Below are 115,343 nucleotides of genomic sequence, written 5' to 3' on the forward strand. Positions count from 1 at the left end.
AGCAGGCCGGCGGCCAGCAATACCAGTGCGGTCAGCGTGCCGATGATCATGCCCGGACACCTTTCACCGACGTTGTCATGTCAAGCGTCGAGTATGTCTGGACGAGCGACCATCTGCCACCGGTGGGAACGATTATGTACTCCCGGTGAGGGATTCGAGTTCATCGCGCAACTCCGCGACCTCGGCGGCCAGCTCGTCGCGCAGCTGTTCGCGTTCCTGTAGGCCGGCGCGCAGGTTGTCCACGGTGTCGTTCATCGCCGCCAATTTCCGGTCGGCGCCGACCAGCCGCCACTCGACGACCGCGCGGCGGTCGATCTCGGCGCTGGCGTACATCACCCAGCCCACCACGTAATCCTGCCACTCCGGCTGTTTGGGCATGCGCTGGTCCGCATCCCACCCGCGCCGCACCGACGGCTTCGACGACAGCACCCGATCGGCGCTCGGTCCCGTCAGTTGCACGAGCTCGAACTTTCCGGCACTCGTCACCACCGCGGTGAGTCGGAAGCGCCCGGCGAGGTGCATCCGCAACTCCGCAGCACCCCGGCCATCGGTATCCATCGCACCGAGCCACGGCCCCTCCGCCGCATCGATGATCGACCCGAGCACCCCGAGTTGCCCGGCACTTCGACGCCCTCGTGTAACCCGTTCGCGAAGGTCATCGGGCGTTGCGGACATCTGATCCCAGTGCATGGCGCCTCCCTGTCTCGCGTTCTGACCATCGACAGTTTCACCGCTCGGCCGCGGGTGTGAGGGCGCGGCGCGCCAGAGTCAGCCATCGGAGTTGTCCCGCCGCGGATACGTCGTCGCCGGGGGCGGTGGCCAGCAGCAAGATCACATCGTCGACGGTGATATCCGGATACAGCGCACTGTCACGGTGGGCAGCGGCGACGATTTGTTCCAACGCGTCGCGGCCACGCTGCTGGATTTCGTGCAGTGCATCCTCGGCCAGTCCGGTGACGGCGAACCTGAGCAGTCGTTCCTGGCGCATATCGATCACGACGGCCTGCAGCAGCGCGACGAGCTCTTCGATCGCCGAACCGGCGCCGTCGGCGACCCGGGCCAGCGCCGCGTCCAGCGATCGGCCGATCACGGCCGCCAGGTCGGCGACGATGGCGTCGATGAGGTCCTTTTTGGTTGGGAAGTGCCGGTACAGCGTCCCGACCGCGACGCCCGCCGCCGAGGCGATCTCGTCCATGCCGATGCCGGGCCCCCGGTCGATAACGAGGTCGCGGGCCGCCGCGCGAATTGCTTCCCGATTGCGCAGCGCATCGGCGCGCCGGGTGGGACGTTCGGTCATCTCGCTCCTTGCCCAGAACATGAACTACTGGTTCACTTTAATGGTGAACGCATCGTTCATGTTAGAAGGGACGCTGATGAGCAGATGGACCGACACCGAAATTCCCGACCAAAGCGGACGCATCGCCGTGATCACCGGGGCCAATACCGGACTCGGCTACGAGACGGCGCGCGTGCTGGCCGAACACGGCGCCGTCGTCGTGCTGGCCTGCCGCAATTCCGACAAGGCCAATGATGCGGCAGATCAGATCCGCACGTTGGTACCCGACGCCACTATCGACGTCGTCGAACTCGACTTGGGTGCGTTGGAGTCGGTCCGCGACGCGGACACGGTGCTCCGCGATCGCTACGACCGCATCGACCTCTTGATCAATAATGCCGGCGTGACCGGCTTGACCGGCACCACGGCCGATGGCTTCGAAATCCAATGGGGCATAAATCATCTCGGCCACTTCGCGTTGACCGGACTGCTGCTCGACCGGATCGTCGCGGCACCGGCCGGACGTATCGTGACGGTCAGCAGCATCGGCCATCGGTTCGGCCGCATCGACGCCGACGACCCGGCAGCGCCGACCGGAAATGCCTATGCCAAATCGAAGCTCGCCAATCTCCTGTTCACCTATGAACTCGACCGCCGCCTCACCGACACACCGGCCATAGCCGCGGCCGCACATCCCGGTGGCGCGAGTACCGAGATCTTCCGCTACTCCCCCGCGGGCTTCCGATTGCCGAATCTCGCTGTCGCCCGCCTGTTCGGCCGCACACCCGCCATGGGGGCGCTGCCCACCCTCCGCGCCGCCACCGACCCGGACGTCAAGGGTGGCGAATATTACGGCCCCTCAGGACTATTCGAGATTCAGGGCTATCCCGTGCGGGTCGAGTCCAGCGCACGGTCGCGCGATGCCCGACGGCAGCGGCGGCTGTGGGAAGTGTCCGAGGAATTGACCGGTGTCAGCTTCGGATGAGGAAGGGGACCGGGTGCGCGATCCGGTCCCGTCACCACCCGATCAGCCCAGCTGATAGCCTTCCCGCGCGAGCGAGAACCAGTGGCCGGTACGGGTATTCGCGCACTTCATACCGGACGTCTGGCTCTCGCAGAACACTTCGCCGGACCGAAACGACTGACCGTAGTCGAGGATCGGCAGACTGCTGTCCCGGATCGTGTCACCGTGACAGGTGAACCGTGCCGGATCGCCCTGGAACAGCACGATGCGATCGCCGTAAGCCTGATAGCAGTTGCTCGGCTTGGCCGGCGCCGCATACGAATGGTCGCCGATCTCGCAGACCGCACCCTTATCGGCAACCACACAGGTCATATTTCCGGACGGCGACCGAAACCCGTTCGACAGATCCGGCTGCTGCGCCCCCGCCACCCCGAAGGCCAACATCGACCCGGACACCGCCGCCAATGCCGCAATACCTACCCGATTCATCATCCCAACAACCCCCCATTCAGGATCCGATGCGGCAGGCCACGCCCGCCGATCGACACCGGACCACACACAGAAGTTCGCGGATTGATCGAGAACCGTATCGGTGGCGCATGCCACCAGTTCCGATGGCAGCGGACTTGCCGGGGCTCAGCTGGTGCCGGAAACCCCGGCCTGACCGGGGGACGCGCCGGTGCAGGTCAGGATCGTGCGCAAGACCAGCTCGGGGTCGTCGATCATCGGAACGTGCCCGACGCCGGGGAGAACCTCGAACGTGACACCCGGCAGGCGCTGCTGGGCGATCGCGCCATTGACCTCCACCGGAAAGATGCGGTCGGCCTGCGACCAGGCCACCGTGATCGGGCAGGGTAGTCGCTCGAAATCCGCGATCGCATCTCGGGTGTTCAGTAGATCATCGGTGACCGTACAGCCGAGCAGATCGGCGACGATGCCGGCGGCCGCCGATGATTCGAGGCGATCGCCGTGTTCGGCGATGACCCGCAAGGCCAACCGCCGCACCAGCGATGACCGCAGCGTCAGCGGTGCGACCGGCCGGCTCAGGCGCGCGAAGGTGACGTTGCGCGCGATGGTCGCGGAGGAATCGGCATGCCCGGTACCGCCCGCATCCCAGAATCCGGCCGGTGAAAGCGCACAGACCGTGCGTGCACGACCCCGGCGCGCCAACTCGATGGCAGTCCACCCGCCGAGTGAGTTTCCGACCAGATGTGCTGTCGCCCAACCTTTTTCATCGAGCAACTGTTCGACCTCGTCGACAAAGTCGGCAATCCGCGCGGGCCGCCGCGACACCGCCGCCCCACCCCGATGACCCAGTGCGGTCGGCGCGAGCACCTGGTACCGGGCAGCCAGCTGCGGAATCAACGGATCCCACACCCGCGCCGACATCGCCACACCGTGCAAGAGCACAAGCGGCTCACCGCTCATCGGACGCGTCCCGCATTGATGTTCATGGCCCTGTCTCCTCGTCGATGTCGCCTCAATACAGATCTATGTCAACGGGCCTGCGTGCGCCGAACGGTTATCCTGCCACCGCTGCACCGCTGTTTGCACGGCCGCTTCGTCTTCGAGAGCATGGGCTCCGGATGCGCCTGCGGCGCCGAGGATCAGCTCACCGTCGGTGACCAGAACACCGCCTGCCCACGGGACGAAGTCGCCGCCGTAGAGGTGTTGGATGCTGTCGACGATTCCGCCGGGCAGTTCGATCTGGCCGGAGGGGCGCAGTGCAAGCAGCGCGGTGCGCGCCTTGGCCACCGCGATTCGGCTGGTCATGGGCATACCGCCGTCGCCTCGCCGCAGGGCGATCACCTCGCCCGCCAGGTCGACAACTGCCACCGCCAGCGGCGGAAACCCACGCTCCGCGCCGACCGCAAGCGCGGTTTGCACCAACCAATCCGCATCGGCCGACTTCAGCCCAGGAAAGCGCGGAGTACCAGACACGAACACGAAACTAACGCCGATAGCCACGGCCGTCAAAGCAGCTACCCGCCAACCGTCCACGCGATCATCTCGTTCGTCGGGACCCGTTGTTGACAGCAAATGGCCGAGCTGTCAACGTATCGGAGCACATCGGGGTACGTGATTCGGCTTGGTGCTCCGGTGTCGGCGAATCGGAGAGTGCTTGATGGGGTTTCTCGAAGCCGACCTGCCTGTGGTCGATATGGCGGAGTGGAGCAAGGGCACTCGCAGTGAACGAATCCGGCCGATGGCGCGGCATTGGGCCGAGGTGGGATTCGGGACGCCGGTCGCGCTGCATTTATTCTATGTCGGCAAGGTGTGTCTCTATATCCTCGGTGGCTGGCTGATCGCGTTGTCCACCAAGGGGATCGATGGATTCGCGAATGTCGATACGTGGTGGTCCGAGCCGATCGTCTTCGAAAAGGCTGTGCTGTACACGCTGCTGTTCGAGGTGATCGGGCTCGGGTGCGGGTTCGGTCCGTTGAACAATCGGTTCTTTCCGCCGATGGGATCGATTCTGTATTGGTTGCGGCCCAAGACCATTAGGCTGCCGCCATGGCCGGGCGTCGTACCGCTGACCAAGGGGAACAGCCGTTCGCTGGCGGATATCGGGCTGTACGCGGCGCTATTGGTGATGACCGTGGTCGCCCTGCTCTCCGACGGAACCGGAGCGGTGCCAGAGTTGGATACGACGGTCGGACTGCTTCCCGTGTGGCAGATCGCGGTGATCCTGGGTCTGCTTGCGTTGATCGGGTTGCGCGACAAGGTGATATTCCTGGCGGCGCGCGGCGAGGTCTATGCGACGCTCGCCGTCACGTCCCTTTTCACCGCCGATATGATCGTCGCCGCGAAGCTGGTCTTTGTCGTGATCTGGATGGGTGCGGCGACATCGAAGCTGAACAAGCACTTTCCGTTCGTGGTTTCCACGATGATGTCCAACAGTCCCGTGTTCCGGCGAAAGTCGCTCAAGCGCAAGTTCTTCGAGGACTTTCCCGACGACCTGCGGCCAGGCCGCTTGGCCCGCATCTTCGCGCACGGCGGTACGGCCGTCGAGATGTGCATTCCGCTGGTACTGCTCTTCTCCCAGGGAGGCTGGCTGACGGCGGGCGCCGCATTCGTAATGGTGTGTTTCCATCTGGCGATCCTGACCGCCATTCCGATGGGTGTCCCGCTGGAATGGAACGTCTTCATGATCTTCGGTGTACTCGTATTATTCGTCGCGCACGCCGATCTCGGACTCGCCGATCTGCACCACCCGGTGCCGGTGGTGCTGCTGTTCCTGGTCATCGCGGGCACCGTGATCGCCGGAAACCTTTTCCCGCACCAGATTTCGTTCCTACCCGGCATGCGCTACTACGCCGGCAACTGGGATACCACGATGTGGTGCATCAAACCCTCGGCCGCCGAAAAGATCGGGCGCGGCATCGTCGCGATCGCCAGCATGCCGCAGGCCCAGCTGGAACGGTTCTACGGCAAAGACCGCGCCCAGATCCCGATGTACATGGGATATGCCTTCCGCGCCATGAACACCCACGGCCGCGCCCTGTTCACTCTCGTGCACCGAGCCATGCCATCCGGCCACGAGGACGAATACACCCTCACCGACGGCGAACGCATCTGCAGCACCGCCCTGGGCTGGAATTTCGGCGACGGCCACATGCACAACGAACAACTCATCACCGCCATGCAAGAGCGCTGCCATTTCGAACCCGGCGAAGTCCGCGTAGTCCTGCTGGACGCCCAGCCCATCCACAAACAAACCCAGTCCTATCGCCTGGTCGACGCCGCCACCGGCGAATTCGAACGCGGTACAGTGAATGTCGCCGACATGGTGACCCGCCAACCCTGGGCCGACGACGTTCCCGTGCACGTCACGCATACCGCCCGCGACTGATCTAAAAACCCCTCAGCTTCGCGGCGGCTGAACCGTTCCTAGCCGCTCGAATACCGCACGGTACAGCCCACCTCGGAAGCCCGGCGCGGACTCGCCATGATGCCCAATGAAATTCGCACCGCACGCCCGCTGCTGGACCAACTCGCCCGAGACGTGCCCGCCCTGCTCGGCGACAAGCCGACCCTGTTGGTGTGGGGAATACGCGACGTGGCATGCCGGTCGAAAGCCTACATCCCGTGAATGCGTGCCACCTTCACCGATCTCGACATAGTCGAACTGCCACGCGCGCGACACTTCATTCAGGAGCACACACCGGACACGATCGCCACGGCGATCGCGAAGCGATTCCGTAGGCACGATCGACGACCGCCACACTGATATGGTGAAGCTCGACTCGACTTGTGGATGGGCGTGGCCAGAGTTGGGGACTCACCGTCGAATGGCGCGAGCCATGGGAGACGCGCGCCCTACGGCCGGTCGAACTCGCCGTCGTTCACGCCAGCGGTGAATGCGTCCCACTCGGTCGGCGTGAATACGAGTGCCGCGCCGGCCGGATTCTTGGAGTCGCGAACACCGACCATGCCCCCGCCCAGGTGCGCGACTTCTACGCAATCCTTAGACCCGGTGCTACGGCTGCTCTTGAACCACACAGCGCCGGATAGGTCAACATTCACTGGGCATACTCCTCTGCAACCTCGAGGATGAGAGCACGGCTGGTCTCTACATCCAGCGCCAACCGATCAAGGTCGGCACAAGCTTCACGATACTGCTGGACCTCTCCGGGTTTCTCGAGGTACAGGTCCCCTAGATAGCCCTGCGCGTAGATTATCGGCGGCATGGTCAGCTCGGCTGTCGGATGTGGCGGGAACTCCAGCATGACGAATGTTCCAACCATTAGCCCGCGATACGCCCCGACAGTGCGGGGAACGATCCGGATCGAGACGTTCGGCAACTGCCCTATATCCGCCAGGTGTCGCAACTGATCGCACATGACCTGCGCGTTGCCCGCAGTTCGACGCAAAGCAGACTCATCGACGAACACATCCATCGATATGGGGTTCTCTCGATCGGTAAGGCGTGCTTGGCGTTTCATGCCTACCTGTAGCATCCGCTCGGCATCGTGAGGCGGCTTGTTCGGGAACTCGATCCAGATCAACGCACGCCGATACTCCTCGGTGTGGAGCAGACCTGGCAAGAACGTGGTCTGGTACGACGTGATCCGTTCCGCCGCGCTCTCGAAACTTACGAACAGTTCGAAGTCCTTGGGGATCTCGTCATCGGTGAAGGCCTGCCACCATCCTTTGGCCGCCCCCTTGGCTTCTTCTGCCAATGCGAGGACAACACGAGTTTCCTTCTTGGACGCCTCATAGAGGCTGCACAGCCGCTCGATCAGCACCGGGTTCAACCGTACCGGCTGCCCGGTCTCCATCTTCCAAATAGTTGACCGTGCAACAGAGATCGCGCTGGCAGCGGCTTCGCGGGTGATGTCCGCGCGTTCTCTCAACCGCTCGAGTTGGATGCTCAAGAGCCGCCGAGCGATCGTCGAATCGGAGCCCATTCAATCCTCCCGGGAGTCGTTTGTTCTCAAACAAGGATGACGCGAATAGTCAAACGACACCAGCTTTTTGCAAACGTTCGTGATCAAACAGTTCCGTACGGCTCGAAGGGGTGGTGTTCTGGATATGCGGTCACGATGACAGCGCCTTCCCTGATCGGCAGGAGCTTGTCAGGTCCGGGGCGCAGCTACGTCAGTCGTACAGAGGGGCAACGATGTTGAACCCAGAACTGCCGAAACGAACTCCGCGAGGCGGTCCGCCGCCACCTGTCGCGGTCGACCATCCCGCCGAATTGGTGGAACGCTTCGCGGACGCTGTGCGCGAGTGGGCCACCGCCGAATCCTCTCCACCTGGTGCTGCCCACCCATTCGTCGCGGTCGCCTCGATGGAGGACCACCAGTGGATCACATAGCTTTTGGCGACACACCCATGTCCCGCTGTCACTTCTACCGGCGGGTGTGCGATCTGCCCGCGACCGTCGACCCGCCGCACATCGGGCGGATCATCATGAAGGCCGAGCACGTGTGGGCACTCATCCTCCCCGACCATCTCGGCCGAGCGGTGAAAACCTATATGCAACAACATGGTTCGGATATCGGCCCGATTCTGTCGCACCCGCGCTCGAACCGGTGGACACTGCTCGTGCGACCGGACATCCCCGATGACGTGCACCTGTTCGCCGAGTTGTTCCGCCTGAACGTGTCGGTGGTGCGGACCGGTGGCACTGTCGCGTTGCCGTCACCGGTCGACACAGGCGCGCAGTTCCGACGCTGGATCGAACCACCCCGATGCGCATTTCGGCCATCCGGGCTCACGGTCGTCGATGCCATCCGCGCATGCGCGGGACCGTATCGACCCGTACGGCGGAGGGCCGCCGATGCCTGAGTGCATATTTGGGCCATGGATTGTTGACGACCTTGCGGACCACGCATTCAACGTCATCGGAGTGCTGTTCGATGAATGATATTGCGCGGCAACAAAAGACGACGATCACGCCAGCGATAGCGGCGCTGCTCGGGGTCTTTCACGAGCACACAGCCGAGAAATTGGCGATCGCCCCGGTCGACAGCGTCACACTCTGTCACTGCGCCGACGGGATCACCGAGGTGGATGAGGACGGTTGGTGCACCGACTATGACGACATGGACGAACACGATGCGATAGACATCCTGCCGACAGGCGTGGTGAACCGCGAGAACCCATGAGCGCGAACACATCTCCACGCCCGAGCGAGCCAGATGTGCACCTGAGCGTATTCCTGCACGGAGCACGATTCGACTTCGCCGCCTGCCTCACCGCCGCCCTGGTTTTCGCGCGCGAATACCAGGCACGCCACTACTCCGATGCGGTGACCATGGACCTCGGCGACACCAGCGGCTACCCGCGCCTACCGTGCGAGAAGCTCTATCTCGAACCCCGAGTTTAGACACCGATACCGCCCGGACCGCCGGAGTGGGTTCGATGGTTCCGCCAAATGACCCACAATGATTCCGGCGAATCCGGTACCGGTTCGGCGGCTGACTGCTCCCGCACTTATCTGACAGATCCGATGCACTGAGGCTAGGCCACGTCCGGGGACGACGCGCCGCCGCGACGACGCCGAGTAATTCCGTTGAGTCGGTGTGCATTCGCCGGGCGGAAGAACAGACGGAGCTCGGGCACGGAATCAGCCGATCCAGTCGGCAAGCAGCTGATCGCTTCTGCCGGTGCGGATTTCGGATTCGAGCCAGGTGTTGACGACGGTGTTGAAGAGGGTGTCGCCCTTGGGCAGGAGGTAGGCCTTGGGGGCGGAGTCGAAGGGGGTGTCGGGGTGTAGGACCTGGAGGGTGGGGTGGGTGCGCTGGCGGTAGCGGCCCTCGACCGAGTCGGTGACGAAGACGTCGGCGTTGTGTTGTTCGAGCTGGTCGTAGATGGTGAGGTTATCGGGCCAGATGGTGAGTTGAGCCTGGGGGAAGTTGGTGCGGGCGAAGGCTTCGTTGGTGCCGCCGCGGTTGACGATAACGCGGACCTCGGGACGGTTGATCTGGTCGACGGTGGCGTAGTCGGCGGCGTCGGTGCGGCGGACGACGGGGGTCTTGCCGTCGATGGAGGTGGGGATGGAGAAATCGGCGACGACACGGCGGGCCGGGGTGTCGGAGATGCCGCCGACGGCGATATCGCAGCGTGCGAGGAAGTCATCGGTCAAGCTGGACCAGGTGGTCGGAATCCATTGCGGGACAACATGCAAGGTGGCGGCGAGGTCCGTAGCGAGGGTGATGTCGACGCCGCGGTAGGTGCCGTCGTCTTCGCGCAGGGTATAGGGCGGGTAGTCGCCGGTGGTGCAGACGCGCAGCACGCCCGACTGCTGCACGGTGATCAGGTGCGATGCCTCCTGGGCGGTCGCGACCGGCCCGGTGGCGAGCAGCCAGGTCAGGGTCGACAGGACGGCCAGCGGCAGATATCGGAGCGGTCGGCGCATCGGGACAGGCTAACCGACCTGATAGTCGGCTGAGAACCCGACGAATGGGACACTTCCCAGTCGGTGCCGACCGTTGATACTGGAAACCGGCCACTCACGAAGGAGTGCGACATGACCCTTATCGGCACCTTGCTCGGGTTAGCCCTGACGGTATTCATCCTGCTGCTACTCGCCCGGTTGGTATTCGATTGGGTAGGCGTGCTCGCCGACGGCAGGCACCCCCAGTGGGTGAACCGTGCCCGCGACCTGAGCCATTCCGCGACCGAACCGGTGATCGCCCCGGTGCGCCGGTACCTGCAGCCGGTCCGGCTGGGCGGACTCTCCATCGACCTGGCGTTCACCGTTGTCTTCATCGTCGCCTTGGTCCTGCGTCAGATCTTCTTCAGCCTGTAGGCGATGGAACCCATCGCCTACGGCCCGCACCGCGACCAGGTGGCCGACCTGTACCTGCCCACCGCGGACGGTCCGGCACCGCTCATCGTGGTGCTGCACGGCGGATTCTGGCGCGCGCAGTTCGACCGCGAGCATGCTCGGCCGGAGGCGCGGGCGCTGGCCGCCCTGGGTTATGCGGTTGCGAACCTCGAGTATCGCCGGGTCGGTGACGGCGGCGGTTGGCCGACCACCTTCGACGATGTCGCGATGGCCCTCGATGTTCTGCCCGGTTTGATCGAAGATGCACGGCCGGGCTGCATCGACCAGAACCGCGTCCTCTACATCGGACATTCCGCAGGCGGACACCTGGCGTTGTGGGCGGCACTACGGCATCGGCTACCGAGCGAGAGCGCTTGGCGCACTGCGGTTGCGCCGCGAGTGGCCGGTGTCGTCGCCTTGGCGCCTGCGGCGAATCTGGTCGATGCCTATCACCGCGGCAATGGCCAGGGCGCGGTCGCCGAATTGCTCGGCGGCGGCCCGCAAGACTTTCCCGAGCGCTACGCTGCCACCGACCCATCGGCACTCGGCACCGCCGACATCCCCACAGTTGTCGTACACGGCGATCGGGACCAACGCCTGCCGATCGAAACGGCACGCGAGTACTGCGCGAAATCCGGCGCCGAACTCGTCGAGTTGCCAGGCATCGGACATTTCGAACTCATCGATCCCGATTCCACCGCATGGCCATTCGTCGTGCGGGCCCTGCATCGTTGCCTCGACAGACCCGGTGCGCGCCGTTGAGCGTGCCTGGGCGGACACGTCGCGCAGTAGAGGTCAGATCTTGCGGGCCACACCGCCGTAAGCACCGGATTCCGCGGGCGCGGCACAGCAGCAAAAATCCACTGCCCGATCGGGCAGGTTCCACGTCGTACGAGTGACCACGAAACCAGCGGTCACACTGCACAAGTGTGCGCCAGACGCCCGGGAACTGCGGTGTCTCCCAACATCATCGGCCGGTCGAGCGCTGTAGGATCAGGTCTCATGGGTTGGGAAGCCGGGCCCGGTTCAGGAGACGGCTCGCGCGGCGACCTGACCGGACGCTGGACAGCCGCGCTGACAGGTGGGGCGCGTGATCTTGTGGTACCGATGAGTGCGGGTGAGGCGCGCATGCTGCTGACGCGGCTGGCTATGGAGTTCGAAACAGCAACGCAGACAACCGAATCCGCCGATCGGGTGGCCGAGTTGGGTGCGGAGTTGGCGCGGTCGCATTTCGTCGGCGACGAAGTGCTCGGGTGCAGCATCGCGGCGCTCAGCGCGCATTTCACCGAAGCGGGCACCATCGCGGCGGATCGGCTGCCCGAATTGCTGGCCGCCTTCACCAATGGATATATCCGCGCATTCCGGGCGTGGCTGGTGGCCGAGCAGGAGAGTGTCCGCGCCGCGGAAATCGCCGCCCGAAACGCCGTCACCGAACAGTTGCGCGCGAGTGAGGCGCGGCTGCGACACCGCGCCAACCACGATCATCTGACCGGGCTGCCGAATCGGACGAAATTCATCGACACGCTCGGCGCCGCCTTCGCCGATCCGGGCGCCGACTTCGGCCTCTGCTATATCGATCTCGACCATTTCAAGCTCGTCAACGACACCTTCGGGCACGCATTCGGCGACCAACTGCTCATTCACGCCGCCACCCGCCTGCGCGCCTGTGCCCGACCTGGCCAATTGGTGGCCCGCATGGGCGGCGACGAATTCGTCATCCTGGTCCCGCAACCCCGGGAAACCGTGGCCGTGGTCGCGAAGCAACTGCTCGACGCATTCACCAAACCCTTCGACATCGACGGCCACTACCTGACCGTCACCGCCAGCATCGGCGTCATGGAGGGACGCACCGAACACACCACCGCCGATGAACTCCTGCAGGCCGCCGACACCACCATGTATTGGGCCAAGGCCGCGGGTCGCGGCCGCTACGCGGTCTTCGATGCCGATCGCGGCCGCCGCGAACATACCCGTGCCGAACTCTCGGCGGCCATGCCCGCCGCCCTGCTCCGCGACGAGCTGTTCCTGGACTACCAGCCCATCGTCGCTCTCACCGACCAGCGGATCGTCGCGGTAGAGGCCCTGGTGCGCTGGCGGCATCCGCACCTCGGCGTACTCGCCCCGGCGCAATTCGTGGATCTCGCCGAGGACAACGGCCATATCGGCGCATTGGGCGCGCAGGTGCTCGAACGGGCGTGTCGCGACAGCCGGGACTGGCACGACCGGTTTCCGGGCCGGACGCCGATCGTGAGCGTCAATGTTTCCGCCGCCGAGGTCGCCGACCCGACGTGGCTGGATCGGGTTCAGGACGTCATCGCCGAGACCGGCATCCCACCGGATCGGCTACAGCTCGAACTGACCGAGCGGGCGTTCATGCACACTACCGGTCGCCCGCTCCAGGCGTTGCGCACGTTGTCCGAGGCCGGGGTTCACATCGCCATCGACGATTTCGGCACCGGCTACTCCAATCTCGCCTACTTGGGCGAACTTCCGCTCGATGTCGTCAAACTCGCGGGACCGTTCATCCGCTGCATCCGCACCCCGGAATCCCCCGGTGCCACCGATCTGCTGGTGCTCGAATCCATTATCGAACTCACCCATGCCCTCGGCTTCACCCTCACCGCCGAATGCGTCGAAACGCAATATCAGGCCGATCGGCTGGAATCGCTCGGTTGCGACAGCGCGCAGGGCTGGCTTTTCCATCGCCCCATGCCCGTCGAACAGATCACCGAGCTGCTGACCAGCTGATGTCATCAGATTCGTTGTGTCGCATGAGCATTGACCAGTGCTAGCAGGAATTCCGTTGGCACGTCCGGCCATTCGGGATGCCAACGCCCGGCGAGCTGATCTTCGTGCACGGCCGCGAGTGTGGCGACGACGTGTGGACCCCCGTCCAGCAGATAGCGGACCGATCCGAGCTCGGCGCACTGGGCGGTTACCGTGGCCAGCAAGGTCTTTGCCGCATCGGTGCGGCCTGCGGCCGCGAGGCAGGCGATCAACATTCGGCGTGCTTTCAGCAATTCCCTCGGCCGCTCGACGGATTCGAGCAGATCAACCCATTCCTGGGACCATGCGCAGGCGAGTTCGGTCTTCTCCGGTACTCCCGCGGCGAGCAGCAGCCGGATCGCGGTGAATTCCTCGTACAGAACGGTGAATTCATCGATCGCGTCGATCGGCTCGCGACGGTTTCCGTATTCGACAACCGGCAGCGGACCGAATTCCGGATGCGGCGGCAATCCCAGTCGCAGCCGCTCGTTCTCGACCTCGGCGCCGAGCCGCGGCAATGACATCGAACGCGCGACGCGCGCACCCTCGTTCAATCGGCGAATCGCGGCCGCGCGATCGCCGCGCAACGCCTTGATACGGGCCCCGACGACATAGCGCGCCAATTTGAAATCGACGACACCCGCCTCGGGGCCGAGCTTGTAGCCCTCGTCGAGCAGTCGCTCCGCATCCGCTACTTCCCCACGCTCATAAAGCAATTCGCCCAGCAGGGATCCGGCCAACCGCGCGCCGTAGGAATGACTGCCACCGGATTGCTTGGCTACCTTCATCGCCTTGCGGAAATACTGCTCGGCACTGGCGATATCGAGTTGCAGGCTCGCGGCCAGCCCGAGAAAGCACAGGCCGTGAATGTTGTTGTATAAGCCCTTGTTCTGGCGCATATACGGTGCGGACCACTCCTGGATGCGCAGCGCCTCGTCGAAGTCGTAGCGATAGCCCGCGGTGAAGGTCGCGACATTCGCGCCGATCGCGACCACATACGGTGACAGTTCCTCGGCCCGGAAAAAGCAGGGCGCGAGCATGTCGTCGACTCCGGCCAGCGCATCCGCGCGCACCGCGACCACCGCATGCACCACACCCGCTTCGGCCCGCAGCAAGGCGGTACCGCCTTCGTCGAGTTCACCGTTATCCAGCGTCGATTCCGCAAGGCGCAGTGCGCGTTCGGCCGGTGCGGCCCGGTGCAGCAGGATATTCGCCCAGGCCAGATCCAGTTGCAGCCGTGGGTGCGTTTCGATGATGGTGGCGGGCAGCTTGTTGACCAGACCGATGAGACTGGCGAACTGCCCGTATTCCAGCAACGACATCCCGTCCCGCTCGACGATCTCGATGGCCCGCTGCTCATCCCCGGCCAGCAGAGCGTGATCGACCGCCTCGCTGACATGCCGATGCTCGGCCAACCACCGTGAAGCCACCCGATGCAATTCGGTGATCCGTTCGGGCCGATCGCGTTCCAGCCGCTGCTGCAGGAAATCCTGGAACAGATGGTGATAGCGGAACCAATTGCCGTCATCGAGCTTGCGTAGGAACAGATCCTGCAGTTCGATCTGCTCCAGCATCGCCTGCCCGTCCGGTACGCCGGTGAGCGCCGAGGCGAGTTCACCGCAGATCCGCGGCGTGATCGAGGTCGCCACCATGAAGTCGAGTGTTCCGGGTTCGAGGGTGTCCAGGACGTTCTCGACCAAGAACTCGCTGATGGCGTGGTGTCGACCGGTCAGATGGCTGATCAGCTCGCCGGGATCGTCGCTGCCGCGCAATGACAGTGCCGCCAGTTGCAGTGCCGCGACCCAGCCTTCGGTGGATTCGGTGAGATCCTCGACATCGGCGCGATCCAGTTCCAGTCCGCCCAGCTCGACCAAGAAGGCATACGCCTCCGCGATGTCGAAACGCAATGCGGTGGGGCCGATTTCGACCAGTTCGTCGCGGGCCCGCATGGAACTCATCGGCAGTCCGGTCTGACTGCGGCTGGTGATCACCAGATGCAATGTGGGACTGCAGCCTTCGAGCAGAAAGCGCAGTGCGCGGGTGGTGGCGGGATCGGTGGCGCAGTGCCAGTCGTCGATGACGACCACGAGTTCCTCACCGCGCCGGTCGATATCGTTGATCAGCGAGGTCAGCACATAGCGTTCGGATTCGTCGCCGTGCTCCTCGAGCAGCTCGCCGAGCTCGCGCGCCAGCGAGGGCCTAGCGGCTCGAATGGCTTCGATCAGATGCGAGAGGAACCAGACGACGTTGTTGTCGTCGTGATCGACGGTCAGCCAGGCCACCGCAATGCCCTCAACAGTCAGCGCCTCACACCATTGGGCTGCCAGGGTGGTTTTGCCGAATCCGGTGGGGCCGTGGATGACCGCGAGCCTGCGATTGCGTCCATCGCGCAGCAGCGCGATCAGGCGCTGGCGATCGACCAGCGGACGGTTGGCCACCGGCGGCCGCAAGCGGGTGGCGGGCACGGGTGGGGTGATGGTCGATGACGTCGCCGAGGTGCGGCGGCGGCCGGAGGTCGGTGACGGTGACGGCCGATGTCCGACGGGTTCGGCGGAGGGCAGCGGGATCGGCATATCGTCGGGCGACAGGCCGTGCCGCTCCTGGATCTCGCGCAATTGTGCACCGAATTCGGCTGCGCTGGAGGGCCGTTCCGCGCGCTCGCGCGACATCGCGCCTTCGATCGCGGCGGTCACGTCCGGGGGCAGGCCCGCCTCGCCGAGATCCGGTATCGGCTGTTTGGTGATGCGCAGGAACTGGGCGACCAACTGCTCGCCGTTGCGGCGCTCGAAGACCGCGTGACCGGTGCTGGCGCAGAACAGGGTCGAGGCCAGGCTGTAGATATCGGAGGTCACGTCCGGTACATGGCCCTGCAGTACCTCGGGTGCGGTGAAGGCGGGTGAACCGGTGATCGTGCCCGCGGTCGTCTCGAAGCCGCCGACCAGCCGGGCGATTCCGAAATCGGCGAGCTGCGGTTCTCCGTATTCGGTGAGCAGGATATTGCCGGGTTTCACATCGCGGTGCAGCAGGCCGCGTCGATGCGCGGTCTCCAGCGCGCCCGCGATTTTCACCCCGATATGCAGTGCGTCCTGCCAGCCGATCGGACCGTGCTCCTGGATGCGGGTGTCCAATGAGCCGTGCGGATGGTACGGCATCACGATGTAGGGCCGCCCGGTCGCGGTGGAGCCCACCTCGAAAACGCTGACGATATTGGGATGTCCCGACAGCTTGCCCATGGCGAGCTGTTCGCGGACAAAACGTTCGAGATTCTCCGATTCCAGATCGGCGGTGAGCACCTTGATCGCCACCATGCGCTCGAGGGCGGGCTGGGCACACCGATAGACAACACCGAATCCGCCACGTCCGATCTCGGCGGCATCGGTGAACCCGGCGGCGGCCAGCTCTGCCGCGAACCCTGAGGTGAGGTCGCGTTGCGTGGAAAGCGGATCGATATGCGACACGACGACCCCGATTACAACTACCAGCCAGCTACTTCGAGCATATTCCCGTCGCGACGATTCCGCGCGCGCTCGGTAAGATGCCGCCGCAATTGCCTGCGGGGCAGGCGATCCTGGTCGCCGAATGTCCGGCCACCGAAACTATTCGCGGCCCGCACACCGGAGGCTACCGGTTGGCGAACTGTGTCACGTCCAGTGGTAGCCGCCGACGTGCGCAGCAGCCGCCCGAGTTTCCATCCCGGGCAGTCCGGCACGGCAAGCGTCGGATGGGCATTTTCGACCAGCGATGCGAGCGTGCCGGTGTGCCTTGGGATTTCGACACAGCCGAGCGAAGTTCAGCAGACGCCTACCCTTCGGCGATGGCCGCGAGTCGGTCGATGGACACTTGGAGTTTGTCGGAGGTGGTGGCGCGGGCGCGCGGGAGCCGGTTCTGGTCGGTCAATCGCGACCAGTCGTAGGTGTGCGTGACCCGAGTATGCGCCGCGTCCACCGGCTCGAGCTCCCAACGCCACAGGTGGCCCGGCGGTTCGCTCGCCGGTTCCGCAGGCAGCCAGGCGATCCGGCGCCCCTCTTGGAATTCCACAATGTGGTTCTCGCGGATATGGCCCTTGGTGGTGGTCATGGCGAAGATATCGCCGACTTCCTGGACACGTTGGCCCGCCGGGGCTTCGGCCAGGTTGTCGTTGCCGTCCCACCGCGGCTGTTGCGCGGGATCGGCGATCAATTCGAAGATTTCATCGGCACCGGCCGCGATCTCCCGGCTGGCAGAAACAATGCGTGGCACCTCGTCGTCGGTCATACCATGATCGAAGCATCCGAGCCCGACTCCCGCCAAGCAATACACCACCTATCGCATAGGCTCCGCGTCGATCCGCGGGAAGGGGTTCTCCGCTTCCAGCAGGTACCCGATCTCCAGCAAGGTGCGCTCATCGCCGTAGGCCGCGCTGCACATGACACCGATCGGGACACCGCTGGACCCGATGCGCATCGGCATCGATAGGGCGGGCGCCCCGGTCACATTGGCGATCGGGGTGTAGCCCACATATGTACGCAGCCGCTCGATCAGCTCTTCGGACGGCACCTTCGGATCGAGATAACCCAGCGGCGGCACCACATGGGTGACCACCGGCGAAAGCACGAGCTCGTACCGCGTGAATACCTCGGCATAGATCCGGTACGCCCGGCGCAGCCGGTAGAGCGCGGCCGGAGTGCGGAGGATGCGCTCGCGGTGATAGCGGCCCAAACCGCGCGTGAGATCGTCGAGCGCATGGCGATCGAATGACCTGCCGTGCAGGACCTTGCCACCGACGGCCGACATATCGGCAAGGAACGCCCAGTACAACAGGAAGTCGTCGGCGAGGTACGGCGGGAAGGGGACGGCCATCGGCTCGACCTGATGTCCGAAGCGTTCGAGCAGCTTGGCCGCGAATTCGACCGCGCCGCGCGTTTCGGCATCGGGTTCGGCGCCGGTTCCTGCGGTGGTCAGCAATCCGATACGCAGGCGGCGGTCGGCCGGGCCGTGCACTTCGCCGATCGGCACGAGCTCGGGATTTCGCCAATAACGTTCGGCGGCAGCGGTATACGCGGCGCTATCGCGCACCGTCCTGGTCAGCACGCCCTCGGAGATGAGCCTTATCGGCAGATGCTTGTCGAGTACGTTGTCCAGGTGCCGATATCGACTCGGCTTCAGTGCGACCAGTCCAGCGCATGCGGCCGGGATCCGCAACGATCCCCCGCCGTCATTGCCATGGGCGACCGGCACGACACCGGCCGCGACCATGGCGGCCGAACCGCCGGAGGATCCCCCGACCGAATACTCCGGATTCCACGGATTCCTGGTCGGCTCGGCGGCTTGGAATTCGGTCGTCGGGTTCAGACCGAACTCCGGCATCCGCGATTTGCCGAGTACCGTCACCCCGATGCTGAGGAACTGCGCGGTGTAGGCGTCGTCGCGGGCGGCCGGACGGGCCACGAATGCGGCGCTGCCCTGGTTGGTCGGCATGCCCGCGACATCGGCATTGTCCTTGACGAACGTCGGAACGCCATACCAGGCACCGGTATGCCCCGACGCGTATCGCGGCCGCTCGACACTCGAGTACGCGATGGCATTGAGCTGCGGCTCTACCAGCGCCGCGCGGTCGATCGCCGCGCGCGTCAAATCCTTCGGACTCACCGCCCCCGACCGGACCATGGCCGCCAAGGCGACGGCATCGTGGTCGGCCAGGACATCATCGGAGAATGCGTGTATTCGATCGGCCATAACACCGCCCACAGCTACGAATCACGAATCCGGGCGCTTTGAACCCTGTCCGGTGGACGTTCGTCCGGGTAGGGGAAATGATACGCGCCCGGTCTCCGAATCAGAAGTATTGACGTCATCTCAGGCCTGTACGGGTGTTTATTCTCCCCGCACATCCCGCGACGAGAATATTGTTGGCGGCGTTGTGGTCCGGTCATGGACGCAAACCACCCGAATACCCTTGCCGGACAGCCGATCCGGCCTCAGCAGTACAGCCCGACGCGCCGATACGATCACCATTGCACCCGAGTGCGCATCAGAAGACTTGCAGCGGAGGGGATTCGGGGAAGGTGACGGGCAGCGCGACCGGGGCGCGGTGGAACGGACCCGGGCGCCATTCCAGTTCTTCGACGGGGACGGCCAGCCGCATTTCCGGCAAGGCGTCCAGGAGTTGATCGATCGCGTCCTGTGCGATCAGGGTCGCGATCGAGCGAGCGGGGCAGGCATGCGGGCCGACACTCCACGCCAGGTGGGAGCTGTTGTCGGTGTACGCGCCGGTGGTGATCGCGGGATCGTTATTGCAGCCGGTCATGCTGATGACGACCGGTTGGTGCGCGGGCAGCCACGAGCCCTCGATCAGGACCGGTTGCTTCGGGAAGGTGATGCAGTAGTTCGATAGCGGCGGATCGGTGAACAGCACCTCGTCCAACGCGTCGCGCGTGGATAGAGTGCCGCCGAGAATGCCACCACCGAACCGATTGTCGGTCAGCATCAGTCGCAGCGTATTGACGATCAGATTCTGCGTCGGTTCCATTCCGGCGCCGTACAGGAGCAGGACCTGCTGAATCATCTCGGCGTCATCGAGCTTCGCCGGATGGGCGAGCAGCACGGACACGATATCGTCGGCCGGTTGGTCACGCCTGAGGCAGACCAGTTCGAACATGGCATCGGCAAGAATCTTGCCGCCCTCGACGGCCGCATCCGCACCCTCCATCATGCGCGCCAGACCGCTTGCGGCACGCTGGCTGATCTCCTGCGGACAACCGAGCATCGCGTTGATCACGGCGAAGGCCAGCGGCAATGCGTACTGCCCGACCAGATCCGCCGTACCGTCCTGGCAGAAGGTGTTGATCAGGGGAATGGCGATCTGCTCCACAGTGGAATGCAGAGCGAACAGGTCGACGACAGCGAGGCCGGCGACGGTCGTCTCCCGGTAGCGGGCGTGCTCGAGGCCGGTGGTACGAATCGCCGCCGGACGCCATTCGAGCATCGGCCGCACCGGGCAGTCCTCGGGAACACCTTTCTGCCAGTTTCGCGAATCGTGCGGAAAATGGTCGGGATCATTGAGGATCTGCAGCGCGGTGTAGTAGCCGATCACCAGGGTCGCGGGTACACCCGAAGCCAACTCCACCGGTACCAGCGAACCATATCTCTCGCGCATTTCGCGGTACGCCTCGTGCGGGTTCGCGGCGAATTCCGCTGAGTAGAGCGAGATTCGGGGGCCGTTGGTATCAATCGGCGAGCCGTGCGGGACGGGGCGGGTGCGGGTGGTGGTTGCCGACTCTGGCGTGGTCAAGAGACGTGACTCCAGTCGTTGTGCAGAAGCGATGAGCATGGTGCGCGACCGCAGGCGCATCCGTGCCGCCTGCGCAGAGCAGAGTCAGACTACGTTGACTGCCCGGTCCGCGCGTGCCGAGCGCCCCCACCCTTGGCTATACGACATGTGACCGGCATTACAGTAGGTAGGGGCGACACGAAGGACACCGATTGAGCACAGCAGCGCACGGCAACCCCTGGGTGGCCGTTCGACCGGAGGACGACCTCGCGCAATTGGCGCGACAGGTGTCCTGTGCGCATCGCTGCTTCATCGAAGGCGACGAGCAGCTGCCGATCGATCCGGTGCGCCCGGTGGTGCTGGATTCCTGGCGGCGCAGCCGCAGCAACGGCGTCGATCCGGATCGCTTCGGCGCCGGTGTCGACCTCGATGGTCTCGAGCTGCAACGGTATCGGGCCACGCATCCGACCGCGCTGATCCGACCGATGGTGCGCAAACTGCTGGTCGAGGATGCCGCCGAGGCCGGACTGCTGGTCGCGATCAGCGATGCCGAGGGCCGATTGCTGTGGGTGGAGGGCGATTCGAAGGTCAAGGACCGGGCGCTGGCCATGAATTTCGTCGAGGGCGCGGACTGGAGTGAGGACCGGGTCGGCACCAATGCACCCGGCACCGCACTCGCCCTCGATCACCATGTGCAGATCTTCGGGGCCGAACACTTCAGTCGCGTGGTGCACGAATGGAGTTGTTCGGCTGCGCCCGTACATGATCCGCGCAGCGGCCGGATCATCGGCGCCATCGATATCACCGGCGGACCCCGCGTCGCGGCGCCGGAGGTGTTGTCACTGATCCGCGCGACGGTATCGGCCGCGGAATCCGAACTGCGGCTGCTCATGTTGGACGCTCCGAAACCGCTCGCGTCGACGACGGCACGCCTCGAGGCGCTCGGCCCGGCCCGGCCGACCCTGATCCGCGATGGTGAGCGCATCCGTCTGTCACAGCGCCACGCCGAAATCCTATTGCTGCTGGCCAATTACCCGGAGGGGCTGAGCGCCGACCATCTCGCCATGCTGCTCGACGAATCCGAGCTGGATCCGGTCACGGTGCGCGCAGAGATGTCGCGGGTGCGAAAGATGTTGGGCGCCAATGGCCTCGGCTCCCGGCCGTATCGGCTGCTGATGGAGCTGGATACCGATGTCGACGGGGTTCGGCGTGCACTCGCGCGCGGCGATACGTCGGCGGCGTTGCGCGCCTATCCCGGCCCGATCCTGCCTCGCTCGCTCGCACCGGGCATCGCTGAATTGCGCGTCGAATTGCGCGGACGCCTGCGCGCGGCCCTGTTGACGGCCGGTGACCGCCGCCTGCTGGCCCGCTGGACCGGTTCGGCAGACGGGCGCGAGGACGTTGCGGCGTGGACCGCCTACCTCTCCTCGCTGGACCGTCAGTCCTCGCTGTATGCCCAGGTGAAGACACAATTGCGACTACTCGACCGCAAATTGGGCATCTGACCAGTCTCTTGCAACGGTCGTGCAACATGAACACTCCTAGTGTTCCGGATCACACCCTGACGTGAAAAGTCAGCAGATCGAGGAGCATTCGATGACCGTCTTCGCCCGCCCAGGCACACCCGGCGCCGCCATGTCGTTCCAGACCCGATACGACAACTGGATCGGCGGCGAATGGGTCGCGCCCGTCAAGGGGCAGTACTTCGAAAACCCAACTCCCGTAACGGGTCAGCCGTTCTGCGAGGTCGCGCGCGGCACCGCCGAAGACATCGAACTCGCCCTCGATGCCGCGCACGCCGCCGCACCCGCGTGGGGCAAGACCTCGGTCGCCGAGCGCGCCCTCATCCTCAACAAGATCGCCGACCGCATCGAAGCGAACCTCGACGCGCTCGCCCTCGCGGAGGCCTGGGACAACGGCAAACCGATCCGGGAAACCCTTGCCGCCGATATCCCGCTGGCCATCGACCACTTCCGCTACTTCGCCGGCGCCATTCGCGCACAAGAGGGTTCGCTGTCGCAGATCGATGCCGACACCGTCGCCTACCACTTCCACGAGCCGCTCGGTGTGGTCGGCCAGATCATTCCGTGGAACTTCCCGATTCTGATGGCCACCTGGAAGCTCGCGCCCGCGCTCGCCGCAGGCAATGCGGTCGTGCTCAAGCCCGCCGAGCAGACCCCGGCCTCGATCATGTTCCTGATCGGTCTCATCGGCGATCTGCTGCCGCCAGGTGTGGTCAATATCGTCAACGGTTTCGGTGTCGAGGCCGGTAAGCCGCTGGCCTCCAGCCCACGGATCAAGAAGATCGCCTTCACCGGCGAAACCACCACCGGCCGCCTGATCATGCAGTACGCGTCGCAGAATCTGATCCCGGTCACGCTGGAACTCGGTGGCAAGAGCCCGAATATCTTCTTCAGCGATGTCCTCGCCGCCAATGACGACTTCCAGGACAAGGCACTCGAGGGCTTCACCATGTTCGCGCTGAACCAGGGTGAGGTCTGCACCTGCCCGTCGCGCGCGCTCATCCAGGCCGATATCTACGACGAATTCCTGGCCGCGGCCGTGGTGCGCACCAAGGCGGTGCGGCAGGGCGATCCGCTCGATACCGAGACCATGATCGGCGCGCAGGCCAGCAACGATCAGCTCGAAAAGATCCTGTCCTACCTCGAAATCGGCAAGGGCGAGGGCGCGACTTTGCTGACCGGTGGCGAGCGCGCCGACCTCGGCGGCGATCTGTCCGGCGGATACTACGTGCAGCCAACGGTTTTCGCGGGCAGCAATTCGATGCGGATCTTCCAGGAGGAGATCTTCGGACCCGTCGTCTCGGTGACCTCGTTCGCGGACTACGACGAAGCCATCAAGATCGCCAACGACACCCTCTACGGACTCGGCGCGGGCGTATGGTCGCGCGACGGTTCGGTGGCCTACCGGGCCGGACGCGATATCCAGGCCGGACGGGTGTGGACCAACACCTATCACCAGTACCCGGCACATGCGGCCTTCGGCGGCTACAAGCAGTCCGGCATCGGCCGCGAGAACCATCGCATGATGCTCGACCACTATCAGCAGACGAAGAACCTGCTGGTCGGCTACGCATCGAAGGCGCAAGGCTTCTTCTGATGGCCGCAGTCCCACGGCGCGTGCGCGCCACCGCGGCGGCGATGGATCTGCTCCGTCGCCTCCGCGGGCTGCACGGCCCGCTGATGCTGCACCAGTCCGGTGGTTGCTGCGACGGATCGGCCCCGATGTGTTACCCCGCAGGCGAATTCGTGATCGGCGATCACGACGTGCTGCTCGGATTGCTCGATCTGCGATTGCGGGTCGATGAGTTGCCGGCTACCGCGCCGGAGCCGGACGATATCGCACCGGTGTGGATCTCGGGACCGCAGTTCGCTGCCTGGCAGCACACCCAACTCGTCCTCGACGTCGTGCCCGGTCGCGGTTCGGGGTTCAGTCTGGAATCGCCGGAAGGGTTTCGATTCCTCAGTCGTGGAAGGGTTTTCGATGACGGCGAGCTGGCCGTTCTGGCTGCGACCGAACCGGTGACGGGCGCGGGCTGGGAGCGAGGGGAACGTCCTGTGGTCTCGAGCGAACCACAGGTCGTCGCCGAGGCAGCCGATGCGTGCCCGGTTCCCGGTAGCGGAACGCGGCCGTAGCCTTGACAGCTAACTTTTACTGAGGCCCCGCCGTTTCCGGCTCAGACTCCGGTTCGCGGCTCGATCGCCACCAGGTCGAGCACCAGGTCCTGGAGCACCCGGCGTGTGGTGTGCGCCTGCGCGATCAACGGTTCGGATGATTCCGTCTCGGCTAGCTCTACCAGCTTGTTGACTACGTGGCAGACCGCAACGAGTCGTCGGATCGCTTGACGCCGCTCGGCGAGATTCATGGTGTCGGTGGCCATATTCACCAGATCGCCGCAACACCTCCGACCGTTTCGCTCGAGTTTGCTGGATCACCGAGTGGCACTTCCGGCAATCGTGACGCAACCATCGATCATCCGGCTGACCGGAGAGCGGCACGGGCGGCGGCGCGGGCGCTGTCCGGGTCGGAGGTCGACAGGACGGCGGCCGCGGCGCGGTGGCAGTCTTCGAGGGTGACGGCGGAGAGGGCGGCTCCGACGGCGGCCACCGCGACACCGGCGGCGGAGAGCGAACTGATGCCGAATCCGGTTAGAACACAGGCCAATAGCGGGTCGGCGGCGGCTTCACCGCAGACGCCGACGGGCTTGCGCGCGGTCGCGCCGGCAGCCGCGGTGCGGGCGACCAGCGCCAGGACAGCGGGTTGCCAGGGGTCGGTGAGTGCGGCGAGGTCGGCGGACATGCGATCGGCGGCCATGGTGTATTGGGCGAGGTCGTTGGTGCCGATCGAGAGGAAGTCGACGTGCTCCAGAATGGCCTCGGCCAGGAGGGCGGCCGCGGGGACCTCGATCATGACGCCCGGGACCAGTCCGCGCGCTCGCACCTTGGCGGCGAACGATTTCGCTTCGGCCGCAGTGGAAATCATTGGTGCCATGACCCACGGTGTGGGCGTGCGGTCGGTGGCCGCCTGGGCGATCGCGTCGAGTTGGTGGTCCAGGATTCCGCTGTCGCGGGCGGCGATGCGGATGCCGCGCACACCGAGCGCCGGGTTCGCTTCGTCGGCATGGTCGGCGAAGCGCAGTGGCTTATCCGAACCGGCGTCGAGGGTGCGGATCACCACCTTCGACCCGGCATAGGCGTCGAAGACCTCGCGATAGATGCCCGCCTGTTCGGCGATGCCCGGCTCGGATTCGCGGTCCAGGAAACATAATTCGGTGCGGAACAGGCCGATGCCCTCGGCCGGTTGGGAGCGCGTCGCGCGGGCTCCGGCCGCGTCTTGGACGTTGGCGAGAATCTCGACCCGGTGTCCGTCGGCGGTCGCGCCCGGACCGGTCCAGGCCGCCGTGCGCGATTCCTGCGCGCGGTATTCGGCCACGGCGCGGGCGGCGGTTTCCGGGTCCGGGCCGATGGCGACCTGCCCGGCCGCCCCATCAATCAGCACCTGCACTCCGGCTGGCACGTTGTCCAGTCCGGCGATCGCGACCACGCACGGGATACCGAGCTGGCGGGCGATGATCGCGGTGTGGCTGGTCGGGCCGCCGCGCGAAGTGGCAAGGCCGACAATAAGATTCGGATCCAATCCAGCGGTATCCGCCGGGGCCAGGTCGTCGGCGAGCAGGATCGATGGCCTGGCAGGCGTAGGAATGCCAGGCTCGGGCACACCGGCCAGCTCGGCCACCACCCGGTCACAGACATCGCGAAGGTCGGTGACGCGTTCGGCCATCAGCCCACCGAGTTTGGTGAACACCTCGGCGAACTGCTCGGTGGCCGCGGTTGCCGCGACGGCGGCGGGACTGCCCGCGGCGATCAATTTCTCGGCGGCACTGAGCCAGCCGCGATCGGCGGCCATCGCGGCATTCGCGACGAGCACCTCCGCGGCCGCACCACTCGCGCGGGTGGCGCGCTCGCGCAAGCGCCGGGCAACCACCGATGTCGCGGCAAGGAAGGCTTCGTGTTGTGATGCCCGATCGGACTCGGCGACCGGTTCGGCACGAAGGTCCGCGCGGATCCGCGGTGCCGGACGCACGGTTGGCGCGGCGGCGATTCCGGGCACCGCCGGCGTCCCGCGCAATGTCATGGCGCTGCGCGCAACCTTCACGGACCCTGTGGTCTGCGGTGATCCGAACATTCGATTCCTCCTCCACGCCGATGTCGAGTGAGTGCGACCGATTACTCAGCTCGGCTCGTTGTGACCCAGACTACTCAAATCTCTTGACAAAGCAACATAGACGGGCATAAAACAACATAAACACACATTGCCAATCGGAGGACCGGATGTACGCAGAGGAGCGCCAGCAGGCCATCGCCGCCCTGGTCGGGCAACGCGGGCGCGTATCGGTCGCAGTTCTGTCCGAGCAGTACGGAGTCACCACCGAAACCGTGCGCCGAGATCTGGCGGTCCTCGATCGGATGGGGCTGATCCGCAGGGTGCACGGCGGTGCGGTGCCCGCGGCGGCGCTCACCGCGATCGAACTCGGCACCACCGAGCGCGAACACACGCACGCCGCCGAGAAGGACCGCATCGCCAAGGCGGCCCTCGACTACTTGCCGCCGACCGGTGGCAGCGTGCTGTTCGATGCCGGGACCACCACCGCGCGGGTGGCCGCCGCCCTGCCCGCCGACCGCGAGCTCGTCGCCGTGACGAACTCGGTGCCCATCGCGGCCCGGCTCAGCGGATTCGCCGGAGTGCGGCTGCATCTGATCGGTGGCCGGGTGCGGGGTGTCACGCAGGCCGCGGTCGGCGCGGAGGCCTTGCGGGTGCTCGGTGAGTTGCGGGTCGATGTGGCATTCATCGGCACCAATGCCCTGACCATCGGTCACGGACTGTCCACCCCTGATCCCGACGAGGCGGCGGTGAAGCGCGCCATGATCGCCAGCGCCCACCGGGTCGTGGTGGTCGCCGACGCCACGAAGGTCGGGCGCGAGGATCTGCTCAGCTTCGGTTCGGTCGAGGAATTCGATGTGCTGGTCACCGATACCGGGCTGCTGCCTTCGGTGCACAACGAACTCACCGAGTACGGCATCGAGGTGGTCACGGCATGATCGTCACGCTCACCGCGAATCCCAGTATCGACCGCACCGTCAGCCTGCGGGAACCGTTGCGGCGCGGTGCCGTGCTCCGGGCCGAGACCGCGCTGTCCCAGCCCGGCGGCAAGGGGGTCAACGTTTCCCGGGTGATCGCCGCCGCCGGGTGCCAGACCATTGCGGTGCTGCCCGGCAATGGCGGTGATCCGTTGCTGCGCATGCTCACCGATGCCGATATCGAGCACCGCGCGGTGCCGTGCGCCACCGCGGCGCGCACCAATCTCACCGTCGCCGAACGCGATGGCACCACCACGAAGATCAATGAACCCGGACCATCACTGTCCGCCGAATGCCTTGCCGCACTGGCGAATCAGCTCGATGCACTCGCCGATACGGCGAGCTGGGTCGTGCTGTCCGGATCCCTCCCACCCGCCGTCCCCACCGACTGGTACGCGTATCTGCTGCACCGGCTGCGCGGCGTCCGGATCGCGGTCGATACCTCCGACGCTCCCCTGCTCGCACTGGCCGCCGAACTGGAATCGGCTGCGCCGCAACTACTCAAGCCGAATGCCGACGAACTGGCCCAGCTCACCCACGGTGACCCCGTCGAGTTGGAGGATCCGGTCGCCGCCGCCCATGCGGCGAGCACACTGGTCGCTCGCGGGGTCGGTGCCGTGCTCGCGACGCTCGGCGCGGCCGGAGCCGTACTCGTCACCGCGGACGGTGCATGGCATGCCGCCGCACCCGCCATTACTCCGCGCAGCACCGTGGGAGCAGGCGATTCCGCGCTGGCCGGCTACCTGCTCGCCGACCTCGACGGGCTGGACGCGCCGGATCGGCTGCGCCGCGCCGTCGCCTACGGCAGCGCCGCCGCCGCGCTGCCGGGGACCGGGCTGCCCGGTCCACACCACACCGACCCCCGCGCCGTGGCCGTCACGACGTTGGAATCCCTGCACAGTCGCTGAAGGACACTGCGATGGCCCACTCCCCTGATTCGATCATCACCACCGAGCTGATCAGCCTCGATACCGACCTAGGCAGCGCCAAGGAGACGGTGATCGCGACGCTCGCGCAGCGCCTGACCGACCACGGGCGTGCTACCTCTGCCGAGGCATTGCGTGATGCGGCACTGGCGCGCGAATCACAGTCCGCGACAGGGCTTCCCGGCGGGATTGCGATTCCACACTGCCGGAATTCCGCCGTGACCAGTGCGTCGCTCGGATTCGCCCGGTTGAAGCCCGCGGTGGATTTCGGTGCAGCTGACGGGCCAGCGGATCTGGTGTTCCTCATTGCCGCGCCGGAGGGTGCTGGTGCGGAGCATATGAAGTTGCTGTCGAGTTTGGCTCGGGCGCTTGTTCGGCCGGAGTTCGTGGGGTCGTTACGGGGGGCCGCGAGTGCTGATGAGGTAGTTGCGCTCGTTACGGATGTGCTTGCGCAGAAGCCTGCGATGACGCCTAAAAGGGCTGCGGCCGAGGCTGTTTCGAGCAGCGTTCCCGGCGCAGCTTCGACCGGAGGCGCACAAGTGTCCCAGGCAGGTTCGAACGGTACAGTCGCACCCGCTGCGACAGACGGTGTATCCGCGTCCCCCGCAGATTCGAACGGTACGGCCGCCCCCATTGCGAACGGCGCGGCTTCCGCAGGCCCGGCCACGTCCCATGCAACTCACGGCGGCGCATCCCAGGCAGCCGCGAACGGCACTCCCGCACCACCAGCGCCTTCGATCGGCGCAGCCGTGTCGGAAACAGATTCGAACGCCACGCCCGCCGCCTCGATCGGCACATCAGAAGACGCCGCAAACGGCACAACCACTCTGGCAGCGACCGGAGACGGCGCATCGCCTAGCACGACAATGCTGGCGCCCGAGGGTGTTTCGGCTGACGCGACCGACACCGCTGCCGGGCGCACGATCGTCGCGGTAACGGCCTGCCCTACCGGCATCGCCCACACCTACATGGCCGCCGACTCCCTCGTCGCCGCCGGTGACCGTGCGGGCGTCACGGTGCACGTCGAGACCCAGGGTTCCAGCGGCAGCACCCCGCTGAGCTCCGAAACCATCGCCGCCGCGAGCGCGGTCATCTTCGCTACCGACGTCGGTGTCCGCGGCCGGGAACGGTTCGCGGGCAAACCGGTCGTCGAATCCGGAGTCAAGCGCGCGATCAACGAGCCCGACACCATGGTCGCCGACGCACTGCGCGCTGCCCTCGACCCGACCGCGGCGGTAGTTGCGGGATCCGCACGCCCCGAAGGTGATTCGGCTCCGGCAGCACTCGGCTGGGGAACCCGGTTGCGACAGATCCTGCTCACCGGCGTCAGCTATATGATCCCGTTCGTCGCCGCGGGCGGCCTGCTCATCGCGCTCGGATTCCTGTTCGGCGGCTACGAAATCGCCGACCACGCCAAGAAGATCGTGCTCGACAACTCACTGACGGCACTACCCGACGGCGGCCTACCAACCTACCTCGGCGCGGTGCTGTTCCAACTGGGTTCGCTGGCATTCAGCTTCCTGGTACCGGCCCTCGCCGGATATATCGCCTTCGCCATCGCCGACCGACCGGGTCTCGCCCCGGGATTCACCGCCGGTGCGGTGGCCGTCTTCGTCGGCGCCGGATTCCTCGGCGGCCTCGTCGGTGGTCTGATCGCCGGATTCGCGGCCCTGTGGGTGGCGAAATCGCCTGCCCCGCAATGGGCGCGCGGACTCATGCCGGTCGTGGTCATTCCGCTGTTCGCCTCACTGATCGTCGGCGCGTTGATGTTCATCTTCCTCGGCAAGCCGCTCGCCGCGATCACCAGCGGCCTCACCAACTGGCTCAACAGCCTCACCGGCACCTCCGCCCTCGCCCTCGGCGCCATCCTCGGCCTGATGATGTGCTTCGACCTCGGCGGCCCGGTCAACAAGGCGGCGTATTCCTTCGCGGTAGCCGGACTCTCGGTCACCGACCCGGCCTCGCTGCGCATTATGGCCGCCGTCATGGCCGCGGGCATGGTCCCGCCGCTGGCCATGGCATTGGCCACCGTGCTGCGGCCCCGCCTGTTCACCACGGCCGAACGCGAAAATGGTAAGGCCGCATGGCTTCTCGGCGCCTCCTTCATCTCCGAAGGCGCGATTCCCTTCGCCGCCGCCGACCCGCTGCGCGTGATCCCCTCGATGATGGCCGGTGGCGCGGTCACCGGTGCGCTGATCATGGCCACCGGAACCACGCTCAGCGCACCACACGGCGGCATCTTCGTCTTCTTCGCGGTGGGCCACATCGTCTGGTTCCTCGCCGCCCTCGTCGCGGGCACCGCCGTAGCCGCCCTCTGCGTCACCGCCGCCAAGGAATTCATCAAACCACGCATCCCCGCCCTCGCCACCGCCTGAAACCCCCTCTCACCCAAGGAGAATCCCCATGGCCAGCACCACCGTCACCGTCGCCTCCACCATCGGCCTGCACGCCCGCCCGGCCAACATCATCGCCGAAACAGTCACCGACTCCGGCGCCGAGGTAACCCTTTCCCTCGTAGGCGGCGACCCCGTAGACGCAGGCTCCGCGCTAATGATCATGACCCTCGGCGCCGCCTACGGCACCGAGGTTGTTGTCACCAGCGAAGACCCGAACGCACTCGAGCTGGTAGCGAAGCTTGTAGCCACCGACCTCGACGCCTGAGCGGATCCGGCAGTTCACGCCGATCCCCGGCCCCATCGGATCGTCTGCACCATGTAGGGCGCCGACTGCGACCCGTAAACTCGCCACCGGAAGATCGCGAGAGCTGAGAGAGAGTTCGGCCGCCCCATGACCGCCACGTCGAAACGCCCGTTCCCCCCGTTGCGTCCGACGTCGACAGCAGAGCCCAGCATCATCCGAAGAAACGACTGGTCTGCGTTCCGGGAGCTGACCGAACTCGATGACCACTGGACGTTGAAGGGCTGGGCATCCGGCCGATCCGGCTACTACTGGTATCTGACGTTCAGTGATCCGGCACTTGCCGACCTGGCCTCGGAATGCCAGGTTCAGCTCGGTACCGACACCCTCGACCCCGTGCCCTTGAACAGCTTGCACCTCACCTTACTGAGCATCGGCAACACCGATCAGGTACCCGACGCCGAACTCGCGCGACTGACCCATCTCGCTCATCAACAGCTGGCCGGATTCAAGTCATTTGATCTGAGCGTCGGCCCGCTCGCTGGATCCCGCAGTGCTGTCAGGTTTTCGGTTGCTCCATGGGAGCCACTGCTCGACCTTCACCGGTCATTGAGGGAATGCACCCTCACTATTCGGCCGAGCAGCCGACTGACTGAAACATCAGAATTCCGACCGCATCTCGGAATCGCTTACATCAACAAACAACAGACGGCGAACGGCCTCGTCGATGCGGTCAGACAACTGCGCGAACTCGCACCGGTCACAGTTCGAGTCGACAACGTGCACCTTGTCGAACTGCGACGCGATGGGAGAAAGTACGTCTGGCGTGACCAGGCGGTCATACCGTTGGACGGTTAGCCATCCTCCGGCGCGGCGAAGTATCGCGCCGAAGAAGACCATTCGTGCAGTGCTTCTATGTACTCCTTGGATGCTGATGTCGATACCGCCCCGATCGCGTCACCTAGCTCGTGCGCACGCTGCCACACCGACCGAATCGGCCGAGCATTCGATGTAGCCAGCGCCTCGATCCCCAACTGCACAGCATGCTCGACCTCTGCGGATTGTTGCCGAACGAGTGCGGTCGCAATATCCAGGCGGACCAGGGAACGACTCCAGACCGAGTCTGAATCGTTCACTCGATCCTCGACATATCGACCGAACTGCAACGCCTGCTCATATTCGCCAGCCGACAGATACGCAGTCGCCGCATTGGCCATGAGTCGAGCCTCGCCATATGGGACAAAAGTCAGCGCCGGTGTCAGCCCCGGCCCGGTTTTGTGCCTGGTCGCTATTTCGGTCGCGCGATCGATCGCATCCGCGACTCCAGCCGCATCGCCCAGCTTGCCGAATGCACGGGCGAGCCCATTCGAGTACAGACGAATTGATTGAGGAGTCTGGCCCGACAGGCGGATCCCTTCGCGCGCCAGCGCGACCGATTCCGCGAAACGCCCTTCGTAATAGGCGCAGAAGCTCTGGGTGCCGAGCACCCAAGCGTGCAGATCGCGGTCCTCCGTACGCGTCGCGATAGCAGATGCCTCTCGGCAATACATCTTTGCGCGGCTGAACATCCCTCGGTTGACCGCCATATACCCGAGGACACCGGACAACTGTCCCGCAATCCGATAGAGATGGGCGATCTGCACCGGATGACGCCGCTGCTGCAACAATTCTTCAACTCGTCGGCGCGCCGCGACCGCCTCCGGCGCGAGAACTCGCGGGCCTTCGAGCTCGTAACGCTCGACCAAATCATCGATGGAAAGCGCCAGAACGGCGGCTACATCGTCATCGGCGTCGATGTCTCTGAGGCGTGGCATTCGATCGGCAATCTCGAGGCCGTCCTCGAACCCCTCAGCGCCGACTGCTCGAAGCGAGGTCGGCGAAGCGGCCGAATTCTCGGGGACACCGTTGACGCGCGCCTCGAACCGCTCGAGTTGCTCTGCATCGAGGCGGCGCAAGAGCGTGTCCATCGCTGCGGCGTATTGCCCGGCAAGGGTGATGGTCGCGCCCCGCCGTTCCCATTTGCGCACAACTGCTTCGGTGTACCCGATGACCTCGGCGAACTCCTTTTGTGTCACACGCAGCGCCACCACGCGCATGACGTGCACCTCGATACCTGTCCAACTCACGATCATCACGATCCGCCCACCCGCAATCGTTGGTCTGTAGTCGCAGCGTAGAGGTTCCGTAGCGGTGGTGTGGCTTCAATCAGTCGGGAACCGGAGAGATGGTTGATCTGTGATGACCAATTCGACACTGCCGCAGCGTGATCCATTCATCGGTCCGCCAACCAGCTACAGCGGGGCACCATCCGATGCAGTCGAACTGTTCGCGAGCGCGGTCCGCGAATGGGCAAATCTGCCTGTGCCCACCGAGTCGTCTCGGTGCCGGGGTGCCGAGTCCCCCGGCACCGGGCGCGCCAACCTCGAGGAGGCGTGATGTGCCGAGATAGATTGCGTACCACGCAAACACACGACGGTCGCAAGCTCGCGGTATGGCAGTTGGCGGGGCTCTCGGCACGTGTCTTACGCGTGCAGCTCACTACCGAGTCGTTCACCGGCTATCGTCTGCCCGCGCGCACACCGCTTCCGGTAGCGCCGCCCGGAACGGTCGTGTTCGATCCGTATCCCGATCTGGCCGACGCTCGGGAGTTACTTCCCAAGCATGCCGACCTGTGGGACGCGCTTCGCGATGACTACTGGTCCGCACTGATGAATATGGAGGATCTGCCGAATCCGTTGGGAGCACAACGCTGATGTTCGAGGTATCGCCGTTCTATTGGAATGAGATAGCCCCGTCCGTCCGGGCCCTGCTCGCCGAATTCCATGCGGACACCAACCACAAGCTCGCCCGCGCTCCGGTCGACAGCGATGCGATCTATCAGCGCGCGTCAGACGGCTGGCTGAGCCCGGTCGACGAGGACGGTTGGATCTCCGATTCGGATGCCGACCTGGATAGGGCCGACGCGATCACCGTCACGCCGATCAGCGTTCGCGACACGGAAACGTCCTGATGGAGGTCGGGCACCGGCGTTCCTGGACTGGCTGTACAGATTCAGTCGAGGACTGCCGTGGCTTCGATCTCGACCAGATGCTCGGGGATGTCCAGGGCCGCGACGCCGATCAGCGTGGTCGGCGGCACCGGAGTGACCCCCAGCTTCGCGGTCGCCCGGGAGATTCCCTCCAGGAGAGCGGGCATCTTGTCGGCAGTCCAGTCGACGACGTAGAAGGTCAGTTTCGCTACGTCGCCAAAGGAACCGCCGGCCTCGCCCAGTGCGGTGGCGATGTTGAGGTAGCACTGTTCGACCTGCGCGGCGAGGTCGCCCTCGCCGATCGTGATCCCTTCCGCGTCCCAGGCGACCTGCCCGGCTATGAAGACCAACTTCGAACCCGAGGCGATCGCCACCTGCCGGTAGACATCGATTTTCGGCAGTCCCTCGGGGTTCTTCAGTGTGATGGCCATGTTGTCCGGCTCCTTGTCCTGGCTTCAGCAAGCCCGTGTTCGTCAAGCGACCCTTTGGTCTCTTGTGGTTACTCAGGAACTGTAGGAGAGTGAGCGTTGACATGGAAGAACGCACTTTTCAGTGACTGAGGAACCGTATGGTGACCAAGCAGCTCAGCGGCTCGGCCGAGGATGCCGACCTGCGGCGAGCCGACTCCCTGGGGCGGGAGATCTTCTCCGAAGTTGCCAACAAGTGGGCGCTGTTGATCATCGAGGCCCTGGGGGATGGCACCCTGCGCTTCAGCGAGCTGCGCAGCCGAGTCGAGGGCATCAGCCACAAGATGCTGACCCAGAATCTGCGTATGTTGGAACGCAACGGCCTAGCCGAGCGGACCGTCCACCCAACCGTCCCGCCGCGGGTCGAATACACCCTCACCGAAGCAGGCCACGGACTTCGAGCGACGGTCGACGGAATGTGCGAGTGGACCTACCGATACTTCCAGCACATCGAGTCCGCCCGGCGACGCTTCGAAGCCTGACGGTCGGTGAATGTGGAAGGCGCGCCATCACAACGGATTTCAGTGCCGGAGTCGGCGACAGCCCGATTGCGCAAGCGGCCCCGACGGCTTCATGCTCCGAGATCGGCGGTGGCGCGGAAATCGCTGGGGCGGATACCCCGATGTCGCTTGAACGCCGCACTGAAACCGAAAGCGTCCGCATAGCCGACCGCCTTCGCCACCTGCGCCACGGTGAGACTCCGGTCGGCCAGTAGTTCCTCCGCCTCATCCATCCGGCATTCGGTCAGATACGCCAGCGGCGACCGCGCCATGACCTCGGAGAAGCGCCGTGCGAACAGCGCCCGCGATACCCCTGCCACGGAGGCCAGCGACGCGACCGTCCAACCGGCGGACGGCTTTCCGTGCATTGCCTCCAACGCCGGACCGACCACCGGATCGGCCGGACCGCGATACCAACCCGGCGCGTCAGCGTCCAGCTGGTCGAACCAGTCGCGCAGCGTGCACACCAACGCCCAGTCGAGCAGCCGGTCCATCATCGCCTGCGCTCCGGCCGGACGCCGGGCCGCATCCGCGGCGATCGACTCCATCCACGCGCACACCTCCACATCGTCGGTGACGACCAGGACGGGTGGTAGAGCACGCAGCAGCCGTTCGTGGCGCCGACCGGACGCCCGATAGGCCCCGACAATCAGAGCGGTCTCACCGGCGGGGTCGTTCCCCCAGCGACTGCCGTCCAGCGCGGGATCGCATTTCGCGTCCGGCGCGAAGCAGGCGACCTCGTATTCCTCGTGCGGCAGGCCGACGGTATCCGCGCGGTCGACGAGGACGAACGTTTCCGGGCCGCGCACAATCGCGGTGTCCCCTACCGTGATCCGACGCTCGAGACCGCCGGGCAGCAGCAGTGTTCCCGCACCGCGCAGCACGGTGACCATGGTCAGCGGTGCTTCGTCGGCGAACCGGATCCTCCACGGTGCTTCCAAGACCGCGTTGGTGAGCACAGCTCCCTCGGCACGGATTCCGCTCAGCAGTTTGCTCAATGGATCCACACCACCGAGCGTAGACGAACTCCTATCGAATGTAGATCCTTACCCATAGATCGTCCATTGCCCGGGGTGTGGAATGAAACCCAGACCGCACAACCGATCGTCCGGAACTCCGGACCCACAGAGGAGGCCCCGTGCAGCACAACCCGACCGTGGACACCACGACCACCCGTACCGCGCTGGTCGTCGTCGCTCACCCTCGGCCCGATTCGCTGACCGCCCATATCGCCGAACTGACCACCCGGCGGCTCGCCGCGCTCGGCTACCGGATCGACCTGCTGGACCTGCATGCCGAGAACTTCGATCCCCGGATGACCGCCGCCGACCTCCCGGAATGGGGCAACCGGGAGAAGGCATACTCCCCCGAAGTCGAGAACCATATGCGGCGCATCCTCGCCGCCGACGTGATCGTCGCGGTGTTCCCGGTGTACTGGATGCAGGTCCCGGCGATTCTGAAGGGCTGGATCGATCGGGTGTGGAACTACGGATTCGCCTACGGCCGCAGCAAACCACGGCTCGCGGGCAAGCGGATGCTGTGGCTCGGCCTGGCGGGTGTGGCAGACGACGACGCGGTCGTCGAGCTCATGCAGGATGCGCTGAGCGCGCAACTCAACGACGGTATCGCCTACTACTGCGGCCTCACACAGTCGTCGATGGGGCTGTTGCCCGGCGCGGAAGAAATGCGGCAGCGCCTGGATGCCGCGGGCAATCTGCTGTTCGACGAAGCACTCACCGGCGCGGTCCGCGAAGCCCACTATGCGGGCTTGGAAGACCGGGCGCTGGGCTTCCTCGATGATTTCCTCGCCACCGACAGGGTTCCGGCCTGACCACTGACGGCCTCCCTCCCGCCGCTGGGCGGCAGACCGAACCAGACCACCGCCGCAAACGCGGGTCGGCCGGTGGCGGCAACCGTGTTCGACACCACCGTCTACCGAGACCGCCACGCGGTCGAGCGCGGCATCTGTCCACATTCCACGTCGCCGCCATCGACCAAATGGATCTGACCAACGAAGGCAGACACCGTCGCATCGAAAAAGCCCCCGGCGGCGGGGGTTTGGCATTCCCCGGAATCTGCGATCAACAGAATTACCAGCAGGACTCATGACAACACCCGCGAGATCATGCGAAGTGCTGCGATCGGACGGACGTTTCCGGGACGATGAACGTCATGAGCGCAAGGACACTCGATCAACTCCGGAAGGATCTGCAAGAGTATGCGCGCCTGGCCGAGGTTCGCTACGACGCCGCGATCGTAGATCCCGTACTAGAGACCCTGGCTGAGCTGTGGACCAACTCCGTTGTCGGCGTGCGCACCACCACGCATCCGGTGGGTGAGCGCGAGGTCAACGCCCGGGTGATGCACCAGGGCGAGCCGACCGAACTCATCGAGAAACTCTGTGCCGCAGGACTTCTCACCTACACCGGACATCCGATGGAGCAGTTGCTGGCCCAGATCGCGGCCGAGGTGCCGGTCAGTTCGGGTGTCGATCTCGCACTGGCCGGTGGGGTGCAGAAGATCTGGTTGGTCTTTCCCGAATTGCTCAGTGTGGAGCGGGTTCTCGGCTTCGCCGGGATTCCGGAGTCGGCACGTGCGCACGCCGACCACCTATCGCGCTATGGCGGCCGAATCGGGATTCTCGCAGTAGATTTCGACGCCCGCACAATGAACCTCTACTCGAACGTCTTCGAGCCCGGCCATCTCGCGCCCGCGGATATCACCGGGATCCTGGCCGAACTCGATTTCACCGCACCGACCGAAACCGAACTCGCCTTACTCACCCGCACCTTCAACCTCTACCGCACCTTCTCCTGGACCTCATCGCACATGGAGCGCATCTGCTTCCCGGTGCGCTGCGAACCATCCAGCTTCCCAACCCATCTCGACCCGGTCCTGGCCCGTTTCGTCGCCGAAGCACCCTTCGCCGACCCGGAAGCCCGCGGCTTCGTCTTCTACGCCGCCTACGGCCCGACCGACCGCTACTACAAAGTCCAGGCCGAATACGCGGGCGTCCGCGTCGCCACCTTCCCAGGCGGAACCACACCCCGCCCGACCTGACGAATCTGTTTCGGGAGGACCGGTCGGCCCGATAACCGCACAGACCGCACGCACGGTCGTCGGTTACCACGTCCGGGGGAACTGCTTCTCTACATCGTGCCCAGCCTGATGCTGTTCTGGGGCGTTCGTGGCGGTACGCCGCACGGTCGAGCGAACAGCACCGCTACCGAGTCGGTCGCAGTTCTCAGCCTTCAGCTGGCGATCTCGGTGATCTCCCGGTGCGGGTGCAGGCTGCGGAATTTGCTGCCGTGGAAGATCAGTGGCTCGGCCTCGGTGCGGGCAGCGAGGCGATTGATCCGCAGGATGACTACCGTATGGTCGCCCGCCGGGATGCGGGCTTCGACCGCGCCCTCGATCCACGCCGTCGCACCATCGATGAAAATCGCGTCGGCCGCACCGCGGTGCACATCCACATTGTGGAAGCGGTTGCCGTTGCGGTTGCTCAGTGCCCGAGCCGCGTGCTCCTGATCGGTGCCGAGCAGGCTCAGACCGAGGTGCGTCGCGGTATCGAGCTTCGGCCAGGTCGCCGAGCTGTTCTGCACGCAGAACGACACCAGGGGCGGGTCCAGCGAGACCGGAACGAAGGTGCTCACCGCCAAACCGTGTGGCGTACCTTCGATTTCGGCGCACACCGCGACGACACCGCTGGGGAAGCTGGCGAAGACGCGACGTAGTCCGGAGCCGTCGGACGGAAATTCGAAGAGCTCATGCATGATCGGCTGCTTTCGAGGTGAGAGCCGCGGCGACCGGGCGCCAGCGTTCGGTGTAGCGCTCGATGGCGCCGTCTTCGGAAAATGTCCTGTCCGACAGGTAGAGACCGGGCAGCGCCGCCGTCGCGCCGAGTTCGACCAGCACCGGCTTGAGCAGCAGATCCGGGGCGAGTGCGTGCGCCGGGCCCGCGCCGAGCATGAGCGGGACCGGCACCACATCGGCCAGTCCGGTGCCGCCGTCGAACTGTTCGAGGAACAGCTTCAACAGACCGGTGTAGGTAGCCTTGAAGGTGGGACTCGCGAAGACCACCAGCTCGGAATCAGCCACTGTGCGAACGGCGGCCGCGACCTCGGGATCACCCCAGGACAGCAGGCCCGCGCCGAAGGAGACCAGATCGATCACCTCCGGCTCCACGTCCGGGCGTAACCCCGCCGCGACCAGCGTCGCCGCGGTCAGAGTACGAGAGGCTGGCTTCGGATTCCCGACGACGACCGTAACTGTCACTTCCGTATCCTCTTCTCGCTCGATCAGATCACGCCGTGCAACGGTGGCGCGGTGTCGTGCAATAGCGACCGGCCGATGTGCTGCAATTTCCACCGAACCGGGTCGTGCAGTGTGTGGGTGCGGGCGTTGCGCCAGAAGTGGTGCAGGTTCAGATCCGCTGCGGCACTGCGTGTTCCGCCGACTTCGAATAATGCGGCCGAGACCTCGTTGGCCGCGCGATCGGCGAGCACCTTGGCGGTGGCCACGGCAAGCGATGCGGGAGCGACGGAGTCGGCGTCACGAATGGCGGCGTCGACGGCCACACCGGCGGCGGTGAGCGTGGCCTCGGCGGAAGTCACGGCTACCGACAGCTCACCGAATCGTTGGATCAGCAGCGGGTCATCCGTAGCCCTGTCGACACCGGCTTCGAACCACGGCCGAGTCGAGGTGCGCACGAATTCCGTTGCCGCACTGAGTGCACCACGGGCAATGCCGGTGTCGATCGCGGCATGCAGCAGTTGGGCGTAGGCGCCGTATCCGGTGGGCGCGTGCACCGCTGCCGAACGGGCGATCAATTGATCCGGCTCGACGAGCACCTCAGCGAATTCGATGGTCCCGCTGCCGGTGGTGCGCTGGCCGATGCCGTTCCAGTCGTCGATGATTCGCACGCCCGGGGTATCGGCTGGCAGATATGCGATGTACTCCCCCGCGGGCAGTCCACTGCGCCCCTCCGGATCGTCGAGCCGGGTGAGCACCGCGAGCAGATCCGCGAAAAGTGAACCCGTACAGTAGAACTTGACGCCATCGATGCGGAAGCGATCGCCCACCGGCCGCACCGTCGTCGCGATATCGGCGACAGTCGCAGTGCCACGCTCGGACTGCGCATTCGCAATCCGCGCACCCGCGAGAACCTGCCCGAAGTAACGCGCCTGCTGATCAGCGGCACCCGCCAACCGCAACAGGTTCAGGTACACGAAGTGGCTGTGTGGAATCTGCGCGATATTCGGATCAGCGGCCGCCAGAATCCGCACCACCTCCGCCACGGCACTCGGCGGCAGATCCGCGCCCCCGAATTCCGCGGGCACGGTGATCGCGAGCAACCCACTCGCCGCGAGTCGATCCACCTCGGCGAAGGGCAGCTCGCGGCCGAGATCACGCGCCGACGCGCCGACGGCGAACTCCGCAGCAAGCTGTGCCGCAACAGAATACGCGTGGGCGGCGGATTCGATCCGGTCGGCGACGACGGCGGTCATCAGTGCCCCACAGTAGCGGGTGTGCGTGCGGCCTCCAGTTCGCGGACCAACGGCAGCACCTTCGCGCCGAAGTACTCGACCTCCTCCTGGAAGTGCAGGAAACCGGCCAGAATCAGGTCGACACCGAGTTCCTTATAGGCGACGATGCGCTCGGCGACCTGTTCGGGTGTGCCGATCAGCTTGGTGCGGAATCCGTCGTTGTACTGCACGAGATCTTCGAACGTCGAATCGGCCCACATCCCCTTGCGGTCCTTTGCCGACGCGCCGGCCTGTTGCACTGCGTCCCGGAAGCCCTCTACCGCGGGCTTATTCGCCTTCTCGATGATTTCGCGCAGGGTATCGTGGGCTTCCTTCTCGGTGTCACGGGCGATGATGAAGCCGTTCAGACCGAATTTGACCTCACGCTGGTTCGCCTGAGCGATAGTGCGCAGTTCATCCAATTGTTCGGTGACACCGTCGAAATCCTTGCCATTGGAGAAGTACCAGTCGGCGTAGCGACCACCATTGCGGCGCGCCGCCGTCGAGTTTCCACCCTGGAACAGTTCGGGATTCGGACGTTCGGGGGTGTTCAGCGGCTTGGGCTTCAGCGTGAAATCGCGGATGCGGTAGAAATCGCCGCCGTAGTTGACATCATCCTCTGTCCAGATCTTGCGGATCACCTCGAGGAATTCGGCACTGCGCCGGTACCGTTCGTCGTGTTCGAGCCACGGCTCGCCGAGTGCGGTGAATTCCCCTGCGAACCAACCGGATACGACGTTGATGGCGAAGCGGCCATTGGAGAGGTGATCGGCGGTGGCGCCGAATTTGGCCAGCACGGCCGGATGCCAGAGTCCGGGATGGATCGCGGCGATCACCTTCAGCCGCTCGGTCGCGCCGAGCAGCGCGAGGCTGAACGAAGTCGACTCGTGCTGGTATTCCGCACCGTAGGAGGCGGTATAGCGGACCTGGGACAGCGCATAATCGAAACCGTTGTTCTCCGCGGTCTGCGCCAACTTCTTGTTGTATTCGAAGTCCCAGCTGGTGCGCTGTTCGATATCGCTGGTGACCAACCCCCCGCTGACATTCGGCACCCAGTAGGCGAACCGGATCTGATCGGCGATGTGCTCTGTGGTCATGCTTACTCCATTGTGTCGGGGAACCTTCTATCGCCAGGAAGGGGCGCACCACGCGCCCCTTCCACTCCAGCACCGCAAGCCCACCGGCAGGAGGGTTTGAATCTGTGCGATCGGATGGGTGTAGCGATCAGACGTTGGCCAGGCGGTAACCGGATCGGCTGAACTGCCCGGCCGGCGCGAACCGTTCGAGCAGTGCCGCCGCATCCTCGCCGGTTACCCGAGTGATGAATTCGGCGGCCGCGTCGAGCGAATCGACACCGAGGAACGGCTGCGGACGGTGCAGCAGTCCGACGAGCGCACTGGCGAAGCGCGGTTCGACCGCGGCGGCGGCGAAGAGCTGATTGCCGATATCCGCCAATTCCGGATCGCCGAGGAACAATCGGGTGACCTTATTCGCCGCATCACCACGCGCGGCCAGGAATGCCGTGTACTGCGCGCTGATCCAGTCCGCGTCGAACGGACCCTCGTGCACGGCTGCCGCCGCGACGAGTCGCTGCGCCTGGATCAGCCCGCTCTGCGCACCCTGCCCCGCGATCGGGTCGTAGGCAGCCGAGGTGTCGCCGAGCGAGGCAACCACATGGCCACCGGCGGTGCGCCCGATACCCGATCGGACTGCCGGCCGGACCGCACCCTTGAGCCACGAATGCGGATCCTCGGCGATCACCCGGTTCTCGAGTACCTCGGGCAGATCCCAATCGATGAAATCGCGGTACAGATCCTGCACGATCCGATGAGCCGATTCGGCCGAATCGGCTGCGGCGAACCGACTTTCCCATTCGCTGCCCGGCCGCGCCCAGCCGAGGAACGCCCAGCTCGGACCCACGTCCTTGTGCAGATACGGTCCCCACCAGCCCTCGCCCTGTTCGGCGAAGATGGAGAAGCCGCTGTGCGCGCCACCGGCCCGGCTGCGGTGCGCGAAAACGCTTTCGTCGTGGCCGATTCCGGTCACGGTGACGGTGAGCAGCGACCGCTGCGGTGCGTCGTAGGGCGTGCGCGCCTGATCGATCGCGAAAAGGTCGGCCAGGCCGCCGCGTCCGGTGGCGACCAGCGTGAGATCGGCGGTCGCGGCAATGGCGTCGAGTTTGTCGGGGGTGACATGCTCGACGACGAAACGTCCGCCGCGTTCCAGGAATGCGGTCAGCCGTTCGTCGGCCTTCAACCGGGTATCGACCGCGACTCCGACATATCCGTCGAAATGACCGTCGAATTGGATCAATTCCTCGCGCTCGGCTCCGGCGATGCGCACACTGAGCCCGGTATGCCGGGGTGCGCGGCCGGTGTAGGTATCCAGACCGAGTGCGGATTCGGCTTGTTGGGTCTCCCCGAATTCGAGTGCGGTACCGGTGGCCGGTACATCGTCGCGCAAAGCGCGCTGATCGCGGTCGCTGTGGAGCGTGACGTCGAATCCGGCGTCGAGTAATCCTAGTGCCGCAGTGACGCCGGTTTGACCGGCGCCGATTACCGCGGCCGAACGTGTGGAGCGGGAATTCTGCGTTGTCATGCCAATCATCGTCCGTCCAGAACCGCGATGATCGCAGTGTTGCGATCATCGAGAATCAATGGGGTGACCTGGAATTCGCGATCGCGGTGCGTGCCACCGGTCGTGGCCGTTCTAGGATCCAGCCATGTCGTTCACTGTTTCCGAACTCACCGGTGACCGGTCCGAACAGTACCGTCAGCTCGTCGCGCAGGCCGAGGCGCTGGTCGTGGGCGAGACCGACCGGATCGCGAATGCCGCGAATCTGGCCGCGCTCGTCTTCCACGCCCTCACCGAGGTGAATTGGGTCGGATTCTATTTCTACGATGGACAGGAATTGGTCGTCGGACCGTTCCAGGGCAAACCGGCCTGCGTGCGCATCGCCATCGGCAAGGGCGTCTGCGGTACCGCCGCCGACACCCGGGAAACGCAACTGGTGCCCGACGTGCACGCATTCCCAGGCCATATCGCTTGCGATGCCGATACCCGCTCGGAAATCGTAGTTCCGCTGGTGCGTGACGATATCCTCGTCGGCGTCTTCGATCTCGACAGTCCGCAACCGAACCGCTTCGACGATATCGACCGGAAAGGCCTGGAATCCATCGCCCAGGCCTTCCTGAATTCACTCGATTAAGCGACTGTGACGGTGGCGCTCGGCCGCGATACGGCATCGGGCAGCGCCGTCGACAATGACCCGCCTATGCGATACCGCGCACCGCGGTGCTCTTGGGGCAACCGATCCCCTCTGTCGAACAAGGCGTTTCGCAGGGTGCCCGGTGTGTATTCCGTGGCGTAGGCGCCGCGTTCGGTAAGCACCGGAACCACATGGCGCACAATATCTTCGAAACTGCCCGGAGTGATGGCGTAGGCCAGGTTGAAGCCGTCCAGGTCGGTTCCGGCGACCCAGTCCTGCAGTTGGTCGGCAACCGTGACACCCGAGCCGACGAAAACCGGTCCCATACCGCCGATCCCGGCCCAGCGGCCGATATCACGGACGGTCCATTCCCTGCCGTCGTCGTCGAATTCCTGGAAGGCGGCCACAGCGGACTGAATCGCATTGCTCTGCACCTGGCCGATCGGATCATCCAGGTCATAACTCGACAGATCGATGCCCATCCAGCCGGACATGAAGACCAGCCCGCCCTCGACGCTGGCGTAGGACAGGTATTCCTCGTGTTTGGCGTGCGCCGCCTCCTCGGTGGTGTCGGTGATGATCGTGGCCAATGCGTAGATGCGGGCCGAATACCGATCCCGGCCCGCGGCCTCGAGTGCGTCGCGGATGCGGGACACAGTCTGTGCCAGAATCCTTTTCGAAGGACCGGCGACGAATATCGCCTCCGCGTTCTCGGCGGCGAAGCGCACACCGCGCGGCGACGCACCGGCCTGGTAGATCACCGGCGTCCGCTGCGGCGATGGCTCCGAGAGATGGATGCCCGGCACCTGATAGTGCGTACCCCGATGGCCGATGTGATGCACTTTCGCCGGGTCGACGTAGATGCCTTGCGTGGCATCGCGAATCACCGCGTCGTCCTCCCAGGAGCCCTCCCACAGCTTGTACAGGACCTCCAGGTATTCATCGGCCTGGTTGTAGCGCTCATCGTGGTCCAGCTGGTCGTCGGCTCCGAAATTCCGTGCGGCCGAGGGCAAATAGCCGGTCACCACATTCCAGCCGATGCGCCCGTTGGTGAGGTGATCGAGGGTGGAGAGCCGACGCGCGAACGGATAGGGGTGCTCGAAACCGGTTCCGGTGGTGATGCCGAAGCCGAGATGTTCGGTCACCGCCGCCATTGCCGAGACCAGCAGCAGCGGATCGGCCACCGGAATCTGGGCGCCCTGACGCAGCGCGGCAATATCGTTGCCGCCGAATACGTCATAGGTGCCGAGCACGTCGGCGATGAAGATGCCGTCGAAACGCCCCTGCTCCAACAGCTTTGCCAACTCGATCCAGTAACTCAGTTCCTTGTACCGATGCGATTGGTCGTCGGGATGTCGCCACAGACCGGGTGATTGGTGGGCGACGCAGTTCATGTCGAAGGCATTGAAGCGAATGCGGCGCGTCACTGCTGGTCTCCTGTCGCGGGCTTGCGCTCGCCCGCACTCCAAGCGAACGGCAGCTGGGTGCCGTTGAGCAGGTAATCACCGATCGCCCTGGCCTTTTGGATGGCCGGGTTGTGCACCGAGATGGTGCGGGCATTACGCCAGTGCCGGTCCAGCCGCAGTTGCTCGGAGACGATCGATGCACCTCCAACCTCGAACAGCAGTGTGGTGGCGGGCAATACGAGATCGATGACCGCGAGTTGTGCCTGCGCGGCGGCGAATTCCGCTGCCACGATGGACTGTTCGTCCTGCGCACCGCCCGCCAGCACTTCATCGAGCACATCGGCGACAGCGAGCACGGTGGCCTCGGCAGCGAACGCGGCGGCGGAAAGTCGTCCGATCACCTGCTGCACCAACGGATCCTGGCGTGGCAGATCGGCGGCCGAATGAGTGTAGCCGCGGGTGCGTGCCGCCACCCATTCGCGGGCATCACGCTCAGCTCGCTTCGCTATGCCTGCGAGCACCGACAGCTGCACCAACTGCAGATAAGAGGTCGCGTAGGTCGGCCCCGGCGCGCCGTATCCGGGCCCGAGAATGCGCTCCGGCTCGACCGCGACATCGGCGAATTCCGTTGTACCGCTAGCGGTCAGACGCTGACCGAAGCCATCCCAATCGTCGTGCTGGCGGACCCCGTCGGCATTCGCGTCGACCAGTACGCCCACCCGCTCACCGTCGCGATCGGCCGCCGCGAGGATGTAGTCCGCGTAGAGCGAGCCGGTGCTGTAGTACTTGGTGCCGTTGAGCAGCCAACGATCACCGTCCTTGGTCAGCCGCGTGCGGTAGTGGTCGACCGCGCCGACACCCGGCTCGGTGATCGCATTGCCGACGAGCGTGCCCCCGGCCACGGCGCGCAGCCAATGCGCACGATCCTCCCCCGGTTCGGCGAGCAACTGGTCCTCGACAAAGGAGAAGTGCACCCGCAGCGCCTGCGGCAGATTCGATTCGGCGGCGGCCAATTCGATAAGCAACCGGAACAGCTGTCGCACCGTGACGCCGTAGCCGCCGAATTCGACCGGGACCCGCAGCGCACCGAATTTTGCCTCGCGCAGCCAGCCCACTTCCTCGAAGGGCAGCCGACGATCGACCTCGCGCTCGACCGCGCCCTGCGCGATGCGCTCGAAGATCGGACCGAAGATCGCATCCAGGTCGGAGTCTGTAGTGGATTTCGCGTCGATGGATGTCATCACCCCACGATCGCTCGGACCTACCGTCAGCTCACCAGTTATCCGCACTGCGATCGAAAAACGCTGGTAGGGGGTAAGAACCACGCAGATTTCAACCGGTGACAGCACTCGGCGACGCTGGCAGCATCGCGGTTATCCGTGCCTGAAAACGGCATCCGAACCGGCGAGGAGCAGTTGTCGATGTCACTGTCGTTCCATTGGTTTCTGCCCACCTACGGCGATTCGCGTGGCCTGATCGCCGGTGGTCACGGCACGTCGATGTCCGGTGACCGGCCGGCCTCGCTGCGCTACCTCAACCAAATCGGCGCCGCAGCCGAGGACAACGGTTTCGAGGCGGTCCTCACCCCGACCGGCGCGTGGTGCGAGGATGCCTGGCTGACCACCGCCATGCTCGTCGAAACCACCGAGACACTGAAGTTCCTGGTGGCGTTTCGCCCCGGACTGGTCAGCCCGACGCTGGCCGCGCAGATGGCCGGGACCTACCAGCGCCACTCCCGCGGCCGCCTGCTGCTGAATGTGGTGACCGGCGGCGAACCACACGAACAACAGGCCTACGGCGATTTCCTCGACAAGGAACAGCGTTACGCCCGCACCGCCGAATTCCTGCACGTGGTGCGCGCACTGTGGGAGTCCCGCGAGCCGGTCAGCTTCGAGGGCACCCACATTCAGATCCGCGACGCCCTGCTCAACAACCATCCGGACCCGATCCCACCCGTCTTCTTCGGCGGCTCGTCCGGACCCGCCGGACCTGTCGCGGCCCGCTACGCCGACACCTACCTCACCTGGGGCGAACCACCCGCCGCGGTGGGCAAGAAACTCGATTGGATCCGCGGTCTCGCCGCCGCCGAAGGCCGAGAGCTCAGCTACGGCCTACGCATTCACGTCATCAGCCGCGACACCTCCGAAGAGGCCTGGGCGGTCGCCGATCGACTACTTTCCGGCCTCGACCCCGCCGAAATCGCCCGCGTGCAAACCAGTCTCGCGCGCAGCGAATCCGAAGGCCAGCGCCGAATGCTGGATCTGCACGGCGGCCGCACCGATCGTCTGGAGATCGCGCCGAACCTGTGGGCGGGCGTCGGTCTGGTCCGCGGCGGCGCCGGCACCGCGCTGGTCGGTTCACACGAAGAGGTCGCCGACCGCCTGATCGAGTACGCCGACCTCGGTATCACCCACTTCATCCTCTCCGGCTATCCACACGTCGAAGAGGCCTACTGGTTCGGCGAGGGGGTACTGCCCATCCTGGCACGTCGCGGTCTGTGGACGCACCCCCACCGAACCGAATCCGCCTCGATAGCAACACCTTTCGCAACCGCGACGCACTAGTCGCCCATTTCGCGATGCGGCCGTCGACTATTCGGGCAAGGTCGCGCGGGTAATTGCGCCCGCAAGTTTCCAGCACAGGTTGTGCACGTCCGCGATGCCCGTGTTCATGCCGAGTCCGCCGAGGATGGGGACCGCGGGCACGGCGTCACCGGGCGGCAAAATCCGCCGTGGCGGAAGCGGTTGGGCCACGACTACGTTCATCCCAATGCGCCGGCCCGGTGGTGCCGAGGCCCAGCCGCCGGGCGGTGGAATTCGCGCCGTCGGCGGCGAGCAGCGTGGGTTGCACTGATCCGAACTCATCGGCGCGGAGGGCACTCGCTCGGGGCGGGCTCGCCGCGCAAACGTCCGTCGATCCAGCCGATCTCCCCGGGAAAGCCGGTGACCAGGGCGATGACGTGCTCGCCGGGTTCGGTGCGGTGTACCGCGCGGACGCCGCGCGCGCATTGGGCGCGGTAGAGATCGTCGCCGTTTTGCTGCGGGATCCAGATGTCGCTGGCGGCGTGATAGATGTAGAGCGGCGCGCCCGATTTGCGGTCGGACAGGCTGAGCCGCCCGAAGATCCGATCAGCGATATCGCTGGTCAGCGGGTTACTGATATTGGCAGCGGCATCGATGGGAACGCCGACAACGCCGAGCGGGCCATTGCTGTCACCGCAGGTGTCCTTGATGGGTGAGGTCGCCAACCACTGCGCCAGATGATTCATATAGCCGAGAATCGCCGGATGCTCCCGGCCCATCGCCAGCGCGACTATCAGCAGAATGCCGGATGCGGAGTTGCCGTTGAAGCGGCTGGCGACCATTCGATAGTCGGTCACCAGTCCACCCATGGCCGCCCCGACCACCGCACCGGACAGTTCCGGGGCGTACTCGTCGAGCAGCATCGCGGCCCCATATGACGCGATCGCGCCACCGGAATACCCGGTTATCGCGAAGCGGCTGCCGGTGAACTCCGTCGGCACCACATTGCGCACCGCGCGAATGGAATCCAGCACCAGGTGCCCGGCGACCTTCGGTTCGGCGTAGGCCATCCACGGCCCCTCGTGATCGGGAATCAGCACCGCATAGCCGCGGCTGAGGCCCCAGGCTGTGTTCGGCGGAAACAGATCCCCCGCATTGAACTTGCTGTGCAATCCGTGCGCCATCGCGTAGCTCGGCGTACAGCTGAGCCCGAGCGAATTGATCGGCACTGCGTTCACCAACACGGGCCGATCCCCCGGACCCGTCCATGCGGCGGCGGGAATCACCAAGGTCGCGGTGCCGAAGGATGGCACGCCGGAGGCGTCCGTCGTGCGGAACTTCAGCAGGATCGCACGCTGAATCGGCACGATCGCCAGCAGCGCAGACGTCGCTGTCACATCTCGCGCCTCGACGATATCGCCGGGAGCGAGACGATCGAGCCCATCGGGCCACTCGTCGAACATCCGATCCCCCGACGGCGCGGACCGTACCGCCTGCCACAGCGCCGCCAAGTCCGCGGGCAACACACCCGACGGCGGTGACGCGGCGGGCGGGAACGATGGCGCGGGGATGTGGGCATCGATCCACCGCTGCAGGTCGGACGGGCCGGGCGACACCGGCGCGACCGGGCCTTCGGTCGGGTCGGCATGCGCGGGCACCGGCCCCACCAGCAGCGAGCAACCCAGCATGCTCGCGACGACGACCGCTCGCAGACTCGACATCCGCCACCTCCCGAATTCGACACCGCCAGACAAAGGCCAGACTATGTCGCAGCCGAACAACACCTCGGATCTGTTTGGACTTGTCACGACTGCGCCCACCCGACACGCTGGCCGCACCCAAATTTTCGAAAATCACTGGCGCACAAGCAACATCGACCAACGACGGCCCTGTCGCCGCATCCGGTCCCTGGCCGTTCTCACAGACGCGGGTCAGCCGCGTATCGTTCTTGGTGCAGTGGTCCGCGATGACCTATGTCCCGGCATTAGGAAGCTCATGGACATCGTAAGAGCGCCGCAGCCGCAATACCGGCAGGCACGCTTCGCCGATATCGGAGATATCGCGGCCATCGAGGCCGAGGTATTCGCCGAGCCGTATCTGTTTCTGATGCTGCGACAGCTGTACGACCTGCACGGATCCGACTGGCTGGTCGCCGAGCTGGACGGCAGGGTGATCGGCTACGCGCTGACACTCCACAAGGCGGGCCGGGCCCTGCTGTTCACGTTCGCGGTACTGGAGCAGTACCAGGGCAAAGGCTACGGTCGCGCCCTGCTCGACCACATGCTGCAGCAGTGTCGGTCAGATGGGGCGGACGTGGTCTATCTGACGGTGCGTCCGGACAACCAGCCGGCAGCGGCCTTGTTCAAGCAGGCCGGGTTCGAATTCGTCGAACACGACGACCAGTATTTCGGGCCGGGTGAACCACGGGGCATATTCGAGTACCGATTGCGGAGCCGACACCTGGACTCCTGAGCCGCGGAATCAGCCGTCGAGCCATTGTTCGGGCGGCACTTCCGATGCCATCGGTGCTGTGCTCGAACTTCGTTGCACTCCAATGCCATTGAGCCAGCGATACCTCGGTGGAAGTACTCCGTCCCGGTTTGACACATCAACATCGGAATTCGCTCAAATCTCAACTAGAACCTGTTACAGTCTGCCGACTCGAGGCACTCTTTTACGCCTCACATCGGAAGGTTTCGCTCATGTACGACCGACGCCCCTCGGCCAACACCGGCGTTCGCCAAGGGATGAATCGCCGGAAATTCTTGGCGGGCACTGCAATTGCGGCCGGGGCGATGGCGCTCAGCCCGGCCGCGTGGACCGCCAAGGCGTCGGCGGCCCCCATCGGCAACGGGGATCACGTGCCGAATCTGATCATCGGCAGCGGCTACGGCGGCGCGGTCGCCGCGCTGCGCTTGTGTCAGGCGGGCAAGCAGGTCGCGATGATCGAGATGGGCCAGCACTGGACCACACCCGGTTCGGACGGAAAAGTCTTCTGCACCATGCTCGATCCGGACGAGCGCTCGTATTGGTTCCGGACCAGGACCGAGCAGCCGGTCAACCATTTCGTCGGGGCGGATATCAACCGAGACATCAGCCCGAGCGACGCCGGTGTGCTCGATTCGGAGCATTTCGCGGCGACGCGGGTATATCAGGGCCGCGGGGTGGGCGGCGGCTCACTGGTCAACGGCGGTATGGCTCCACTGCCGAAACAGGACTACTTCCAACAGATTCTGCCATCGGTCGACGCGACGACGATGTACTCCACCTACTTTCCCCGAGCACAGGCCGCGCTCGGGGTCAACAATGTCGACGCGGCCTGGTTCGAATCCGCGGAATGCTACAAATACGCGCGGGTCAGTCGCACAACCGCCAATAACGCGGGCTACACAACGACATTCGTGCCCAATGTCTACGACTTCAGCTATATGCAGAAGGAGCAGGCGAATACCGTCACTCGCTCGGCGCTGGGCGGCGAGGTGATCTATGGCAACAACTACGGAAAGCGCTCACTCGACAAGACCTATCTGGCGGTGGCCGCCGCGACCGGCAACCTGAGCATCTCCGCACTGCACAAGGTCACCAGCGTGGCACCGGCCGCGAGCGGCTACACGGTGGTCATCACGCAGATCGACGTGCTCGGCAATACGGTGGCGACCAAGACCGTCACCGCCGACAAGGTCTTCTTCGCGGCGGGCAGCGTCGGCACCAGCAAGCTACTCGTCACATTGAAGGCGCTGGGCAAGCTGCCCAACCTCGCCGATGCGGTCGGCGCCGGCTGGGGCAATAACGGCAATGTGATGGTCGGCCGGGCCGGACTGGATTTGACCGGCGCGCTCCAATCCGCGATCCCCTGCATGGGCATCGACAACTGGGCCGATGCGAACGGTCCGGTATTCGCCGAAATCGCCCCGTTCCCAACGAGTACCGAGAACGGCGTGAACCTCTATCTGGCGATCACCAAGAACCCCAACCGCGCCAAGTTCACCTACAACTCGTCCACCGGCGGGGTGGATCTATCCTGGCAGGCGTCCTACACCCAACCCTCGATCGATGCGGCGAAACGCGTCTTCGATGCCATCAATTCCAAGGCGGGCACGATTTACCGGACCGATCTGTTCGGCGTCTACAAGGTCTGGGGCGACGACTTCGTCTACCACCCCCTCGGCGGCTGCGTGCTCGGACAAGCCACCGATAACTACGGCCGCCTCAACGGCTACTCCGGGCTCTACGTCATCGACGGATCGCTGATTCCGGGCAACACCGGGGTCAATCCCTTCCTGACGATTACCGGCCTCGCGGAACGCAATATCGAAAAGATCATCGCCACCGACCTGGCATGACGCTCGGCCGGTCCGTGCGGGGTCGGTCAGCCTTCTTCCCCGTCCGGATCGGGCCATGCGTCATCGATCGGCCAGCCCGCGGCCTGCAAATGCGCTCGAACGCGGGCGATATCGGATTCGAGTGGCATCTCATTGGTCAGTTTGGTGATGAGCACGCCGACATCGACCCGATCGGCCGGCATGGCGCCCTGCTCGATCAGCGCGTCCGCGACCTGCCGCACATCCGCTTCGGGCAGTCGCCGCGAGAGCAGGGCCAGCAACGGCACATAGTCCGGATCCGGCACGCCGTGCGGATATCCGGCGCGCAGCCACGCGACGATTCTGGTGAGGAGATCGGATAGAGCCATAAGAGGTATCAGGCGTCGGAGGGGTGTGCCAGCGGCCACCCCACGGCGGCGAGCCGGGCCGCGACTCGATTCACATCATCCTCGCCCGGCTTCTCGTGCGCGAGTTTGCCGATTGCGTCCTGGACTTGCCCGCGGTCGATCACGCCATCGGTATCCGCTGCGATCAACTGTTCGACAACCTCACCGACCTCGTCCTCGGTCAGCTTGCGGTGCAGCACGGCGAACAATGCGACGTAGTCCTCGGGTGGGACGCCGTGCGGATACCCGGCACGCAGCCAGTTCAGAACCGATCCGAGGATGGATGCTTTGGATGTCATGAGGTCATTTCTTGGGAGGTTTGGCGCCGAACAGCTGGATGTCGAAGGTGTGGCTGATGAAATCCTTTGCGATATAAAGGATTCCGAGAACCACCGCGACGATGACAATCGCGAAGCAGAGGTAGGCGACGACCTGCGCGACTTGGTTGCGCGCACTGGCGCCGGCACCGTCAGCGGCGGCGGGCTCCATCGACCAGAGCCGGATCCCGGTCGCGAAGATCACCGGTAATCCGGTTCCCAGCAGAACGGCGATCAGCGTCACCTCGCCCAGCGACTTGGCGATAGCGGTGAACGTATCCATGAATCCAACCTCCTCAGACCGACGCGCCGGCCTTGGCCTCGACGTTGGACGCAGGCGCGAGCCCACCCTCCCATTCGTCATTGACATTGCTGGTGTCGACCGGACTGCGCCGCGACCGCAGGTACATGTAGGCCGACATCGCGATCAGAATCGCGAAGTCGATGAGCACGCCGCCCAAGCCGCCGACCAGATCGGCGATCCACCAGCACACCGCGCCGACCAGACCCGCGAGCGGGAGCGTGAACAGCCACGCGACAACCATCCGCCCCATAACACCCCAGCGCACCTCCGCGCCCGGTTTGCCGAGCCCGGTACCGAGGATCGAACCGGTCGCGGTCTGCGTCGTCGAGAGCGGAAGTCCGAACTGCGCGGACGTGAGAATAATTGCAGCCGAGGATGATTCGGCCGCGAACCCCTGCGGCGGATCGAGCTCGACCAAACCCTTGCCGAGGGTGCGGATAATGCGCCAGCCGCCGAGGTAGGTGCCAGCGGCGATCGCCACCGCACAGCAGATCTTGACCCACAATGGAATCGAGTCGCTATTGGTGAACGTGCCGTGCGCGACGAGCGCCATGAAGATGACGCCCATCGTCTTCTGCGCGTCATTCGTACCGTGCGCGAGCGAGACGAGCGCGGCGGATCCGATCTGCCCCCAACGGAACCCGTCGTTGACCTTCTTCTCGACCGATCGACGCGTAAGCCGGTAGACCAGGAATGTGCCGAGCCCGGCCACGAGTGCGGCAACGAACGGCGCCAACAGCGCGGGCACCAGGATCTTGCTGATCAGACCCGTCTTCTCATTCCCGGTCCAGATCACGCCACTGGTGCCGAGCGCAGCGACCGCCGCACCGATGAGACCGCCGAACAGCGCATGCGAGGAACTCGACGGAATACCGAACAGCCAGGTGAACAGATTCCAGAGAATCCCACCGACCAGACCGGCGAACACAATGTGCAGCAACTCCATGTGGTGCACATTGCCGATATTCAGCAGACCGCCCGACACCGTCTTGGCAACCTCGACCGACAGGAAGGCTCCGACCAGGTTGAGTACGGCAGACATACCGACCGCTACCCGTGGACTGAGCGCACCGGTAGCGATCGAAGTCGCCATGGCATTGGCGGTATCATGAAACCCGTTGGTGAAATCGAAGGCCAACGCGGTCACTATCACGATCAAAAGCACGATCAGTTCAGCGCTCACCCAGCCATTTTCATGCGCGCACAGACCGCCTGCTACAGCAGGGCGATCTGTTCACCCACTATTTAGCCGACCACAAGAACCCGGACAGGTGCCACCACCGATCGGGCCGTCGGCGGGTGCGCGGTCACGACGAAGGGTTCACCTGCCTCGACGTGCCCGACGACAGGTGCCATGCGCCATCCTCGAAGCCACCGCTGCGCCGCTGCCCGAACAGGACTTCGCTGCGGCGCAGCGGCCGTCGTATACGACGCGGATCACGTTGCGTCGCAACGCTGCGTCGCCGCACAGGTGACAGCCCACTTCGGGTGCAGCCGAACGGAATGCGCACATGTGGCTATCGTGTGACCTCGCCCCAGATCAGCTTGGCGAGTTGGTCGCGGTCGGCGGCGTCGAGTTTGGTGCAGGCCCGGTAGATGTGGCCTTCGACGGTGCGTACCGAGACGAACAGCCGCTCGGCGATCTGGCGATTGGACAACCCGCGCGCGATGAGGGCGGTGATCTCGCGTTCGCGATCGGTGATCGGCAAGGGGTGGGCAGCGGATGCGATGGCCGGGGTGGTCGCGCCGTCGCACCGGGCGGCGAGGTCCAGCGCGCGGGCCGCGGCTTGGGCGCTGAGCCGGCGTTGGCCCGCATGGTCATGGATCGGTACCGCTTGTGCGGCGGCGTCGGCGGCTGCCAGTAGCAGTCCGGCGCTTTCGAATTCGACACTGACCGCGGAAAGCGCGCGTGTGTCGGAGTTTTCGAAGGCGGCGGCGTGGCGGGCGTAGATCGCCACTACCGGCCCTTGCACGCGGTCGGCCAGTGCGGCCAGCCGTGCGGCGAGGGTTCGGTCGCCGAATCGGGTGGCGTGGTGCAGGGCTTCGGCTTCCAATGCGTACTGGCCCGCGGTGTGGGCGATGGCTGCTGCCTGGCGAGCGAGTTCGACCGCGGAATGCTGACTGCCGGAGCCCGCCGCCAGCCATGCGCGGGCGATCATGCGTTGCGGTTCATGCAGGGCCAGGTGCGGTCCGGTGTATTCCTCGGCCTCGCCGAGGACCCGTTCGGCTTGCTGGGAGTCGCCAAGTGCCGCATAGGCGCGGGCCAGAATCAGCTGCGCAGGCAGTTTCCAGGGCAGCGAGGTTTCGGCATTGAGCGCGGCGAGGGCTTGTTCGAATGAGGTGATCGCCTCGCGGAAGCGGCCACGGTAGGTGGCTACGACACCGCCCGCGATTTTGGCGATCGCCCAGCCGAGAAACTGTGCGGCGGAGGAGAACTCGCTGTATTCGGTGGCCCGCTGCTCGGCGAGGTCGAGTTCGCCGATGATCGTCAGTGACAGTACATCGCCGTAGCGCACCATGACCCGGATCATGCCGTCGGTGTTTTTCTGCTGCGCCCGGCTGCGGGCCGCGATCGGTGCGAAGTCGGCGCCGCGCCCGGCGACCGCCATCGCCAGGCCGAGGGCGAACGCGGCCCAGTCGACAGCTTGTTTCGGGGAGCTCGCGTCGGCGAGAACAGCTTCGGCGCCCTCGATGCCGACCGCGATTTTGTTCTCGTGGATCGCCATGGTGGCGTTCACGGCATCGATGATGAGGCGCAGCGCGGGATGCTCGACGCGGTCGCCGAGCAGGTCCATTATTTCATGGCCGCGTTCGACCTCGCCCACACACCAGAACAGCAGGCTGGCTCGCGGAACACCCCATTGGACGAGTTGAAGTTGATCGAGGCGGTCGGGATCGAAGTCGGCGAGGATCTTGTCGGCTTCCTGCGGTCGGCCCTGCCACAGCAGGGCGCGGGAGAGTACTTCGGCCGCGGGCAGCCCGCCGTCGCGCTCACATGCGGCACGCGCGAGGCGTTCGCCCAGCGGCAGATTGGACAGGGCGACAGCGTCTTTGGCGGCGGTGATCAACAGATCGTTGTCGATGGGCTGGGCGCTGTCGATGCACAGTTGTGCCAGTCTGATGCGATGGGCAGCGGTGCTCAGATCCTGCTCGCGCAGCCGCTCGACGATGCGGCCTCGCCGTTTGCGTGCGGCGGCGGTGCCGATTCGGCGGCGCACCACGTCACCGAGCAGCGGGTGACTGAAGCAGGCGCTGACAGACCAGCCGTCGCGGCTGGTGCGTATCAAGCCGGAGATCTCGGCAGCGTCCACGGCGTCCTCGCCCACGAGGTCGGTGAGTACGTCGATGTCGAGTGGCTCGTAGAGGGCCAGCATCTTCAAGGTCTCCAGGACCGGCTCGCCCACCCGGGCGAGCCTGCCGTCGAGCAGAGCCACCAGCCCGGCGGGCACCGCCGCGGGTCCGCGTAGTTGCCAGACCCCGTTGACTTCGGTCAGGGTGCCCGCCTCGACGGCGCCTTCGACCATATTGCGCAGGAACAGGGGGTTTCCACCCGATGACTCCCACATGACGTCGGCGCTGAGGCCTTCCAGCGTGCCGCTCAAGACGGTCTCGACGAGAGCGACGCACTGCCGTTTGGTCAGTGGTTCCAGTTCGACGCGTTCGAGGTAGCCGTCCTTCCACAGGGAAGTGACCGCATCGGGGACGGGTTCGCCGGAGCGGACGGTGGCCACGATGGGAGCGGCGCGGTCGACGGCGATCTGGTGCAGCAGGGTCGCGGAGAGCTGGTCCAGCAGGTACGCGTCGTCGACGCCGATAACGGTGTTTTGTTGGACGAGTAGGTTTTCCCTGGCCGAGCTGAGCAGCGCGATGGGATCGCGAGACGCGGTCGGGGCGACCCACGGCGCGAATACACCCAGGGGAATAGCCTGGGAAGACTCGGTACAAGCCGCCCACCGGACGGGGGTGCCCAGTGCCGAAGTCACGAGTCGGGCGAGGGTGGTCTTGCCGACCCCGGCGGCGCCGACGAGTACGACGCCGCCGACATCGCCGCTCGTCAACGCCGAGCGAACGGCCTCGTATTCGACGGGACGATCGAGCAGTTGCCAGCGCTCCCCCATGAGCAACAATTCTAGATCTTGCCCGCCGGTGCTGCGACGGGTTTTCGCTGGCGAGCGCACTGCCTCGGTACGGATCCGGACTCCTGCCACCGATGGCGCGGGTGGCGCGGTGGTCATTGTGGAAGTTGGTCGGGGGTGGGTTCGAGGCGGGGGGCGTTGTTGACGTTGTGACGGTAGTTGCTGGATGCTTCGTACACGCGCTGCTTGAGCCGGTTGATCGATCCCAGTGGCCGGTGAGCATCCAGACCACGCCAGGAATTGAACGACAACACGTCGTCACCGAAGGCGCGCCGTTGCGGGGTATAGGGATCCTGGCGGTCGAAGCGGATGGTCGCCACCGTCCGGTGTGGCGATTCGACTTCGGGCCATTCCACCGTGGCGTCCTCGATCGGCATGGTGTCGAGGTCGGTGCACAACTGCACGCGCAGCTCGTATTCGGCGCTGTGGCAGGCGAAGAAGTCGACGACCATTTCCTGGTGGGCGTTGATGCCCGCATCGTGGCCCACCGGTTGACCCGCCAGGGCGCTGACTTCCGGCGAAACCGGGGTGTAGAGGATCTTGGCGATGTAGTCGCCGTAGCGCAGAGGTGCCGAGGAATAGAACGTTTCGCCCAGGATGTGGGTGTTGGGCCGCACGAACACGCCCAGGTTGGGTGGCAGGGGACGTCCGATACGTCGCAACACGTGCGCGTCGAGCGCGGAAAGGACGGTACTGCCCGTGTGCAGGACGGGATCGGGCAACCGGGCCAGCACCCACGCGGTGGGCATGCCCTGGGTGTAGTAGGCGTGAGCGTCGGCGAACAGGAATTCACGGTGCGTGACCATGATGAAGTCCTGGGTGCTGGCCTGGTCGCCGGGCAGTGCGCGCGACCCGTCCACGCCGAGCACCTTGATTCCCAGCCCGCGCACGCCGCGCAGCTGGTCGCTGCGGATTACGCCGGAGGTACTCGACAGCCGGGCGACGACCGGATAGGTGGCCGGCGTGGCGAACAAGCCCTGGGCCAGTTCGGGCGGCAGGCCGGGGTGAACGGTGAGTTCACCGCGCAGAATGCCGTGACTCTTGGCGTGCGCGTCGCGCAGTCCGTGCTTGTGCATGCGATAGGCGCGTTCGTTGTTGGTGCGCAGCACCGTGATGATCCTATCGATGTCGCGCTCTTCGTCGGGTCGCGGCCGTTCGAGGTCATCGCGGTAGCGAAGATAGGAGCGGGTGGTCGTGCGTGGTGCGGTCAGGTCGGTCATCGCGGTCGTTTCCTTTCCGGCTCACGCGGCGGGGGCGATGCTGCGCCACGGAGCGAACGGGTTGGCCACACCGTCGAGCGCGGGCGCCAAAGTGGGAAAGTGACGCAGCAGGACGCTGCGCATGGTGTTGTCGCGTACCCACGCCATGCCGGCCTCGGTGTAGATCTCGGGACGGAAGTCGGTGGTGAAGAACCGGTCACCCGACAACCGCCGCGAGGCCATCAGTACGAACACGCGGAATGCGGTGTCGCTGAAACCGAATCCGGGTGGTTTGGGCTCGGCGTAGAGACCGACCATGAGATCGACATCTTCCACATCACCGTAGACCTGCTCGAGTTCACGCGCCCACACCGCGTTGTCGGTCAACTTGTCGAACGAAGTGGCAGGTGGCAGGCGCAGTTGGCGGCGGAACTCGTTGTAGCGCGGTACTCCTCGTTCACGGACCCGCAGGATGTCCACGGTCGCGAGATCCATCAGCGGGTGGCCGGGGCGGGTGAGTTTCTGCAGGTGGACCGGATAGTTGTGCAGGGTCAGCGCACCGGGGTTGGCGCGGCCGAACGAGTAGAACAATGCATCCATCGGTGTCTCGGCCAGACGCTCGCGGATGTGGGCGACCCCCAGATCGGGTAGCTGATGCTCGACGACGATACTGTCGTCGGCCAGGCTGCGGACCACGAAGTCGTCGGGGATCAGGGGATGCATCCGGTACACGGCGACGAACTCCTCGGTCAGCGAATACGGGACGCCGTGGTCGTCGGTGGCGGATCCGGGTATGCCGCACAACACTTCGTTGCCGCTGAGGCGACCGAACCGGCGAGCGATTCGCTCCCCGAGGACGCCGAACCAGTTGGCGCGCATGGCGGCGACGGTGGTGGGGTGGGCGATGATGGCTGGTGTCCAGTCGATGGTGTGGATCTTGGCGATCAATGCCGAGTTGACCAGACGGGCGGTGTTGTAGAGCTGCTCGTCGCTCATATCGGGGTAACGGCGGGCCAGGCGCTCGCAGATCGCGTTGTGTTCGCGCATGAACAGCGAATGCAACAGAGCGAGTCCGACCCAGGCGTTGGCCGCTGGGCCGGACAGGTCCAGCAGACCTTCCACATCCAGCGGCGGTAGTCCCAATTCGTCGACCTGGAGTCGCCCCTTCTCCCTGGTCCGTAGCGCTGCGGCGAATTTCGGTGTGCTGCCGTAGATCTGGGAGGCATCCCACCAGTGGGATTCCTGGGTCGTGTAAGTCGGGGGGCCGCCGGATTCGGGGCTGGGGACCGTGGGGGTGCGCGGGATCGTCATGGGCGGCACCGGCCACGGATCCAGGTCGGTCAGCGGAATCGTCCAGGGCTCGGTATCGCTGTCACCGTGGCTGAGCCAATCGTGGACCTCGAACTGAATCCAGGCCGCCGCCAGCAGATTCAACGTGGTCGCCGGCTGAAATCGGTCGCGGGTCAACAGATCCCGACTGATGAGCCGCGGGTTGGGTGCCATTATCCGGTCGGCGTCCTCCGGGTAGGTGTACTCCAGCGCGATGTTGCGACCGAACCGGCAGCCGACCGACCCCGCGCGGGGCTCGGCGAGAGTGTTGTAGGTCCCGTCGACGGTTCGTGCGCGCAGGTGCTCGCCGACAGCAGACCCGTCGGCGGGCAACGGTCCGTCCGGATGAGGACCGGTGTCGAAGAGATTCTGGGCGCGCAGGCGGCTGCGCAAGCCGACGAGGACGGCCAACCCCAGCGGCGTGGGCAATCTGAACCAGCCCACACCACGATCGAGCGTCTCGGCAACCGCGACCAACAGCCGGGTGACGGGCGGCAGGCGACGCGACGACGGTCGCGGCGGTGGAATTGTCGACTTTTCGCTGACCATGACGAACCTCCGCGTGGCTGGCGCGAGGCGACGCGCCAAGATCGAATTCGAATGCCAGTCTCCGGGGCGACCGGACACCAGTCGCGAGTAGTCGACTACGCCAAACCCGATCGCCGCAGCAGAAGTGCTGATCCTTCATGACCGCGACACTTTTCTGTAGCTGCGCCTAGCGCCGGGCGAGCCGTTCGGTTCCGGGCAATCCAGGCTCTTATTCCCCGTACGCCGCCGACGTCGCGCGGCAGACGCACGCAATCGGGTAGCGCGGTACGCGCGCCGACCGGCCCCGGTTGGACAACGCTGTCTTCGATGGTGCTGCCGGACAGCGGGAGGATCCGCGGCAACTGCGAGAAAGGGGCGCTCGAGTGATCACTCCGATCGAAATCAAGGTCAACCTCGACGGCGACGTCGCGGCGGCACTGACCCGGCTGGAGTGCACGGGCCAGCCGGCCATCGACCGTCGCATCTGGTTCGCCGAGCCCCGTCCCAACGGCTTCCACGCTGCGCCGACACTGCTGTCGAGCCGAATCGTCATCCGGCTACGCAGCGGCGAGACCGACGACCTGACCGTCAAACTGCGTCCCTGCTTACCATCGCAATTGGTCGGCAGATGGACCACCTCCTTCACCGACGATGCACTGCGGTACCGCATCGAAGAAGACTGGAACGCGCAACGCCGCGTCCTGTCCGCCTCGGCAGTCAGTGACCGACCGGCCGGATCACTGCGCGACGCGACAGTGCTCGGCGCCGACGTCAACACCGTCCTGGACACCGCCCAACGCCAACTCCTGGTGAGCTGCACACCTCCGGGGGTAGCAGTCGACCGCCTCATGGCCATGGGCCCCATCGCGTCGACCAAATGGACGAAGGTGCGCGTGGGCGATCTGCACGTCGATGCCGAACGCTGGACCATCGCCGACCTCGACCTGCTCGAGCTGTCCCTGAGAGTCACTCCCGAACACGGTGAGTCACACGCCGAGGTGCGAAACCGCGCCCTGCACCGGCAACGCAAATTCGAGGCCGCAGTACGTCGATGTGGTCTGCACATCGCGACCGGCGAAACCAAGACCCAGCAGGTGCTCGCCGCATTGACCGCGCGATCGATCCCCAAGTGATCCCGGATGCTGCTGAATCCGCTGCGCGAGTCGGGCGTATTTCGCGGAGATGGAGTAGCTGAATACGCTAGCTCGGCATTGCTACACAATGGACGATGGCTTTGCGCAAGAACAGAATTCACACTCTCGTGAGGAGACGATCATGGCGCAGACTCCGGCTATTCACGTTGGCTCCGACACACGGGCCAAGTCGCAAGCCGAGGCTTTCCGGGACGCGAAATTCGCCATTCAGGAGACCGGCCTCGCGGTGACCTTCACCTCCGATCCGCACATCGGCGGTGCAGGCAACCTCAACGGATCCGGTGTCGCGGTGCTGGTCACCTGCCTGTCGCAGGGATCGAGGACCTTCATCGAGGTCGTCGGCGCCAGCGACAACAGTGCGGCGGCGGAGGAGGCCCGCAACAGGGTTCGCACAATTACGATGGGTCCGCCGAGCTGACGCGTTGCGAAAGCCATCGCGTCGCAGTGAGAACGACGGAAGCCAATGGGCATTCCGACGCCACTCGTGCGCGATACCGATAATGGGTGTAAAGCGGCGATCGGACACTTTTCAGGAATTCGATGTTGCATTCCCACGAGGTTCTGTGGCCACGGCAACGATGACGTGGCTGTTCCGCTCCCCCGCTGACGCCCAGCATCCACACGACCGCGGTGTGCGCGCGGCCGGACCGTCTCGCGTCGAAGTCGATTTCCGCTCTGCGAACTGGAATAGGGCGGTCCGTCGAGTGGGGCGCCGATCCGTCAGCAGGTGGCGGGTGCGGGCTCGCCGAGAATCCGGGCGTTCAGCCAGACCAGCACCCCGGGGGCACCGATCACCGCGGCCGACAGATGCTCGAACGCGGGCACTTGCAGCGTCTGCACCTGCACCCCGGCCGCGCACCAGCGGCTGTCGACATGGTCGATCGCTTCGATCGGAATCAGGGGGTCGGTCGGCGAATGCCATTCGAACACCGGTATTTCCGGCACCCTATCGTAGAATTCCAGACTGTTCTCCCGCAGCACCGTTCGAGCTTCAGGGAGGGCAGCAGTCGGGGTGCTGGCGAGGTATTCGCGGGCGCTGCCGCCGACACCGGTGACGAGGATCTGGGCGGTGCAACTGTTGGCCATGGCGTCCCGGACCGCCAACCCGCGCTTGTTGAGATACCTGCTGACCGGCATCCGCTGCGGGTACTCCCGCTCCAGGCCGATCGCCGCCGCCATGGCCAGTCCGAAGGCCGGATGCGTCTCCATGCCCACCGCCTCCGCCATTATCTCCATGTTCATCGGAGCGCCGCCGATGGCCGCGCCCGCAAGCTCCAGTTCCGGTGCGTACGACGGCTGCAGCGCGGCTGCCCATCCGGTGGCCATGCCGCCGCCGGAGTAACCGGCCAGCACCACCCGACTGTGCTGCACGGCGAGTTCGGGCAGCCGTTTCACCGCGCGGATACCGTCCAATACGATCTGGCCGCCCAAACGCGCAGCGCCGAAAGCGAAGTTCGGGCCGAGATGATCCGGCAGCGCGACACTCCAGCCCTGCGCCAGCGCCGTGTTCAAAATCGACGCCGTCGTCACCAGATTCGGATCGCCGGTGTACAGCTGGTGCGATACCGCGCACGCGGTGCCGAGCGCATTGATGAAGTGCTGATACGACAGCAGCGGCCCGTCGGGCTGATGGCCGATGGGGGTAAGGATCGTGGTGGTCGCCGCGATCGGCGCGCCCTGAGAGTTGGTGGACCGGAACGAGACCAGCGTGACGGTGGCGCCGGGGAAGAGGATCACGGGCGGCAGCGCCCGTACGTCGAGTACATCACCAGGCCGGTGCGCCGCCAGATCCGCCGGTGCCGCGAAGAACGGGTCCGGATCGGGCTGCGGATACAACGGTTCCGCGGTTGCCGTCGTGGCCAGCAGCAGCCCGAGTGCCACGCTACCGAGCGCACTCAGGATTCGTCGTGAACCACTGCGCCTGCTGCGGAGAAAGCGAAGAAACCGACGAGTCACGACCATGACCTCCATGGGTAGTTCACGGCATTCGTTTGACCAGCAAGTCCGAGCTCTCGTGCGACCTTATCGGCAAACTTTCAGCGATACGCCGAAAATAGCCGATGTACTGGGAAAATAGCATTTGTCATTCGATACAGACAAACCTCAGCATCGGCTCAGCGGACACGTCGGGCTCGTGGACCCGCGACAACCAACCGGACAGCCGAGACCTTGTGGATCGATCCATCGCCGCCGGCACACGCCGGAAGTCGGTGGCATCGCCGGGCTGACGGCTCGGGTGCCATGGTGGTAGCGGATTAATTGAGGACACAAGCGCGCCAACGCAATTCCGCGCCGTGCTCACCGAACTCGGTGTCCGGATCCCGTTCACCATCGGTGGGAAGGGTCGTGCGATGGTCCTGAACGAGTATTGGAATACCGCCTGACCAAGAAAATCAACTGCTCGGAATTTGCGTGAACCGATGATCTGCCACCCCGTACCGCGGTCGACCATGCACACCGATGCCCGCACATCACCGGGAAGTGCAACGAGCGCCGGAGCATCCTACGAGCCGGACGTGCACCTCCGGATCAACCTGCACGGAGTGATCTTGGACTTCATAGCGCGGGCCAGCGCCGCCGAGCAGTTCATCGAGGACCACAAGACCCACCACTATGTCGACGCTGTTTCGGTGGTCCCGGGCGACACGCGCGGCCTCCCACGGCTGCCCAACGAGGAGTTATATGTCGGGCCGTAGAACCGGCCGGCCCGCGGGCCCCTGTTCGGTATGGTTGCCGGACCGACCTGATCGATCGCACGTCGGCCCCGGGGGTCAGCAAGGAGTTCGCCGTGGTTACGCCACAACAACCCGAATCGTTTCCACCGCAAGGGAATTACCCTAATCCGCAGGGGTACCCGTATCCGCAGCAGCGGCCGGAGTATCCGCCGCCCGGGTTCGGTGCACCGCCGCGGGCGGGCGCCTCACCGCTGGACTGGGTCACCGCGGGGCTGCTCGTACTGTCCGCGATTCTGATAGGAATCTCGCGATTCACCGACAAATACCTCGATTTCGGTGACCATATCCCCTTCCTGCTCACCGCCGCGATCGCCGTGGTGGCGGCCGTTATCCTGGTGACCGGCGCCGGTGCCAAGAACGGCGCTTTCCGTGCACTCGCCGCCGTCGCCGCGGGTGCGCTCTTCGCCCCGGCTCTCTCATTCGTGGTCAGCATCGCGCAGCACGCGGAATACGCCGAGGTCAAAGATTTCGCCCTCGGCATCCCGGCCGCGCTACTCGCCCTGGGCGCGTCGGTGACGGCAATCATCGCGTCGGCCCGATCGTCTGCGCCGCGTACCCCGACCCCGCCGCACCCACCGCAGTGGCAGCAACCACCCGCCCAATACCCGCAGCACCAGTACCCACCGCACTCCTCCTGGCCGCCGAGGTAGTACTTCCCAGAAGCTGCGTTCACCGCGGAACCTCTCGACGAGAACCAACGGCGGGACGAGATCACCATCCAGCCGAAGACAAACGGGCGCTAAGTCCTGAGCCGCAGTCGATCTCGCCTGCCAGCCGCGCGATAAACGGGACTGGGCGCAGCAGCACCAGCTGTAGCCAGTTTCGCGGGCGGCGGACCACGAATCGTCCTGATCCGCACCGGGATCCGCCGGCGGGGTGCCACAGTCGGCGCTAACCGATCGGTAGCGCGGTCAGGATCGGGTCGTAGGCCCAGTTCAGCATGCGCTCGGCGTCGTTCTTCGCGACGACACCGCTGCCGGGCGAACTGTGCAGGACCACACCGATCAGCGGTATTCCCGCCCGCACCGACTCGAACAGCAGGCAGGCTCCCGCGGCGTCGGTGGATCCGGTTTTGATGCCGATAGTGCCCGGATAGTCGCGCAGCAGCAGGTTCGTGGTCTGCCAGAAGTGATCGCGATTGCCCGGGCCGGCGGGCAGGTGATAGCTCCGCGCCCCGGCCACCTCGCGGAACACCGGCAGGCTCATCGCGCGCAGACCAAGGGCCACCAGGTCCGCAGGCGTGGAGTATGTGGAGTCGTCGGTGGGGGCGGGCAGCCCGCTGGGGTCGGTGAATTGCGTACCCGCCAGGCCCATTTGACGCGCGGTGTCGTTCATTTTGGCGATGAAGCCGTCTTGGCCGGGCCCGTAGGCCTCGGCAAGGGTATAGGCGGCGTCACAGCCTGACGGAAGCATCATCGCGTACAGGAGTTGTCGCGTGGCGAGCACCTCGCCGGGGACCAGGCCCGCGCTACTTCCGTCATACCTGGTGCAGTAGGCAATGCTCTCTTGCGGCACGGTAGTGGTCCGGTCGAGGTCACCGGCATTGATCACGACCAGCGCCGTCATCACCTTCGCGATGCTTGCAATCGGGACCGGCGTGTTCGGCTGTCGCGACCACAGCATCGTGCCGGTGATTCCGTCTGCCAGCGCTGCACCCGAGGCCTGCACTCCGTCCGGCTCGGAAGTCAGCCAGGGCAACTGAATATGGGCGTCGCTCGCGGCGGGCGCGGCAGCGACGCCATGACCGGCTGCCACGACCAGCGCCACGGCGACGGCATACTGCAACAATCGGGCAAATTTTGGCATGTCCACATTCTGCCGTTCAACCCCGTCAACCAGTGGGATTTCACCGACCGGATTACCCGCGCCTCCAGCGACAGCGTACAACCGGCTAATCCGCGACAGGATTATCACAGCCGGTACCTCATGGGATAGCGAGCTCCCCCGCTTCGCCCGGGTTGACGAGAGGGCCGGGCGCCACGCAGGATCGACCGTGAGATGGACGATTCATGCTGGTAAGGCTATTGGGTCCGGTGATAGTGGAGGCCGCGGACGGGACGAAGGCGTCAGTCGGGGGGCCGCGGGTGCGGGCATTGCTGGGGTTGCTGGCACTCGAAGCCGGGCGAATAGTGTCGGCGGCGCGACTGGTGGACGGGGTGTGGGGGGAGGACCCGCCGGCGGGCACCGGGAATGCGTTGCAGACCTTGGCGAGTCGGTTGCGCGCGGCGGCGCCGGGGGTGGTGCGTAATGACGGGGGCGGGTATGTGCTCGAACTGGCGCCCGAGGACGTCGATGCGCATCGGTTCACGCGTGAGGTCGAGGCGGGGCGGGCATTGCTCGCGGCCGGTGAGGCCGAACGAGCCATCGCGTGCTTCGATGCCGCGCTCGCGTTGTGGCGCGGGGAGCCGCTGATCGATGCGGGGGAATCGGCGGAATTGCGCGCCGCGGCACTGCGATTGACCGAACAGCGGCTCGATGCAGTCGAACTGCGCGCGGACGCCTTTCTAGCCCTGGGCCGAGGCGGCGAGGTATTGCGTGAGCTCCGCACGGAAGCAGCGGCACATCCGCTCCGGGAGACGCTGGCCGCACGACTGGTGCGGGCGCTGGTGGCAACGGGACGAACATCCGAGGCGATACAACAGTTTCAACGAACCGAGACCCTGTTACTGGACGAGCTCGGCACGACACCCGCCGAGGTGCTGCGCGCGGCCCTGGCCGAAATTCACACGAACGCACCCCGTAAACCCGCAGTCGACGCACCTGCCATCGAGACGATGCCCGGATCGGGTCGAACGGGAGTTACGGCGGCATCCCGGGCCAGCGCGGCAGCAAAGGTGTCCGCGCCGCTGCTGCCCAGGCGGTTCACCAGCTTCGTCGGACGCGGCCGCGACGTGGAGGGAGTGCGACGGGCGCTGCGCGAGGCCCGACTGGTGACACTGTCGGGTACCGGGGGCGTTGGGAAGACCCGGCTGGCCGCCGAGACGGTCGGGGCGCACGCCAATGACTGGGCGGACGGTCACGCTTTCGTCGAACTCGCCACACTCGAATGCGAACGGGCCGACCGACCGGCCGTGACCGCGGTCGGAGTGGCGATAGCGAACGCGCTCGCTCAGTTCGAGCGACCCGACGAACTGTCCACGGAATGGGCCGATGTGCTGGAGCAGACGCTGTCCGGCCGCCGAATGCTGTTGGTACTCGACAACTGCGAGCATGTCGTGGAGGCGACCGCGCGCCTGATCGATGATCTGTTGCAGCGGCTGCCCCTGCTGCGGGTGCTCACCACGAGCCGGGAGCCGATCGGCGTGGACGGCGAGCGACTGTATCCGGTCGTGACCTTGGACCTGCCTGAAGCCGACGCGGATTTCCTGACGGTCACCGCATCACCCGCGGTCCAGCTGTTCATCGACCGCGCTACCGCGGCACTCCCGAATTTCGCTCTGTCCGAGAGCAATTCCGAGGATGTCCGCGCCATCGTGCGCAGTCTGGACGGCATGCCGCTGGCCATCGAACTGGCCGCCGCCCGCCTGCGGAGCCTGCCGCTGCCGGACCTCAGCGCGCGGCTCACCGATCGTTTCCGGCTGCTCACCAACAGCACTCGCCATGCGGTCCCGCGCCATCGCACCTTGCACGCGGCCGTCGCCTGGAGCTGGGAACTGCTCACCGATGCGGAAGCCGCAGCGGCCCGGCGTTTTTCGATATTCGCGGGCGGCGCGACCTTGGACGCCGTCACCCAGGTGTGCGGTCCGGACGCCATCGACACGGTCACTTCACTGGTGACGAAGTCGTTGGTGGACTTCGATGGACAGCGCTATCGAATGGCCGAGACCATCCGAGCCTATGCGACCGCTGAATTGACCGCAGTCGGCGAGGCGGACGAGGTCGCCCGCATCCATGCCGACTGCTTTCTCGAATTCACCGACGCCGCGGCCCACGGATTACGCACTGCCGCACACCCCGATTGGCTCGCGCGGCTGATCGCCGAACACGGCAATTGCGAAACCGCGCTGCATTGGGCGCTGGACGTCGGCGACGGTGAGCGTGCGGTTCGCTTGTACGCGAATCTCGTCTGGTATTGGCTGCTGCGCGGGTTGCACGGCGACATCTCCGAACGCCGCCGCGAGGTCCTTGCGCTGCTCGGTGACACACCGCCGCCGGGGTGCACCGGGGCCTATCTGGCCTGTCGGTACGCCGAGGAGCTACCGGCGTACTTCACCAACATCTGGTGGGGCCAAATCCGGGAGAACACGGGGCAATTCGAGCGGCTGACCCGCGCGGCCCTCACCGAGGATCGGCCCCCGCACCCGATGTTCGTGCTCATACTGGCGCTGCGTGACCTGCTCGGCGACGACGACAGCCTGTTGACCGCGTGTACCACCTCCGACGATCCATGGCTACGCGGAAATGCGCTGATAGCACGGGGTTTCGATGAACTGGGCGGCGACCATCCGGCCCGCGCCCTACCCACTTTGGAGGCGGCGCTGACCTGCCTGAGCGCGCACGGTGACGCCCGGTCACACAGTCGCGCCCTGATCTCCCTGGCCAGCTACCGGACTCGGATGCTCGGCTTGGACAGCGCCCGCCCGCTGATCGCGAGCGCACTGGAACTGCTCAGCGCCGACCTGGGCGCCGGTGAGCGCATGGGCGTGCTGCTCTTCGCGGCAGAGATGCACCTGGTCGGCGGCGATACCGACAGCGCGGCAACCTATCTCGACCAGGCCGAGGCCCTGATCACCCCGCACATCATTCCCGCACCCGGGCGCTTCGTGGCGGCGACGCAGGCGCACCTGGCCCACCTGCGCGGCGACAACGACCGGGCACTGGAACTGTTCCGGCGGATGTCCGAGCAGCCGCTCCCCGCGGGTCCACCACCCGCCGGACGCCACGACACCGTCCGCTTCGTGAACGCGGTCTTCGTGAGCACCGCCCACGCGGCGGCCCTGGTCGCGGCGGGGCGGCCGGAGGACGCGCTGCGCGAGCTGGCCATGCCCCGCGATCTGGCCGCTCAGACCTCGGCGGCGCTGCTGGCCGAGGTCGGTATCGGTTACGCCCTGGTCGCTCTGGCGCAGGGCGCCCCTGGGCGCGCGGCCCGCATTCTCGGCGCCACCGACCGGATCAACCGGAGGGCCGGGGTGATCCGCATCGGCCCGTTTCGGCGGCGGGCGCTCGACCAGGTGGAAGCGGCGCTCGGCCCCGCGCGCCTTGGCGCGGAATTCCTTGCGGGCGCTCGGCTTCCGGACGAGGCGGTGCTGGAACTGCTGCGTACCGTTCGCTGACAACGACTGTCAGCGAACGGTACGGGCCGCACTGGATGCTCGGGACGCGTATCCCACCGATCCAGGAGTGTTCATGTCCGTTCCCCCGAACACGGAATCAGTTGTTTCCGTGCGTGGTTCCCGTCGACTCGGCGAACGTCTCGGCACGGCCGGTGCCGTACTGGGCGCCGGGTTCATCATGTCCGTCGGCGGCGGTTATCTGCTCGCCCCACAGCGAATGGCCCCTGAGTTCGGCCTCACCGATTGGCCGGGCGGTGCGGCCGACGGCTTCCTGAACGTCAAAGGCGTCCGCGATGTGGTCACCGGCCTGATCGTGCTCGCCCTGCTCGCGACCGGGCAGCGCCGCGCCGTCGGCGTCAGTCTGCTCACCATCGCCCTCATTCCGACCGGCGACATGCTCACCATCCTGGTGCGCCGCGGCTCCACCGCCACCGCCCTGAGTGTGCACGGCCTCACCGCCGCCCTGGTGGCCGCCACCGGCGCGCTCCTGCTGCGCCGTGAAAACCGTTGAGCGCCCGATGAAGACGCTGTTCAATACCGCTCACATCTACATGATCATCGGCCTGATCTCCGGGTTCTACTACCGCGAGATCACCAAGGTCGAACACTTCACCGGGCAGTCGCAGCTCGGTGTCGTGCACACCCACGTGCTGGCGCTGGGCATGCTGTTCTTCCTCATCGTGCTGGCCTTGGAGAAGCAGTTCACGCTCAGCGCCCGGAAAAGCCTGTACGGCTGGTTCTTCTGGCTGTACAACATCGGCCTGGTCATCACCATCGCGGTCATGACGCTGCACGGCACCCTCACCGTGCTGGGCAAGAGCAGTGGTGAGGCGATCGCGCTCGGCGCGGGTGTGGGCCACATCCTGCTGACCGTCGGGCTGATCCTCTTCTTCATCACCCTCGGCAAATCCATCGACGACAGCCGAACACCGCAGACCACAGCGTTATTCGCCGAACAGGAGGCATCGTGAACACCAGTGAGCTGTGGACGCGGGACGCGGTCTCGCTCGCGGCGCTGATCGCCGAGGGCGCGGTCACCGCGGCCCAGGTCGTCGAGGCCCATCTCGAGCGCATCGAACAGGTCGATGCCGAAATCGGCGCGCTCACCACGGTATTCGCCGAGACCGCGCGTGCGGCGGCGGCCGCGGCCGACCGCAGGGTGACGACCGGGCCGCTGCACGGGGTTCCGTTCACCGTCAAGAACAACCTCGATGTCGCGGGCAGCCCGACCACCTGGGGCGTGGCGGGCTTCGGACAGGCCGTCGCGACAGCGGATGCACCCGCGGTGTCCGCACTGCGGCGAGCCGGGGCGATCGTCATCGGGCGAACGAACATGCCGGACTTCGCCACTCGCTGGCACACCGACAACGACGAGGCGGGCCCGACGGTGAATCCGTGGTACCCGACCCGCAGTCCGGGCGGTTCCAGCGGCGGTGACGCCGCCGCGGTAGCCGCGGGCATGACACCCCTCGGCCTGGGCACCGACTTCGGCGGTTCATTGCGGATACCCGCCGCGTTCTGTGGAGTCGCCTCTCTGCGCACCACGCCCGGCCGGGTGGCGGTGGCCTCGAGCCTGCCCGGGGCCGCACCCGCACCGACGAACCAATTGTTCGCGGCACCAGGGCCGTTGGCGCGCACCGTGCGCGATCTGACGGCCGCCTTCGAGGTCCTCAGCGACAGCGCTGACGCGCGCGATCCCGGATGGATTCCGGTGCGTGACGCGACCGATTCCGCCATGCCCGCGATCGCCGTCACGCTCGGTGACGATATCGATCCGCAGGTGCGGGCCGCGGTGCTCGGCTGCGCCGACGCCCTCGAACGCGCGGGATATCCAGTAGCCGAACTGGATCCGCCGCAATTGGGCGAGGTGGCTGCGGACTACGGCCGATTGGTCTCCACCGAGGTGGTGGTCCAGCGCCGCGAAGCCATGCGACGAGTCGGCAGTGCCGGACTGAACACGTTCGTGGACGCGGCGATCGACTTGTTCCCGCCGCTGGATCTGGCGGGCTACATGACCGCGCTGGGTGAGCGCCTCACCCGCCGCGCGGCCTGGTCCCGTTTCCTCGCGGAGCACCCGATCGTGCTCGGCCCGGTCTCGACCGAACTGCCCTGGCCGGTCGGCTACGACCTCGGCGGCACCGCACAGGTCGCGACCATGTATGCGGCGCACCGCCTCACGATCGCCGCCAATTACCTGGCCCTGCCCGCGGTCACGGTCCCCGCGGGCGTCTCTGCCGAAGGTCTCCCCATCGGGGTCCAGTTGATCACCGCCCCATTCGCCGAGCGCCGCGCGCTGACCGCCGCTGCCCACATCGAGGTGGCCTTTCCGATGCCCACACCCATCTCCCCGGCGACCGACCCGACCACCCGGCGCCCTGCCCCGAGCCAGGCTCCGTCCAGTGGCTCGGGCACGACACGGTGAATATTCCATAGCGAAGGGAATCAAGATGTCACACAACACATTGCGATCCGCCGTGCGCGGGCGAGTACTGCTGCCGGGCGACGAAGAGTTCGATACCGCACGGACGCCGTGGAATCTGATATCGACCAGCCGGTCGCGGCGGTCGTCCACGTCGAAGACGCGGACGATATGGCCGCCGTAGTCGGCTACGCGCGCGACGCGGGCCTGTCGGTGACCGCTCAACCCAACGGCCACGGCGCTTCCGGTGATACCGCCGGCACCATCCTGGTGCGCACGCGCCGACTCGATCGGATCGAGGTGGATCCGGCACGGCGACGTGCCCGGCGCCTATGCTGAAAGTTGGTCCGCCGGGTTCGGCGGTGGTACCAACCAGCCAGTGGAGGTTCCGCCATGCCCATGTCACCGACCGTGCACGCGTGCCTGAGCGATGCGGGCGTCGAGTATGAACTCGTGCGGCATCCGCACAGCCACAGCAGCACCGAGACCGCCGAAATTGCGGCTATCCCGGGCGACCAACTCGCCAAGACGATCCTGCTCGAAGACGAACAGGGCTACCTCGGTGCCGTGCTGCCATCCACTCATCACCTACGGTTGCCGAAACTGTGGGACCAAACCGGACGGCGCCTATCATTCGCCGACGAGTCGGACATCCGCCAAGTCTTCAAAGACTGCGAACTCGGCGCCATCCCTCCCGTATGCACCGCTTACGGCATGAAGACACTGATGGACGAAAGCCTGACCACACAGCCCGACATTTACTTCGAGGCCGGAGACCACGAGACGCTCATCCACATGCGGACCGAGCAGTTCATGCACTTGATGGAACAGGCAGAAAAAGGACACTTCTCCAACTAGGACTGCCGCCAGTCACCGTCAGCGTGCGCGCCGTGATCGACCACGCGTTCGCTCCCCTGGTGCGGCGGCGGTTCATGCCCGCGGGCTTGGACGACACCGCTCTCCCCACACGGCCCAGAATGCGGCGGTCATCGCGGCGCGTCGCGCCAGGTGCCATTCCCTGCGCCGATCATCGTCGCCGCAAATGGGAGCACGCCCTGGAAATGGTCGACGAACTCCTCGCATGGGCCCTTCGCGGTCGCCGAGGCGTGCTGCGGCGACGCCGCCGAATTCCGCGAGCATTCTCGTCGGCTTCGGCCAGCCCGGTCGCCTAGATGTGTTCCCGCGTCCGGACGCCCGCGCGTCCGCCCAACCCAACGCTTCGCGCATGCCGGCCCACGGCAAGCGCCAGCCGACACCGAAACCACATGTGTGACGAACAGCTCGGCCAGCCGGAATCCGACGATCACCAATCATGCGGCCAGGTTGAACGGACCGCGACCATCGAAATTGATCGCCAGTACGTGGGCGCAGCCGATGGTGCGCCGCTGTGCACGACCTGTTCTTGCGGGCCGGCGTCGCGCCGCCGGAACCGGGTATCCCGCATACGGCCAAGTAGTGATCTCTGCGGCGAAAGGCAACCCATGGCAGGCAATCCACCGATTCTCACGGCCGTGGACGGCTCGGCCAGCTCATATCATGCTGTCGCTTGGGCAGCGGTAGCAGCCGCGCTGCACCGCAGCCCGCTGCACATCCTGACCTCGATGGCGATCCCGACCAGCTTCGGTCCCGGGACCTCGATCGGGGAAGCGGACCTGGAGTCACTGCGCCGCGACGGCGAGCGGATCCTGACCGAAGCGATCCGTGTGGCCCGAACAGCCGCCCCCGGCACGGAGCCGGACACTACCGGCGAGCTGACGTTCGACTCGATCATTCCCACGCTGATCGATCGAAGCGAACACACCGGAATGCTCGTCGTCGGTAGCCGCGGCCTGGGCGCATTCCGCAGCGGGCTGCTCGGCTCGGTCAGCACAGCTACCACGCACCACGCCCGCTGCCCAGTGGCGGTGATCCACAACACGCCCGCAATCGACGCGGTCTCGGCGACCAAACCGATCCTGGTCGGCGTGGACGGCACAGACAACAGCGTTCCCGCCGTCGAACTGGCCTTCGAGGAGGCCTCGCTGCGCGGCGTCGGCGTTGTCGCTCTACATGCTTGGAGCGACGTCACCGGCCTCGACCTCCCGATCGGTGACTGGGAGGACTTACATCGGCAGGAACAGGTCGTACTCGCCGAAGCTCTGGCAGGCTACACCGCCAAATACCCCGACGTCCCGGTCCGTCGGATCGTCGTCGTCGATCGGCCTGGCCGCTGTCTCGTCGAGGAATCCGCCAACGCCCAACTCGTGGTCGTCGGCAGCCACGGCCGCGGCGGCTTCGCCACCATGATCCTCGGCTCCACCAGCAGCGCCCTGCTGCACTCAGCGGAAATCCCGATAATCATCGTGCGCTCCAGATAGGCGAACGCGACACAGCCTCCGATTCCTTGCCCTGCATGCGATGTGTTTGCCGTCCCCTTCCAGGGGTAAGGCCGCAGCAGCGCAATTCGCGCTGCCCGTACCAGTTGTCCAAGGAGGCGATCGTGGAAGCAACGTCGATCAACACCACCGATGATGTCGTCACGTTTCTGATCGAGCAACACATGCGCATCCGCGAACTGTTCGCCGAGGTCGCACAAGCCCCAACGGCGGAACAGCGGGAGCAGAAGTTCTACGAACTGCGCCGCCTGCTGGCGGTCCACGAAACCGCCGAGGAAGAAATCATCCATCCGCGCTTTCGGCGAGAAGTCCATGACGGTGCCGACATCATCGAGGCGCGTCTCGAGGAAGAGAACAAGGCCAAGCGCCAGCTCGCCGATATCGAAGCGGTCGACATCGATTCTCCCGAGTTCGACGCCAAACTCACGGCCCTGCGCGAGGGGGTGCTCGCACACGCCGAACACGAGGAGCACGAGGAGTTCAACCGGTTACGTTCGGAGCTGGAACCCGACGAGATGGCGCGCCTACGCAACGCGGTCAAATTCGCCGAAGCGATGGCGCCGACCCGTCCGCACCCCGGCGTCGAGTCGGCGAGCGCGAATCTGCTCGTCGGACCATTCGCGGCCATGATGGACCGCGCCAAAGACGCCATCAGCAAACCCCGCACAAAATGAACACCGTTCCCTCACTTGCGGGCCTGGCAGACAACTAGTGCGGTTCGGCGCTCAGGTATCGAGGGAAGCGCCGGCGTCCGGCTTGGTCGCGAATGACCACGAGTCCGGCGGGTAGCCGGTCGTGCTGTCCACGTCAGCGTGGGCAGTTCAGGGATCGAAGTCTTCGGATGTGCTGTCTGACTCCAGGCCCGCGTCGCTTTCGGAAGTCCAGCAGCGAAACATCCGTGTCCGTCCCGAACTGGGCCACCATCCGGCACCGCGGTTGGCACGACCTGGAAACTCAGCCCTGGGTGCGGTGGAGTCGTTGCAGGCGCTGCTGTGGCCGGGTGAGTGAACGGGCATGCCGCTGCAGCCCGGTCCAGGGGGTCGCCGTATGCGGCGATGCGTATGTCGCGGATGGTGAAGCGGTCGGACCTCATGCCGCGTTCGTCGACTTCGTTCCAGTCCAACGGGTGGTGACGCGCTGCTCCGGTGGTAACGCGCTGTAGGGCCCGCAGGCGGTGCAGCGCGTGGTTCAGCATCTGCCGCTGCCGATGTGACGTGAAACCCGTTGTGCCAGGCGACTTTCCGGAACGGCTGGCGTTCTGCGAGTCAGTCGGCCGACATTCGTGTGACGCTCTGGCCGCGGTTGCGGCGCTCGAGCTGAGTCCGGATCCCGAGCGCGCGGTCTACTGTGGGCAGGTATGGCGACCAAGGAGGTCACCGTAACGGTGACCATGGACGACACCGAGTGGGCCCAGCTGTGTGATGCGGCCGAGTGCGCGGGCATGAGCGTCCCCGACTACCTGGCCCACAGCGCACGATTGGTCGCGCTACACCCCCGCATGGCGCGCCCGATGCGAGTACCTCGTGATCTCGCGCAGCGCGGCGCATCGCAAGACGACGACAGCGAAACGGCGGCCTGGACCGAGAGCTTCTCTCAGCGTCTGCACCATAGGGCCGACGTATTCCGCGACGACTAGACCGACACGAGCCGGACGCAGTCTGTCCGGGGCTGCCAATTCGCGGTGCCGTATGCGATGGGGCTTGAATCGAGTATCCGGACCGCACCAGCTCACGGGTCTACTGCACGCGATGTGCCCGTAGGACCGCATCGCGGTGAATCAACATTCGGAAGTGCCTGACCCGATGCCCGCGTGTTCTCCCGGGGATCGCGCGGGTGTTCGGAAGAATCGGCGTCGTTGTCGATCTTGTTACCGGAAGGTACCCGAAAGCACGAGCATTAGTTCGATCGCGGGAGGATGCGTGAACTGGGAAGCATGGCAACGCAGCTGGGATCGCCAGCAGGAGCTGTATATGCCCGATCGCGAGGAGCGATTCCGGGTGATGCTGGAGTTGGTCGAAGCGACAGCCGGAAAGGCACCACGAGTGCTGGATTTGGCGTGTGGGACCGCCAGCATCAGCCGTCGGCTCTTCGCCCAGCTACCGGAGGCGAGTTCGGTTGCGGCCGATAGGGATCCCACCCTGCTCGCGATGGCGAGGGGATCCTTCGACGGGGATGCCCGCATCTCGTTCGTCGTCGCCGACCTGGAGGAACCGGGGTGGACGCGGGCACTGCCGGCCCAGCCGTTCGACGCCGTGCTGACCGCGACATCCACACACTGGATGCAACCCGAGACATTGGCCCGGCTGTACGCGGACCTGCGGCCGCTCGTGCGCCCGGGTGGGATATTCGTCAACGCCGATCACATGCCCGATCCCCAGACCCCGTTGCTCAACGCCCTGGACGAGATCATTCAAACCGTCCACCGGGAGCGTGCCCGCGCCAAGGGAGCACGCGATTGGGACCAGTGGTGGACCGACGTCGCCGCCGACCCGGTGCTCGCCGACGAATTCGCCGCCAGCCGTGCGATCTTCGAAGGACGGGTCAGGGGAGTGTCGCATCCCCTCGCCTGGCATCGTGCCCGACTACGCGAGGCCGGATTCGCCGAAACCGGGGTGGCATGGCGATCCATCACCGACGCCGTGGTCGTCGCGATCCGCTGACTACGACGAATGGCTGGCCGGAATGATGTCTGGTACGTCGGCCGGGTTGCAAGATCTAGGCTACCGCAACACGATTGGTGCGCTTTCTTATCACAGGAGCTGGGATGGGACTGCGGATTCTTCTACTGTGCAGCACGGACAACGGGCTGTGCCGTCGCGCGCGGCTCGTTCTGCAACGCAGCGGGCACACAGTGCGCACCGCGACGGTCGCTGACAGCGACGACATCGGAAAAGCCGTCGCGAGAACCGACTTCGACCTCATCATCTGCCCGTACCTGACCGCACGCATCCCCGACTGGGTAACTCGCCGCTGGTGGCCGAAAGTGGTCGTCATCCATCCGGGACCGGTCGGCGACCGAGGCCCCAGCAGCCTGGACTGGGCCATCACTGACCAGGAACCCGTGTGGGGCGTGATCGCGGTGACAGCCACCGATGTCATGGACGCTGGGCCACTCTGGGCCACCCGAACTGTCGTGCTCCCACAGGGCCGGAGAAAGTCCGACATCTATGGCTCGATCATCTCGGATGCCGCTGTTCAATGCATCGTGGAGGTCGCCGACAAAGCCGCCGACCCCACGTTCCGGCCCACCGACCAAGCTGACGCGCATCGCCCGATCGCGCACGCACGAACCCGGCCGAGGATGCGTCAGTCCGACCGCGCGTTCGATTGGCGAGACGATTCCGAGCTGATTCGGCGACGCATCCTCGCCGCCGATGGATCTCCCGGAGTGCGTTCACACATCGCTGACCGCTCGGTATATCTCTACGACGCCCATCCAGGACATAAAGACGTCGTCGCATCAGCGGGAACGGTGGTCGGACGGCGACATCACGCGCTGGAAATCGCCTGCGGCGACGGCAAGAGTATCTGGATAGGGCACCTGCGAATCGACCTCGGCGACCGCTGGTCGTGTAAAGCACCCGCTGTCTCGGTCCTCGACCGAGCCGGGGTCCCGGCCCGCTCACTTTCGCCCACTAAGGGACAGGCTCCGGCGTCAGCAACACCAGAAGTATTCGAAGACATCGCCTACCGATCGATCGACGAACAGGTCGGTGAGCTCACCTTCCGCACTTACAACGGCGCGATGTCCACCGACCTGTGTCGACGGCTGGCGCGCGCGATCCGCGCCGTGTCGCTGCGCGACAGTCGCGTACTGGTGGTACGCGGTGAGACCGGGAAGACGTTCAGCAACGGACTGCACCTCGGCGCCATCGAGTGCGCCGATGACCCCGCCAATGCGGCTTGGCAAAATATCGTCGCCCTCAACGAAGTGTGCAAGGAACTTCTGCTGTGCCCCAAGCTGACCCTCGTCGCAATCACCGGATCCTGCGGTGCGGGCGGTGCGGTGATGACGCAAGCCGGCGACGTCGTGGTCGCGATCGGTCGCGCCGTCCTCGACGTGCATTACGCCACGATGGGATTGCGTGGTTCCGAACTGCACTCACTCACGTTGCCACGACGGGTGGGAGCGGCCACAGCACACCGCCTGCTCACCGAATGCGAGCCCGTCGACACGACACAGGCGCTGGATATCGGTCTGGTCGACCACGTCGGACCCGATATCGAGTTCGACCTCTGGCTGAACGAGCTAGCCCACGAATACGCGCTGCCGGAACTGTGGGAGAAAACCATCCGCCGCAAGCACGAACACCTTGCCCGCGATCTCGGACACCGACCACTGGAGGTCTACGAGTGTCGAGAACTGGCGGAGATGGCGGCGAACCTGTTCGACGACTCGCTCGGCTTCACCGCGAAGAGACGGGCATTCATGCGGAAAGCCGCTCCGCGACACTCGACAGGGGGCGCGCTCGGCATGAGGAAGACCTCATGAGCTCCCGTCGCCATCGACTGGCACTGCAGCAGTTCAGTGTTGTCGAATTGTAGATTTCGCAGGCAGGTCATTACTTACATTGTGGGGAGCTGCTCGCCTTGTACGACTTCGATGTCGAGGTCGAGTTTGACGGTAGTGCCGATGGCGGCCACGCCCGCGCGCACGACGGCGTTGTAGTCGATCGCGAAATCATTGCGGTGCAATACTGTTTCGGCGTGGAACGCGGCACGCACGCCACCCCACGGATCGGCTCCGAACCCACCGTAGGTCACGTCGAGATCGACCGGGCGACGCTGCCCGTGCAGGGTCAGCTCGCCCGGCATCACCCAGGTGTCACCACCGGTGCGACGAAACCCGCTGCCGGTGAAAGTGATCAGCGGATAGGTGTCGACATCCAAGAAATCCGGGGAACGCAGGTGATTGTCACGCATCGAGGTACCGGTATCGATGCTCGCGGCCTTGATCTCCACGTGCCCGGTGGACCGCTCGAACGGCTCAGCGATATCGAGCCGCCCACTGACCTCCGCGAATCGGGCCTTGATGCTCGCGATACCCAGATGACGTGCGGTTGCGATCACCGTCGAATGCACCGGATCGATCGTCCAGGGTCCCGGCGGCGGAGCCGCCATCGCCCCCGCGACCGGCAGCAACACCACCTCGCCGAGCGCACCCGTCCCCGCCGGAGAGATCTGTACGGTCCGCGCGACCGGTTCGAACCCGACAGCGGTGAGCACCGCGGTATGAACACCCGCGGGCAACAGCTCGGTGCCCACGGCCCCGGTCTCGTCGACGACGGCACGGGTGATCTGGCGCCCCCGCATATCCGTCACCGTCAAGATCGCATCCGGTACCGGCCATCCCTGTGTGGTGCACACACGACCGGTCAACCCGCTCATCAGCGATCCTCGGGCTCGTAGCCGAGCCGCACATCGTAGGCGACCTCGCCACCGGAGACAGTGACCTGCCCGGTCACCGGCGGATAGCCACGCGCAACCACCGTGTACTGCCCTTCGAGCAGATCGGTCACGACATAGTGGCCGTTCTCGTCGGTGCGTGCCGTCGCGGTCACCTCCCCCGCCGCGTCGAGCACACTGACCAGTACATCGGGCACCGCCCGGCCGCCGTCGGCCCACGCGGATCCGGCGAGCACCGCCATCGCGGCCAGCTCGATGTCATGGCGCAACACACCGCTGTCCGGCACCGTCAATGTGGCGGCGCTGGGACGCATATGCTCGGCGACCGCGACCAAGGTATAGACACCGGATGCCACACCGTGACACACGTAGCTGCCGTCGCCGCCCGTGCCAGCCGCTCCGACCACCTCACCGCGCAAATCGGTCAAGGTGACGGTCGCACCCGCCAGCGGCACACCGTGGCCGGCCGAACGGACCACACCCGACAACTCACCGGAACCCAGCAAGGTCACATCGAGGTGCTGGGGCCGCTGACCGACCGACACATTGACCGCAGCCGGCTGGTGCCCCATCGCCGAGACGATCAGCACATAGCCACCCGTCTCCGGTGCGGTGATCGCGTACCCGCCATCAGCGGCACTGCTCGCCCGCGCGACCTGACGGCCGCCGTGATCGATCAACGTCAGCACCGCACCCGACACCGGACGACCGTCCTCACGATGGACACGACCCCCCAATGCCCCACCGGCACCGGCCAAGTCCGACCCGGACACGGTCGATAGACCGTTCTGTGACGACGCAACGACCCGGTACACACGCCCGTTCTGTTCCACCGGCACATGCCCGGCGACCGACGCGGCCGGCACCGGTTCGGGCTCGGACAACACCGGCTCGGCGCCCTCCCAGAGTTGGGCTTCGTCCCAGCTCGACTCCGCGAATGCGGCAAGTTCGGCATCCAGTGCCGCCATGTCGTCCGCGACGGTTGGATCATCTTGCGACGCAGACTTTTTCGTTGTCGGGTCGAGGGTCGGATCGATGTCGACCGTGCGGCGCAGGGGACGGTTCGGAAGCAGGATGGTCGCGATGAGGGCGACGGCCGTCGCAGCCGCGGCGATGAGGAAGATCCGGCCGGTGGCATCACCGTAGGAAGCACGCACGATGGTGGCTATGGGTGCCGGCAATGCGTCGAGATTCAGGTTGCTGCCGCCGGAGGACCCAGTCTGCACACCGAGCCTGGCGAAACCCTGCGCCGAGAGCTCGCTCACTCGGGTGGCCAGTACCGAGCCCAGGACCGAGACGCCGATCGCGCCGCCGAAGGTGCGGAAGAAGGCGACGCTGCTCGATGCCGCGCCGATATTGTGCACGCTCACGGTGTTCTGCACGGCCAGCACCAGGTTCTGCATCATCATGCCGACACCGAGCCCGACAACGGCGATGTAGACCCCGACCAGCCACAGGTTGGTCGCATGGTCGATCGTGGACAGCAACCCGAACCCGACCACCAGCAGCGCACCGCCGCTGACGACGAAGCTCTTCCACTTACCGAACCGGGTGATCAGCTGGCCGGACCCGACCGACGCGGTCAGCATGCCCGCTACCAGCGGGATGGTCAGCACACCCGCGACGGTCGGTGAGTAGCCACGCGCGGTCTGGAAGTACTGACCGAGGAAGGTGGTCGCACCGAACATGCCGACACCGACCGCGATCGAGGCGATGATCGCCAAACCCGTGGTGCGTTCGGTGACGATGGGCAGCGGGATGATCGGCGACTCGGCGCGGGACTCGACCCACACCGTCGCGATCAGCAGCAGCACACCCGCACCGACATACAGCGCCGACTCGGCAGAGATCCAGGCGTAGTAGTTCGCCTTCCCGGCGAAGGACACCCAGATCAGCAGCACCGAAACACCAGCGGTCAGCAGGCCCGCACCGAGCCAGTCGATCGATACGCCCGTCTTGCGCTCGGTGGGCAGCCGCAGCGTGCGCTGCAGCAGCACCAGCGCGATCACCGCGATGGGCACGCACACGAAAAAGCACCAACGCCAGCCCAGCGGACTGTCGACGATGACGCCACCGAGGATCGGCCCACCCGACATCGACACCGCCATCACCGCACCCATATAGCCCGAGTACCGACCGCGTTCACGCGGCGCGACGATCGAACCGATGATCGCCACGACCAGAGCGGTCAACCCACCCATGCCGATGCCCTGGATGACACGCGCGACCAACAGCACCGCCACGTTGTGGGCGAGTCCGGCAACGATCGAGCCGGCGACGAAGATGACGATCGCCGATTGGACCAGCAGCTTCTTATTGAACAAATCGGCGAACTTGCCCCAGATCGGGGTGGATGCGGCATTCGCCAGCAACGCTGTGGTGATGACCCAGGCATAGGCGGTCTGCGATCCCTGCAGATCACCGATGATCGTCGGCAGCGCGGTCGACACGATCGTGGTACTGAGCAGCGCGGTGAACAGCGCCGCAAGCAAGCCGGTCAGGGCTTCCAGGATTTGACGATGGGTCATCGCATCCGGATCGCGGCGCGTCTGCGCGTCGACTGAATTAGACATCCACTTCCTGACTCTCTGTCGAAACCGGCTCCCGCTCACCCACCACCGTGTGATGCGCGACCGCGGCCAGTGAATTCCTGAGCTTTTGAACAACCATGGCGGCCTGCTCGGCTTCGTCCTCGCTCCAATCGGCGAGTGCGGCCTGCAATCCTCGTGCCCGCGACAGTCGGACCCGCCGCAGCAGATCGCGTCCCTGGTCGGTGATTTCGATGAGGGTGGCCCGGCCGTCGCTGGGATCGGCATGGCGGGCAATATCGCCGGAGCTCACCAGCTCGGCGACGTGCCTGCTCAGCGTCGATGGGGTGATGCACAAGTCCACGGCCAGATCCACCTGCCGGCACGCCCCCTTGGCCTCGAGGGACCCCAGCACGCCGACACCGCCTGGCAGCAGGTGCCCTTCTTCCGGGTGTGAAAGGGCAGCGCGGATCGCCCGGCCCATGAAATAGAGCTCCTTTATCAGGCCCTGAGCCGTATCGGGTGACACTGCCATGTCCACTCCCAGCACGAAATTAGTTGCTTGTACTACGCAACTATACATAGTTTACTTGCGCTAAGCAATTAACTGGGCGTGGTGCGTCGGCCGGCAGCGGCAACCCGCCCAAACTGACCGCACGTTGGATTGTCGGAAGCTTGCACGCCACGAACCTGGGCCGGGCGATACCGTCGGAGCTGATCGCGTCGGAGGTCGACTTGATCGTGGACGGCATCGCGCAGATGATGTGACGCTTCGGTTCACGCCGAGGGCCCGACGCCGTGCCGTGCAGAACGGCCGCGAAGCAGCTTCTCCTCGCGGGCAACGAGCGACAGCCGACCACCGGAGATCTGCACCCGCAGGCCAGCGGATCGGGCGAGAACGAGACCAACCAGTGCCGCCGCCACTGCGGAGACCGCCCCACAGGCGAAAAATCCGAACCGGGGGCCGTACCGTTCGGTGAGCCAGCCCACGATCGGGCCGCCGATCGGGGTGCCCCCGGTGAACACCATCATGTACAGCGACATCACCCGGCCCCGCATGGCCGGGTCGGTCTCGAGCTGCACCATCGAGTTGCCGGAAGTGTTGAAAGTGAGGCCGAGTAGCCCGACCACGGTGAGCATGGCCGTGAAAAGCCAGTAGTCCGGGGCGAAGGCGGTGACCGCCTCCAGCACGCCGAAGCCGATCGCGGTGGCGACCAGCATCCGCATCCGCACCCGTCCGCGCCGGCTCGCCAGGAGCGCGCCGACGAGCGATCCCGCGGCCAATGCTGTGTTGAGCAGGCCGTATTTTCCGGCGTCGACATCGAAGACGTGGTAGGCGTAACCCGACAGCACGGTCGGGAAGTTGTAGCCGAAGGTTCCGATGAAGCCCACCATTACGATCGGCCAGAGCAGTTGTGGATGCTCGCGCACGTAGCGAAGGCCTTCGCGCAGCTGGCCTTTCCGTCTCGGCAAGCGCGGCACCGGCGTCAACTCTGTTCGTCGCATCGCCAGTAGGCCGCCGATGACGGCCGCGAAAGAGCAGGCGTTGATCACGAAGGCCCAGCCGGATCCGACCGCGGCGATCAGGACTCCCGCGACCGCCGGTCCGACCAGCCGAGCGGCCTGGAAGTTGGCGGAGTTCAGGCTGACGGCGTTGCGCAGCCGCTGGCGGCCGACGATTTCCGGGACGAACGACTGCCGCGTCGGGTTGTCGACCACGGTCACCATGCCCAGAAGCAGCGCCAGCAGGTATACGTGCCAGACCTCGACCCTGTCGGTCAGCGTCAGGACGGCGAGTATCGCGGCGAGCAGCCCCATGGCTGCTTGGGTGATGACCAGCAGGCCCCGCTTGGGGAAGCGGTCGGCGATGACGCCGCCGTAGAGACCGAACAGCAGCATCGGCAGAAACTGCATGGCAGTGGTGATGCCGACGGCGAATGAGCTCCCGGTGAGACCGAGTACCAGCCAGTCTTGGGCGATCCGCTGCATCCAGGTGCCGGTATTCGAAACCACTTGGCCGGCAAAGTAATAGCGGTAATTGGGGACGGTGAGGGAAGCGAACATTCCGCCCGTGCGGTATGGCTGCTCCGACGCCGGTTCCGGCAGATCGGACCGAACTGAATCGGTGCCGGTGGTGGTGTTCTCGTAGTCGTCGGCGCGGGTCGCGGTCAAGACTGCCTTTCCTGCTGTTCAGCTCCTTGTTCGTTGGAGAAGCAATGTTCGGTTGCTACGGATGGGCCGGGAGCAGATGTGGCGCGGCGCCCATATAAACGACGGCGCGCCGCAAGCCCGGCGACGAACTTTTGTAGTAATCACACGGCTGGCAGATTTCCGATTGCCGCGCCACACTGCTTAGCCTATCTAATTAATTATAGGCGCTGGGCTCCGGTGATCTTGCCGACTGGTTGATCCACTAGGCATGCCTGAAGGTCTCCCAGATACGGCGGGTGCTATCGAGTCACAGAGTCAGCTCATGCCGGCGCCGTTGGAAGACAAAGGCGTACATGAAGGCGATCATGTTCGAACTCGACGCCAAATCCGCCTCGAAGCTGTCGTTGTCACCGCCCACGCACCCGCAGCACTCAGCGCGCAGTCCGACCATCAACCACCTCGAGGCGATGTCGCCGGCCGATAGCCCGCGCTCCCCCAAGGGAACTCACTTCAGCTGATCAGACCTCACAGTGCCCGCCCGCCCGACGGTGGGTGCGGGCGGTCTAGCAGGATGTCCACGAGTACATCGAGTACAAGGAGAAATCGAAGTGGAACGCATCGGCGTGATCGGCGGCGGCACCATGGGTGCCGGTATCGCCGAGGTAGCCGCCCGCACAGGCGGGTCGGTCCTGGTTCTCGAACGCGACACCGAGGCGGCCGAGGCCGCCGTCGGGCGTATCGAGAATTCCCTTGCCCGCGCGGTGAAGTCCGGGCGCCTTGAACAGGCCGCCGCCGACGCTGCCCGCGCCCACATCACGCTCACCACGTCGATCGACGATTTCGCCGACCGCGAACTGGTCATCGAGGCCGCACCGGAGATCGAAGCACTCAAGGCCGACTTCTTCACCAAGCTCGATGCCATCGTCTCCCCCGAGACCATCCTTGCCACCAACACCTCCTCGATCCCGGTCATCCGGCTGGCCAACGCCACCGCCAACCCGGGCCGGGTGGTGGGTGTGCACTTCTTCAACCCCGTCCCGGTACTGCCGCTGGTCGAGATCGTCGTGACGCTCAAGACCGAGCGTGCGGTCGTCGACAAGGTGACCGGTTACGCCCGCGACGTGCTGGGCAAGCGCACCATCGAATCCAAGGACCAGGCCGGCTTCATCGTCAACGCCCTGCTGATCCCCTACCTGTGCCACGCGATCCGCATGTTCGAAACCGGCTTCGCCAGCGCCGAGGACATCGACGAGGGCATGGTCAGCGGCTGCGCCCACCCGATGGGTCCGCTGCGCCTCACCGACACCGTCGGCCTGGATGTCACCCTCGCCGTCGCCGAATCCCTCTACGCCGAGTTCGGCGAACCCCAGTACGCACCACCGGTGCTGCTGCGCCGCATGGTCGACGCCGGATACCTGGGCCGTAAGACCGGCCGCGGTTTCTACACCTACTGATCCGTCATGGAATCGGCCGCCCACGACGAGTACGGGCGGCCACCACCGACGCAATCTGCTGCTCGATGGCGAGAATTCAACGGCGGTCAACGATTTCGATACCCGACGGAAGACGACGGTCAGGGCGCAGGATGGTAGGTGTGCAGGACAGCCTGCCTTTCCGAGCACGAAAACACGCGGACTTCACCGAATGTCGTCATCGGGTTTCGCCCCCGGCCTGCGGATGCAGTAGGTGGCGGGCGGGCGTACTGCATCCGCAGTACGCGCAACGGCCTTCAATCGCACGATGCCGACTACAGAGCCGTCGAACGACCATGGGGCATGGCGAAATTCCTGTACCGGCTCGGTCGGTTCGCGTTCGAGAAGCGGCGGCTGGTTGTCGTGCTCTGGTTGGGGGTTATGGCCGCGCTGGTGGCCGGGGCGGCCAATGCGCCGACGGCCCCGCCGGATACGTTCTCGATCCCGGGCACTGAATCCCAGCAGGCGTTCGATCTGCTCGGCGAGCGCTTTCCCGGCACCAAATCCGATGGTGCACAAGCGCGAATCGTGTTCGTGGCACCCGACGGCCAGCAGATCGGTTCCGAACCGAACAAGGCGGCGGTCGAGAGGATCGTCTCGAACGTGGCGGGCGGTGCGCAGGTGACCGGCGTACTCGACCCGTTCCAGACCGGTGCGGTCAGTAAGAACGGCACGACCGCCTACGCGACCGTGAGCTACGGCGTGACCAGCGACAACCTCACCGACGCCACCAAGTCAGCGCTCACCGACGCGGTCGACAGCGGCAAGGCCGCCGGGGTCACCGTGGAGGTCGGCGGGTCCGCGCTCCAGGCCAAGCCCGAAATGGGTGGCGCCACCGAGGTCATCGGCATCGCCATCGCGGCCGCCGTCCTGATGATCACCTTCGGCGCGTTCGCAGCCGCCGGCCTGCCCTTGCTCACCGCGCTGGTCGGGATCGGCGTCGGTATTGCCGCGATCGTGGCGATCGGCATGTCCACCACCACAACCACGCTGGCCATGATGATCGGGCTCGCGGTCGGTATCGACTACGCACTGTTCATCGTCTCCCGGTATCGAACCGAACGCGCCGAGGGATACAGCGCCGAGGAAGCGGCGGGCCGCGCCGTCGGGACCGCCGGATCGGCGGTGGTTTTCGCCGGACTCACCGTGGTCATCGCACTGGCTGGACTGGCCGTCGTCGGTATCCCCGTCCTCACCAAGATGGGTCTGGCCGCGGCGGGCACCGTCGCCGTCGCCGTCGCGATTGCCCTGACGCTGCTGCCCGCGCTGCTCGGATTCTTTCAGCGGGCGGTTATGCCGCGGGCATTCCGCAAAGCGCAAACCACTGATGCGCAGACATCGATCGACGGAAATACGCTGGCGGACAACCCGATTCAAGCGGAAAAGCCCGGTGTGGGCACGCGCTGGGCCACGTTCGTGGTGCGCCGCCCGGTGGCAGTACTGCTGATCGGCCTCCTCGGTATGGGCGTGCTGGCCTTGCCGGTGCGGAGCCTCGAACTCGGCATGCCCGGCGATGAATCGCAGCCGACCTCGACGACGCAGCGTCGCGCCTACGATGCGCTCGCCGCGGGGTTCGGTCCCGGATTCAACGGTCCGCTCACCATCGCCGTGGACGTGCAGGGCGTCGGCGATCCGAAGGCCGCGCTGGCGCAGGTATCCAGGACCCTGGCAGCGACCGAGGGCGTCGTCTCGGTGTCGCCCGCGATGTTCAATCAGGCCGGTGACGCCGCCATGCTCACCGTGGTGCCCGCGACGGGTCCATCGTCGGTCGAGACCAAGGATCTCGTGCACGCACTACGCGGTGAGGCAGGCGATCTGAAGGCAGCCACCGGTGCGACCCTACTGGTCACCGGGGCGACCGCCATGAATATCGACGTCTCGCAGAAGATGGCCGACGCACTGCTGCCGTATCTCGCGGTGGTGGTCGGGCTGGCGATTCTGTTGCTGATGATCGTGTTCCGCTCGATCGCGGTGCCGATCAAGGCAGCGCTCGGCTTCCTGCTGTCGGTCGGTGCGGCGTTCGGTGTGATCGTCGCGGTGTTCCAGTGGGGTTGGCTGGCGAACCTGATCGGAGTTCAGCAGACCGGGCCCGTGATGAGCATGATGCCGATCTTCCTGATCGGCGTGGTGTTCGGACTCGCGATGGACTACGAGGTCTTCCTCGTCACTCGAATGCGTGAGGCCTTCGCCCACGGCGAGAGTGCGGACAACGCCATCGTCACCGGATTCCGGCACAGCGGCCGGGTGGTGGTGGCCGCGGCGGCCATCATGATCGCGGTGTTCGCCGGATTCATCGGCGGCGGCGAACCGATGATCAAGATGATGGGGCTCGGGCTCGCGGCGGCGGTCTTCTTCGACGCCTTCATCGTCCGGATGACCCTGGTCCCGGCCGTGCTCGCACTGCTCGGCGACAAGGCCTGGTGGCTGCCGCGGTGGCTGGCCAAGATCCTGCCGAACGTGGACGTCGAGGGCGAGAGCCTGAACCGAATCGTGGCCGTCGAGCCGGTCCGGGAACTAGAGTCCGCCAACGCCTGAATAGCAACGCACTGGTAGGCCGTCCCAGCTGGGCGGCCTACCGGTCGCTTCGGAGCCCCTGCCGATTAGGGTTCTCAACGACAGGGAGGTGCGCACATGACCGCCGAATGGTCGCAATGGCCGCGTCGGCACAGCCGTGCCGTCGATGTGATCATCGCCATTCTGCTGTGCGCTCTGGCCACTTACGCGAGCCGGTTGGCCGATGAGGGCCACGGGCAGGGTCCGGTAGTGGTCCGTCCGGCGTCGCTCGCGGTGTTCGGATTGTCGGCGATGGCCTCGCTCACGTTGCTGTGGCGGCGACGGTCTCCGTCTACGGTGCTGGTGGTCACCACCGCCTGCGGTATCGCGATCGGCGCATTGGGTTTCGAGCTCTCTATCTTCACTGCGGGCGCGGCCTTCGTCGCGGCATACTCGCTCGGGCTGTGGTCATCGGATCTGCGCACGGCCAAGATCGCACCGGTGGTCTCGGGCGCGGCCTTGTTGAGCACCTCCCTTGTCCACAATTTCACGCCGGTGCTGACCGGCGGACGGATCTCGCTGATCGCCGGAGTGCTGGTGGCGGGTGCGTTCGCCGAAGCCGGGCGCAACAGACGCAACTACCTGGCGGCCCTGCACGCGCGAGCAGAACTCGCCGAACGCACCCGCGAAGAGGAGGCCCGGCAACGAGTCGGCGAGGAGCGGCTCCGGATCGCGCGCGAACTGCACGATATCGTCGCCCACCACATGGCCCTCGCACACGCCCAAGCCTCCACTGCCGCATACCTTTTAGGTAGCCAACCGGATCAGGCACAGGAAATGCTCGATCAACTGGCCGGCACCACCTCCGCGGCACTGCGGGAACTCAAGGCCACCGTGGGATTGCTGCGCGAGGACGACTCCGACGCCCCGCTGGAACCGACCCCCGGCCTGGCTCAATTATCCGAACTGCTCACCTCTTTCGAGCGAACCGGCCTCACCCTGTCGCTGTCGATCACCGGGGTGCCGCGGCCGCTCTCCCCCGGGGCGGACTTGACGGCGTACCGGATCATCCAGGAGGCACTCACCAATGTCACCAAACACGCGGGCAGCGCCGCGGCGACGGTGCGGCTCGTCTACTCCCGGCTATTGCTGACGATCAGTGTCACCGACGACGGCGGCAAACTACCCGAACCCGATCGCGGCGAACAGGATTCGGACAGCCAGGGCTACGGCCTGATCGGCATGAACGAACGCGCCATCTCCGTCGGCGGCCACCTACACGCCGGACGCAGACCGGACGGCGGCTACGAAGTCACCACCGAACTTCCGCTCGACCCACCCATAACCCCTGACCACGAGGACAAGACGCCATGACCATCCGGGTACTGCTGGCCGACGATCAAGCCCTGCTGGCCGGTACCTTCCAGCTCCTGATCGATTCGGCCGAGGACATGGAAGTCGTCGGCATCGCCGGAAACGGGCGCGCGGCAGCCGAACTGGCCCGAGCAGCCAAACCAGACGTGGTGGTCATGGACATCCGCATGCCCGGCGTCGACGGCCTCACCGCGACCCAGCAGATCTGTGACGATCCAGCCCTGCGCGCGACCCGCGTCCTGATCCTCACCACATTCGAACTCGACGAGTATGTGGCACAGGCTCTTCGCGCCGGGGCCAGCGGATTCCTCGGCAAAGACGTAGGCCCCGAAGAACTGTTGCGATCCATCCGGGCCGTCGCCGCGGGTGACGCCCTGCTCTCCCCGACCGCGACCCGCACCCTGATCGCCCGCTATCTCGCCCGCCCCGAAAGCCGCATCAGCGCAGCCGAATCCCTCGACGTCCTCACCACCCGCGAACGCGAAGTCCTCGCCATGGTCGCAGAAGGCCTGTCCAACGAGGAGATCGCCGACAAGATGTACGTCAGCCCACTCACCGTCCGCACCCACGTCCAGCGCGCCATGTCGAAACTGGGCGTCCAGAACCGTGCCCAACTCGTGGTAATCGCCTTCCAGTCGGGGCTGGTACGCGTCGAGCCGCCACGGCAGGACGGCACCCGCCACCCCTGAAATCCATCCGGCGATGCGGCACGATCAGGAGCTGTACAGCTACGCCCACAACCACGTTCGACACCGGACTGTCCATTCGGCGTCACGCTGAGGCGACCCGCTCATACGACCGATCGAACCGGTTGCCCAACACCGTGTAAGCCGCCAACCACCCACTGCTGGCCGCGATCTCACACAGCGGGCGGTCGCGGCGAACAGGAATTTCAGATCGGGCAACCGACTGGTGTCGCCTCGCCGAATCCGCTCGGAATGGTCGGTGAGATCGCCCACGACCTCCGCCCCATCCGCATACCGAGATTGCCAGCTCGTATCCTGCGGCCCGGCCTGCACGATCGCCATCACCTGATCGAGGATGTCGAGTATCTCCGTCGCCGCGGACTTCACTCCGCCAGCATGGCACGCCGGAACCCCAACTCCCGAAAGATGGCGAGTCTCTTCCGGTCAGCGAACTCGTGGTTCGGCTGTCAAGCGGCTCTAGCCCGAAGCCCGGGGGGATTCTGCCGGACAACGGCCCCCCGACCGCAATGAGGGCCAGATCGTTGGCGTTCTCCGTGAGATTCCGGTGAGAGTCGCGTGAAACATCGACGTCGGATGCTGGCAGCCGAAGAGATTCCGCCAGCGAGGAGTTGCACTATGGCTACATCGAAAGCAGTTGTCACCGTTGATGTCGCATCGGGTGATGTGCTGTGTCCGGCCTTGTCCACGACTGATCCGACGGCGGTAACCAAGGCCGTGCGCGCGGCATTGTTGGCAGGCACTGTGCCGGTGGGCATAGCGGTCGCTGCGGCCTCGGCCGGAGCGGTAGTGGAGTACTACACCGCAGGGACCACCGTGCCCGCCGCGACGACTGGGCTCGGAGCGGGGCTCGCCGGCGCGGTCATCGTCGACGAAACCGGCCGGTGCGCACGGGAAAAACCGGTGTCCGATGAGGATTTCGTCCTCGGGCAGTGCGATGCCGCAGGGACGCTGACCGTCCGGATAACCCACACCTTCGCCAATGTGCGCGACTTCGGTGCCGGGGGCGACCAGTCCCGCGACGACTGGCCCGCCATCGACGCGGCACGGCGGTCGTTGACCAGCGGCACACTGTACTTTCCGGCAGGCAACTATCGGACCAGTCGACCGATCTACCTGGGCAATTTGAACGGCATCGAACTGCGCGGCGCGGACAAGGACCTGGCCGATATCCGGTTCTTCACCGGACACGGCCCCGCGATCTGCATGTCGGCACCGATCGGCGGGCACCTACCCACCGGCGATGCGCTGCTGACCGGGCCGGGCAGGGCCGGGGTGCTCGACTCGAGCGAGGCCTGCACCCTCGACCTGCGCGACACCGCCGTCGTCGACCTCGATGGCGCAACCGAATTCGCCATCGAATGCACGGTGGCACCCGACACCGTCAAAGGCGCCTGTGCGGTGCTCACCAGCTCCGGTAAGCGACTGCCGAGCGAGTCAAAACACAGCGCCTTCAGGCTGTTCCTCATCGAGGCGCCGGGCGGGTTCACAGTGTCGGCCACCGCACGAATCGGCACCGAAGATGTGACGGTGGAGCACAAAACGCCCATCCCACTCGGACGCCCCACCTACCTCGGACTTGTATGGGACGGAACGACGTTGTCGCTGTACATCGGCGACCCGGGCGCCACCACCTCCCGGCATACCGCGAAACCCAAGTCTTCAGCCAACACAACGTTGACCCAAGCCGTCGAGGAAGGCGTCTACCTCGGCATCTACAGTGGCAACAGTTGGCCCGCCTTCGCGCCGTTTTTCAAATCCTTCACCGGGCGCATCGACTCGATCCGTATTTCCGACCGGGCCACCATCACCGGCCCCGAATTCACCGCGCCGACTGCGAAATTCCCCACCGATGACGCCACCAACCGGGGCCGCACCCGGCTACTCATAAATTTCGACCGGGATGTCGACGTATTCACCGTCGGGTACACCTGGTACCAGAGCAACAGCGCGATGCCGGTCTATCTGCTGTATCTGCGCGACAACCAAGCCGGGTGGTGCTCGGCGCAAATACGCGACATCACCGTCCAGTCCCTCGGCATCGGCATCCAGGGCCAGGTGGCCGCGGGTTCACTGATCGAGCGTGTGCAGATCTTCGCAAGGGACGGAATCCGGCTGCACAATTTCAGCTACCTCACCGGCCTGGAGTACCTGTCGATCGGCGCACAGCGAATCGGCATCGGACTGGACCAGACCGGGCTGATGAACATCAAGCGGTACACCTCCAGAGCCGCCCAGTACGAATTCACCGCCACCGGCCAGGTCGGGGTCGTCGCACGGGACTGGTACATCGGCGCGGGCACGAAGTCGATCGTCCCGATCCTGCTGAATGGTGAGCGCCGCAGCTACTTCCACGGCACCGGAATCGCGATCACCGACGAAGACCTGAGCCGGGTGACCCCGGACAAGCACGTTCGGGAAGCCAGCGTGATGACCGCGAATATGGGTGAGGTCACCTTCGAATCCTCGATATTCGAGGCGGTCAAATCTACCGGACGGCCGTGCCCGCCGGTTGTCATCGACTACTCCGCGATAACCACCAACGGCATTATCTCCCACGGCAATTCGACCTTCATCAACTGCGGGTTCGAACCCGGCGCATTGGCCCCGGCGCACATCATCTTCTCCGGCGCGACCGCGCCGTTCCCGGTGCGGATGATCGGCAGCCGCACCACCAACCCGAACATCCCGTGGACCCAGCCACAACACCGCCCCCGACTGTCGTTCGTCGGCGGCTGTGTGTCCAGCACCGACACCGGGTTTACCCAATGGCAGGGCACCCGCGACTGGGTATTCGCCATCGAAGCCGCGACCGGCACCCCGAGCGCCGTCGAGCGGGAACGTCAGGCGACCATCACCCCCGCCCCGGGCGCGTCGGTCGACCTGGCCACAGTGGCACTACCGACCGGGACCGTGCGCTGCCGCGCCGAGGTACTCGCCACCGGCCCGAACGGCCAAGCCGCACTGTGGATATTGGAACAGGCGTTCACCGGCGGCACCGGATGGTCGGACACCACCCGGGTGGTCAGCTCCACTGGCACCGACGGCGGGACCGTGCCGTCAGGCTGGCCAGTCCCCCAGATCGTCACCGCAGCAGGCAATATCGTCGTCCGCTGCACCGCGCCGAGCGCGACGGTAGTCGGCTTTACCGTGAAACTGAATGCGCTCGAAGGGATCTCGGCCTAGTCGCAGATTGCGGCTTCACGATCACAGCTAGGCCAGTGCGGCCGGAATCGTCACCGCACTCAGCAAGGCCACCATGGCCCGCTGGCGGGAACAGCATCCGGACGGGCAGGGCAAACACTCGTCCTACACCGATCCCGACGAACACGGCGCGCGTTTCCTGCACCCGATCAACGGCGTGTGAATAGAGCTTCCGATGTCGGGTCGTATGTCACAGGGATGCTCTTCGCGTCCCATTAACCCACAAATCGCGTCGATACCAATCGGTATCGACGCGGTCGAGTTGGGAACGCTTTCACCCGCAGTACCGCGGGTACTGCAGTGTTGGCATACGGCAATGGGATCGTCCGCTTTTGCAGGTAGCAGGAATGCCGGTGCGGGGGAGACAATAGATGCTCGATGTTACGTGCACCACCAGTATTGGGGTATGTCCCTGACATGCGCCGTGTCCGTTCAGCGGGGTGCCCGAAGCGGGCAGTGCCGTTGTGAATGCACCCTTTGCGCCCTTTTTGTTGGAATAACGGGCAGCCTGCCGAAATTTTTGCCTCGATATCCGATTCGTGACCAGGGACTCGATGAAAACCCACGGTAACGACCAGCCCGGAATCTGTGGAGCGAGCCTACCTCGGGCCGCGCCAGTACTGGAGGGTCCATGACCGATACCACTGCTTCGGTCACCGAAACGCCGAGCCAGGCCAGGCCGCATCGCTGGGGCTTCGGCATCGACGTGGGCGGTAGCGGCGTGAAGGGCGGCGTCGTCGATCTCGGCACCGGGCAGCTGATCGGCGACCGTTTCAAACTCCCGACCCCGCGGCCGGCCACTCCGGAGGCACTCGCCGACACGATCCGCGAGGTGGTGAAGCACTTCCAGTGGGACGCGCCGCTCGGTGTCACCTATCCGGGTGTGGTCACCGGTGGCGTAGCCCGTACCGCCGCGCACCTCGACAAGTCTTGGATCGGGGTGAACGCCCAAGAGGTGATCAGCGCCGAACTCGGCGGACAGCCGGTGACCCTGCTCAATGACGCCGACGCGGCGGGATTGGCCGAAGTCCAGTTCGGCGCCGGCAAGGACAATGACGGCGTCATTGTGCTGCTGACATTCGGCACCGGCATCGGTTCGGCGGTGATCCATAACGGGGTGTTGTTGCCCAATACTGAATTCGGTCATATCGAGGTCGGCGGGATGGAAGCCGAGCGTCGGGGCGCCGCGTCGGTCAAGGAAAGGCGCGCCTGGAGCTACAAGCGATGGGCCCCGGAGGTGACGAAGGTGCTGGTCGCCATCGAAAACGCGATCTCGCCCGACCTGTTCATCGCCGGTGGCGGGGTCAGCCGCAAGGGCGACAAATGGATTCCGTTGCTGAAGAACCGCACGCCGGTGGTGGCCGCCGCGTTGCAGAACACCGCAGGGATCGTCGGGGCAGCAGTGGCTGCGCGTGCCGATCCAACGCGCGCAACCAGCCCGCTCGGCGGCAGCGGTCGTCCTCGCTGGGTTTGATCAGCGGGACCCGGCGTGGTGGTGGATGTTGAACGCGAGAAAGTCACATCCCTGCCCTTGACGGTGAACAGGCAGCGAGGGTCAGAACTGGACGCTGGCGTGCATTTCCCAGACCAGGATCTCGGCGGGCTCGCTCGCGGTGACCTGCTGGCCGCCGGTAGCGGTGAAGCGCACGGCGTCTCCGGTATGCAGCGGGCCGGCACCCTCCAGTGTCACCGCACCGCGGGCCACGAACAGGTGCAGGAACGGCGCGTCGGGCAGGTACACCGACTGTCCTGGAGCGAGCCGCGCGGCGTACATGGCCGCGTGCGAGTTCCGGATCCGGATCGCGGCGTGGCCGTCATGTGCGCGCATACCCGAAGCGACCGGCACCAGACTACCGGACAGCAGTTCCGCCTCGATCTCGAGCTGCTCGTAACCGGGGGTGATACCGGCCTCGTCAGGTACCACCCACATCTGCACGAAGTGCACCGGGTCCTGGTGGACGTCGCCGCTGAGCCGCCACGAGTCGTTCTTCTCCGAGTGCAGGATGCCGGTGCCGGCGCTCATGCGCTGGGCCAGGCCGGGGTAGATCACGCCGTTGTGGCCGGTGGAGTCCTGGTGGACCAGCGAGCCCTCCAGCACCCACGTGACGATCTCCATGTCGCGGTGTGGATGGGTGTCGAACCCCATACCGGGATCGACGACGTCGTCGTTGTTGACCAGCAGCAGCCCATGATGAGTGTTGGCCTGGTCGAGATGGTGGCCGAAGGAGAACGAGTGCTTGGAATCCAGCCAGCCGAAGTCGGAACTGAACCGGTCCTCAGCGCGGCGGATGTCGACGGTGGGAGTCAAGTCGATGGTTCTCATGATGTGCCCTCTCCAAGATCGGCCCCGGCTGGTCGCCGACCCGCAATTTGGTTTCCATGGAAACTAACCTTCATCGGAGCGGAACTATTTCCGCCAGCGATCACACCGCACCCGGTTGTGGTGTCCAACTTGTTAGTTGCCATGTCCGCCAAGGCCGGACTTGGCCACTGTGCGGCGCGACCCGAAGGGCCACAGTCCGTGGTCATCCCGGGTCGTCTATCTTCGCTACCAGCGCATCCGCTGCGTTCGGTGCGCGGTGGAATATGTCGGATGATGCGGACGAGCGGATGCGTCGCCGGAGAACGTCGCATGCCTCAGCGGACGTGGTGGTGCCATGTGCTCGAGCGTGGTCGGGCCGTTGTCGTTTCGTCTTCTTGCGGGTCACACGGGTCGAAGCTGAGCACCCTCGTGGTGTTGTGGGCCACGCGGCCCATAGTCGAGGTCTGCTCCTCTGTTGCTGCTGGAAGTGACCGGGGCGAGGGAATCGAGGGGATCCATGATGGATTCGACGAAGATCAGCGTGTCATTGGGTGCGGACAGGGCATTGTGCAGCTCCGCTGGAGTTCCGGCGGTGAACGACCGTGCTGTGGTGTCGGGGCGCAGCACTTTCGGCAGATCCGCGTATGCCCACGTGGCGATGTCGTTGTAGGACTCGGTCTTGCCGAGGTAGCCGCGCTCGATGGTGTATCCCCCGTTGTTGATCAGGAAGATCACTGGCTTGTGGTCGTATCGCAGGATGGTCGAGAGTTCCTGCGCGGTCTGCTGGAATGAGCCGTCGCCGACGAACAGCAGGTGGCGCCGCTCCGGCGCTGCGGTCAGCGTGCCGAGCAGCGCGGCAACGGAATAGCCGATCGAGCCCCAGTTGACCGATCCGACGAAGGTGCAGTCGGGCGGGAACTGCAGGCCGAACAGGGCATATGACGTGCCGTTGTCAACGAGTAGCACGTCCCCGGGCCGGATGTAGTCCTGGATCGCCTGCCAGTACACAGCCTGTGTCAGGTTGGCAGAGCCGTCGGTGTGTACGCGCGGCGCGGCGTGCCTGGGTCGGCTCGTGGCGCGGTCGGTCACGTGCGGCACCGCATCGATCACGCCACGGAGAACTTCCGCGAGCGTTACCGCTTGGTAGTTGTCATTGCCGACGTCGACCGAGTGTCCCCGCAGGTGGATCGTGTCGGCGGGCAGCGAGGCCGTGAAGTCGCCCGTGGTCACTTCGATCGGTCGGTAGCCGATGCAGAGTAGGCAGTCGCTGGTCTCGATCGCATCGAGGGTGTGCTGCGCACTTGCCTTGCCGTTGTAGACGCCGAAGTAGTAGGGGAATGTCTCGTCGATCACCGCCTTGGCGGTGCTGCTCACCGCGACCGGAAGTTGCATTTTCACAGCGAGTTCCATGACCTGGGCGGCGACGCCGAACCGGTCGGCGTCCAGATCCACCAGAATCGCCGGTGACGTTGCGTCGGACAACTGGCGCGCGACCGCGGCGATGCACGAGGCCAACCGTTCGGGGTCGCTGGACGGTTGTTCGAGGGCCAGCGGCTCGGTCGGAACTTCGATGTCGAGGTAGGCGATGTCGGACGGCACCTCCATGTACACGGGCAGTTTCTCCCGCCATGCGGTGAGAATCAGCCGGTCGATCTCGAGCACCGCGTTGCGTGGGGTCAGCCTGGCCTGCGCGGCAGTCACCTGCGCGAAGGCGCCGAGAAAGCGGTCCCAGGTCCCGTCGGCCATCGTGTGATGCATTCCCAAGCCGCGATCGATGGACCGCAGCGGAACCGACCCGCAGATGCAGACCACCGGAACATGCTCGGCATAGCAGCCCGCGACCCCGTTGATCGCACTCATTGCGCCTACAGCGTTCGTCACGAGCAGCGCGCCCATGCCATTGAGCCGCGCGTAGCCATCCGCCGCGTAGGACGCGGTCAGCTCGCCGCAAGTGCCCACCCATTTTATGGTGCCGCCGTCCTCGAGTTGTTGGAGCAATTCGAGGTTGTAGTCGCCGGGGACGCCGAACAGGTTGTTTATCCCCGCCTCCGCTAGACGGCGAAACAGATAATCGCCGATCGTCATTCGTCGGATCTCGCGCTCAGACATCATGTGCTCCTCCGAATCATCATCGGGCCACGGTGACGTCATCGGTTCGAACTGGCCGACCCAGGCCTGGGACGACACTCCGAGTCGCCGCGGAGACGTCCGAGCGCGTGGCTCGCACCGGCCGGGCGGCGGCCAGGGAACAGTCGATGAACACTGTTAGCAATCTGTTAGCAATTCAGACGGATCGAGTGGCTGGAACTCCGTCACCGCATCTATAAGACCGTGCCGATGCCGTCGTTTACCTCGCCTTTTCGTCTGCGCCAGGGATGAGCGACTCGAACGCGCGCGTTTCGGTCTCCGCCGCGCGGACTGATTCGGCGATCAAGGAAAATGGAATCACGAGTATGCTGGCAACGCACTGGTTTCCGCAGGAGGGAAGTTTACCGCTACCTACTACGACTGGGGTGTGGATGATGAGCGTTGCATCGGGCACCGTGGAAAAGCTGGGGGCTACGGCATCGGCGACCGTCCATGTGGTCGAGGCGGCCGGTGGAGCCGCGGTCGGCGCGGTTACCGGTGCAGCGCGCGGCACGGTCGAGGGCGCTGTCTCCGGCGCTCGTAGTGGGATCGACGTATCGACCGCGACTGTGCTCGGCGTCGTTGTGGCGGGTGTGACGGGGCTGGTCGAATGGCCAGTGGCGGTGGCAGCGAGCGGGATCGCAGGTGCGGCCTACTTGCTGCGGCACACAAGAGCCGAATCCGGCAAGCAAGCCGCTGCCAAGAAGCCACAGCCGCGGCGGCGTACAGGTACTCGGCCCAAGAAGACCGCCACCGCTTCTGCGCGGGCGCGAACCCGCGCGAAGTGATGGGGTCTCTGCAGGGCTTGGCCACTGCGCCGATCCGGCTGCCCCTGGCGGCGACGGCGGCCACGCTGGGATTGCTCCGGCGCCCGGTCGCCGTGGCAGCGCGGCTGACGAACCCAGCAGTCGCCGAAATGGCCGCCGAACTCACCGAGGGCATCGGCCGGGAACTGAGCGCCCTTGTGGATCCGCGGCGGATGCGGAGGCAGCGGCGGATCACGGTGCATGCCAACCGTATTCACGCCGAAGTTCGCGGGTTGCAGTCGGCACAGAACGCTCGGGTGGCCGAGTTGGTGCGCAAGCACCTCGAGCAGGAACCGGAAGTGCGCTGGTTCCACGTCAATGCCACCACTGGACGGGTCACGGTGACCGCGAACCCGCAACGCCTGTCTGCGGCACAGCTGGAAACGATCCTGGAACGTGTCGAAGATCTTGCCGGAACCAGTGACACCCCTTGGAACCGCCGGTTCGAGCACCCCTCCGATCGGGAGCCGGTACTGACCTCGGCGCTGCAGCTGGCCGGCGATGTCATCGGCATCGGTGCGGCCGTCACCGGGCGAGTGCTCCCCATGCCTCCGCCAGCCCAAGTACTCCGGGGCGCGGTGGCATTGGTGGACGGACAGCCGCGGTTGCGCGGCGCCTTGGAAGCTCAGCTCGGCCGCCACCGCGCCGACACTGTGATCGTGGTCGGAAACGCCCTGAGCCAGGCCCTGGACTCGGAAGTGACCGGTCTGTGTGCCGATGCGATGCAGCGGGCGGTGCGGCTGGTCGAGGCCACCGCTCGCTTCGCGCAGTGGCGGCGCTGGGAACAGCTGATCGCCGACCCGGACCTGCCCGACGTAGACGAATACGACCCACCCGAACCGCGGCCGGCACCGCTGCCGCATGGACCGATCGAGCACTGCACCAGCCAGGTCAGCAGCGCAGCAGCACTGGCCTCGGCTGCGACACTGACCGGCGGCCGCGACGTCGCCGATGCCGCCGACGCCGTGGCCGCGGGCGTGCCGAAGGCGGCTCGAGCCGGTCGCGAGACCTTCGCCGGTGCCCTGTCGACCCTCATGGCCGCGCGCGGAGTGCTGACCCTCGACCCGCTCATGTGGCGCCGCCTGGACCGGGTAACCGCAGTGGTCATCGACCGGGACGCCCTGCGCGGTCAGCAGGCCGTAGTGCTCGACGCCGAATCCCATCACGACAGCTGGCCAGTCGAACACGTATGGAGCGCCGCCCAACGTCTGCTGTGGCGCAACGGTGAGAAACTGCCCATCCCGCCACCACCTCGGCACCAGCGGGAGAATCTGCACCTGGGCGTTGCTGCCGACGACGACCCGCAAGCACCGGCGACCGACACCGATCCCGGCCCCCGAGATGATTTCGGTGGCCCGCGCTGGTACCTGCTGCATGAGGACCGACGTGTGGTCGGGCGGGTGCTGATCGGTAACGAGCCACATCCAGGTGCGGCCGGACTTTTGGCCACCGCCCGACAGGCCGGCCTGCGGGTGGTACTTATCGGCGACGAGGGCACCGGCGAATTACGGCGCAGTGCAGACGAATTCGTGCGCGCAGGCGGGTCGGTGTCCGAGCTGGTACAGCGACTGCAGCAGCAAGGACATGTAGTGGCGGCAGTGAGCACCGACGCACATCGCGCTCTAGGTGCCGCCGATCTGGGAATCGGTATCGCCACCCTGAGCCCCGGCACCCCGGCGCGGATCCCGTGGCAGGCCGATGTGTTGTGCCCGGATCTGAGTTCGGTACAGCAGATAATCGCCGCCGCCGGTCCAGCACGCCACGTCAGTGAGCGCGGCCGGGTCCTGACGCTGTCGGCGGCCACACTCAGCGGTCTGCTGCTCGCCTCCGGTCCCGCTGAGGCCAGAGCAATGCGCGCCACCAGCCCGGTCGCGGCGGCCACCTTGATGGGGTGGGCCACCGGTCTGAACTCCGCGCGCCGGGCCGCCCGCGTGGCCGGACCGGCCGAGGTGCGGCTGGTGCCGTGGCATGCGCTGGAACCGGACGAGGTGCTGGCCCGACTGCCTGCCCCGCACCGGCCGCCACCGCTGCCTCGCTCGCACGTCACCACCGCCGCCAGCCGCATTTCACAGCGATTGGCCACGCCCGCAAAGACTCTCGCCGATCTGGTCACAGACGTGCGCCGCGAGCTGGCCGATCCGATGACACCGCTGCTTGGTGTCGGCGCGGTCGCCTCCGCGCTGCTGGGCTCGCCCACCGACGCGGTGCTGGTCGGCATGGTGCTGGGGCTCAACGCCACAGCCTCGGCCCTGCAGCGCCGCCGCGCCCGACTGTCGCTGCACAAACTGCTGCTCGGCGAGCGCTTGACCGCTCGACGACTCACCGAAGACGGCGAAATCGAAACTCCCGCAGACGATCTGCTACCCGGCGATGTGATCGCGCTCGCCACCGGCGAGGTAGTCCCAGCCGATGCGCGGCTGCTGGAAACCGATGGGCTGGAGGTGGACGAGTCCGGGCTCACCGGCGAATCGGTGACCGTGGAAAAGCAAACCCCCGCCACACCCGGCGCCGCGCTGGCAGAGCGCACCAGCATGGTGTTCGAGGGCAGCATCGTGGTCACCGGCGAGGCGCGCGCGGTGGTGGTCGCGGTCGGAAACGGAACCGAGGCCGGCCGTGCCCTCGCCGCCGCCGGGCGACCGCCCACCGGCGGCGTGCAGGAGCAGCTGCACAGCCTGACCGGACGAGTGCTGCCGTTCACCCTCGGCGGCGGAACCGCTGTCACCGTCACCAGTTTCCTGCGTGGACTAGCGCTGCGCCCGGCCCTGGCCGACGGTCTCGCCGTCGCCGTCGCCGCCGTCCCCGAGGGGTTACCACTGGTGGCGACGGTCGCCCAACTGGCCGCCACCCGCCGCCTGTCCCGACACGGCGTGCTGGTCCGCTCCAGCCGCACCATCGAGGCACTCGGCCGCATCGACACTATGTGCTTCGACAAGACCGGCACCCTCACCGAGGGCCAGTTACGGCTCGTCGCGCTTGCCGACCTCGACCACCAGTGGGACAGCGACCATTTCGCGAGCACACCAGGGTCGCGGGTGCTGTTGCGCGCCGCCGCCCGCGCCTGCCCCGACCCCGAAGACACCCCACTGGTACACGCCACCGACCAAGCCGTCGTGGAGGCAGCACACACCCACCTGGGCCAAAGACCACCCCACACCTGGGATCCCATCGAGGAGGTGCCGTTCGAGAGCTTCCGCGGCTACTCCGCGACAGTCGGCAACACCGGCCGCCACATCCGGCTGGCCGTCAAAGGCGCCCCGGAAGTGCTCCTGCCGCATTGTGACCAGATACTGCGCATCGATGACGAAGACCGCCATCAGATTTCACCGTTCACACCCGAGTGCCGAAGCCACGCGGAGACAGCGGTGCGGCGACTGGCCGCCCAAGGGCTGCGGGTCCTGGTGGTCGCGCGCCGCGATTTCGCCGCGGCCCCCGACGACGTCACCGAAGAGATCGAGCAACTCACCCTCCTCGGCTTCCTCGGCATCGCCGACAGCCCCCGCCCACAGGCCCTGGAACTGCTCGCCGAATTGGCCCGCAACGACATCAGCGTGCGGATGATCACCGGCGATCACCCCATCACCGCACGCGCGGTCGCCCAACAACTCAACATCCGCGCCGACACTGTGGCCACCGGCGCCGACCTGGACGCACTCGACGAGGACGGCCAAGCCGAACTGATCGAGCAGGCAACGGTTTTCGCGCGGGTATCACCCGAACACAAAGTACGCATCGTCTCCGCGCTCCAGCGGCGCGGGCACACAGTGGCGATGGCAGGCGACGGCAGCAACGACGCGGCCGCCATCCGCACCGCCGACGTCGGGATCGGGCTGGCCGCCAGAGGATCGGTCTCCGCCCGCGAGGCCGCTGACCTGATCCTCACCGAGGGCGTCGACCTCACTGTCCTGCAGGAGGCACTGGCAGAGGGCCGCGGCATGTGGCAGCGGGTACGCGACGCGATCGGCGTGCTGGTCGGGGGCAACGCTGGTGAGGTGGCGTTCACTGTCCTTGGCACACTACTGTCCGGTCGAGCCCCGATAGGCACCCGCCAATTCCTGGTGGTCAACCTGCTCACCGACCTCGGTCCGGCAATGGCGATCACCCTGGCAGACACCCGGCCCGCCGATGACACCGACACGGCCGATACGACACTCGGACCACCACCCGGCATCGGCACCGACTTCCTGCAAGCCGTCGCCGTACGCGGCACCTGCACCACCGTCGGCGCCGGCGCGGCCTGGCTGCTCGGCCGCGCCACCGGCCGCCGCCGCCGCGCGGAAACCATGGCACTGGCCGCCCTGGTCGGCACACAGCTCGGCCAGACCCTGGTGATCGGCCGGCACAGCCCCCTGGTCTGGACCACCGTGGCGGGCAGCTCCGCACTCCTCGCCACCATCATCATGACCCCCGGAGTGAACCGGTTCTTCGGTTGCGTACCCCTCGGGCCGATAGCCTGGTCGATCGTGATCGGCTGCGCCGCAACCGGCACCACCGCCGCGCTCATCGCCGGCCGCGCACTATCCCAACCCCTTCCGCGATCAGACCAGAGCACGTGACACCGAGCCGTACATTCCAACTGCGCCAGCCGATTCAGAATGGCGGGATTTGAAGCTTTACTGACGCAGCAGCATAAAGCGTCGAGACACACGGCGTTGAGGCTGCTCAGCAGTAGCTGCATGGCTCCCGGTAGCGCCGCTTCAACGTACCCTCATACCGATTGCAGGATGGTCGCCGTAGCGCGGGCATGCTGTGTTCGGCCGGCCTTGTGCGGACAGCTCAGGAGCGGTGGCGCTCGGGTTCCGGGCCGAGTGAGCGGATGGCGAAGTCGATTGCGGCGATCAGTCGAGCGGGTTCGTGGCGGGCACGTTCCCTGACTCGCAACCCCAGAACCGTGGTGAAAAGGGATTCGACTGCCGCGGCGATATCGAGATCGGCCGGCAGCTCACCTGTGGCGTGGCCACGGCGCAACACCGTTTCGAGCGTGTCGCGGGTGACGTCGAAAGCGGCCTCGATTCGTTCCTGCACGGCATTGTCGGTGGTACCGAGTTCGGTCGCGGTGTTGACCACGAAGCACCCGTCGGCGACATCGTCGTGCGGCGCGGTGATCATCCAGATCATCCAGTCCCGCAACGCTTCCCGGCACGAACCCGGCGCTTCGAGGCGGCGTTTGGCTTCGGCCGAGTCGTGCGCGCGGTAGTGATCCAGCGCCCGCAGGAACAGGGTGTGCTTGTCGGTGAACGTCCGGTACAGGCTGCTCGGCTTGAGATCCAGCTCTTCCCCTAGGTCACGCACCGAGGTGGCGTGGTAGCCGCGCCGCCGGAACAACGCGGTCGCCTTGGCGACCACCTCCTGCTCGTCGAACTCCCGCGGACGTGCCACAGCGCTAACCTACCACAGTTGTGGAGCGATCGTTACCGTACTACTCTGCTTCATATTGGAACGATCGCTACCAAATTGAGGAGTGGTTTTGACCACGACGCAACACCCAACCAATCCCGTTGTCCTGCAAACGAATCGCTGGCCTGCCGTGTCCGCAGTGGCGGTCGGGACGTTTTTGCTGGTGACGGCCGAACAGCTACCGATCGGACTGCTGTCTGCGGTCGGCCCGGCGCTGCAGGTCTCCGAGGGCACGGCCGGTGCGATGGTGACCGGAGCCAGTATCGTGGCCGCCCTCGCGGCGCCGGTGATTCCGCTGATCATCGGTCGACTCGATCGACGGGTGCTGCTCGTCGTGCTGATGGGACTCATGACCGCCGCCAACGCGATCTCCGCGGTGGCACCCAACTTCGGAATACTGCTGCTCTCCCGAGTGCTGGTCGGCATCGCCATCGGCGGGTTCTGGGCAGTCGCCGCGGGCCTGGCCGTGCGGCTGGTGACCGAGAAGGCCGTGCCGAAAGCCACCGCACTCATCTTCGGCGGGGTCGGGGCCGCGAACGTGCTCGGCGTCTCACTCGGGACGGCACTCGGCGAATTCGCGGGCTGGCGTATCGCATTCGCGGCGCTGAGCATTCTGGCTCTGGTGGTGTCCCTCGTCCTGGCCGCCATCCTGCCACCCCTGGTCGCTACGCAACCGGTCGGACTGCGCCAACTCGCCGACCAACTCCGCAACCCCGGCGCACGAGCCGGCATCCTGGCCACATTTCTTCTCGTGACCGGGCACTTCGCCGCCTACACCTTCGTCGGGCCGATCCTGCAACAGCTGTCCGGAATCGATGCCGCGTTCGTCGGCCCCCTGCTGCTGGGATTCGGCGCGGCGGGCATCGTCGGAAACTTCCTCGCGGGCGCGGCCCTCGCACGCGCCCTGCACCGAGCCGTGCTCGGCATCGCCACCAGCCTGACCGTGCTGGTGCTGGTCTACCCGCTGCTCGGGCACGGCCCGATCGGCGCAGTGATACTGCTGATCGGATGGGGCCTGTTCTTCGGCGGCGTGTCGGTCAGCCTGCAGACATGGATGATCACGGCAGCTCCCAAGGCGGTGGAAGCAGCCTCTGCCCTGTGGGTCGCGGTGTTCAACCTGGCGATCGGGCTCGGCGCACTGACCGGCGGAGCGGTCGTCGACGCCGTCTCACTGCCCGCAGTTCTGGTATTCGCCGGTGTGCTGCTGGCCTTGGCCACACTCGCTGTCTGGTCCGGCCGTGGCCCCCTCGCGAGTGCCGCGAAAACCCGGGACTCGCACCCGACAACCCTGCCCTGACCGACTACTGGAACACCCGGCGGCGCAAAGGAATACGGTTGCCCATCGACAGCACCCGGCTACGGCTGCTGCAAGCCCAGCAAGGTCGCTGCGCATGATGCAGCCAGCTACTCCTGCACGCCGACCACCCGCCACGGGCTTGCTCGAGCCGGATGCATAGCAATGTGCACGTCCGGTTCTGAGGGGGCCGGGCGCAGCAAAGCACCCGGCCTACCCGGCAATTCCGGGCGATTGCCGGAGTGTGGACACGATCTCGGCTACACCGATGACTTTCGGGTGAATCTGTCGTCGATACCTCTGGGTGTACCGACAGACAGGAGTCCAGGGCATGACGAGACCGTTTCGATCGGGCACGACCTCGGTGCGGGCCAACGGTGTGGATCTGGGCATCGAGAGCTTCGGCCGCGCGGACGATCCGCTGGTCCTGCTGGTCGGCGGCACAACGATGTTGTCCTGGCCCGACGCGCTGTGCGAGCGACTCGCCTCGGGCGGGCGGCGCGTGGTCCGCTACGACCTACGCGACTCCGGCGCGTCGACGACCCTCGACCCGGACAACCCGGCCTACGACCTGCGCGATCTCGCCGCCGACGCGGGCCGCGCTGGTCGAGGTGCTCGGTGCCGGGACCGCCCATCTCGGTGGAGTCGGAGTCGGTGGGATGGTCGCTCAGGTCGCCGCGCTGGACCACCCGGACCTGTTCTGCGCACTGACCCTCGTCGGCACCCGGCCGGTCGCGCCGGGCCCGGTCGACGAGGACCTGCCCGACCACGACCCCGCGGTCATGGGCGCGCTGTTCTCCCGCCCGCTGCCGGACTGGACCGACCGAGACGCTGTCGCGGCGTTCGCCGCCGGGGGCGCCGAGCCGATGGGCAACGATCCGCAGCAGGCGCGGGCGACCGCGGCCCGGATGTGGGACCGGACGCCGTCGAGCGATCCCGCAGTGCACCAGGCGAACCAGCTCGGGATGGTTTTCTCCCGGATCGACTGCGCCCCGCGCTGGCGGGAGCGGCTCGGTGAGCTCGATATACCCACGCTCGTGGTGCACGGTCGCGCCGACCCGTTCTTCCCGGTCGGCAACGGCGAGCTCTCGCCGCCGAAATCCCCGGGGCACGACTACTCGTCCTCGACGACATGGGTACGGCCCTGCGCCACGCCGCGACCGACCAGGTCGCTGCCGCCATGCTCGCCCTGTAACCGCCCAGATGCGAGGCATCCCGAGCCGGGAACGCACCATAATGCCGCGACGCGCGCGGTTCCGAACAGCCAAGTGTCTCTGTGGCGCGCTGACCGACCGGCTGGCAAGGTCAACGGGCCGAACCACCGTACACCCGTCGACAGTGCGCCCTCACCGCCGATAACGGAGCGTTCGAAGTGCATCCGTCGGCAACCGCTGAGCTGCGATACTTCGTGCGGGGGAAAGGATTCCGATAGAGAAGGGAGTGCCGATGAGTGATGATCCAGCCAACGACGATGCCGAACCCGCAACCACCGCCGAATCGGAGGCATCCGAGGCAGCACCTCAGGAGCCCGAGCAGCGGACTCCGCCACCACGGGTCGGTGCTGTTCCGGACTCCGTCGTCTTCATTCAGCCGCCTCCGGTGACCTGACGACCCATTCGATCGCCCTAGCAGATCATCGGGCTGATCGAACGCTCATGCCGCTGCGCGACTGTTCGATACGCCGCAGTCGTTGGGCGAGAAGCGATCTCGCGAATACCCGCACGTGCCGACTACCAGTCTCGGTCGGCGCCGTGCACACCTCAGCCCGCTCGGCGGCCAGCGAGCCGACCCAACGCCGACGACGCACGTGTCGCCACGGCTACGCCTCGCATCAGCCGGCGGAAGGACTTGCTCGACGGACCGGGCAGCAGTCCGGCGAGCTGGACCGCGTCGATGAGGTCGTAGAGGGTCTCCCCCTCAGCCATCAGATTATCCGTGTTGAAGGTGTAGCGATCGACTGCGGTGCACTGCACGAACGCGCCGTTACCGGGAATCGAGATCGCCCTGTCGTCATAGGGGTGCAGCTTCAGCGGACCGACGAGGTGACCGGAACCGAAGTATCTGACCACCATTCGCACGGTGCCGTCGGGTGCGACGTCGACGTAGGACTGACCGGGGATCGGGTCGTATCGCCAGTCGGGGATGGCGTCGAAGAAGGCGAAGTTGTACTTCACGAATTCGTCGAGACCCACAATCGTCGCGCCCATGGTGGTGACGTCCTTGTAGCGGAGATCCTCGGCGTAGAGCTCGTGGTTGTAACTCATGTCCCGGGCCTGCCAGCTCCACCAGTACTTCTTGGCCCAGTCGAGTGTCCAGGCGATGTCGAGGCCGTGCTCGCGGTAGAAGGCGATCTTCTCCTCGTATTCGCCGAACCACGCCGAGGTCATGGCGGACAATTCGGACTCGTCGAGGACCCGCACCGGCTCGGCACGGTTGGTCAGGACGCGCGGGATGGGTTGGGCCAACCGCGGCCGAGCCAGCGCTTCTTGAAACTTGGCCTCGTTTAACATCGACTCTCCTGAAATCGGGAACCAACTGCTTCCAGATGCGATACTCGCTGTTATCGTGGTTTCGTGTCAAGGAGCTATGGCGGCAGATCTGCGGAGGATCGCACCGCCGGCCGCCGTTCTCGCCTGATCGACGCCGGAATGACGGTGGTCGGAACCCAGGGAGTTGCCGCCCTGGGCATGCGAGCGGTATGCCGCGAAGCCGGATTGAGCCAGAAGTTCTTCTACGAGAATTTCGTCGATACGGACGCTCTGCTCTACGCCGTCTATGGCGCCGCGCTGTCTCAATTGGAAGAGGCGGTGCGCCCGGCACTTCTCGCCGACAACCTGACCGGAATCATCGATGCCGCAGCCCAGCTGATGGAACGCGATCCGCGAATCTGCCGGATCCTGCTGATCGAGCCGATCGCCGATCAGCGCCTTCGGATGCACGTTCGGGCCCTCGCCCCGGCATTCGGCCCGCTTCTCCTGGGCGGGATCGTCACGGGCGACCCCGGCGATCCAAAGGTCCGGATGCGCTACTCCGCGCTGTCGGGTGCGATCATTTCGCTCTTCATCGAGTGGACCGAGGGCAATCTGGGCGACGATCGTGGTGCCTTCGTCGCACACGTCGCCTCGGTTGCCGAACGATTGACAGGCGTCACCCGCCCCTGCCCGATGTGACCCGACACCAGCACCCCAAGCATCGGAACCCAGTGGCGACTCGGCCCGATCCGGGCCACCATTGGCCCCACGCGTGACCAACATCGTTCGCGCACGGTATGAAGTCTGTCCGATGGCGGCCGTCCCAAGCCTGTTTCCCCGGCTCGTGTTCGGCGAGGTTCGGCGAAACGCTCTATGGCTGGCCCGACGCACCCACATTCGACGTGCTGATCCGCGATCTGCCTACTGGCTGAGCGGAAATGCCCGGCATGAATCACTTCGGTCGACAGACGCGGGCGATCACGCAATCGGCAGGCTGAACGTCCGAAGAGCGATAGCCGCCGGCTAGGGGCAGGCCGGTGATTGCTGTCCATCGGCGACGATCTGCGCACACACCCAGCCATCGTCCAGCCGCCACGCGTTGTCTATGGGGACGAGTGGGATGAGCATGGGGACGTTGCCATCCGAGCCGGTTGCGCTGGTGGTGGCGATCAGGCGACCGCGGCCTATGTCGGTAGTTCTGTCGACTGTCACCTCGATGGCGGCATGGGCGTAGGCGCGGGCCAGTTTCGTGACCAGATCCGGGTCTTTGTCGTCAGCCTCGATCCGTAAGGTCTTGGCGGAGGCGGGAATCGACGGGTTCAAGGCCTGCGCGAGTTCGGCGGTGAGCTCGGCTGGAGCGGGGATCGGTGGTTGAGCGGTTGGCCGGTTGTCGAGGCCTGCAATGGTGCCTGGATAGAGTTGGGCCACCAGGTCGGTCCAGAGGTAGCTCGCGTCGATGGGGAGCAAGGCGCGGTATGCGGGGGTGTACTGGTTCACGGCGACAGCGACGCTGACTTTGCGTTCAGGGAGGTACATCGTCATCGAGGTGTAGCCGAGAACCGCGCCGGAGTGGCCGACCCAGGAGCCCGCACTCATCAGACCGAGGCCGTAACCGTCGGTGAAAGTTGTTCGTGCCGTATCGGTTCGAGGTTCGAGGAATCGTCCCGCACCCAGTGCGGCGGCGTAGGTGGCGAGGTCGGGCACCGAGGCCACCAGCGAGCCCGCGGCTTCCCACAGGGTTGGTGGTGTGCGTGCTGTGACGTCGGTGCGGACGTATTTGTCGTAGGCGTAGCCCCGGCTATCGGGTGTCGGCGCAGTGGCGTCGCGAGGGTATCCGGTGTCGTGCAGCCCGTACTCGCCGACGAGGTCGTTGACAACCTCGCGCACCGGGCGGCCGGTCACCTTTTCGAGGATCAGGCCGAGCAGGAGGTACTCGGAATTCGAGTACGCGGTACGGGAATTGGGGGGTCCTGCCTTGTCCGGGTTGTCCCTGATGATGCGCAGGGCATCGCCAATGGACCACGCGTGATCCGGTGCCGCGGCGAGTAATTGGGGAACGAACTCGGGATTCGTGGCGAAATCGTAGACGCCACCTCGCATACCGAGCAGGTCGCGCACGGTGATGGTGTCGCCATTGGGGATAGCGTCGACGTACTTCCGGAGGGGGTCGTCGAGTGAGAGCTTCTGTGCGTCAGCGAGGCGGAGTACGGCGGTCGCGACGAACGTCTTGGTGATGCTGCCGACCCGGTAGCGGTCGCGCACTGCGGCTCGACGGCCGGTGGCGGTGTCCGCCACTCCGTACGCCTGGCTGTAGGTGCCGTGTTCGGGGTCGATGATCGATACCGCTGCGCCCGGAATCAGACCGGCGTCGATATGGGATTTCATGATTTCGTCGATCTGGCCGGCCAGGTCGGCGGGAAACGCCTGTGCCCGGCCGGAATCGGCGGTGGTACCGCAGCCGACAGTGAGCAACACGACGACTAGGGGCAATGCGAGCATCGCCGAGATTCGTCGCGACAGGACATAGTGCGACCCAGACATTGCGGAATCCCCTCCCCGCCGGGTCAATCCGGCGCCTGTTGCCGAGGCTAGCAGCGGTGATGCTAGACGGCACGCGGGATCCGCTGCGGCTCAGAACCTCCGCTCCGCGGCCCGTGATTGGCGAGGCTCGGGAACGCGCTCTATGATCGACGCGATGATGATTCCTTCTGATCGCAGATTGGGGGTCCCGTTCGTCCAAGGTGAGTGCTGATGCTCACTGCGAAGACGAATGCGGATGATTCCCGCCCTTCCTTCTGGCCGCGGGTGCGTGAGTTCGCCGTACCGCCCTCCATGATCGAGACCGCTACCGCTCGGCGTCGCGCCGGGGATTGGGCCGGGGCGTGTGCGGCCGCCGGTTTCGATGTCGATGTCGATTTACGTTCTGTGGCAAGGGCTTACGGCCGGGAGTTGATGGCCGAAATCCGGTCCGATCTCCGGCATTTGGCCCCGGATTTGCTGCGCTGGCACCTGCCGAGGGTTGCTCCGGATGGCTTGCTCCGGCCAGGATTGACGATCACGCTCGCTCGTTACCCTTGTGGCAGAGCCGGTTTCGCGCATCTGGTGGTCCGTACCTCGCCGGCTTGGGCGGATGCCGGACAGCGGGTCGGCCTCGCGCTGTGGGATGGGCCCCGTCTCCCAACCGGCTTGCATCCGCATCCCCGGCCGGACCGGCGTTTCCGGATGGACCTGCACCGCCACCTCTGGGATGCGCGCAGGGCCGATGAGCTGGGGGTACGGTGTGGAGCCGGACCGGGCGCCGACCGGTCGGTGCTGGACCCGGCTCTGCTGGAGATTGCACCGCCCGCTCGTGGCTACGCTGTTGATCACTGGGCGGCAGAGGCGCGAATCCTGCTCGATTCCGAAGGGCGGCAGGAGAATACGTTTCTGGTGCGGTTGGGTGCCCGGCAACGGGTGATTGCCGAACTCGGGCCTGGCGGCTTGCGGATCGCGGCGGCATATCCGGCCGGAGCTGTCTCCGCGCTTGCGGTGCTGCCCGACGCCGCGACCTGGCAACCACCCGACCTGGAATTGCTTCGCACCGGCGTGATCTCGCCCGCTCGGCTGCATCCGCTGGTCGCCGCGGCGCTGGTGCCGGACTATTCGCCGAGCGAATCCGTCTGGGGGCCAATCCAAGCGGAGCGAACACACCTGGTGGAATGCGGCGGCGAGCAACATCGAATCGGCTTGGTCGACGGTGCGCTGTCCGCGCTGGACCACGACCCGAGCGAGATCCGGCGCGAGGAACTCCTGGCCGCCTTGACCGGCACCCCGCTGCCCTGCCTGCAGGCCATCGATCAGGCACATCGCCAACCGGACTGCCTCACCGGCGTTCGCGAACGTCTCGCACACGGCGACGTCGACGGCGCAATCCGCGTCGTCGAAGGCCTGCTCGGTCCCGAAGCGATCCTGCGCGACGGCGCTCTCCGGGACGAACTTATAGCCACCGCGCAACAGCGAATCGCATACGGGCTCTACCGATCCGGCCTGTCCGAATCGCAACTCGTCCCCAACTACCCCGGCGCTCGCCGTCCACGAGATCGCCGCGCGCACCCGCGCAACGCGACGAGCTACTAACCCCCTGCCAAAGCAGCGCGCTCCGACGCGAGGCGACTGCTTCCCGATCTTGCGACCGCTGCGCACAGCCGCGGCACGACCGCCTGACGGCCGGCGACGGCGCGACTACTTCGCACCGTCGTATCCGTTAATCCTCCTACAACACAAGGTGATTCATATGTCTGCTGCTGTCACGACCGCCACTACTCATACCTCCCAGCTCGATATCGCCGCTGATCTGCTGACCCTGCTCGACGCGGCCACCACCGAACCGCGCCCCAACAACCAACTGGAGGCCCTCACCCTGGCGGTGGCCGCCGACCTGCCGGTGCTGCTGTGGGGTGAGCCGGGAATCGGCAAGACCGCGGCCCTGACACAGCTCGCCGAAACCTTGGATCTTCCGCTGACAACGGTGATCGCAAGCGTGCATGAGCCATCGGACTTTTCGGGTCTGCCGATCGTCGGCGACGACCCGGCCGAGCACGGTGTTCCGATGGCACCACCGGACTGGGCGGTGCGACTGGCCCGGGCGGGCCGGGGGTTGCTGTTCCTCGACGAGTTGTCCACCGCGCCGCCCGCCGTGCAGGCTGCCCTGCTGCGGCTCGTGCTGGAGCGGCGGGTCGGTTCACTGAAGCTGCCATCTGGCATCCGGATCGTGGCGGCAGCCAATCCGCGCTCGTCGGCGGCCGATGGGTGGGAGCTGAGCGCGCCGCTGGCCAATCGGTTCGTGCACCTGCAATGGGTGCACGATCACGATGTGGTCGTGCGGGGTCTCGGCGGCACCTGGCCGCGCGCGACACTGCCGCAGCTCGACCCGGAAAAGCTCACGGAGGCAGTGGCGTTCGCGCGTCGCGCGGTGTGCGTGCTGCTCGCGGCGCGCCCGAAGCTCGTGCATCAGATGCCGAGCAGTGAAGCGCGCCGAGGCGGCGCCTGGGCTTCGCCTCGCAGTTGGGAGATGGCGCTGCGACTGATCGCATTCGCCACCGCCGCAAGCTCTTCCAGAGATGTGCTGTCACTGTTGGTTCGGGGCGCGGTCGGGGATGGCCCGGGTTTCGAGCTGCTGACCAGCCTGGACCGGATGGACCTCCCGGACCCCGAGACGCTGCTGGCCGATCCGGCGGGCGCTGAGCTGCCCGAGCGCGGGGATCTGCGCCAAGCCGCTCTCGACGGCGTGGTCGCGGCGGTGCGTAAACGCCCGGAGCGATCACGCTGGGATGCGGCGTGGATGCTGCTGGTCAGGGCGATCGAAACCGGCGCACCGGATCTGGTGGTCGTCCCCGCGACCACGCTCGCCACACTGCGCCAGGAAAATTGGGAGGTGCCCGCGTCGATCGAGAAGCTGGCGGGCGTGGTGTCGGTGTCGCAGCGCGCGGATCGCGCCGCCGATCTCGTGCGGGCGGGCCGATGACGGTTCCGGCAGCGGTTCAGAGACTGGATCTGGAAAAGCTCTTCGCCGCCCGGCTGTACGCGGTCCGAGTCCGGCCTTACCTGGCGACCGCCCTTTTCGCTCTGCACATCGTCGAATCGCGCCGCGTCCCGACCATGAGTGTGGACCGGTACTGGCGCTGCTACGTTTCGCCCGCGTTCGTGGACCGTATGCCCGTCGAGGAATTGGCCGGGGTCTTGGTGCACGAGGTCTCGCATCTGCTGCGCGACCATCACGGCCGTGGTGAGCGCTTTGCCCGCGAGCACGAGCTGAGTGGCCCTGGGGAACGACTGCGCATGAATATCGCCGCAGATTTCGAGATCAACGACGACATCTTCGGCGACGGACTCCTCCGCCCGGAGGGCGCGATCCTGCCCGCCGACATCGACTTGCCCGCAGGCAAACTCATGGAGGAGTACCTGCGGGAGTTCCGGTTCGGAACATACACACCGGGCATGGCGTGGCTCGATTGCGGCAGCGGCGCCGACGGCCTGGAACGCGAGTGGGAGCTGGGGCCGCTTGGCGCGGACGGCCTCAGCGAACAGGAACGCGACGGCGTGCGCTTCCGGGTAGCGCAGGGCATCATCGGCCGCCCGGGCAACGTGCCCGAAGGATGGCGGCGCTGGGCGCAGGAAGCATTCCATCCACCGCAGCCGTGGCGCGACCTCCTCGGCGCGGCACTACGCGCGGCCGTCTCCGCGCCCGGGGTCGGCGAGGACTACACCTATGGCAGGCCCGCGCGCCGCGCGGCCGGTGTGCCCGGTGTCATCCTGCCGAGCCTGCGGCGCACGCCACCGCGCGTCAGCGTGATCATCGATACCTCCGGTTCGGTCAGTGACGCCGAACTCGGCAGCGCCCTACTCGAAGTGACCGCTATCTGCCGCGCGGCGGGCGGCCGCCGCGACCTGGTCACCGTGTTCTCGTGCGACGCGGCCGCGCGGGTCGCGCACCCGCTGTGCGCGGCCGAGGGCATACCGCTGGTGGGCGGTGGCGGAACCGACCTACGCACAGGCTTCGCCAAAGCCCTTCGCGCCCAACATCGCCCGGACGTCGTCGTGGTCCTCACCGACGGTCAGACGCCCTGGCCCGAGACCAAGCCGTGTTGCCGCACCGTCGTGGGCCTGTTCCGCCGGGCCCCGTCGTGGAGCGAACGCGATCCCGATTACGTTCCGGACAGACCACCGGCGTGGGCGCGAGTCGTCGAAATCGGCTAGCTGATCACGCGGCGCGGAGGTTCGGCTGCAGATACTCCGAAACTTCCGGAGCATCCCTTGATGGAAATCGCGCGGCTGTAACGTGCGTGATCCCTCATGTCGAGAGGTGAAGTCTGTTGTCGGTGAACCTGTTCTCGGCGTTCGATGTGGGATGGGCTCGGCGGCGCACACACAATGCCGCAAGCTTCATGGGCAGGTCCCGTGAGGGGCGGTCGAATGCTCTCACCACGAAGGCCCGATGCCGGAGATCAGCGTGTCGCATCCACCGGAATCACGCAATCGCCTGCGGCACTGGGCGAGACGACCGATAGTCGTTTCGAGTGCATCGTGCTGTCTGCATCTATGGACCCCTGCGACGGGAGAAGTGCTGTGACAAGTCTCGACAACGACCAGACCAGCCACCGCGACAAGCCGGAATCGCCCGGCGAACGACTCACCGACCTTCTTGCCGGGCCCCACGGCCTGGGCACCGAACTCGCCGCACGCTTCTCGACGATGACCCGCGCCGAGCCCGAACCGACGCCACCACCCACACCCGGCGCGATGCCGGCGCCCACACTGCCCAGCGCCGGCCTACGGCACCTGCCCGGCACGGGAACTCCCCTGGGCGAGAGCGCGTTTCGGATACCGTTGCGGCACGCGACGACCGAGAACGAACCCTATCGAGAACTTGCCTGGGGTGACGGTTCCGCGCCGCCACTGTACTGCCCGCCCGCCACCCGGATCGACGACGATCTCGCCGACCGGATCGACGATCGCCTCACCACATGGGCGGAGTCGATCGGGTTCACCGACGAGGAGCTCGACAAGCTGCGCCAGACCGGCTACGGACGGCTGGTCATGCTGACCCACACCGATTCCGACGACCCCGACCGACTGCTGGTCCCGGCCCAGATGAACACCGCCTGGTGGATGGCCGACGACTACTACGCCGACGATTCAGCGCTCGGCGCGGACCCGACCCGGCTGCCGCAACGACTCACCTTGGCGATGG

At 65.8% G+C, this 115,343-nt stretch carries 102 protein-coding genes and 2 pseudogenes (2 of these 104 only partly in view); 58 read left to right on the forward strand and 46 right to left on the reverse strand.

The features are described from left to right. From ACQPYR_RS27755 to ACQPYR_RS27765, 3 genes are all read right to left on the reverse strand, one after another. Window positions 1-50 carry the beginning of a hypothetical protein gene (locus tag ACQPYR_RS27755; RefSeq protein WP_433621884.1) on the reverse strand. The gene continues 376 nt to the left of window position 1, outside the view, so the window shows 50 of its 426 coding nt (coding positions 1-50); it begins with the start codon at window positions 48-50; the stop codon falls past the left edge of the window. Between the two features lie 82 nt (window positions 51-132). Further along, complete coding sequence (locus ACQPYR_RS27760) at window positions 133-690, reverse strand: hypothetical protein (RefSeq protein WP_433621885.1); 558 nt, start codon at window positions 688-690, stop codon at window positions 133-135. 37 nt (window positions 691-727) lie between these two features. Then, window positions 728-1,297 carry a TetR/AcrR family transcriptional regulator gene (locus ACQPYR_RS27765; RefSeq protein WP_433621886.1) on the reverse strand — a complete coding sequence of 190 codons (570 nt, stop codon included), beginning with the start codon at window positions 1,295-1,297 and terminating at the stop codon, window positions 728-730. A gap of 76 nt (window positions 1,298-1,373) precedes the next feature. On the opposite strand from ACQPYR_RS27765, the gene ACQPYR_RS27770 reads away from it, so the two are divergent. Continuing rightward, complete coding sequence (locus ACQPYR_RS27770; RefSeq protein WP_433635258.1) at window positions 1,374-2,261, forward strand: oxidoreductase; 888 nt, start codon at window positions 1,374-1,376, stop codon at window positions 2,259-2,261. 42 nt (window positions 2,262-2,303) lie between these two features. Here the strand turns inward: ACQPYR_RS27770 and ACQPYR_RS27775 are convergent, their stop codons facing one another. The 3 genes from ACQPYR_RS27775 to ACQPYR_RS27785 all read right to left on the reverse strand — a co-directional run bounded on the left by ACQPYR_RS27775 (window position 2,304) and on the right by ACQPYR_RS27785 (window position 4,181). Then, entirely contained in the window at window positions 2,304-2,732 is a 429-nt protein-coding gene (locus tag ACQPYR_RS27775; protein ID WP_433621887.1) for a DUF6636 domain-containing protein, read from the reverse strand. 144 nt (window positions 2,733-2,876) lie between these two features. Then, a complete protein-coding gene (locus ACQPYR_RS27780) occupies window positions 2,877-3,668 on the reverse strand; it encodes an alpha/beta fold hydrolase (protein WP_433621888.1) in 792 nt (263 codons plus the stop codon). A gap of 63 nt (window positions 3,669-3,731) precedes the next feature. Next, window positions 3,732-4,181: a GlcG/HbpS family heme-binding protein gene (locus ACQPYR_RS27785; RefSeq protein ID WP_433621889.1), complete on the reverse strand. Its 450-nt coding sequence runs from the start codon at window positions 4,179-4,181 to the stop codon at window positions 3,732-3,734. 184 nt (window positions 4,182-4,365) lie between these two features. Here ACQPYR_RS27785 and ACQPYR_RS27790 point away from each other — a divergent pair, with 184 nt between their 5' ends. After that, on the forward strand, window positions 4,366-6,093 hold the full coding sequence (locus ACQPYR_RS27790) for a DUF3556 domain-containing protein (RefSeq protein WP_433621890.1): 1,728 nt from the start codon (window positions 4,366-4,368) through the stop codon (window positions 6,091-6,093). Window positions 6,094-6,189: 96 nt separating this feature from the next. Next, the gene (locus tag ACQPYR_RS27795; RefSeq protein ID WP_433621891.1) at window positions 6,190-6,333 is read left to right on the forward strand and encodes a hypothetical protein; all 144 of its coding nucleotides are present in this window, start codon (window positions 6,190-6,192) and stop codon (window positions 6,331-6,333) included. A gap of 227 nt (window positions 6,334-6,560) precedes the next feature. On the opposite strand, the gene ACQPYR_RS27800 is transcribed toward ACQPYR_RS27795, so the two are convergent. Further along, window positions 6,561-6,767 (reverse strand): DUF397 domain-containing protein, encoded by a 207-nt coding sequence (locus tag ACQPYR_RS27800; protein ID WP_433621892.1) that lies wholly within the window; start codon window positions 6,765-6,767, stop codon window positions 6,561-6,563. Continuing rightward, a complete protein-coding gene (locus ACQPYR_RS27805) occupies window positions 6,764-7,651 on the reverse strand; it encodes a helix-turn-helix domain-containing protein (RefSeq protein WP_433621893.1) in 888 nt (295 codons plus the stop codon). Before ACQPYR_RS27805 ends, ACQPYR_RS27800 begins: the two co-directional genes overlap by 4 nt. A gap of 212 nt (window positions 7,652-7,863) precedes the next feature. Here ACQPYR_RS27805 and ACQPYR_RS27810 point away from each other — a divergent pair, with 212 nt between their 5' ends. Genes ACQPYR_RS27810 through ACQPYR_RS27825 form a run of 4 tightly spaced genes read left to right on the forward strand, consistent with a single transcriptional unit; the run spans window position 7,864 to window position 9,075 of the window. Further along, window positions 7,864-8,061, forward strand: coding sequence for a hypothetical protein (locus tag ACQPYR_RS27810; protein ID WP_433621894.1), 198 nt, complete (start codon window positions 7,864-7,866; stop codon window positions 8,059-8,061). A gap of 17 nt (window positions 8,062-8,078) precedes the next feature. Next, window positions 8,079-8,534, forward strand: a complete 456-nt coding sequence (locus ACQPYR_RS27815) for a DNA-directed RNA polymerase subunit beta (protein ID WP_433621895.1) — start codon at window positions 8,079-8,081, stop codon at window positions 8,532-8,534. 23 nt (window positions 8,535-8,557) lie between these two features. Further along, window positions 8,558-8,854, forward strand: coding sequence for a hypothetical protein (locus ACQPYR_RS27820; protein WP_433621896.1), 297 nt, complete (start codon window positions 8,558-8,560; stop codon window positions 8,852-8,854). Window positions 8,855-8,889: 35 nt separating this feature from the next. Further along, entirely contained in the window at window positions 8,890-9,075 is a 186-nt protein-coding gene (locus ACQPYR_RS27825; protein WP_433621897.1) for a hypothetical protein, read from the forward strand. A gap of 240 nt (window positions 9,076-9,315) precedes the next feature. On the opposite strand, the gene ACQPYR_RS27830 is transcribed toward ACQPYR_RS27825, so the two are convergent. After that, window positions 9,316-10,107 (reverse strand): transporter substrate-binding domain-containing protein, encoded by a 792-nt coding sequence (locus tag ACQPYR_RS27830; RefSeq protein ID WP_433621898.1) that lies wholly within the window; start codon window positions 10,105-10,107, stop codon window positions 9,316-9,318. A 111-nt stretch (window positions 10,108-10,218) separates the two neighbouring features. On the opposite strand from ACQPYR_RS27830, the gene ACQPYR_RS27835 reads away from it, so the two are divergent. The 3 genes from ACQPYR_RS27835 (at window position 10,219) to ACQPYR_RS27845 (ending at window position 13,266) form a co-directional block, all read left to right on the forward strand. Next, entirely contained in the window at window positions 10,219-10,500 is a 282-nt protein-coding gene (locus tag ACQPYR_RS27835; RefSeq protein ID WP_357472466.1) for a YggT family protein, read from the forward strand. Window positions 10,501-10,503: 3 nt separating this feature from the next. Beyond that, window positions 10,504-11,280, forward strand: a complete 777-nt coding sequence (locus ACQPYR_RS27840; RefSeq protein ID WP_433621899.1) for an alpha/beta hydrolase family protein — start codon at window positions 10,504-10,506, stop codon at window positions 11,278-11,280. 240 nt (window positions 11,281-11,520) lie between these two features. Continuing rightward, window positions 11,521-13,266, forward strand: a complete 1,746-nt coding sequence (locus tag ACQPYR_RS27845; RefSeq protein ID WP_433621901.1) for a putative bifunctional diguanylate cyclase/phosphodiesterase — start codon at window positions 11,521-11,523, stop codon at window positions 13,264-13,266. Between the two features lie 5 nt (window positions 13,267-13,271). Here the strand turns inward: ACQPYR_RS27845 and ACQPYR_RS27850 are convergent, their stop codons facing one another. From ACQPYR_RS27850 to ACQPYR_RS27865, 4 genes are all read right to left on the reverse strand, one after another. Next, entirely contained in the window at window positions 13,272-16,742 is a 3,471-nt protein-coding gene (locus ACQPYR_RS27850; RefSeq protein ID WP_433621902.1) for a protein kinase domain-containing protein, read from the reverse strand. A 343-nt stretch (window positions 16,743-17,085) separates the two neighbouring features. Further along, window positions 17,086-17,538 carry an SRPBCC family protein gene (locus tag ACQPYR_RS27855; RefSeq protein ID WP_433621903.1) on the reverse strand — a complete coding sequence of 151 codons (453 nt, stop codon included), beginning with the start codon at window positions 17,536-17,538 and terminating at the stop codon, window positions 17,086-17,088. A 48-nt stretch (window positions 17,539-17,586) separates the two neighbouring features. Then, window positions 17,587-18,999 carry an amidase gene (locus ACQPYR_RS27860; RefSeq protein WP_433621904.1) on the reverse strand — a complete coding sequence of 471 codons (1,413 nt, stop codon included), beginning with the start codon at window positions 18,997-18,999 and terminating at the stop codon, window positions 17,587-17,589. Window positions 19,000-19,294: 295 nt separating this feature from the next. Then, window positions 19,295-20,554 carry a cytochrome P450 gene (locus ACQPYR_RS27865; protein WP_433621905.1) on the reverse strand — a complete coding sequence of 420 codons (1,260 nt, stop codon included), beginning with the start codon at window positions 20,552-20,554 and terminating at the stop codon, window positions 19,295-19,297. A 191-nt stretch (window positions 20,555-20,745) separates the two neighbouring features. Between ACQPYR_RS27865 and ACQPYR_RS27870 the strand changes: the two genes are divergently transcribed. The 3 genes from ACQPYR_RS27870 (at window position 20,746) to ACQPYR_RS27880 (ending at window position 24,189) form a co-directional block, all read left to right on the forward strand. Continuing rightward, a complete protein-coding gene (locus ACQPYR_RS27870; RefSeq protein WP_433621906.1) occupies window positions 20,746-22,038 on the forward strand; it encodes a transcriptional regulator in 1,293 nt (430 codons plus the stop codon). Window positions 22,039-22,129: 91 nt separating this feature from the next. Continuing rightward, a complete protein-coding gene (gene adh / locus ACQPYR_RS27875; RefSeq protein WP_433621907.1) occupies window positions 22,130-23,653 on the forward strand; it encodes an aldehyde dehydrogenase in 1,524 nt (507 codons plus the stop codon). Next, window positions 23,653-24,189 (forward strand): DUF779 domain-containing protein, encoded by a 537-nt coding sequence (locus ACQPYR_RS27880; RefSeq protein WP_433621908.1) that lies wholly within the window; start codon window positions 23,653-23,655, stop codon window positions 24,187-24,189. Before adh ends, ACQPYR_RS27880 begins: the two co-directional genes overlap by 1 nt. Before the next feature lie 41 nt (window positions 24,190-24,230). Here ACQPYR_RS27880 and ACQPYR_RS27885 read toward each other — a convergent pair whose 3' ends face one another. Both ACQPYR_RS27885 and ACQPYR_RS27890 read right to left on the reverse strand, forming a co-directional pair. Then, a complete protein-coding gene (locus tag ACQPYR_RS27885) occupies window positions 24,231-24,440 on the reverse strand; it encodes a hypothetical protein (protein WP_387287959.1) in 210 nt (69 codons plus the stop codon). Between the two features lie 86 nt (window positions 24,441-24,526). After that, on the reverse strand, window positions 24,527-26,239 hold the full coding sequence (locus ACQPYR_RS27890; protein ID WP_433621909.1) for a putative PEP-binding protein: 1,713 nt from the start codon (window positions 26,237-26,239) through the stop codon (window positions 24,527-24,529). A 146-nt stretch (window positions 26,240-26,385) separates the two neighbouring features. Here ACQPYR_RS27890 and ACQPYR_RS27895 point away from each other — a divergent pair, with 146 nt between their 5' ends. The 5 genes from ACQPYR_RS27895 (at window position 26,386) to ACQPYR_RS27915 (ending at window position 31,613) form a co-directional block, all read left to right on the forward strand. Further along, a complete protein-coding gene (locus tag ACQPYR_RS27895; protein WP_433621910.1) occupies window positions 26,386-27,153 on the forward strand; it encodes a DeoR/GlpR family DNA-binding transcription regulator in 768 nt (255 codons plus the stop codon). Then, window positions 27,150-28,100: a 1-phosphofructokinase family hexose kinase gene (locus ACQPYR_RS27900; protein WP_433621911.1), complete on the forward strand. Its 951-nt coding sequence runs from the start codon at window positions 27,150-27,152 to the stop codon at window positions 28,098-28,100. The genes ACQPYR_RS27895 and ACQPYR_RS27900 overlap by 4 nt, the downstream gene beginning before the upstream one ends. A gap of 11 nt (window positions 28,101-28,111) precedes the next feature. Continuing rightward, complete coding sequence (locus ACQPYR_RS27905; RefSeq protein ID WP_433621912.1) at window positions 28,112-30,493, forward strand: fructose-specific PTS transporter subunit EIIC; 2,382 nt, start codon at window positions 28,112-28,114, stop codon at window positions 30,491-30,493. 28 nt (window positions 30,494-30,521) lie between these two features. Continuing rightward, window positions 30,522-30,779: an HPr family phosphocarrier protein gene (locus tag ACQPYR_RS27910; RefSeq protein ID WP_433621913.1), complete on the forward strand. Its 258-nt coding sequence runs from the start codon at window positions 30,522-30,524 to the stop codon at window positions 30,777-30,779. A 126-nt stretch (window positions 30,780-30,905) separates the two neighbouring features. Next, on the forward strand, window positions 30,906-31,613 hold the full coding sequence (locus tag ACQPYR_RS27915) for a 2'-5' RNA ligase family protein (protein WP_433621914.1): 708 nt from the start codon (window positions 30,906-30,908) through the stop codon (window positions 31,611-31,613). Here the strand turns inward: ACQPYR_RS27915 and ACQPYR_RS27920 are convergent. Beyond that, entirely contained in the window at window positions 31,610-32,881 is a 1,272-nt protein-coding gene (locus tag ACQPYR_RS27920) for a hypothetical protein (RefSeq protein ID WP_433621915.1), read from the reverse strand. The genes ACQPYR_RS27915 and ACQPYR_RS27920 overlap by 4 nt on opposite strands. 309 nt (window positions 32,882-33,190) lie before the next feature. Between ACQPYR_RS27920 and ACQPYR_RS27925 the strand changes: the two genes are divergently transcribed. Next, on the forward strand, window positions 33,191-33,508 hold the full coding sequence (locus ACQPYR_RS27925; RefSeq protein ID WP_433621916.1) for a hypothetical protein: 318 nt from the start codon (window positions 33,191-33,193) through the stop codon (window positions 33,506-33,508). Next, the gene (locus ACQPYR_RS27930; RefSeq protein WP_433621917.1) at window positions 33,508-33,765 is read left to right on the forward strand and encodes a hypothetical protein; all 258 of its coding nucleotides are present in this window, start codon (window positions 33,508-33,510) and stop codon (window positions 33,763-33,765) included. Before ACQPYR_RS27925 ends, ACQPYR_RS27930 begins: the two co-directional genes overlap by 1 nt. Before the next feature lie 41 nt (window positions 33,766-33,806). Here ACQPYR_RS27930 and ACQPYR_RS27935 read toward each other — a convergent pair whose 3' ends face one another. Then, the gene (locus ACQPYR_RS27935; protein WP_433621918.1) at window positions 33,807-34,214 is read right to left on the reverse strand and encodes a RidA family protein; all 408 of its coding nucleotides are present in this window, start codon (window positions 34,212-34,214) and stop codon (window positions 33,807-33,809) included. Between the two features lie 137 nt (window positions 34,215-34,351). Here ACQPYR_RS27935 and ACQPYR_RS27940 point away from each other — a divergent pair, with 137 nt between their 5' ends. Then, a complete protein-coding gene (locus ACQPYR_RS27940; RefSeq protein WP_433621919.1) occupies window positions 34,352-34,732 on the forward strand; it encodes a winged helix-turn-helix transcriptional regulator in 381 nt (126 codons plus the stop codon). 89 nt (window positions 34,733-34,821) lie between these two features. Here ACQPYR_RS27940 and ACQPYR_RS27945 read toward each other — a convergent pair whose 3' ends face one another. Next, window positions 34,822-35,757 (reverse strand): AraC family transcriptional regulator, encoded by a 936-nt coding sequence (locus tag ACQPYR_RS27945; protein WP_433621920.1) that lies wholly within the window; start codon window positions 35,755-35,757, stop codon window positions 34,822-34,824. A gap of 131 nt (window positions 35,758-35,888) precedes the next feature. On the opposite strand from ACQPYR_RS27945, the gene ACQPYR_RS27950 reads away from it, so the two are divergent. Beyond that, window positions 35,889-36,581, forward strand: a complete 693-nt coding sequence (locus ACQPYR_RS27950) for an NAD(P)H oxidoreductase (protein WP_433621921.1) — start codon at window positions 35,889-35,891, stop codon at window positions 36,579-36,581. A gap of 341 nt (window positions 36,582-36,922) precedes the next feature. After that, window positions 36,923-37,810 (forward strand): aromatic prenyltransferase, encoded by an 888-nt coding sequence (locus tag ACQPYR_RS27955; RefSeq protein WP_433621922.1) that lies wholly within the window; start codon window positions 36,923-36,925, stop codon window positions 37,808-37,810. A gap of 191 nt (window positions 37,811-38,001) precedes the next feature. Here the strand turns inward: ACQPYR_RS27955 and ACQPYR_RS27960 are convergent, their stop codons facing one another. The 5 genes from ACQPYR_RS27960 to ACQPYR_RS27980 all read right to left on the reverse strand — a co-directional run bounded on the left by ACQPYR_RS27960 (window position 38,002) and on the right by ACQPYR_RS27980 (window position 42,873). After that, window positions 38,002-38,523 (reverse strand): flavin reductase family protein, encoded by a 522-nt coding sequence (locus tag ACQPYR_RS27960; protein ID WP_433621923.1) that lies wholly within the window; start codon window positions 38,521-38,523, stop codon window positions 38,002-38,004. After that, window positions 38,516-39,025, reverse strand: a complete 510-nt coding sequence (locus tag ACQPYR_RS27965; protein WP_433621924.1) for an NADPH-dependent FMN reductase — start codon at window positions 39,023-39,025, stop codon at window positions 38,516-38,518. Before ACQPYR_RS27965 ends, ACQPYR_RS27960 begins: the two co-directional genes overlap by 8 nt. Window positions 39,026-39,048: 23 nt before the next feature. Beyond that, window positions 39,049-40,257 carry an SfnB family sulfur acquisition oxidoreductase gene (locus tag ACQPYR_RS27970; RefSeq protein ID WP_433621925.1) on the reverse strand — a complete coding sequence of 403 codons (1,209 nt, stop codon included), beginning with the start codon at window positions 40,255-40,257 and terminating at the stop codon, window positions 39,049-39,051. After that, window positions 40,257-41,372, reverse strand: a complete 1,116-nt coding sequence (sfnG, locus tag ACQPYR_RS27975; protein WP_433621926.1) for a dimethylsulfone monooxygenase SfnG — start codon at window positions 41,370-41,372, stop codon at window positions 40,257-40,259. Before sfnG ends, ACQPYR_RS27970 begins: the two co-directional genes overlap by 1 nt. Before the next feature lie 127 nt (window positions 41,373-41,499). Next, window positions 41,500-42,873 carry a styrene monooxygenase/indole monooxygenase family protein gene (locus ACQPYR_RS27980; RefSeq protein ID WP_433621927.1) on the reverse strand — a complete coding sequence of 458 codons (1,374 nt, stop codon included), beginning with the start codon at window positions 42,871-42,873 and terminating at the stop codon, window positions 41,500-41,502. A gap of 124 nt (window positions 42,874-42,997) precedes the next feature. Between ACQPYR_RS27980 and ACQPYR_RS27985 the strand changes: the two genes are divergently transcribed. Next, window positions 42,998-43,483 carry a GAF domain-containing protein gene (locus ACQPYR_RS27985; protein WP_433621928.1) on the forward strand — a complete coding sequence of 162 codons (486 nt, stop codon included), beginning with the start codon at window positions 42,998-43,000 and terminating at the stop codon, window positions 43,481-43,483. On the opposite strand, the gene ACQPYR_RS27990 is transcribed toward ACQPYR_RS27985, so the two are convergent. After that, a complete protein-coding gene (locus tag ACQPYR_RS27990) occupies window positions 43,480-44,910 on the reverse strand; it encodes an LLM class flavin-dependent oxidoreductase (protein WP_433621929.1) in 1,431 nt (476 codons plus the stop codon). The two genes, ACQPYR_RS27985 and ACQPYR_RS27990, sit on opposite strands and share 4 nt — an antisense overlap. After that, a complete protein-coding gene (locus ACQPYR_RS27995) occupies window positions 44,907-46,130 on the reverse strand; it encodes an acyl-CoA dehydrogenase family protein (RefSeq protein WP_433621930.1) in 1,224 nt (407 codons plus the stop codon). Before ACQPYR_RS27995 ends, ACQPYR_RS27990 begins: the two co-directional genes overlap by 4 nt. 180 nt (window positions 46,131-46,310) lie before the next feature. Here ACQPYR_RS27995 and ACQPYR_RS28000 point away from each other — a divergent pair, with 180 nt between their 5' ends. Further along, a complete protein-coding gene (locus ACQPYR_RS28000; RefSeq protein WP_433621931.1) occupies window positions 46,311-47,453 on the forward strand; it encodes an LLM class flavin-dependent oxidoreductase in 1,143 nt (380 codons plus the stop codon). A 27-nt stretch (window positions 47,454-47,480) separates the two neighbouring features. On the opposite strand, the gene ACQPYR_RS28005 is transcribed toward ACQPYR_RS28000, so the two are convergent. Then, window positions 47,481-47,654, reverse strand: a complete 174-nt coding sequence (locus ACQPYR_RS28005) for an FAD-dependent monooxygenase (protein ID WP_433621932.1) — start codon at window positions 47,652-47,654, stop codon at window positions 47,481-47,483. 95 nt (window positions 47,655-47,749) lie between these two features. Further along, window positions 47,750-49,132 (reverse strand): lipase family protein, encoded by a 1,383-nt coding sequence (locus tag ACQPYR_RS28010; protein WP_433621933.1) that lies wholly within the window; start codon window positions 49,130-49,132, stop codon window positions 47,750-47,752. Window positions 49,133-49,406: 274 nt separating this feature from the next. On the opposite strand from ACQPYR_RS28010, the gene ACQPYR_RS28015 reads away from it, so the two are divergent. Continuing rightward, window positions 49,407-49,883, forward strand: coding sequence for a GNAT family N-acetyltransferase (locus tag ACQPYR_RS28015; RefSeq protein WP_433621934.1), 477 nt, complete (start codon window positions 49,407-49,409; stop codon window positions 49,881-49,883). Between the two features lie 230 nt (window positions 49,884-50,113). Further along, window positions 50,114-51,754 carry a GMC oxidoreductase gene (locus ACQPYR_RS28020; protein WP_433621935.1) on the forward strand — a complete coding sequence of 547 codons (1,641 nt, stop codon included), beginning with the start codon at window positions 50,114-50,116 and terminating at the stop codon, window positions 51,752-51,754. A gap of 26 nt (window positions 51,755-51,780) precedes the next feature. Here ACQPYR_RS28020 and ACQPYR_RS28025 read toward each other — a convergent pair whose 3' ends face one another. The 7 genes from ACQPYR_RS28025 to ACQPYR_RS28055 form a co-directional block, all read right to left on the reverse strand. Next, window positions 51,781-52,101, reverse strand: coding sequence for a DUF3349 domain-containing protein (locus ACQPYR_RS28025; RefSeq protein WP_433621936.1), 321 nt, complete (start codon window positions 52,099-52,101; stop codon window positions 51,781-51,783). A gap of 8 nt (window positions 52,102-52,109) precedes the next feature. Then, window positions 52,110-52,418, reverse strand: a complete 309-nt coding sequence (locus tag ACQPYR_RS28030; RefSeq protein WP_040700866.1) for a DUF3349 domain-containing protein — start codon at window positions 52,416-52,418, stop codon at window positions 52,110-52,112. 4 nt (window positions 52,419-52,422) lie between these two features. Then, window positions 52,423-52,719 (reverse strand): hypothetical protein, encoded by a 297-nt coding sequence (locus ACQPYR_RS28035; RefSeq protein WP_433621937.1) that lies wholly within the window; start codon window positions 52,717-52,719, stop codon window positions 52,423-52,425. Between the two features lie 13 nt (window positions 52,720-52,732). Beyond that, a complete protein-coding gene (locus tag ACQPYR_RS28040) occupies window positions 52,733-53,923 on the reverse strand; it encodes an anion permease (RefSeq protein ID WP_433621938.1) in 1,191 nt (396 codons plus the stop codon). A 334-nt stretch (window positions 53,924-54,257) separates the two neighbouring features. After that, on the reverse strand, window positions 54,258-56,858 hold the full coding sequence (locus ACQPYR_RS28045; protein ID WP_433621939.1) for a LuxR C-terminal-related transcriptional regulator: 2,601 nt from the start codon (window positions 56,856-56,858) through the stop codon (window positions 54,258-54,260). 113 nt (window positions 56,859-56,971) lie between these two features. After that, window positions 56,972-58,096, reverse strand: a complete 1,125-nt coding sequence (locus tag ACQPYR_RS28050; RefSeq protein WP_433621940.1) for a catalase family protein — start codon at window positions 58,094-58,096, stop codon at window positions 56,972-56,974. 21 nt (window positions 58,097-58,117) lie between these two features. Beyond that, the gene (locus ACQPYR_RS28055; RefSeq protein WP_433621941.1) at window positions 58,118-59,953 is read right to left on the reverse strand and encodes a peroxidase family protein; all 1,836 of its coding nucleotides are present in this window, start codon (window positions 59,951-59,953) and stop codon (window positions 58,118-58,120) included. Window positions 59,954-60,315: 362 nt separating this feature from the next. Here ACQPYR_RS28055 and ACQPYR_RS28060 point away from each other — a divergent pair, with 362 nt between their 5' ends. After that, on the forward strand, window positions 60,316-61,065 hold the full coding sequence (locus ACQPYR_RS28060; RefSeq protein ID WP_433621942.1) for a hypothetical protein: 750 nt from the start codon (window positions 60,316-60,318) through the stop codon (window positions 61,063-61,065). Window positions 61,066-61,207: 142 nt separating this feature from the next. After that, window positions 61,208-61,504, forward strand: coding sequence for a hypothetical protein (locus ACQPYR_RS28065; RefSeq protein ID WP_433621943.1), 297 nt, complete (start codon window positions 61,208-61,210; stop codon window positions 61,502-61,504). Between the two features lie 302 nt (window positions 61,505-61,806). On the opposite strand, the gene ACQPYR_RS28070 is transcribed toward ACQPYR_RS28065, so the two are convergent. Then, window positions 61,807-63,048: a lipase family protein gene (locus ACQPYR_RS28070; protein ID WP_433621944.1), complete on the reverse strand. Its 1,242-nt coding sequence runs from the start codon at window positions 63,046-63,048 to the stop codon at window positions 61,807-61,809. Window positions 63,049-63,635: 587 nt separating this feature from the next. On the opposite strand from ACQPYR_RS28070, the gene ACQPYR_RS28075 reads away from it, so the two are divergent. Together ACQPYR_RS28075 and ACQPYR_RS28080 are read left to right on the forward strand one after the other, a co-directional pair. Further along, window positions 63,636-63,782 carry a hypothetical protein gene (locus ACQPYR_RS28075; RefSeq protein WP_433621945.1) on the forward strand — a complete coding sequence of 49 codons (147 nt, stop codon included), beginning with the start codon at window positions 63,636-63,638 and terminating at the stop codon, window positions 63,780-63,782. Window positions 63,783-63,874: 92 nt separating this feature from the next. Beyond that, window positions 63,875-64,471, forward strand: a complete 597-nt coding sequence (locus ACQPYR_RS28080; RefSeq protein ID WP_433621946.1) for a hypothetical protein — start codon at window positions 63,875-63,877, stop codon at window positions 64,469-64,471. A 241-nt stretch (window positions 64,472-64,712) separates the two neighbouring features. Here the strand turns inward: ACQPYR_RS28080 and ACQPYR_RS28085 are convergent, their stop codons facing one another. Continuing rightward, window positions 64,713-65,627 carry a D-alanyl-D-alanine carboxypeptidase family protein gene (locus tag ACQPYR_RS28085; protein ID WP_433621947.1) on the reverse strand — a complete coding sequence of 305 codons (915 nt, stop codon included), beginning with the start codon at window positions 65,625-65,627 and terminating at the stop codon, window positions 64,713-64,715. A gap of 203 nt (window positions 65,628-65,830) precedes the next feature. Here ACQPYR_RS28085 and ACQPYR_RS28090 point away from each other — a divergent pair, with 203 nt between their 5' ends. From ACQPYR_RS28090 to ACQPYR_RS28140, 11 genes are all read left to right on the forward strand, one after another. Further along, window positions 65,831-69,094 carry an AfsR/SARP family transcriptional regulator gene (locus tag ACQPYR_RS28090; protein WP_433621948.1) on the forward strand — a complete coding sequence of 1,088 codons (3,264 nt, stop codon included), beginning with the start codon at window positions 65,831-65,833 and terminating at the stop codon, window positions 69,092-69,094. A 73-nt stretch (window positions 69,095-69,167) separates the two neighbouring features. Beyond that, a complete protein-coding gene (locus ACQPYR_RS28095) occupies window positions 69,168-69,605 on the forward strand; it encodes a DUF4267 domain-containing protein (protein ID WP_433621949.1) in 438 nt (145 codons plus the stop codon). Between the two features lie 7 nt (window positions 69,606-69,612). Next, window positions 69,613-70,065, forward strand: coding sequence for a DUF2871 domain-containing protein (locus tag ACQPYR_RS28100; RefSeq protein WP_433621950.1), 453 nt, complete (start codon window positions 69,613-69,615; stop codon window positions 70,063-70,065). After that, complete coding sequence (locus ACQPYR_RS28105) at window positions 70,062-71,516, forward strand: amidase (protein WP_433621951.1); 1,455 nt, start codon at window positions 70,062-70,064, stop codon at window positions 71,514-71,516. Before ACQPYR_RS28100 ends, ACQPYR_RS28105 begins: the two co-directional genes overlap by 4 nt. A 108-nt stretch (window positions 71,517-71,624) precedes the next feature. After that, entirely contained in the window at window positions 71,625-71,852 is a 228-nt protein-coding gene (locus ACQPYR_RS28110; protein ID WP_433621952.1) for an FAD-binding protein, read from the forward strand. A 54-nt stretch (window positions 71,853-71,906) separates the two neighbouring features. Continuing rightward, window positions 71,907-72,371: an aminoacyl-tRNA deacylase gene (locus tag ACQPYR_RS28115; RefSeq protein ID WP_433621953.1), complete on the forward strand. Its 465-nt coding sequence runs from the start codon at window positions 71,907-71,909 to the stop codon at window positions 72,369-72,371. 623 nt (window positions 72,372-72,994) lie between these two features. After that, window positions 72,995-73,870 (forward strand): universal stress protein, encoded by an 876-nt coding sequence (locus ACQPYR_RS28120; RefSeq protein WP_433621954.1) that lies wholly within the window; start codon window positions 72,995-72,997, stop codon window positions 73,868-73,870. Window positions 73,871-73,992: 122 nt separating this feature from the next. Continuing rightward, the gene (locus ACQPYR_RS28125) at window positions 73,993-74,562 is read left to right on the forward strand and encodes a hemerythrin domain-containing protein (RefSeq protein WP_433621955.1); all 570 of its coding nucleotides are present in this window, start codon (window positions 73,993-73,995) and stop codon (window positions 74,560-74,562) included. 683 nt (window positions 74,563-75,245) lie between these two features. Further along, window positions 75,246-75,524, forward strand: a complete 279-nt coding sequence (locus ACQPYR_RS28130; protein ID WP_433621956.1) for a hypothetical protein — start codon at window positions 75,246-75,248, stop codon at window positions 75,522-75,524. 283 nt (window positions 75,525-75,807) lie between these two features. After that, on the forward strand, window positions 75,808-76,548 hold the full coding sequence (locus ACQPYR_RS28135) for a class I SAM-dependent methyltransferase (RefSeq protein WP_433621957.1): 741 nt from the start codon (window positions 75,808-75,810) through the stop codon (window positions 76,546-76,548). Window positions 76,549-76,652: 104 nt separating this feature from the next. After that, a complete protein-coding gene (locus ACQPYR_RS28140; RefSeq protein WP_433621958.1) occupies window positions 76,653-78,380 on the forward strand; it encodes an enoyl-CoA hydratase-related protein in 1,728 nt (575 codons plus the stop codon). Window positions 78,381-78,454: 74 nt separating this feature from the next. Here the strand turns inward: ACQPYR_RS28140 and ACQPYR_RS28145 are convergent, their stop codons facing one another. The 5 genes and pseudogenes from ACQPYR_RS28145 to ACQPYR_RS28165 all read right to left on the reverse strand — a co-directional run bounded on the left by ACQPYR_RS28145 (window position 78,455) and on the right by ACQPYR_RS28165 (window position 83,994). Next, complete coding sequence (locus ACQPYR_RS28145) at window positions 78,455-79,276, reverse strand: YceI family protein (protein ID WP_433621959.1); 822 nt, start codon at window positions 79,274-79,276, stop codon at window positions 78,455-78,457. Continuing rightward, the gene (locus tag ACQPYR_RS28150) at window positions 79,276-80,262 is read right to left on the reverse strand and encodes an MSCRAMM family protein (protein ID WP_433635259.1); all 987 of its coding nucleotides are present in this window, start codon (window positions 80,260-80,262) and stop codon (window positions 79,276-79,278) included. Before ACQPYR_RS28150 ends, ACQPYR_RS28145 begins: the two co-directional genes overlap by 1 nt. 48 nt (window positions 80,263-80,310) lie before the next feature. Next, window positions 80,311-81,822: pseudogene (locus ACQPYR_RS28155) on the reverse strand (MDR family MFS transporter); the annotation flags it as partial. 37 nt (window positions 81,823-81,859) lie between these two features. Then, the gene (locus ACQPYR_RS28160; protein ID WP_433621960.1) at window positions 81,860-82,357 is read right to left on the reverse strand and encodes a MarR family winged helix-turn-helix transcriptional regulator; all 498 of its coding nucleotides are present in this window, start codon (window positions 82,355-82,357) and stop codon (window positions 81,860-81,862) included. A gap of 242 nt (window positions 82,358-82,599) precedes the next feature. After that, window positions 82,600-83,994: an MFS transporter gene (locus ACQPYR_RS28165; RefSeq protein ID WP_433621961.1), complete on the reverse strand. Its 1,395-nt coding sequence runs from the start codon at window positions 83,992-83,994 to the stop codon at window positions 82,600-82,602. Between the two features lie 587 nt (window positions 83,995-84,581). On the opposite strand from ACQPYR_RS28165, the gene ACQPYR_RS28170 reads away from it, so the two are divergent. The 6 genes from ACQPYR_RS28170 to ppgK all read left to right on the forward strand — a co-directional run bounded on the left by ACQPYR_RS28170 (window position 84,582) and on the right by ppgK (window position 94,694). Then, window positions 84,582-85,427 (forward strand): 3-hydroxybutyryl-CoA dehydrogenase, encoded by an 846-nt coding sequence (locus ACQPYR_RS28170; RefSeq protein ID WP_433621962.1) that lies wholly within the window; start codon window positions 84,582-84,584, stop codon window positions 85,425-85,427. Between the two features lie 321 nt (window positions 85,428-85,748). After that, entirely contained in the window at window positions 85,749-87,980 is a 2,232-nt protein-coding gene (locus tag ACQPYR_RS28175; RefSeq protein WP_433621963.1) for an MMPL family transporter, read from the forward strand. A 96-nt stretch (window positions 87,981-88,076) separates the two neighbouring features. Next, window positions 88,077-89,312: a sensor histidine kinase gene (locus tag ACQPYR_RS28180; RefSeq protein ID WP_433621964.1), complete on the forward strand. Its 1,236-nt coding sequence runs from the start codon at window positions 88,077-88,079 to the stop codon at window positions 89,310-89,312. Further along, window positions 89,309-90,001, forward strand: a complete 693-nt coding sequence (locus tag ACQPYR_RS28185) for a response regulator (RefSeq protein ID WP_433621965.1) — start codon at window positions 89,309-89,311, stop codon at window positions 89,999-90,001. The genes ACQPYR_RS28180 and ACQPYR_RS28185 overlap by 4 nt, the downstream gene beginning before the upstream one ends. 633 nt (window positions 90,002-90,634) lie before the next feature. Then, the gene (locus ACQPYR_RS28190; RefSeq protein ID WP_433621966.1) at window positions 90,635-93,202 is read left to right on the forward strand and encodes a glycosyl hydrolase family 28-related protein; all 2,568 of its coding nucleotides are present in this window, start codon (window positions 90,635-90,637) and stop codon (window positions 93,200-93,202) included. A 649-nt stretch (window positions 93,203-93,851) separates the two neighbouring features. After that, entirely contained in the window at window positions 93,852-94,694 is an 843-nt protein-coding gene (ppgK, locus tag ACQPYR_RS28195) for a polyphosphate--glucose phosphotransferase (protein WP_433621967.1), read from the forward strand. An 81-nt stretch (window positions 94,695-94,775) separates the two neighbouring features. On the opposite strand, the gene ACQPYR_RS28200 is transcribed toward ppgK, so the two are convergent. Both ACQPYR_RS28200 and ACQPYR_RS28205 read right to left on the reverse strand, forming a co-directional pair. Next, on the reverse strand, window positions 94,776-95,543 hold the full coding sequence (locus ACQPYR_RS28200; RefSeq protein ID WP_433621968.1) for a pirin family protein: 768 nt from the start codon (window positions 95,541-95,543) through the stop codon (window positions 94,776-94,778). 381 nt (window positions 95,544-95,924) lie between these two features. Beyond that, a complete protein-coding gene (locus tag ACQPYR_RS28205; protein ID WP_433621969.1) occupies window positions 95,925-97,634 on the reverse strand; it encodes an alpha-keto acid decarboxylase family protein in 1,710 nt (569 codons plus the stop codon). A 407-nt stretch (window positions 97,635-98,041) separates the two neighbouring features. Between ACQPYR_RS28205 and ACQPYR_RS28210 the strand changes: the two genes are divergently transcribed. Together ACQPYR_RS28210 and ACQPYR_RS28215 are read left to right on the forward strand one after the other, a co-directional pair. Then, window positions 98,042-98,437 carry a hypothetical protein gene (locus tag ACQPYR_RS28210; protein ID WP_433621970.1) on the forward strand — a complete coding sequence of 132 codons (396 nt, stop codon included), beginning with the start codon at window positions 98,042-98,044 and terminating at the stop codon, window positions 98,435-98,437. Further along, window positions 98,437-103,008: an HAD-IC family P-type ATPase gene (locus ACQPYR_RS28215; RefSeq protein WP_433621971.1), complete on the forward strand. Its 4,572-nt coding sequence runs from the start codon at window positions 98,437-98,439 to the stop codon at window positions 103,006-103,008. The genes ACQPYR_RS28210 and ACQPYR_RS28215 overlap by 1 nt, the downstream gene beginning before the upstream one ends. A 220-nt stretch (window positions 103,009-103,228) precedes the next feature. Here ACQPYR_RS28215 and ACQPYR_RS28220 read toward each other — a convergent pair whose 3' ends face one another. After that, window positions 103,229-103,831, reverse strand: a complete 603-nt coding sequence (locus ACQPYR_RS28220; protein ID WP_433621972.1) for a TetR/AcrR family transcriptional regulator — start codon at window positions 103,829-103,831, stop codon at window positions 103,229-103,231. A gap of 88 nt (window positions 103,832-103,919) precedes the next feature. On the opposite strand from ACQPYR_RS28220, the gene ACQPYR_RS28225 reads away from it, so the two are divergent. From ACQPYR_RS28225 to ACQPYR_RS28235, 3 genes and pseudogenes are all read left to right on the forward strand, one after another. Next, window positions 103,920-105,146, forward strand: a complete 1,227-nt coding sequence (locus ACQPYR_RS28225) for an MFS transporter (protein ID WP_433621973.1) — start codon at window positions 103,920-103,922, stop codon at window positions 105,144-105,146. 328 nt (window positions 105,147-105,474) lie between these two features. Beyond that, window positions 105,475-106,338, forward strand: a pseudogene (locus ACQPYR_RS28230) (alpha/beta fold hydrolase). Window positions 106,339-106,589: 251 nt separating this feature from the next. Then, the gene (locus ACQPYR_RS28235) at window positions 106,590-106,751 is read left to right on the forward strand and encodes a hypothetical protein (RefSeq protein ID WP_433621974.1); all 162 of its coding nucleotides are present in this window, start codon (window positions 106,590-106,592) and stop codon (window positions 106,749-106,751) included. Window positions 106,752-106,903: 152 nt separating this feature from the next. Here the strand turns inward: ACQPYR_RS28235 and ACQPYR_RS28240 are convergent, their stop codons facing one another. Then, on the reverse strand, window positions 106,904-107,653 hold the full coding sequence (locus ACQPYR_RS28240; RefSeq protein ID WP_433621975.1) for a nuclear transport factor 2 family protein: 750 nt from the start codon (window positions 107,651-107,653) through the stop codon (window positions 106,904-106,906). A gap of 63 nt (window positions 107,654-107,716) precedes the next feature. Between ACQPYR_RS28240 and ACQPYR_RS28245 the strand changes: the two genes are divergently transcribed. After that, complete coding sequence (locus ACQPYR_RS28245) at window positions 107,717-108,313, forward strand: TetR/AcrR family transcriptional regulator (RefSeq protein ID WP_433621976.1); 597 nt, start codon at window positions 107,717-107,719, stop codon at window positions 108,311-108,313. 324 nt (window positions 108,314-108,637) lie between these two features. On the opposite strand, the gene ACQPYR_RS28250 is transcribed toward ACQPYR_RS28245, so the two are convergent. Then, window positions 108,638-110,155, reverse strand: coding sequence for a serine hydrolase domain-containing protein (locus ACQPYR_RS28250; protein WP_433621977.1), 1,518 nt, complete (start codon window positions 110,153-110,155; stop codon window positions 108,638-108,640). Window positions 110,156-110,365: 210 nt separating this feature from the next. On the opposite strand from ACQPYR_RS28250, the gene ACQPYR_RS28255 reads away from it, so the two are divergent. From ACQPYR_RS28255 to ACQPYR_RS28270, 4 genes are all read left to right on the forward strand, one after another. Next, the gene (locus ACQPYR_RS28255) at window positions 110,366-111,730 is read left to right on the forward strand and encodes a hypothetical protein (RefSeq protein ID WP_433621978.1); all 1,365 of its coding nucleotides are present in this window, start codon (window positions 110,366-110,368) and stop codon (window positions 111,728-111,730) included. Window positions 111,731-111,887: 157 nt separating this feature from the next. After that, on the forward strand, window positions 111,888-113,117 hold the full coding sequence (locus ACQPYR_RS28260) for an AAA family ATPase (protein WP_433621979.1): 1,230 nt from the start codon (window positions 111,888-111,890) through the stop codon (window positions 113,115-113,117). Further along, complete coding sequence (locus ACQPYR_RS28265; protein WP_433621980.1) at window positions 113,114-114,349, forward strand: vWA domain-containing protein; 1,236 nt, start codon at window positions 113,114-113,116, stop codon at window positions 114,347-114,349. The genes ACQPYR_RS28260 and ACQPYR_RS28265 overlap by 4 nt, the downstream gene beginning before the upstream one ends. A gap of 369 nt (window positions 114,350-114,718) precedes the next feature. Then, window positions 114,719-115,343, forward strand: partial view of a family 2 encapsulin nanocompartment cargo protein terpene cyclase gene (locus ACQPYR_RS28270; protein ID WP_433621981.1) — the 5' portion only. 644 nt of this gene lie beyond the right edge of the window; only the first 625 of its 1,269 coding nucleotides appear in the window; the start codon lies at window positions 114,719-114,721; the stop codon falls past the right edge of the window.

Origin of the sequence: Nocardia sp. CA-120079 (genome assembly GCF_050955745.1) — a bacterium.
Classification (GTDB): domain Bacteria; phylum Actinomycetota; class Actinomycetes; order Mycobacteriales; family Mycobacteriaceae; genus Nocardia.

Excerpts from the sequence above, each read along its gene's own strand:
- ACQPYR_RS28030 (WP_040700866.1), bottom strand. The coding sequence starts at position 52,418 with ATGACATCCAAAGCATCCATCCTCGGATCGGTTCTGAACTGGCTGCGT.
- ACQPYR_RS28240 (WP_433621975.1), bottom strand. The coding sequence starts at position 107,653 with ATGTTAAACGAGGCCAAGTTTCAAGAAGCGCTGGCTCGGCCGCGGTTG.
- ACQPYR_RS27835 (WP_357472466.1), top strand. The coding sequence starts at position 10,219 with ATGACCCTTATCGGCACCTTGCTCGGGTTAGCCCTGACGGTATTCATC.
- ACQPYR_RS27760 (WP_433621885.1), bottom strand. The coding sequence starts at position 690 with ATGCACTGGGATCAGATGTCCGCAACGCCCGATGACCTTCGCGAACGG.
- ACQPYR_RS28180 (WP_433621964.1), top strand. The coding sequence starts at position 88,077 with ATGACCGCCGAATGGTCGCAATGGCCGCGTCGGCACAGCCGTGCCGTC.
- ACQPYR_RS28010 (WP_433621933.1), bottom strand. The coding sequence starts at position 49,132 with ATGTCGAGTCTGCGAGCGGTCGTCGTCGCGAGCATGCTGGGTTGCTCG.
- ACQPYR_RS28050 (WP_433621940.1), bottom strand. The coding sequence starts at position 58,096 with ATGACCGACCTGACCGCACCACGCACGACCACCCGCTCCTATCTTCGC.
- ACQPYR_RS28250 (WP_433621977.1), bottom strand. The coding sequence starts at position 110,155 with ATGTCTGGGTCGCACTATGTCCTGTCGCGACGAATCTCGGCGATGCTC.
- ACQPYR_RS27980 (WP_433621927.1), bottom strand. The coding sequence starts at position 42,873 with ATGACAACGCAGAATTCCCGCTCCACACGTTCGGCCGCGGTAATCGGC.
- ACQPYR_RS28015 (WP_433621934.1), top strand. The coding sequence starts at position 49,407 with ATGGACATCGTAAGAGCGCCGCAGCCGCAATACCGGCAGGCACGCTTC.
- ACQPYR_RS28215 (WP_433621971.1), top strand. The coding sequence starts at position 98,437 with ATGGGGTCTCTGCAGGGCTTGGCCACTGCGCCGATCCGGCTGCCCCTG.
- ACQPYR_RS28090 (WP_433621948.1), top strand. The coding sequence starts at position 65,831 with ATGCTGGTAAGGCTATTGGGTCCGGTGATAGTGGAGGCCGCGGACGGG.
- ACQPYR_RS28200 (WP_433621968.1), bottom strand. The coding sequence starts at position 95,543 with ATGAGAACCATCGACTTGACTCCCACCGTCGACATCCGCCGCGCTGAG.
- ACQPYR_RS28265 (WP_433621980.1), top strand. The coding sequence starts at position 113,114 with ATGACGGTTCCGGCAGCGGTTCAGAGACTGGATCTGGAAAAGCTCTTC.
- ACQPYR_RS27815 (WP_433621895.1), top strand. The coding sequence starts at position 8,079 with ATGTCCCGCTGTCACTTCTACCGGCGGGTGTGCGATCTGCCCGCGACC.
- ACQPYR_RS27895 (WP_433621910.1), top strand. The coding sequence starts at position 26,386 with ATGTACGCAGAGGAGCGCCAGCAGGCCATCGCCGCCCTGGTCGGGCAA.
- ACQPYR_RS27765 (WP_433621886.1), bottom strand. The coding sequence starts at position 1,297 with ATGACCGAACGTCCCACCCGGCGCGCCGATGCGCTGCGCAATCGGGAA.
- ACQPYR_RS28145 (WP_433621959.1), bottom strand. The coding sequence starts at position 79,276 with ATGAGCGGGTTGACCGGTCGTGTGTGCACCACACAGGGATGGCCGGTA.
- ACQPYR_RS27810 (WP_433621894.1), top strand. The coding sequence starts at position 7,864 with ATGTTGAACCCAGAACTGCCGAAACGAACTCCGCGAGGCGGTCCGCCG.
- ACQPYR_RS28175 (WP_433621963.1), top strand. The coding sequence starts at position 85,749 with ATGGCGAAATTCCTGTACCGGCTCGGTCGGTTCGCGTTCGAGAAGCGG.
- ACQPYR_RS27845 (WP_433621901.1), top strand. The coding sequence starts at position 11,521 with ATGGGTTGGGAAGCCGGGCCCGGTTCAGGAGACGGCTCGCGCGGCGAC.
- ACQPYR_RS28045 (WP_433621939.1), bottom strand. The coding sequence starts at position 56,858 with ATGGGGGAGCGCTGGCAACTGCTCGATCGTCCCGTCGAATACGAGGCC.
- ACQPYR_RS28160 (WP_433621960.1), bottom strand. The coding sequence starts at position 82,357 with ATGGCAGTGTCACCCGATACGGCTCAGGGCCTGATAAAGGAGCTCTAT.
- ACQPYR_RS28055 (WP_433621941.1), bottom strand. The coding sequence starts at position 59,953 with ATGGTCAGCGAAAAGTCGACAATTCCACCGCCGCGACCGTCGTCGCGT.
- ACQPYR_RS27775 (WP_433621887.1), bottom strand. The coding sequence starts at position 2,732 with ATGATGAATCGGGTAGGTATTGCGGCATTGGCGGCGGTGTCCGGGTCG.
- ACQPYR_RS27925 (WP_433621916.1), top strand. The coding sequence starts at position 33,191 with ATGTGCCGAGATAGATTGCGTACCACGCAAACACACGACGGTCGCAAG.
- ACQPYR_RS28210 (WP_433621970.1), top strand. The coding sequence starts at position 98,042 with ATGATGAGCGTTGCATCGGGCACCGTGGAAAAGCTGGGGGCTACGGCA.
- ACQPYR_RS28020 (WP_433621935.1), top strand. The coding sequence starts at position 50,114 with ATGTACGACCGACGCCCCTCGGCCAACACCGGCGTTCGCCAAGGGATG.
- ACQPYR_RS28005 (WP_433621932.1), bottom strand. The coding sequence starts at position 47,654 with ATGAACGTAGTCGTGGCCCAACCGCTTCCGCCACGGCGGATTTTGCCG.
- ACQPYR_RS27905 (WP_433621912.1), top strand. The coding sequence starts at position 28,112 with ATGGCCCACTCCCCTGATTCGATCATCACCACCGAGCTGATCAGCCTC.
- ACQPYR_RS28115 (WP_433621953.1), top strand. The coding sequence starts at position 71,907 with ATGCCCATGTCACCGACCGTGCACGCGTGCCTGAGCGATGCGGGCGTC.
- ACQPYR_RS28150 (WP_433635259.1), bottom strand. The coding sequence starts at position 80,262 with ATGGCGGCACTGGATGCCGAACTTGCCGCATTCGCGGAGTCGAGCTGG.
- ACQPYR_RS27940 (WP_433621919.1), top strand. The coding sequence starts at position 34,352 with ATGGTGACCAAGCAGCTCAGCGGCTCGGCCGAGGATGCCGACCTGCGG.
- ACQPYR_RS27805 (WP_433621893.1), bottom strand. The coding sequence starts at position 7,651 with ATGGGCTCCGATTCGACGATCGCTCGGCGGCTCTTGAGCATCCAACTC.
- ACQPYR_RS28000 (WP_433621931.1), top strand. The coding sequence starts at position 46,311 with ATGTCACTGTCGTTCCATTGGTTTCTGCCCACCTACGGCGATTCGCGT.
- ACQPYR_RS27790 (WP_433621890.1), top strand. The coding sequence starts at position 4,366 with ATGGGGTTTCTCGAAGCCGACCTGCCTGTGGTCGATATGGCGGAGTGG.
- ACQPYR_RS28255 (WP_433621978.1), top strand. The coding sequence starts at position 110,366 with ATGCTCACTGCGAAGACGAATGCGGATGATTCCCGCCCTTCCTTCTGG.
- ACQPYR_RS27995 (WP_433621930.1), bottom strand. The coding sequence starts at position 46,130 with ATGACATCCATCGACGCGAAATCCACTACAGACTCCGACCTGGATGCG.
- ACQPYR_RS28100 (WP_433621950.1), top strand. The coding sequence starts at position 69,613 with ATGAAGACGCTGTTCAATACCGCTCACATCTACATGATCATCGGCCTG.
- ACQPYR_RS28140 (WP_433621958.1), top strand. The coding sequence starts at position 76,653 with ATGGGACTGCGGATTCTTCTACTGTGCAGCACGGACAACGGGCTGTGC.
- ACQPYR_RS27960 (WP_433621923.1), bottom strand. The coding sequence starts at position 38,523 with ATGCATGAGCTCTTCGAATTTCCGTCCGACGGCTCCGGACTACGTCGC.
- ACQPYR_RS27985 (WP_433621928.1), top strand. The coding sequence starts at position 42,998 with ATGTCGTTCACTGTTTCCGAACTCACCGGTGACCGGTCCGAACAGTAC.
- ACQPYR_RS27930 (WP_433621917.1), top strand. The coding sequence starts at position 33,508 with ATGTTCGAGGTATCGCCGTTCTATTGGAATGAGATAGCCCCGTCCGTC.
- ACQPYR_RS28260 (WP_433621979.1), top strand. The coding sequence starts at position 111,888 with ATGTCTGCTGCTGTCACGACCGCCACTACTCATACCTCCCAGCTCGAT.
- ACQPYR_RS28025 (WP_433621936.1), bottom strand. The coding sequence starts at position 52,101 with ATGGCTCTATCCGATCTCCTCACCAGAATCGTCGCGTGGCTGCGCGCC.
- ACQPYR_RS27880 (WP_433621908.1), top strand. The coding sequence starts at position 23,653 with ATGGCCGCAGTCCCACGGCGCGTGCGCGCCACCGCGGCGGCGATGGAT.
- ACQPYR_RS27935 (WP_433621918.1), bottom strand. The coding sequence starts at position 34,214 with ATGGCCATCACACTGAAGAACCCCGAGGGACTGCCGAAAATCGATGTC.
- ACQPYR_RS28190 (WP_433621966.1), top strand. The coding sequence starts at position 90,635 with ATGGCTACATCGAAAGCAGTTGTCACCGTTGATGTCGCATCGGGTGAT.
- ACQPYR_RS28235 (WP_433621974.1), top strand. The coding sequence starts at position 106,590 with ATGAGTGATGATCCAGCCAACGACGATGCCGAACCCGCAACCACCGCC.
- ACQPYR_RS27770 (WP_433635258.1), top strand. The coding sequence starts at position 1,374 with ATGAGCAGATGGACCGACACCGAAATTCCCGACCAAAGCGGACGCATC.
- ppgK (WP_433621967.1), top strand. The coding sequence starts at position 93,852 with ATGACCGATACCACTGCTTCGGTCACCGAAACGCCGAGCCAGGCCAGG.
- ACQPYR_RS27900 (WP_433621911.1), top strand. The coding sequence starts at position 27,150 with ATGATCGTCACGCTCACCGCGAATCCCAGTATCGACCGCACCGTCAGC.
- ACQPYR_RS28035 (WP_433621937.1), bottom strand. The coding sequence starts at position 52,719 with ATGGATACGTTCACCGCTATCGCCAAGTCGCTGGGCGAGGTGACGCTG.
- ACQPYR_RS27780 (WP_433621888.1), bottom strand. The coding sequence starts at position 3,668 with ATGAGCGGTGAGCCGCTTGTGCTCTTGCACGGTGTGGCGATGTCGGCG.
- ACQPYR_RS27795 (WP_433621891.1), top strand. The coding sequence starts at position 6,190 with ATGATGCCCAATGAAATTCGCACCGCACGCCCGCTGCTGGACCAACTC.
- ACQPYR_RS28185 (WP_433621965.1), top strand. The coding sequence starts at position 89,309 with ATGACCATCCGGGTACTGCTGGCCGACGATCAAGCCCTGCTGGCCGGT.
- ACQPYR_RS28095 (WP_433621949.1), top strand. The coding sequence starts at position 69,168 with ATGTCCGTTCCCCCGAACACGGAATCAGTTGTTTCCGTGCGTGGTTCC.
- ACQPYR_RS28085 (WP_433621947.1), bottom strand. The coding sequence starts at position 65,627 with ATGCCAAAATTTGCCCGATTGTTGCAGTATGCCGTCGCCGTGGCGCTG.
- ACQPYR_RS27915 (WP_433621914.1), top strand. The coding sequence starts at position 30,906 with ATGACCGCCACGTCGAAACGCCCGTTCCCCCCGTTGCGTCCGACGTCG.
- adh (WP_433621907.1), top strand. The coding sequence starts at position 22,130 with ATGACCGTCTTCGCCCGCCCAGGCACACCCGGCGCCGCCATGTCGTTC.
- ACQPYR_RS28070 (WP_433621944.1), bottom strand. The coding sequence starts at position 63,048 with ATGGTCGTGACTCGTCGGTTTCTTCGCTTTCTCCGCAGCAGGCGCAGT.
- sfnG (WP_433621926.1), bottom strand. The coding sequence starts at position 41,372 with ATGACCACAGAGCACATCGCCGATCAGATCCGGTTCGCCTACTGGGTG.
- ACQPYR_RS27955 (WP_433621922.1), top strand. The coding sequence starts at position 36,923 with ATGAGCGCAAGGACACTCGATCAACTCCGGAAGGATCTGCAAGAGTAT.
- ACQPYR_RS27840 (WP_433621899.1), top strand. The coding sequence starts at position 10,504 with ATGGAACCCATCGCCTACGGCCCGCACCGCGACCAGGTGGCCGACCTG.
- ACQPYR_RS27910 (WP_433621913.1), top strand. The coding sequence starts at position 30,522 with ATGGCCAGCACCACCGTCACCGTCGCCTCCACCATCGGCCTGCACGCC.
- ACQPYR_RS27970 (WP_433621925.1), bottom strand. The coding sequence starts at position 40,257 with ATGACCGCCGTCGTCGCCGACCGGATCGAATCCGCCGCCCACGCGTAT.
- ACQPYR_RS27830 (WP_433621898.1), bottom strand. The coding sequence starts at position 10,107 with ATGCGCCGACCGCTCCGATATCTGCCGCTGGCCGTCCTGTCGACCCTG.
- ACQPYR_RS28130 (WP_433621956.1), top strand. The coding sequence starts at position 75,246 with ATGGCGACCAAGGAGGTCACCGTAACGGTGACCATGGACGACACCGAG.
- ACQPYR_RS27890 (WP_433621909.1), bottom strand. The coding sequence starts at position 26,239 with ATGTTCGGATCACCGCAGACCACAGGGTCCGTGAAGGTTGCGCGCAGC.
- ACQPYR_RS28120 (WP_433621954.1), top strand. The coding sequence starts at position 72,995 with ATGGCAGGCAATCCACCGATTCTCACGGCCGTGGACGGCTCGGCCAGC.
- ACQPYR_RS28205 (WP_433621969.1), bottom strand. The coding sequence starts at position 97,634 with ATGATGTCTGAGCGCGAGATCCGACGAATGACGATCGGCGATTATCTG.
- ACQPYR_RS27855 (WP_433621903.1), bottom strand. The coding sequence starts at position 17,538 with ATGACCGACGACGAGGTGCCACGCATTGTTTCTGCCAGCCGGGAGATC.
- ACQPYR_RS28065 (WP_433621943.1), top strand. The coding sequence starts at position 61,208 with ATGGCGCAGACTCCGGCTATTCACGTTGGCTCCGACACACGGGCCAAG.
- ACQPYR_RS27860 (WP_433621904.1), bottom strand. The coding sequence starts at position 18,999 with ATGGCCGATCGAATACACGCATTCTCCGATGATGTCCTGGCCGACCAC.